At 46.1% G+C, this 115,343-nt stretch carries 108 protein-coding genes and 1 pseudogene (2 of these 109 running past the window's edge); 63 read left to right on the top strand and 46 right to left on the bottom strand.

Going from position 1 to position 115,343, the window contains the following annotated elements; translation table 11 throughout:
- The 3 genes from fos to IX95_RS11985 form a co-directional block, all read right to left on the bottom strand.
- Positions 1-150: the start of a fosfomycin resistance glutathione transferase gene (fos, locus tag IX95_RS11995; RefSeq protein ID WP_019276349.1), read on the bottom strand. It extends 255 nt beyond the left edge of the window; the window shows 150 of its 405 coding nt (coding positions 1-150); its start codon is at positions 148-150; its stop codon lies off the left edge, out of view.
- 25 nt (positions 151-175) lie between these two features.
- Positions 176-883, bottom strand: a complete 708-nt coding sequence (locus IX95_RS11990) for a class I SAM-dependent DNA methyltransferase (RefSeq protein WP_038160248.1) — start codon at positions 881-883, stop codon at positions 176-178.
- 90 nt (positions 884-973) lie between these two features.
- Entirely contained in the window at positions 974-1,324 is a 351-nt protein-coding gene (locus tag IX95_RS11985; RefSeq protein WP_038160246.1) for a DUF4144 family protein, read from the bottom strand.
- A gap of 450 nt (positions 1,325-1,774) precedes the next feature.
- Here IX95_RS11985 and IX95_RS11980 point away from each other — a divergent pair, with 450 nt between their 5' ends.
- Together IX95_RS11980 and IX95_RS11975 are read left to right on the top strand one after the other, a co-directional pair.
- A complete protein-coding gene (locus IX95_RS11980; protein ID WP_038160244.1) occupies positions 1,775-2,185 on the top strand; it encodes a hypothetical protein in 411 nt (136 codons plus the stop codon).
- Positions 2,186-2,280: 95 nt separating this feature from the next.
- Positions 2,281-4,266 carry a hypothetical protein gene (locus IX95_RS11975; RefSeq protein WP_235202626.1) on the top strand — a complete coding sequence of 662 codons (1,986 nt, stop codon included), beginning with the start codon at positions 2,281-2,283 and terminating at the stop codon, positions 4,264-4,266.
- Between the two features lie 85 nt (positions 4,267-4,351).
- On the opposite strand, the gene IX95_RS11970 is transcribed toward IX95_RS11975, so the two are convergent.
- The 8 genes from IX95_RS11970 to nfsA form a co-directional block, all read right to left on the bottom strand.
- Positions 4,352-4,642: a hypothetical protein gene (locus IX95_RS11970; protein ID WP_006961623.1), complete on the bottom strand. Its 291-nt coding sequence runs from the start codon at positions 4,640-4,642 to the stop codon at positions 4,352-4,354.
- Position 4,643: 1 nt separating this feature from the next.
- Positions 4,644-5,597 carry an alpha/beta hydrolase gene (locus tag IX95_RS11965; RefSeq protein ID WP_038160242.1) on the bottom strand — a complete coding sequence of 318 codons (954 nt, stop codon included), beginning with the start codon at positions 5,595-5,597 and terminating at the stop codon, positions 4,644-4,646.
- A 224-nt stretch (positions 5,598-5,821) separates the two neighbouring features.
- Positions 5,822-6,769 carry a hypothetical protein gene (locus tag IX95_RS11960; protein WP_235202625.1) on the bottom strand — a complete coding sequence of 316 codons (948 nt, stop codon included), beginning with the start codon at positions 6,767-6,769 and terminating at the stop codon, positions 5,822-5,824.
- A 245-nt stretch (positions 6,770-7,014) separates the two neighbouring features.
- The gene (locus IX95_RS11955) at positions 7,015-8,238 is read right to left on the bottom strand and encodes a quaternary amine ABC transporter ATP-binding protein (RefSeq protein WP_038160237.1); all 1,224 of its coding nucleotides are present in this window, start codon (positions 8,236-8,238) and stop codon (positions 7,015-7,017) included.
- On the bottom strand, positions 8,231-9,130 hold the full coding sequence (locus IX95_RS11950; protein WP_019276357.1) for an ABC transporter permease: 900 nt from the start codon (positions 9,128-9,130) through the stop codon (positions 8,231-8,233). Before IX95_RS11950 ends, IX95_RS11955 begins: the two co-directional genes overlap by 8 nt.
- A 73-nt stretch (positions 9,131-9,203) precedes the next feature.
- On the bottom strand, positions 9,204-10,202 hold the full coding sequence (locus tag IX95_RS11945; RefSeq protein WP_019276358.1) for an ABC transporter substrate-binding protein: 999 nt from the start codon (positions 10,200-10,202) through the stop codon (positions 9,204-9,206).
- A gap of 194 nt (positions 10,203-10,396) precedes the next feature.
- The gene (locus tag IX95_RS11940) at positions 10,397-12,148 is read right to left on the bottom strand and encodes an SgrR family transcriptional regulator (RefSeq protein ID WP_038160234.1); all 1,752 of its coding nucleotides are present in this window, start codon (positions 12,146-12,148) and stop codon (positions 10,397-10,399) included.
- 431 nt (positions 12,149-12,579) lie between these two features.
- Positions 12,580-13,302 (bottom strand): oxygen-insensitive NADPH nitroreductase, encoded by a 723-nt coding sequence (gene nfsA / locus IX95_RS11935; protein WP_038160232.1) that lies wholly within the window; start codon positions 13,300-13,302, stop codon positions 12,580-12,582.
- A gap of 156 nt (positions 13,303-13,458) precedes the next feature.
- On the opposite strand from nfsA, the gene IX95_RS11930 reads away from it, so the two are divergent.
- Complete coding sequence (locus IX95_RS11930) at positions 13,459-14,100, top strand: MarC family protein (RefSeq protein ID WP_038160229.1); 642 nt, start codon at positions 13,459-13,461, stop codon at positions 14,098-14,100.
- Between the two features lie 66 nt (positions 14,101-14,166).
- Here IX95_RS11930 and IX95_RS11925 read toward each other — a convergent pair whose 3' ends face one another.
- The 3 genes from IX95_RS11925 to IX95_RS11910 form a co-directional block, all read right to left on the bottom strand.
- Entirely contained in the window at positions 14,167-14,481 is a 315-nt protein-coding gene (locus IX95_RS11925; RefSeq protein ID WP_019274904.1) for an NIPSNAP family protein, read from the bottom strand.
- 223 nt (positions 14,482-14,704) lie between these two features.
- The gene (locus tag IX95_RS11915) at positions 14,705-15,193 is read right to left on the bottom strand and encodes a hypothetical protein (RefSeq protein WP_038160223.1); all 489 of its coding nucleotides are present in this window, start codon (positions 15,191-15,193) and stop codon (positions 14,705-14,707) included.
- 419 nt (positions 15,194-15,612) lie between these two features.
- Positions 15,613-17,616 carry a hypothetical protein gene (locus tag IX95_RS11910; protein ID WP_235202624.1) on the bottom strand — a complete coding sequence of 668 codons (2,004 nt, stop codon included), beginning with the start codon at positions 17,614-17,616 and terminating at the stop codon, positions 15,613-15,615.
- 210 nt (positions 17,617-17,826) lie between these two features.
- Between IX95_RS11910 and IX95_RS11905 the strand changes: the two genes are divergently transcribed.
- The 19 genes from IX95_RS11905 (at position 17,827) to IX95_RS11815 (ending at position 39,392) form a co-directional block, all read left to right on the top strand.
- On the top strand, positions 17,827-22,698 hold the full coding sequence (locus tag IX95_RS11905; protein WP_051912563.1) for a DUF1566 domain-containing protein: 4,872 nt from the start codon (positions 17,827-17,829) through the stop codon (positions 22,696-22,698).
- A 57-nt stretch (positions 22,699-22,755) separates the two neighbouring features.
- On the top strand, positions 22,756-22,938 hold the full coding sequence (locus tag IX95_RS11900; protein ID WP_006961609.1) for a Flp family type IVb pilin: 183 nt from the start codon (positions 22,756-22,758) through the stop codon (positions 22,936-22,938).
- Positions 22,939-22,962: 24 nt separating this feature from the next.
- Positions 22,963-23,802, top strand: coding sequence for a Flp pilus assembly protein CpaB (gene cpaB / locus IX95_RS11895; RefSeq protein ID WP_038160217.1), 840 nt, complete (start codon positions 22,963-22,965; stop codon positions 23,800-23,802).
- Positions 23,803-23,820: 18 nt separating this feature from the next.
- A complete protein-coding gene (locus IX95_RS11890) occupies positions 23,821-25,230 on the top strand; it encodes a type II and III secretion system protein family protein (RefSeq protein WP_038160214.1) in 1,410 nt (469 codons plus the stop codon).
- A 7-nt stretch (positions 25,231-25,237) separates the two neighbouring features.
- Positions 25,238-25,864: a CpaD family pilus assembly lipoprotein gene (locus tag IX95_RS11885; protein ID WP_038160211.1), complete on the top strand. Its 627-nt coding sequence runs from the start codon at positions 25,238-25,240 to the stop codon at positions 25,862-25,864.
- Complete coding sequence (locus tag IX95_RS11880; protein WP_171354606.1) at positions 25,864-27,030, top strand: P-loop NTPase; 1,167 nt, start codon at positions 25,864-25,866, stop codon at positions 27,028-27,030. The genes IX95_RS11885 and IX95_RS11880 overlap by 1 nt, the downstream gene beginning before the upstream one ends.
- Positions 27,030-28,367, top strand: a complete 1,338-nt coding sequence (locus IX95_RS11875; RefSeq protein ID WP_038160208.1) for a CpaF family protein — start codon at positions 27,030-27,032, stop codon at positions 28,365-28,367. The genes IX95_RS11880 and IX95_RS11875 overlap by 1 nt, the downstream gene beginning before the upstream one ends.
- Positions 28,364-29,269 carry a type II secretion system F family protein gene (locus IX95_RS11870; RefSeq protein ID WP_038160205.1) on the top strand — a complete coding sequence of 302 codons (906 nt, stop codon included), beginning with the start codon at positions 28,364-28,366 and terminating at the stop codon, positions 29,267-29,269. The genes IX95_RS11875 and IX95_RS11870 overlap by 4 nt, the downstream gene beginning before the upstream one ends.
- The gene (locus IX95_RS11865) at positions 29,266-30,120 is read left to right on the top strand and encodes a type II secretion system F family protein (RefSeq protein ID WP_038160203.1); all 855 of its coding nucleotides are present in this window, start codon (positions 29,266-29,268) and stop codon (positions 30,118-30,120) included. Before IX95_RS11870 ends, IX95_RS11865 begins: the two co-directional genes overlap by 4 nt.
- Complete coding sequence (locus IX95_RS11860) at positions 30,117-30,851, top strand: tetratricopeptide repeat protein (protein ID WP_038160201.1); 735 nt, start codon at positions 30,117-30,119, stop codon at positions 30,849-30,851. The genes IX95_RS11865 and IX95_RS11860 overlap by 4 nt, the downstream gene beginning before the upstream one ends.
- A complete protein-coding gene (locus IX95_RS11855; RefSeq protein WP_038160197.1) occupies positions 30,845-31,279 on the top strand; it encodes a TadE/TadG family type IV pilus assembly protein in 435 nt (144 codons plus the stop codon). Before IX95_RS11860 ends, IX95_RS11855 begins: the two co-directional genes overlap by 7 nt.
- Entirely contained in the window at positions 31,269-31,838 is a 570-nt protein-coding gene (gene tadF / locus IX95_RS11850) for a tight adherence pilus pseudopilin TadF (RefSeq protein ID WP_235202623.1), read from the top strand. The genes IX95_RS11855 and tadF overlap by 11 nt, the downstream gene beginning before the upstream one ends.
- Positions 31,831-33,024, top strand: coding sequence for a Tad domain-containing protein (locus IX95_RS11845; RefSeq protein ID WP_038160193.1), 1,194 nt, complete (start codon positions 31,831-31,833; stop codon positions 33,022-33,024). The genes tadF and IX95_RS11845 overlap by 8 nt, the downstream gene beginning before the upstream one ends.
- Positions 33,025-33,048: 24 nt before the next feature.
- Positions 33,049-33,513: a TlpA family protein disulfide reductase gene (locus IX95_RS11840; protein ID WP_038160191.1), complete on the top strand. Its 465-nt coding sequence runs from the start codon at positions 33,049-33,051 to the stop codon at positions 33,511-33,513.
- Positions 33,510-33,974 (top strand): DUF4266 domain-containing protein, encoded by a 465-nt coding sequence (locus tag IX95_RS11835; RefSeq protein ID WP_019274265.1) that lies wholly within the window; start codon positions 33,510-33,512, stop codon positions 33,972-33,974. The genes IX95_RS11840 and IX95_RS11835 overlap by 4 nt, the downstream gene beginning before the upstream one ends.
- A 19-nt stretch (positions 33,975-33,993) precedes the next feature.
- A complete protein-coding gene (locus tag IX95_RS11830) occupies positions 33,994-35,217 on the top strand; it encodes a DUF3570 domain-containing protein (protein WP_038160190.1) in 1,224 nt (407 codons plus the stop codon).
- On the top strand, positions 35,207-36,088 hold the full coding sequence (locus IX95_RS11825) for an FAD:protein FMN transferase (RefSeq protein ID WP_038160188.1): 882 nt from the start codon (positions 35,207-35,209) through the stop codon (positions 36,086-36,088). Before IX95_RS11830 ends, IX95_RS11825 begins: the two co-directional genes overlap by 11 nt.
- Positions 36,088-37,827, top strand: coding sequence for a protein-disulfide reductase DsbD (gene dsbD, locus IX95_RS11820; protein ID WP_038160495.1), 1,740 nt, complete (start codon positions 36,088-36,090; stop codon positions 37,825-37,827). The genes IX95_RS11825 and dsbD overlap by 1 nt, the downstream gene beginning before the upstream one ends.
- 128 nt (positions 37,828-37,955) lie before the next feature.
- Entirely contained in the window at positions 37,956-39,392 is a 1,437-nt protein-coding gene (locus IX95_RS11815; protein ID WP_038160184.1) for a coniferyl aldehyde dehydrogenase, read from the top strand.
- Here IX95_RS11815 and IX95_RS11810 read toward each other — a convergent pair.
- Positions 39,389-40,282 (bottom strand): LysR family transcriptional regulator, encoded by an 894-nt coding sequence (locus IX95_RS11810; RefSeq protein WP_038160182.1) that lies wholly within the window; start codon positions 40,280-40,282, stop codon positions 39,389-39,391. The genes IX95_RS11815 and IX95_RS11810 overlap by 4 nt on opposite strands.
- Positions 40,283-40,436: 154 nt before the next feature.
- On the opposite strand from IX95_RS11810, the gene IX95_RS11805 reads away from it, so the two are divergent.
- Complete coding sequence (locus tag IX95_RS11805; RefSeq protein WP_038160174.1) at positions 40,437-41,156, top strand: SDR family oxidoreductase; 720 nt, start codon at positions 40,437-40,439, stop codon at positions 41,154-41,156.
- A gap of 104 nt (positions 41,157-41,260) precedes the next feature.
- Here the strand turns inward: IX95_RS11805 and IX95_RS11800 are convergent, their stop codons facing one another.
- Positions 41,261-42,904: a methyl-accepting chemotaxis protein gene (locus tag IX95_RS11800; protein ID WP_038160171.1), complete on the bottom strand. Its 1,644-nt coding sequence runs from the start codon at positions 42,902-42,904 to the stop codon at positions 41,261-41,263.
- 374 nt (positions 42,905-43,278) lie between these two features.
- On the opposite strand from IX95_RS11800, the gene IX95_RS11795 reads away from it, so the two are divergent.
- The 4 genes from IX95_RS11795 to pstB all read left to right on the top strand — a co-directional run bounded on the left by IX95_RS11795 (position 43,279) and on the right by pstB (position 46,819).
- On the top strand, positions 43,279-44,100 hold the full coding sequence (locus tag IX95_RS11795; protein WP_006961588.1) for a phosphate ABC transporter substrate-binding protein: 822 nt from the start codon (positions 43,279-43,281) through the stop codon (positions 44,098-44,100).
- A gap of 94 nt (positions 44,101-44,194) precedes the next feature.
- A complete protein-coding gene (gene pstC, locus IX95_RS11790) occupies positions 44,195-45,127 on the top strand; it encodes a phosphate ABC transporter permease subunit PstC (protein WP_021456570.1) in 933 nt (310 codons plus the stop codon).
- Between the two features lie 21 nt (positions 45,128-45,148).
- The gene (gene pstA / locus IX95_RS26270) at positions 45,149-46,012 is read left to right on the top strand and encodes a phosphate ABC transporter permease PstA (protein ID WP_038160167.1); all 864 of its coding nucleotides are present in this window, start codon (positions 45,149-45,151) and stop codon (positions 46,010-46,012) included.
- A gap of 57 nt (positions 46,013-46,069) precedes the next feature.
- A complete protein-coding gene (pstB, locus tag IX95_RS26265; RefSeq protein ID WP_006961585.1) occupies positions 46,070-46,819 on the top strand; it encodes a phosphate ABC transporter ATP-binding protein PstB in 750 nt (249 codons plus the stop codon).
- A 101-nt stretch (positions 46,820-46,920) separates the two neighbouring features.
- Here pstB and IX95_RS11775 read toward each other — a convergent pair whose 3' ends face one another.
- From IX95_RS11775 to rsgA, 4 genes are all read right to left on the bottom strand, one after another.
- Positions 46,921-48,051 (bottom strand): GGDEF domain-containing protein, encoded by a 1,131-nt coding sequence (locus IX95_RS11775; RefSeq protein ID WP_038160164.1) that lies wholly within the window; start codon positions 48,049-48,051, stop codon positions 46,921-46,923.
- Entirely contained in the window at positions 48,035-48,517 is a 483-nt protein-coding gene (locus tag IX95_RS11770) for a molybdopterin-dependent oxidoreductase (RefSeq protein ID WP_006961583.1), read from the bottom strand. Before IX95_RS11770 ends, IX95_RS11775 begins: the two co-directional genes overlap by 17 nt.
- Before the next feature lie 280 nt (positions 48,518-48,797).
- Positions 48,798-50,015 (bottom strand): serine/threonine transporter SstT, encoded by a 1,218-nt coding sequence (gene sstT / locus IX95_RS11765; RefSeq protein ID WP_006961582.1) that lies wholly within the window; start codon positions 50,013-50,015, stop codon positions 48,798-48,800.
- A gap of 208 nt (positions 50,016-50,223) precedes the next feature.
- Positions 50,224-51,279 (bottom strand): ribosome small subunit-dependent GTPase A, encoded by a 1,056-nt coding sequence (gene rsgA, locus IX95_RS11760; protein ID WP_038160162.1) that lies wholly within the window; start codon positions 51,277-51,279, stop codon positions 50,224-50,226.
- A 364-nt stretch (positions 51,280-51,643) separates the two neighbouring features.
- Between rsgA and IX95_RS11755 the strand changes: the two genes are divergently transcribed.
- Positions 51,644-52,423, top strand: a complete 780-nt coding sequence (locus IX95_RS11755; protein ID WP_038160160.1) for a PilZ domain-containing protein — start codon at positions 51,644-51,646, stop codon at positions 52,421-52,423.
- Positions 52,424-52,480: 57 nt separating this feature from the next.
- On the opposite strand, the gene IX95_RS11750 is transcribed toward IX95_RS11755, so the two are convergent.
- The 5 genes from IX95_RS11750 to nagB form a co-directional block, all read right to left on the bottom strand.
- Positions 52,481-53,959 (bottom strand): Lcl domain-containing protein, encoded by a 1,479-nt coding sequence (locus IX95_RS11750; protein ID WP_038160158.1) that lies wholly within the window; start codon positions 53,957-53,959, stop codon positions 52,481-52,483.
- A 133-nt stretch (positions 53,960-54,092) separates the two neighbouring features.
- Positions 54,093-54,932, bottom strand: coding sequence for an energy-coupling factor transporter transmembrane component T family protein (locus IX95_RS11745; RefSeq protein WP_038160156.1), 840 nt, complete (start codon positions 54,930-54,932; stop codon positions 54,093-54,095).
- Complete coding sequence (locus tag IX95_RS11740; RefSeq protein ID WP_038160154.1) at positions 54,929-56,620, bottom strand: ABC transporter ATP-binding protein; 1,692 nt, start codon at positions 56,618-56,620, stop codon at positions 54,929-54,931. The genes IX95_RS11745 and IX95_RS11740 overlap by 4 nt, the downstream gene beginning before the upstream one ends.
- A gap of 6 nt (positions 56,621-56,626) precedes the next feature.
- Positions 56,627-57,175: an ECF-type riboflavin transporter substrate-binding protein gene (locus IX95_RS11735; protein ID WP_038160152.1), complete on the bottom strand. Its 549-nt coding sequence runs from the start codon at positions 57,173-57,175 to the stop codon at positions 56,627-56,629.
- 254 nt (positions 57,176-57,429) lie between these two features.
- Positions 57,430-58,230, bottom strand: coding sequence for a glucosamine-6-phosphate deaminase (nagB, locus tag IX95_RS11730; protein ID WP_038160149.1), 801 nt, complete (start codon positions 58,228-58,230; stop codon positions 57,430-57,432).
- 352 nt (positions 58,231-58,582) lie between these two features.
- Between nagB and IX95_RS11725 the strand changes: the two genes are divergently transcribed.
- A complete protein-coding gene (locus tag IX95_RS11725; RefSeq protein ID WP_038160148.1) occupies positions 58,583-59,752 on the top strand; it encodes a tetratricopeptide repeat protein in 1,170 nt (389 codons plus the stop codon).
- Positions 59,753-60,055: 303 nt separating this feature from the next.
- Positions 60,056-60,958 carry a DMT family transporter gene (locus IX95_RS11720; protein ID WP_038160147.1) on the top strand — a complete coding sequence of 301 codons (903 nt, stop codon included), beginning with the start codon at positions 60,056-60,058 and terminating at the stop codon, positions 60,956-60,958.
- Here IX95_RS11720 and IX95_RS11715 read toward each other — a convergent pair.
- The gene (locus IX95_RS11715) at positions 60,955-61,419 is read right to left on the bottom strand and encodes a GNAT family N-acetyltransferase (protein ID WP_006961572.1); all 465 of its coding nucleotides are present in this window, start codon (positions 61,417-61,419) and stop codon (positions 60,955-60,957) included. The genes IX95_RS11720 and IX95_RS11715 overlap by 4 nt on opposite strands.
- 278 nt (positions 61,420-61,697) lie before the next feature.
- Here IX95_RS11715 and IX95_RS11710 point away from each other — a divergent pair, with 278 nt between their 5' ends.
- The gene (locus IX95_RS11710; protein WP_038160146.1) at positions 61,698-63,128 is read left to right on the top strand and encodes a methyl-accepting chemotaxis protein; all 1,431 of its coding nucleotides are present in this window, start codon (positions 61,698-61,700) and stop codon (positions 63,126-63,128) included.
- Between the two features lie 69 nt (positions 63,129-63,197).
- On the opposite strand, the gene IX95_RS11705 is transcribed toward IX95_RS11710, so the two are convergent.
- Positions 63,198-63,935 (bottom strand): PilZ domain-containing protein, encoded by a 738-nt coding sequence (locus IX95_RS11705; RefSeq protein ID WP_019274283.1) that lies wholly within the window; start codon positions 63,933-63,935, stop codon positions 63,198-63,200.
- Positions 63,936-64,105: 170 nt separating this feature from the next.
- Here IX95_RS11705 and IX95_RS11700 point away from each other — a divergent pair, with 170 nt between their 5' ends.
- Positions 64,106-64,393, top strand: coding sequence for a GNAT family N-acetyltransferase (locus IX95_RS11700; protein ID WP_038160144.1), 288 nt, complete (start codon positions 64,106-64,108; stop codon positions 64,391-64,393).
- Positions 64,390-65,367, top strand: a complete 978-nt coding sequence (locus IX95_RS11695) for a phosphotransferase (protein WP_038160141.1) — start codon at positions 64,390-64,392, stop codon at positions 65,365-65,367. The genes IX95_RS11700 and IX95_RS11695 overlap by 4 nt, the downstream gene beginning before the upstream one ends.
- A gap of 31 nt (positions 65,368-65,398) precedes the next feature.
- Here IX95_RS11695 and IX95_RS11690 read toward each other — a convergent pair whose 3' ends face one another.
- A complete protein-coding gene (locus tag IX95_RS11690; RefSeq protein ID WP_038160137.1) occupies positions 65,399-65,896 on the bottom strand; it encodes a GNAT family N-acetyltransferase in 498 nt (165 codons plus the stop codon).
- Between the two features lie 212 nt (positions 65,897-66,108).
- On the opposite strand from IX95_RS11690, the gene IX95_RS11685 reads away from it, so the two are divergent.
- Together IX95_RS11685 and IX95_RS11680 are read left to right on the top strand one after the other, a co-directional pair.
- A complete protein-coding gene (locus tag IX95_RS11685) occupies positions 66,109-67,287 on the top strand; it encodes an MFS transporter (RefSeq protein ID WP_038160134.1) in 1,179 nt (392 codons plus the stop codon).
- Positions 67,288-67,420: 133 nt separating this feature from the next.
- Positions 67,421-68,158 carry an RNA methyltransferase gene (locus IX95_RS11680; protein WP_038160131.1) on the top strand — a complete coding sequence of 246 codons (738 nt, stop codon included), beginning with the start codon at positions 67,421-67,423 and terminating at the stop codon, positions 68,156-68,158.
- Positions 68,159-68,223: 65 nt separating this feature from the next.
- Here IX95_RS11680 and fdxA read toward each other — a convergent pair whose 3' ends face one another.
- Positions 68,224-68,547 carry a ferredoxin FdxA gene (gene fdxA / locus IX95_RS11675; RefSeq protein ID WP_038160128.1) on the bottom strand — a complete coding sequence of 108 codons (324 nt, stop codon included), beginning with the start codon at positions 68,545-68,547 and terminating at the stop codon, positions 68,224-68,226.
- 204 nt (positions 68,548-68,751) lie between these two features.
- Here fdxA and IX95_RS11670 point away from each other — a divergent pair, with 204 nt between their 5' ends.
- Positions 68,752-70,368: an NAD(P)/FAD-dependent oxidoreductase gene (locus tag IX95_RS11670; protein ID WP_006961561.1), complete on the top strand. Its 1,617-nt coding sequence runs from the start codon at positions 68,752-68,754 to the stop codon at positions 70,366-70,368.
- 35 nt (positions 70,369-70,403) lie between these two features.
- Here the strand turns inward: IX95_RS11670 and IX95_RS11665 are convergent, their stop codons facing one another.
- Positions 70,404-71,339, bottom strand: coding sequence for a LysR family transcriptional regulator (locus IX95_RS11665; RefSeq protein ID WP_038160126.1), 936 nt, complete (start codon positions 71,337-71,339; stop codon positions 70,404-70,406).
- Between the two features lie 340 nt (positions 71,340-71,679).
- On the opposite strand from IX95_RS11665, the gene IX95_RS11660 reads away from it, so the two are divergent.
- Positions 71,680-72,132 carry an Lrp/AsnC family transcriptional regulator gene (locus IX95_RS11660; protein WP_019274291.1) on the top strand — a complete coding sequence of 151 codons (453 nt, stop codon included), beginning with the start codon at positions 71,680-71,682 and terminating at the stop codon, positions 72,130-72,132.
- 145 nt (positions 72,133-72,277) lie between these two features.
- Entirely contained in the window at positions 72,278-73,183 is a 906-nt protein-coding gene (locus IX95_RS11655) for a DMT family transporter (protein ID WP_038160124.1), read from the top strand.
- 31 nt (positions 73,184-73,214) lie between these two features.
- Here the strand turns inward: IX95_RS11655 and IX95_RS11650 are convergent, their stop codons facing one another.
- Entirely contained in the window at positions 73,215-73,880 is a 666-nt protein-coding gene (locus IX95_RS11650) for a hypothetical protein (protein ID WP_038160121.1), read from the bottom strand.
- 65 nt (positions 73,881-73,945) lie between these two features.
- The gene (locus IX95_RS11645; RefSeq protein WP_038160118.1) at positions 73,946-74,377 is read right to left on the bottom strand and encodes a c-type cytochrome; all 432 of its coding nucleotides are present in this window, start codon (positions 74,375-74,377) and stop codon (positions 73,946-73,948) included.
- Positions 74,378-74,520: 143 nt separating this feature from the next.
- Between IX95_RS11645 and IX95_RS11640 the strand changes: the two genes are divergently transcribed.
- From IX95_RS11640 to IX95_RS11620, 5 genes are all read left to right on the top strand, one after another.
- Positions 74,521-75,147, top strand: coding sequence for a cytochrome b/b6 domain-containing protein (locus IX95_RS11640; protein WP_038160114.1), 627 nt, complete (start codon positions 74,521-74,523; stop codon positions 75,145-75,147).
- A 25-nt stretch (positions 75,148-75,172) separates the two neighbouring features.
- The gene (locus tag IX95_RS11635) at positions 75,173-75,601 is read left to right on the top strand and encodes a MarR family winged helix-turn-helix transcriptional regulator (protein ID WP_038160111.1); all 429 of its coding nucleotides are present in this window, start codon (positions 75,173-75,175) and stop codon (positions 75,599-75,601) included.
- Positions 75,602-75,614: 13 nt separating this feature from the next.
- Complete coding sequence (locus tag IX95_RS11630) at positions 75,615-76,613, top strand: succinylglutamate desuccinylase/aspartoacylase family protein (protein ID WP_006961545.1); 999 nt, start codon at positions 75,615-75,617, stop codon at positions 76,611-76,613.
- Positions 76,614-76,864: 251 nt separating this feature from the next.
- Positions 76,865-78,343 carry a putative basic amino acid antiporter YfcC gene (yfcC, locus tag IX95_RS11625; protein WP_038160492.1) on the top strand — a complete coding sequence of 493 codons (1,479 nt, stop codon included), beginning with the start codon at positions 76,865-76,867 and terminating at the stop codon, positions 78,341-78,343.
- A gap of 105 nt (positions 78,344-78,448) precedes the next feature.
- Positions 78,449-79,438: a succinylglutamate desuccinylase/aspartoacylase family protein gene (locus IX95_RS11620; protein ID WP_038160109.1), complete on the top strand. Its 990-nt coding sequence runs from the start codon at positions 78,449-78,451 to the stop codon at positions 79,436-79,438.
- 32 nt (positions 79,439-79,470) lie between these two features.
- Here the strand turns inward: IX95_RS11620 and IX95_RS26645 are convergent, their stop codons facing one another.
- From IX95_RS26645 to IX95_RS11600, 5 genes are all read right to left on the bottom strand, one after another.
- Positions 79,471-79,623 carry a hypothetical protein gene (locus IX95_RS26645; RefSeq protein ID WP_006961538.1) on the bottom strand — a complete coding sequence of 51 codons (153 nt, stop codon included), beginning with the start codon at positions 79,621-79,623 and terminating at the stop codon, positions 79,471-79,473.
- 65 nt (positions 79,624-79,688) lie between these two features.
- The gene (locus tag IX95_RS11615) at positions 79,689-80,984 is read right to left on the bottom strand and encodes a sensor histidine kinase (protein WP_038160107.1); all 1,296 of its coding nucleotides are present in this window, start codon (positions 80,982-80,984) and stop codon (positions 79,689-79,691) included.
- Positions 80,981-81,658 carry a response regulator transcription factor gene (locus IX95_RS11610; RefSeq protein ID WP_038160105.1) on the bottom strand — a complete coding sequence of 226 codons (678 nt, stop codon included), beginning with the start codon at positions 81,656-81,658 and terminating at the stop codon, positions 80,981-80,983. Before IX95_RS11610 ends, IX95_RS11615 begins: the two co-directional genes overlap by 4 nt.
- A gap of 6 nt (positions 81,659-81,664) precedes the next feature.
- Positions 81,665-82,552 carry a sterol desaturase family protein gene (locus tag IX95_RS11605; RefSeq protein WP_038160102.1) on the bottom strand — a complete coding sequence of 296 codons (888 nt, stop codon included), beginning with the start codon at positions 82,550-82,552 and terminating at the stop codon, positions 81,665-81,667.
- A 20-nt stretch (positions 82,553-82,572) separates the two neighbouring features.
- Positions 82,573-83,130 (bottom strand): hypothetical protein, encoded by a 558-nt coding sequence (locus IX95_RS11600; RefSeq protein ID WP_038160100.1) that lies wholly within the window; start codon positions 83,128-83,130, stop codon positions 82,573-82,575.
- Between the two features lie 157 nt (positions 83,131-83,287).
- On the opposite strand from IX95_RS11600, the gene IX95_RS11595 reads away from it, so the two are divergent.
- From IX95_RS11595 to IX95_RS11575, 5 genes are all read left to right on the top strand, one after another.
- Positions 83,288-84,175, top strand: a complete 888-nt coding sequence (locus IX95_RS11595; RefSeq protein WP_045986534.1) for an ABC transporter six-transmembrane domain-containing protein — start codon at positions 83,288-83,290, stop codon at positions 84,173-84,175.
- Positions 84,165-85,307, top strand: coding sequence for an efflux RND transporter periplasmic adaptor subunit (locus IX95_RS11590; RefSeq protein WP_038160096.1), 1,143 nt, complete (start codon positions 84,165-84,167; stop codon positions 85,305-85,307). Before IX95_RS11595 ends, IX95_RS11590 begins: the two co-directional genes overlap by 11 nt.
- Positions 85,304-88,393, top strand: a complete 3,090-nt coding sequence (locus tag IX95_RS11585; protein WP_038160094.1) for an efflux RND transporter permease subunit — start codon at positions 85,304-85,306, stop codon at positions 88,391-88,393. Before IX95_RS11590 ends, IX95_RS11585 begins: the two co-directional genes overlap by 4 nt.
- Before the next feature lie 71 nt (positions 88,394-88,464).
- On the top strand, positions 88,465-89,364 hold the full coding sequence (locus tag IX95_RS11580; RefSeq protein WP_171354622.1) for a helix-turn-helix domain-containing protein: 900 nt from the start codon (positions 88,465-88,467) through the stop codon (positions 89,362-89,364).
- Between the two features lie 293 nt (positions 89,365-89,657).
- Positions 89,658-91,031: a YjiH family protein gene (locus IX95_RS11575; protein ID WP_038160088.1), complete on the top strand. Its 1,374-nt coding sequence runs from the start codon at positions 89,658-89,660 to the stop codon at positions 91,029-91,031.
- Between the two features lie 69 nt (positions 91,032-91,100).
- Here the strand turns inward: IX95_RS11575 and IX95_RS11570 are convergent, their stop codons facing one another.
- Entirely contained in the window at positions 91,101-92,060 is a 960-nt protein-coding gene (locus IX95_RS11570) for a nitrilase family protein (RefSeq protein ID WP_038160085.1), read from the bottom strand.
- A gap of 94 nt (positions 92,061-92,154) precedes the next feature.
- Between IX95_RS11570 and IX95_RS11565 the strand changes: the two genes are divergently transcribed.
- On the top strand, positions 92,155-93,018 hold the full coding sequence (locus tag IX95_RS11565) for a LysR family transcriptional regulator (protein ID WP_038160082.1): 864 nt from the start codon (positions 92,155-92,157) through the stop codon (positions 93,016-93,018).
- Here IX95_RS11565 and IX95_RS11560 read toward each other — a convergent pair whose 3' ends face one another.
- The 4 genes from IX95_RS11560 to IX95_RS11545 all read right to left on the bottom strand — a co-directional run bounded on the left by IX95_RS11560 (position 93,019) and on the right by IX95_RS11545 (position 99,016).
- Complete coding sequence (locus IX95_RS11560; RefSeq protein WP_038160080.1) at positions 93,019-94,050, bottom strand: hybrid-cluster NAD(P)-dependent oxidoreductase; 1,032 nt, start codon at positions 94,048-94,050, stop codon at positions 93,019-93,021.
- A 61-nt stretch (positions 94,051-94,111) separates the two neighbouring features.
- Positions 94,112-95,773, bottom strand: coding sequence for a hydroxylamine reductase (gene hcp, locus IX95_RS11555; RefSeq protein WP_038160079.1), 1,662 nt, complete (start codon positions 95,771-95,773; stop codon positions 94,112-94,114).
- 368 nt (positions 95,774-96,141) lie between these two features.
- Complete coding sequence (locus tag IX95_RS11550; RefSeq protein WP_038160076.1) at positions 96,142-97,989, bottom strand: M3 family metallopeptidase; 1,848 nt, start codon at positions 97,987-97,989, stop codon at positions 96,142-96,144.
- Between the two features lie 118 nt (positions 97,990-98,107).
- Positions 98,108-99,016 (bottom strand): LysR family transcriptional regulator, encoded by a 909-nt coding sequence (locus tag IX95_RS11545; protein WP_038160074.1) that lies wholly within the window; start codon positions 99,014-99,016, stop codon positions 98,108-98,110.
- Positions 99,017-99,162: 146 nt separating this feature from the next.
- Between IX95_RS11545 and IX95_RS11540 the strand changes: the two genes are divergently transcribed.
- The 3 genes and pseudogenes from IX95_RS11540 to thrS form a co-directional block, all read left to right on the top strand.
- The gene (locus IX95_RS11540; protein WP_038160072.1) at positions 99,163-100,329 is read left to right on the top strand and encodes an MFS transporter; all 1,167 of its coding nucleotides are present in this window, start codon (positions 99,163-99,165) and stop codon (positions 100,327-100,329) included.
- Positions 100,326-100,808 carry a hypothetical protein gene (locus IX95_RS11535; RefSeq protein ID WP_038160070.1) on the top strand — a complete coding sequence of 161 codons (483 nt, stop codon included), beginning with the start codon at positions 100,326-100,328 and terminating at the stop codon, positions 100,806-100,808. Before IX95_RS11540 ends, IX95_RS11535 begins: the two co-directional genes overlap by 4 nt.
- A 221-nt stretch (positions 100,809-101,029) precedes the next feature.
- Positions 101,030-102,274, top strand: a pseudogene (thrS, locus tag IX95_RS11530) (threonine--tRNA ligase); the annotation flags it as partial.
- Between the two features lie 61 nt (positions 102,275-102,335).
- On the opposite strand, the gene norR reads toward thrS, so the two are convergent.
- Complete coding sequence (gene norR / locus IX95_RS11525; RefSeq protein ID WP_038160067.1) at positions 102,336-103,865, bottom strand: nitric oxide reductase transcriptional regulator NorR; 1,530 nt, start codon at positions 103,863-103,865, stop codon at positions 102,336-102,338.
- Between the two features lie 109 nt (positions 103,866-103,974).
- Positions 103,975-104,913, bottom strand: coding sequence for a helix-turn-helix domain-containing protein (locus IX95_RS11520; RefSeq protein ID WP_038160064.1), 939 nt, complete (start codon positions 104,911-104,913; stop codon positions 103,975-103,977).
- Positions 104,914-105,034: 121 nt separating this feature from the next.
- Between IX95_RS11520 and IX95_RS11515 the strand changes: the two genes are divergently transcribed.
- The 10 genes from IX95_RS11515 (at position 105,035) to IX95_RS11475 (ending at position 113,166) form a co-directional block, all read left to right on the top strand.
- Positions 105,035-105,448 carry a rhodanese-like domain-containing protein gene (locus tag IX95_RS11515; RefSeq protein WP_038160061.1) on the top strand — a complete coding sequence of 138 codons (414 nt, stop codon included), beginning with the start codon at positions 105,035-105,037 and terminating at the stop codon, positions 105,446-105,448.
- Complete coding sequence (locus IX95_RS11510; protein ID WP_038160058.1) at positions 105,439-106,041, top strand: glutathione S-transferase; 603 nt, start codon at positions 105,439-105,441, stop codon at positions 106,039-106,041. Before IX95_RS11515 ends, IX95_RS11510 begins: the two co-directional genes overlap by 10 nt.
- Positions 106,042-106,164: 123 nt before the next feature.
- Positions 106,165-106,347, top strand: a complete 183-nt coding sequence (locus IX95_RS25885; protein WP_081885428.1) for a hypothetical protein — start codon at positions 106,165-106,167, stop codon at positions 106,345-106,347.
- A gap of 9 nt (positions 106,348-106,356) precedes the next feature.
- Positions 106,357-107,574: an MFS transporter gene (locus IX95_RS11505; protein ID WP_038160055.1), complete on the top strand. Its 1,218-nt coding sequence runs from the start codon at positions 106,357-106,359 to the stop codon at positions 107,572-107,574.
- Positions 107,575-107,639: 65 nt separating this feature from the next.
- Positions 107,640-108,962, top strand: a complete 1,323-nt coding sequence (locus tag IX95_RS11500; RefSeq protein ID WP_038160046.1) for a DASH family cryptochrome — start codon at positions 107,640-107,642, stop codon at positions 108,960-108,962.
- A gap of 1 nt (position 108,963) precedes the next feature.
- Positions 108,964-110,508, top strand: a complete 1,545-nt coding sequence (locus IX95_RS11495) for a cryptochrome/photolyase family protein (RefSeq protein WP_038160045.1) — start codon at positions 108,964-108,966, stop codon at positions 110,506-110,508.
- A 112-nt stretch (positions 110,509-110,620) separates the two neighbouring features.
- Positions 110,621-111,349 (top strand): sulfite exporter TauE/SafE family protein, encoded by a 729-nt coding sequence (locus IX95_RS11490; protein WP_038160043.1) that lies wholly within the window; start codon positions 110,621-110,623, stop codon positions 111,347-111,349.
- A 40-nt stretch (positions 111,350-111,389) separates the two neighbouring features.
- Positions 111,390-111,683 (top strand): antibiotic biosynthesis monooxygenase family protein, encoded by a 294-nt coding sequence (locus IX95_RS11485; protein WP_038160041.1) that lies wholly within the window; start codon positions 111,390-111,392, stop codon positions 111,681-111,683.
- A 28-nt stretch (positions 111,684-111,711) separates the two neighbouring features.
- On the top strand, positions 111,712-112,137 hold the full coding sequence (locus IX95_RS11480) for a YccF domain-containing protein (RefSeq protein WP_006961507.1): 426 nt from the start codon (positions 111,712-111,714) through the stop codon (positions 112,135-112,137).
- Positions 112,138-112,347: 210 nt separating this feature from the next.
- On the top strand, positions 112,348-113,166 hold the full coding sequence (locus IX95_RS11475; protein WP_021455527.1) for a substrate-binding periplasmic protein: 819 nt from the start codon (positions 112,348-112,350) through the stop codon (positions 113,164-113,166).
- Between the two features lie 30 nt (positions 113,167-113,196).
- On the opposite strand, the gene IX95_RS11470 is transcribed toward IX95_RS11475, so the two are convergent.
- Both IX95_RS11470 and hisC read right to left on the bottom strand, forming a co-directional pair.
- Complete coding sequence (locus tag IX95_RS11470; protein ID WP_038160033.1) at positions 113,197-113,970, bottom strand: ABC transporter substrate-binding protein; 774 nt, start codon at positions 113,968-113,970, stop codon at positions 113,197-113,199.
- Positions 113,954-115,072 (bottom strand): histidinol-phosphate transaminase, encoded by a 1,119-nt coding sequence (gene hisC / locus IX95_RS11465; RefSeq protein WP_038160030.1) that lies wholly within the window; start codon positions 115,070-115,072, stop codon positions 113,954-113,956. Before hisC ends, IX95_RS11470 begins: the two co-directional genes overlap by 17 nt.
- Before the next feature lie 157 nt (positions 115,073-115,229).
- On the opposite strand from hisC, the gene IX95_RS11460 reads away from it, so the two are divergent.
- Positions 115,230-115,343, top strand: the start of a protein-coding gene (locus IX95_RS11460; RefSeq protein ID WP_038160028.1) for a LysR family transcriptional regulator. Its footprint extends 762 nt past the window's final position; 114 of the gene's 876 nt are visible here — the first part of the coding sequence; it begins with the start codon at positions 115,230-115,232; the stop codon falls past the right edge of the window.

The raw sequence follows: 115,343 nt of genomic DNA, 5'->3' as shown, positions 1-115,343 counted from the left end.
AGATAGGCACAACCACAATTCCCCTATCGAGAGGTAAGCGCCTTTCTCCCATTTGACCTCTCCCTCGAAGCCAAGAACACGAGTATAGAAGTCCAACGAACGTTCTACGTTACTTACAGCGAGAGTGATGTGGTTGAGTCCGGTTATCATCGTTTATCCAACAGGTTTTGTTTGATTAGTCTGCGCTTGGCTTTTCACAACGGAAGAAAATGAAATTAGGGTTGTTCTTCAAACGCTGATAGGTAGCTTCACAAACGGATTTCACTTTTTCATCCACTTTACCTTCGGTAATACGAGATATCTTTAATCCAGACGCATTAATTGCCTCACTGATTTCCATCAGAGAGCGTCGATAGAAGCTCACTTTGACCGGCGTACCGACCGTGTTCCACTCTTCTTCGATGTATTCGCGTTCAAAGTAATTGCCCGAGATTGAACATTCAAAATCTGCAAAAGGGTGATGGGTTGAAAATACGATGTAGCCGCCGGGTTTAAGGACTCGATACACATCTGCAAAGACTGGTGTGAGATCTTCGATATAGTGCAACACCAGAGGGCACACGATGACATCGGTGCTACTGCTTGGCTCTTGAGGAAGGCCTTTCGCAATATCCTGTACGTAAGCGCTGACTTGATCGCCCAGTTTGGCCTGAACAAGATCGATCATATCGCTAGACGCATCAACACAAGTTAGTTGCTTCACCGATTGGCTGATAAACCACTCAGCATACACGCCTGAACCGCAGCCCATGTCAACGACATCAGCACCTGAAAGGTCATCGAGAAGCGCCATGGTTGAAGGGCGTTCTAGCAAAGCGTTGTAAATGTTGTCCTTGACGACAGCATCGTACTGTTTAGCGTGTTTGGTGTACATTTCAGACATGATAGAGACCTTTTGTGTGAGCAGCGAATCCGCTACAGGAGAGAAGCGTATTGTAAGCGCGAACGTCCGGCGTGAACAAATGTTGATCTTTTATTGATCGCGTAATGAATCGATCGCGGCGTGAATGGAATCAAATTGAATCTTTATAATACAAACTTGAGCTTTGCTGAATTCATGTGCCTGAATTAGGTCGGTTATTTCGGTCAAGTCGTATGTTTTTGGCGTCATGTTTAACCCGATTTTTTCAGAGTCTGATTCCAGTTGGAAACACCTCCCTCCAGAATCGATGACCAAATCGTTGGTGTCGAGTATCAGTGATTCTAATTCTCGAAAAAGCATATCTTGTGAAGCGAGGAAAATGAGTTCGTTATCACCTTCGAACTTAAGTAAAACGGGCCATTGAATCTCATTGCCCTCTTTGTTGATTGCGGTATCTATCAAAACGATTCCTTGGCTTTTTAGGTGAACAAAACTTGATCAAGACTCTATTGTATAAACATTTTCCTTTTTTGATGTGAGATATCAACCATTTAATTTTTGCTGACTTTAATGCATAGATGTGGTGCTTTGGCCTATTGCTGCTCCCTTGATTAATGTTGGATTTGTTACTTTAACTATTTGATAAAAATGTTTTTTTTTGGGGCTTAAATTTGGTGGCTTCTTATGTTCTTATTCTTGTGACGCTTTTTTAGTATTCCTAGGAGACGGTTAATATTAAATTTGTATATTTAAGGTGTTGCTTTATATTTATTTTTAATCATTGAGTGCATAAAAAGATAAAACGGCTATTTCCTACAGTAATCGTAGCTTTATGCGGATTGAATGACTGTTTGTTAGTGATATACATTCTCATTGGGATTATTCCCACTATAAATATTTGGAGAATTAAAATTGAAAACTAACAACGTCATTGGCTTAGTGGCCCTACTTGCTGCAACCTGCGTTTCAGCTACTGAAACCATTACCTTTCCTGAAGCTTCTTCTTCAGTTCCAGATGCACCTATTGTCTTTCCGAAATCTCAGCACCCGATCGCTCTGTTAGGCGGCTACACAGTTGAAGATGGGGTTCTGAGGTCTAGAACTTACGACTGTGGCATTAATATCAGTGATTTAAACCTTGCCGCTAAGCTGATATGGGATGGAGCTACACCTAAACTGGCCATAATGGGTGACGATTTAATCATGTGCCGCTCGGGAGCAAACAGCCCGTTTGAGCTTGACCTTAATGCCTTCTTTAATAACCTTCCTGATCATGTTCTAACTCGTTTAGAAGTGGCAAATCCAGTCGACTTCAATCGCTAATCCCTAGATTCATGACGAACTGAAGTTCTTACCTCTTTTAGGGCACTACTCATCAGATTGTGCCCTTTTTTCAATACACTACAGAATATAAAATTGTGAAAAAAATACTGTTGTCTATTTTAGCGCTTGGGCTAAATTTACCCACGAGCGCGACTTCCTCTGTGTACAATCAATACGAACATCATAAAGCGATGAGGGATAAGGTCAGTCAGTGGGTGGACTGGCAATCTCAGGAGCATTCATTCAGTGCAGTCGACGCGCTCAATGTGGTGAAAAAGAAGCACGGCATTACCTATATGCCAGACTTGTTTTTTGCGCGGCTGAAGGAATCTGCCAACCAAAATTTTAGTACAGACGGTCTCTCTTCATTAGATGTCGCCATCATTAATGAGTCTGCTACGTTATTCGTTATGTCACAGGCTCACGATTTGCCTCATTATGAGCTGTTTCCAGCAGAGTATATGAAGCAGACTTTTCTGGACAACTTGTCACGAGAGCTAGAGCTTGCTTCCCCTTCAGCGGAAGATGAAGCACTGTATCTGCAACGTTATTATCAAAATGATCTTCCTGGTTTGGCCATATACTCGATAGCGTTGAACATAAGTTTAGAAAAGTATGGAGAATCTCAACTGCTCCAAAAGCTAGCACAGCAAACAGGTAGTCGTTATGCGGACTCAATACGTCAATTTTTGATTTCAGGTTTCTCAGGAGGAGGAGCATTCAAAGATCGCTTAGAAGAGGTGTTATTGGCTGAGCTTAAGCAATCGGCAACTGACTGGAAGCCTGTCTATGACGACTTTTCGCAGTATCAAAATGGTTCACATCCCTATGCTCGAGTCGGAGCAATGTTACAAACGACACTTTTGACCCGCTGGCCATCGCTAAGAGAGGTAAATAGGGAAAACCTAAAGGAGTGGTATCAACATATTGAGAATCTGCCAGGCCCAAAATATGGTTACTCTATGGTCGGCGAAGCTTTGGTTAACGATGTTCGTCAAATAAAACAACAACCGCATCACAGTCGTTGGAGCTTTCCTTCGCTAGCTGCGATCACGATAGTGACGCTAATTGCCCCTGAGGTGATTGGCGAGTTAGCGTTGGGAGAAATCGCGCAAGGGCTACTGTTTTCAAGGACGATGTTTAATGGAGCGAGAGTGGCTGATGCCGTCTATACGAGCGAAGTTGTTGAGCTTGCCACAGAAGAAACTGCGGTATTGGGCGAGCAGATGACGCAAAGTGGCGCTTTACAGGTTAGTAAGGTCGTTGACTCAACACTCATTGGGCAACAAGTGGAGCCAGGGTTGCATTACTACTTAGGTGAAGGGGCTGTAGAAGGCGCTGATTTTGTCGCGAATATACAAGGAGCTTGGCAACGAGTTCGACGCTTCCCTTCAAGTAACGAGTATGCTTTGTTTGAAGGAGCTGGTTCTTTCGGCGTGCATAAGGTAACCCGAGCCGGAGCCACGGGGTGGTTGCTGAATCAAACCGCTACCAGCCTGAACAATTGGGTCTCCTCGGGTGAATATCGTCATGTACTACTACTTGGGAAAGGGGAGCCGGCGTCACTGTTTCGACATTTTGGAGAGAACGTTAAGAGTCGCTATGGTATCCCTCAAGGGAATTTGTATAGTGACGGTGACGTAAGCTCTCGCCACCTCAATAACTTGTTCCCTCACGCGCAATCTGATCAACTCTCATCTTTGACGTTCAATCATCGTTTGGATGTGGTTGCTCACGGTAATCCTTATGGCCCAGTTTGTATGAATCAAAGTGGTATTGAAACATCACTGACACCGACAGGATTGGCAAGAAAGCTTTTCGATTTGGGTCTTCGACAGGTTGGTGTACTAAAGGTGCAGTCATGTAACGTTGGTGGAGGGTTTTATTTATCGAAGCTTGAAACAGAGCTAAAGAAAATCGGCATTGACGTTGGCTTTCTGGCCGCTCCGAAGGGATATTTAGTCCAGCTTCCTCGTTTACCGCGAGCCGTATTCGATCCGTTTCCTAACTTCAGCGCTGATCGCTATGAAGTGATATCGACAGGGTTGCATCAAGGCTTTCCGGGTACTCGATATCATTAAACGTTCGTAAACAAAGGAAAAATAAAAACGCATCACCCAGTCGGTGATGCGTTTTTGTTCTTATCATTTACTGGTTTCGGTACATCTACTCAAGCTTATCTAGCGCTTGGTAACGATCAAAGTCCACTTTGTGGTAGGTGCCTTCATCGATCATAATGGTGTGAAACTCTGCCTCGCCGTCAGAGTTGATGAAATTAACTTCAAGCCACACCTGATCGTATTCGTCAATTAACCAGACTCGCCACAGCAAGTTAGAATCGATGACACGTTGATAAATTTCATAGGTGTCGTACAGATGGTGATTCACATCCCCAGAAGCACTCTGTAGATCGCTCGGTAGCTTAGTGACTTGAACCAGGTAATCCAATTCAATCATGTCAGTGGCCTCTGTTTAATATACTTGGAGTCGAGCTAGCCAGCTCGGCGGCAATACGACTAATACAACGTACTGCTGATTGACTGACAGCAGAAAGCTGATAAAAACCATGTATGACACCTAAATATCGTTCACAATGCGCTTCTACACCATGCTTCAACAGCTGACGGTAAAGCTGCTCACCTTCGTCTCTTAATGGATCAAATTCTGCTGTGATAATAGAAGTTGGAGGTAAACCTCGAAAGTCACCACATAACAGCGGGTTGAGTTCAGGGTTTGCATCAATGTGCTCTGGACTTTTATCACCAAGATACATATCAAAGCCAGACAGCAGCATTTTGTCGGTAATGATGTAGTCGGTTGCATTAACTTTGTAACTGGCCGATGAACCGTGCGGATCAAGCATTGGGTAAATAAGAATCTGGCGTTCAGGTAGCCAGTCTTGTCTTTGCTTAAGGCGCATTGCTGTCACTAACGCGAGATGGCCGCCGGCACTATCGCCTACCAAGGAGATACGTTCGGTATCACCACCATATTTCGAGCCAATTTTTCGGATTGCGACAACGGCATTGTAGGCATCATCGTGAGCGGCAGGATAAGTGTGCTCTGGCGCCAATCGGTATTGAACGCTGATCACCACATTGTTAGATTCAGCCGCGAGTTGACGCAACTGCTGTTCATGGGTGTCAAAGCCTCCACTGATAAAGCAACCTCCGTGAAAGTAAATCGTTATCGGCAAGTGAGAAGCGTTGCTGGGTCTGAAAATTTTGAGCGTAATCCCGTCAACGATATCGATATACACCTGCGCTATCTCTGGGCCTTTACCTGCCAGCTCAACTGTTGACTGATATCCTGCGCGTCTCGCTTCAATGGGTTGCTCAGAAGGACAAGGCTTTCCAGCGTCAATGAATCCTTCAACCAGTTTTCGGATACCTGACTCCAAGTGTTCAATCATTATTATTCCTTACCACTAGACTGCATAGTTTTGATTCTAATTTTATAAATTTAATATGTATATACATACAGTTCAGTTTTTGGGAGATAGCGGTCAAATCGCTGTGAATATGGGATTTAACGTAGCCTTAAGCTGTGATTGAGGGTAAAAATGTGTTTGATGTTATAGAGCACATTTGGGGAGAGAAAAGCCTTCGGTGGGTAAGGGCTGAGTTATCTCAGCTCTTAAGAGGTTTCAAACAGATCGCCCTGAGCGGCCTCTAAACTTCGTCGATGATGATAGGCGCTACCCTGCGGAGTTTCATGAGAGCCTACGCCATGACCATGTTCCAGAACCGTCTCCACGGAAAAGCTGGTGATCACGATTTCACCTATGTGGTCTAGCTTCGAGCGAATATTCATGACGCAGCGGATAGAAGAGCCATGTTGGAAGCTGATTTGTTTGCTCAGAACATCTTGTTTGAAGCTGATATCTTTCATCGTAAAGCTGATGTTTTGTCCTTGCCAGATGCCTTTCCATCGATAGTTGCCTTGCCTTAATACTGGCGAAACTATTTCTATGACTGCATCGTCGATGGTTTGTATCGGTAGTCGGTGGGAAGGTAAGACAAATTTTTTGAAAACGGCCCTGCTGATGTGTGACTCGGGCATAGCATCAGAGCCGGATTCGGTGAGTCCATTGATGCCAATTTTGGTGACTTTAGGGTATGCACTAAGATACTTAAACAGGTTGGAACGTCGGGTGATGACCTTATAATTTTCGTTAACAACTTCAGCAACCTTTGACACTGTTTCTGGGGTGACACGTTCAGACTTTACTTCCGCTTTTAGCTTTTCAATTCTCAGCTTACGTTCCTCAATGCTTAAACGCAGTTCTTCTTTTTGTAAACGTTCAAGCTCGGAGTCTGATTTTGGAAGAAGGGGGATAGCCAGCGAGGCAATGCCAACAATTACGGAAAGGATACCAGCGTTCGCGTTGGCGACTTTCCAGATGTCACGCAGACCGCCTTCCTGATGTGCTTCGCTTTCTATCTGAATGTTCTCATCAATTGTGGTGGCAACTTCAAAAAGTATGGCGATGATCTCAGCTTCGCACTGATGTCGCACCAGTGCATCCATCGAGTGAGAATCGTCGTTGAAGTAATAGTGGACTTGAAATTTATTGGTTGGCACCTGTTTATCCATACAGTATTTTGGCTTTCCCATACACAATACGGACTAATTTTTTGATTTCAAATGCAACTGCGTGATTATGTTCAAAGTTTGAAGCAATGGCGAAAAGTTAGCCGAGATGGATTGATAGTTTGCTGTGTTAAGGAGGAGTGTTAGAAAGGGCGGCTATTTATACAAAACCCCATACCACAATAGTACGGGGTTCTTGCTTCGTGCTTGCAGAGCCAGCTTGGCTCTCGTTGAGCCTAGGAGACTTTATCCAACTTTGGGGCTGGGGAATCTTCCTCCACTTGATCTGAGAAAATCTCTGCGACGGCACTTCGTTCCAACTCGCCTTGCAGATTACCTTCATCATCAACAACTGGTAGTGAGTAATCACAAGAGATGCTGTCCATCAGTACTTCTTCGATAGCAGCATCTGGAGAAATGGAAGGGACCTCTTCGTAAATCTCTTCGTTAAACTCTTCACTGGAAGTGTCTTTCGCTGCATCCAGTAGGCCTTCTTTGGTCACGACACCCTGATAGCCCTCTTCGGTCACATGATAGGCGTAATCTTGCTTGATGCCTTTCATTTGCTTGATGGCTTCTTGAATGTTGGTCGCTGAAATGCGGTAGGCTGGTGGCTGCATTACGGTTTCAACGGTCAGAGCGCGAGCTCGATTGACGTCTTTTACAAACGCTTCAACGTAGTCGTCGGCAGGGTGTAGCAAGATCTCATCAGGTGTGCCTTGCTGCACTAACAAGCCGTCTTTCAGAATCGCGATGCGATCGCCAAGTCGAAGTGCTTCGTCCAAATCGTGAGTAATAAATACGATGGTCTTGTGCAGCTTCTCTTGCAGCTCGATAAGTTGATCTTGCATCTCACTGCGGATTAAAGGATCGAGCGCAGAGAACGCTTCATCCATCAGGAGAATTTCTGCATCAGTACAAAGTGCTCTTGCCAAGCCAACACGCTGCTGCTGACCACCAGACAGTTGCGCTGGGTACTGATTCTCGTAGCCTTTTAGACCAACAGTATCCAGCCATTGTTCGGCTTTGGCGCGTCTTTGCGATTTTTCAATCCCTTGCACTTCAAGCCCGTAAGAGACGTTTTCCACCACTGTTCGGTGCGGTAGTAAACCGAATCGTTGGAAAACCATCGACATCTTGTGACGACGAAACTCTTCCAGCTCTTTTTGATTGAGCTTCATAACGTCTGTGCCTTCGACCAGAATCTGACCTTCGGTTGGGTCGATCAAGCGGTTAAAGTGGCGGATAAGCGTCGATTTACCGGAGCCAGAAAGGCCCATGATAACGAAGATTTCACCTTTGTTGATTTGCAAGTTGATGTCTTTGAGGCCGACCGTGTGGCCTGTATCAGCGAGGACTTTATCTTTGCTCTCGCCCGCTTTTACCCGTTCCATCACAGATTGTGGTTTTCGGCCAAATACCTTATACAAGCCACTGATTTCAATAAGAGGTTTAGTCATGCTTCATGTCTCCTAGATGGGCTTGAGTACGTTTTGCGTAGGCCTGTGACGCACGGTCAAACAGAATCGCCAATGCCACAATGGCAAAGCCGTTAAGTAGTCCTAAAGTGAAGTATTGGTTGGTAATGGATTTTAGTACAGGTTGGCCAAGGCCTTTGACACCAATCATGGATGCAATAACCACCATAGATAGAGACATCATAATGGTTTGGTTGATCCCAGCCATGATGGTTGGCATAGCAAGCGGTAATTGCACGCCCCATAGCCTTTGTTTGGCGCTGGCACCAAAGGCCGTCGCTGCTTCAAGCACTTCTTTATCAACCAGTCGAATACCGAGGTTAGTCAGGCGGATAACCGGAGGGATAGCATAAATGACAACGGCGATTAGCCCCGGAATTTTACCTATACCCAATAGCATTACGACAGGGATCAGGTATACGAAGGCGGGCATGGTCTGCATGATATCCAACATAGGCGTGACGGCGGACTGGATGCGATTCGAACGTGCCATTGCAATGCCAATCGGGATCCCTAAAGCTATTGAAAGCATGGTACAGACGGTGATGATGCTCAGGGTACGCATGGTGTCTTCCCACATACCGAAGTAGCCGATCAGTATCAAAGAGACAAAGCAACCCAGAGTGAGTTTCCATGAACGACTGGCTAAGAAAACGAGCCCAGTACAGACGGCCAGCACCAAGACCCAAGGAGTGGAGAGAAGGAGCTTTTCAAACCAGATTAAGAAAGAGAGCAGTGGGTCGAAGAGAGATTCAATGAACTCACCATGTTCACGGGAGAATTCGCGGTAGGCGCCATCAAGCGTTTTGCGGATAGCTCTAAGATCTGAGCGTTCCATTTCAGGAAAGCTGTTAAACCAGTTTTCTGCAGACATCATTTAATTCCTTTTAAAACCAAAGCCAGACAGGGCTGGCTTTGGAGTACTTCATACGTGTTCTAACGGTCTGTTAAAGCGCGCTTTTTACTTTATTTGCTACGTCCTGAGATACCCACTTGGTCCAGATTTGCGGATAATCTTCAAGGAAGTAGTACATGGTCTCTTCACCATCGGCTTGATTGTCTTCCATCCAAGCAAGCAGTTGGTTCATATCGGCGTTGGTGAAACCACGTTTGGTAAAGTATTGGTATGCATCCGGTGCGCGTGTCGCGAAAGCTTCGGTTGTGATGGTGTGCACTGGTGATGGTGGATACATAGTGGCTTTAGGCGCTTCACATTCTGCATTAGTTGTACAGTCGATAAATTCTTTTTCATCCACACCGCTACCGAAATCGACCTTAACCATGTCGTACTTACCCAGAACCGCAGTTGGAGCCCAGTAGTAGCCGAACCATGCCTCTTCACGCTCGTAAGCTTTTGCGATGGCACCTGAAAGACCAGCACTTGAACCCGGATCGACAATGACAAAGCCAGAGTTATCTAGCTTAAGTGCTTTAAACAAGTTGCCTGCGCTGATTTGACAGTTCCAGCCAGCCGGACAGCTGTAGAATGCGGATTTGTCAGGATCTTCAGGGTGTTCAAAGAGGTTAGCGTGCTTTTTGATGCCATCAATGGTTTTCATTTCAGGGTATTGTTTGACCAGATAAGATGGAACCCAGAAACCTTCCTCGCCCCCATCCACTAAGGAGCGACCTGCATAGCGTAATCGTTTTTCCTCGACACCTTTATCTAATGCGTCTTTCAGGCTGTTGCTCCACAGTTCAGGGGCAACATCAGGCTGACCTTTTTCTATCATGGATGTGCCTGTTGGCATGGTATCACCCGGTATCAGCTCTGCTTCACAATCGTAGCCATGTTCAAGAATAAAGCGATCAATATTGGCAATAAGACTGGCTGAATTCCAGTTCATGTCGGCGATCGTGACTTTGCCACATTCATTGGCTGAAGCCTGAGAAATAAAGGCTGCGTTGGCGGCAACTAATGCTAACGCTGCAGTTGTGTATTTCATTTCGAATTCCTTTCTGATGTATACAAGCACAGAGTAGTAAAAAAATGTTTAGAGTTCAAATGATTACTTTGTTAGTTACAAGAAGTGAGAGATTGGTTTTAGCGGCTGTGTTTCAGGTTTTATATTAAAAAGGGAGAATTCAAGCTGAATTCTCCCTTAGTGTACTAAATATAAGAGTACAAATGATTTCTAGGCTAGTCAGCCGACCATACGTTTCTGATGTCTGGCCAGCCCCAGTTGGTCAGTTCTACATCTTTGAGTACTCCGTGGAAACGCAGTGTCTGACGGTGGTGAAAAAGCGGTGTTAGCCAGTACTGATTGATCAGGGCGGAAGCGATGGGTTCCAGTGCATCCAAGTATTGATGTAGCGGTGTTTGCGATCTTAGTGTATTGAGTGATTGAGTGAGCCAGCGTTTTGAATCTTCACCGATACAGCGTTGTAGAACCGGATTATGGTACAGGCTGTTAAATGCGGAGGCGTGCCGATTATCGTCCAGATTGATGTTGGTGATGATCATAGACTCGTTAAGCTGCTGGCGATGAGCAAGTTCATTGAGTTCTCGATAAGAATAGGTATTAACCTCAACTTTTACGCCCAATTTTGCCAATATCGCTTTGACAGCAAAGGCACAGTTTCTCAACACCGTATAGTCGTAGACAGCAATATCAAGTTGCTTGGGTAACGTCACGCTCGCCGCTTCTGGTCGAATAATCGGGTGCCACATTGGCAGCATGTTCTGCGCGATTTCGCAGCCAAACAGTGTCTGACTCGATTTGAGCTGTTCAAAAACACGAGACGAACTTAAATGTGAAGACAGGTAGCGTCGCTGAGCATCATTAAGAGTGGTGGAGGCAATCTGGTTGAACAGTATGAACATACAGCCATCTTCTATACGAGTCTGCTGAGTGTCATTGCGCACTTTCACGTCCACCGCATGAGAGAGGTAATAATTGCACTCGCTGCTTTCTTGAGCGCCGGGCTGGTTAGTTTGTATCTGCTTGTTGGCCAATTCACTCTCATCAAGCTTCCAGATAGTGACTTGATCGGTTAACGCGCGGCAGCCATAGTAACGCTCGAAGGCCTCTAGGCAAAGGCGAGTTTGTGAATGTTCACTTACCTGAAAGGGGCCAGAACCAATCACCGCGTAACTGTGGGCATTGTTGACTTGGCTGGTTGGCTGAATCGCATATTTTACGCCAGAGATAAGGCCGCCAAAACCTTGATCGGGTTCTGAAAGTTGGAACACAACCTTGTTCGCCATCGGAGAAGTAACGCTGACTAAATGAGAGAGTTCACTCTGGTAATTAGCAAGAGTGGAGAGTTTGGCAAACAGGCTTACAATACTGTCTGCGTCTATCGCTGCGCCATTGTGAAATGTGAGGGCAGGCCTGAGATAAAACGTCCATTGATAGTGAGTCTCATCGTATTGCCAATGATGTGCGAGTTGAGGCTCTAAGTTGCCTTCGGAGTCACTGCTTACCAAGCAGCAATAAATCTGGCGCAGTAAGTATCGCTCACTGGAACGCTGTAATTGATGAGGCACTAAGCGTTCAAAAGGGCGTTTGTAGGTCAGCTGAATATGAAGCAATCCTTCTCTGAGTGACGCACCCGATGTGCTTTGTAGCAAGCGGCCAAATGTGGTTTCATCATCATCGAGAATGCTGAGGGCTTTCTCATACTTCCCTTCCAGAATACGCTTGGCAGCCAGTTGAGATTTCAGTTCATCCAGCGGATGGTTGAGCAGCAAACCAGAACGTTGGTTTCGTCCGACTTTAGGTGACCATTCCAACCACTCTAGTTGTTGCATTTGATTGAGTAAATTGCGCGCATGGCGAGGGCTGGTAAACAACATCTCAGCGACTTGGGGCAAGGCGGTTTTTATCTCCTCTCCAACGCCTAATGGTTCGAGGCGAGAGTAGTAACGCAATAAATTTAAATCCGACACAAGTACTCCAGATAGCAGAAAAATAAGCACTGCTTAGCCATTTGATTTCCCTATTTTACAAAATCTTGCCCAATAATGCTTTGTCTGAGCGCATGATTGAGAAAAACAGGAAAGAAAAACTATAAATCTCTCGGTTTTTCTGTTCCGGTTTAAAGGGAATAATAAACGGGTCAACACAAACAAGCTGAGAGAAGAAAGATGGACTATAGCAAGCAGAGAAATCTGGTCTCGTACTACCATGAGAGGTTGGAAAAAACGGATTCTTGGTTGGAACGTTCAGCGATTCTGGCTTTGATACAACTTTGCCACTGGTAAGTGGCTAAAGACAACAGCACTGGCAGGCAAACATGCTCCTAAAACCCCCACGAACATGATTGGCAGTGCTGCTCTTTTTACCACGCATTCAGGCCCGTGCCTGAGTCTGCTAGGTGTTACTTTTGGGCTAAGCCCTTGCTGTTTAGGTAACCTTTGATGTGCGGACGGGACTCGCCAGCGAGTTTGCCTGTGACTTGCTCAGACCAAGTACTTTGTTTTTGGTTGCTGCTACGGCCTGCGTAGTAGGTCTGCATTGTTTCATCGTACTCACGAATATCGTCTAGATTCAGAGGCTGATACTCGTTTTCATGCACAATGACGTGTGCAGGAAGGCGCGGTTTGATTTCAGGGTTTTGATCTGGATGACCTAAACACAGCCCAAACAATACCGCGCTGTTGGCTGGTAGATTCAGTAACTGGTCAACTTCCTGAGCACAGCTTCTCAAACCGCCAATGTAAACACCGCCCAACCCGAGCGATTCGGCTGCCACTAAGCAATTTTGCGCCATAATGCCGCAATCTACCGCCCCGATCAGTGTCAGCTCAGTAAATTCAGGTTTTACCTGCGGGTTAATTTCAAAATGTCTCTGATAATCAATACAAAATACAAGAAACTCTGCCGCGCTTTCTACGTAAGGCTGATCGCCTGCTAGATGCGCTAACGCCTTACGCTTTTCTTTATCCGTGACGCGGATGATCGACACAACTTGCAACATGCTGGAAGACGAAGCTGCAAGGCCAGACTGAATAATGGTGTCTAGCTGAGATGAATCGATGGCCTGATCGGTAAATTTACGGATCGAACGGTGAGACAGGATAGTGTCTATCGTCGGTGTCATGGCTGAGTCCTTTGTTCTTGGTATAAATTGCTTGTGCAACATATCGAGTATGCGTTGAAATGTCGAGTCAGAGATCACTTAGTTGTCACTTTTCTGTTTCACAGTTATGGTCTCCTTCTATACTGAAATCGAAAATTTATAGAATAAGAAGGACTTATGAAAGAATTAGTCGTGCATGCTGTTACTGTGTTTATGGGTTTTTTCGCCATCATGAACCCGATTGCCAACATTCCTATTTTTCTTGGCCTGACCAGCGATGATGATCGACAGACGGTAAAATCGATTGCTTTTCGTTCGGTTTTCTTTGCTTTTGTGATTGTTTCAGTGTTCGCCATTTCAGGGAAACTGATTTTTGACTTGTTTGGTATCACCTTATACGCGCTGCGCATCACTGGGGGAATCTTGGTGTTCCTGATTGGTTTTCATATGCTGCAAGGCAATTCCACTCATCATAAGACCAAGGAAAAAGCCTATTCTCCAGAGCAGCAGCAAGCGGCTTTGAGTGTTGCGGTTTCTCCGCTTGCGATGCCTATTCTTGCTGGTCCTGGCACGATAGCCACAGCAATGAACTTTGCCACGACAGGTGGCTTTGACCAGACGATCATTACTATCGTCGCGTTCGGGGTATTGTGTGCCATCACTTACGTTCTTTTCTTGTTTGGTAACAAGCTGGTGAAAGCCGTTGGTCCAAGTGCGCTGAACGTGGTGACTAAAATGATGGGTTTGATTTTGGCGGTGATTGGTACTCAGATGCTGATAGAAGGTTTGGCGGAAGCTTATAAAACTGTCTTTGTTTAAGCACTTTTGAATTGATAAACGTAGGCCATCCTGATGGATGGCCTTTTTAATGCGTTCAATTCGTGATCAGATGCCCGAAGGCGTCAATACACGTACTGTGACGGAGTCTTGGTCGATATGCTCAAATACCCGTGGGCGAATTTCGCTGATCCACCACTCGTTGTACGTTTCCGCGTAAATTTTCTCGCGTGATGCTTCATCGTCAAATTCGCGTAACCAGATAAAGTAATCTTCTCCGTCTTCACCCTTGTGAATATAGGTATTGAGTACTTTCATGCCTTTAGAGATCTGATAAGGAAGAATTTCCTCGTGCATCCAGTCTAGCCATTGTTGAGTCATGCCGGGTTTGAGCTTGTATTCACGAAGTTCAATGAGTTTCAAAGTGTCATCCACTGGTAGATAAAGTAATGTTTCTTGTTGTAGTCCGATTTCACAACAAACGCAATATTTTACGTCAGGCGAAACAAGGTTTTGACATCACGCCAGTAATCGAGCATTGGCGAGCGGCTGAGCAAGGACGATTGATGAGCTTCAAGCCATTGATTGAGAAGATATTGCGCCGAAAATATGTTTTATATACAAGGGGCCGCTCGAGCGGCCTCTTTTAGAACAATCCCTGACTCTTTAGCAACCGAAGTGCATCGAATGGGGCATTAAGGTGTTGCTTAACAAATTTTTGAGTTTGTTCGACACCGATAGAGTTAATATCTTGCTGCAATTCTTTATCACCTTCCGCAAGTACAAGCCATTCATTGAGAGGCTTCTTGTCTCCGGTGTAAGCGACGTAATCGAGCATAGAACCTGCATAAGCTTCGCGCTCTTTCGCTGAGCATTGCTGTGAGGCGTTTGCGAATCCAAACTGAATAACTTTTTGTTGCTCAGTGGTATCAAGAGTCTTAAACCAACCTTCATTTAATGGCTTGGCATAATCAAAGCTTTTGCGCATGGCCTTACACGCTGAAACGCGTTCATTAAGAACGGTATATTTGGCATGCATTTCTTGCTCGAGCTGTTCTGCCCAAGGATCAAGACTCGCTGCTTGTGCCGAAAGGCTGCAAAACAACAAGCCTAAGGCCATAGTTTTATAACGCATTGTAAATGCACTCCCAAAACTTTCTTTCTTCACCGGATGTTTCCAGAGAAGCCTTTAATGCTATCAATGGTTATTGCTGATTCATGATACGTTCAAACACCGTTGACATGTCCGTAATGTGATTCATTTGATCGATGTAATTCATGGTACGGGGTGAGGGTTTTAAACCTTGTATTTTGCAGTATTCGCTTATGATTCCTAGTTCAACGTTGAACGCCAATACTAACGAGCTACAAATGCTTCGTAAAGCTGGAAAAGTAACTGAATTTAACGTGGTTTAGCTACTAGGACTTAGGTGATATTTTATTCACTGAATAACTTTGAGCAAGCCTGTCGATCGTATGGACGGCAGTGTTGAAAGGCACCAGGTTGCTTCATTTTGTACTCACAAAATAAAGGGAGGCTAGGCCTCCCTATGGTTACAACGCTTTGTATAGTTGCACTCTGTCACCACGGTTTGTGCCGTTTATGTAGACTCCAGTAATCTGGCTAGCCTGTGTCGCTGTTGAAGGGCTCCAATTTAACGTGACATCATTAAACGCCTGCGCTGAACTTGCCGACGTTCCTGTTTGAGTCAGCACGTAACCTAAGCTGGTTGAGTTCCAGTGAGAGGTCGAGGTTTTTTCCCAGTTCTCAAGCAGCTCCTTGGTCACTAATTGAGAAGCAACTTTTAGTTTAGGCCCTGAGATATTGGCGAACTGGAAGTAATCTACCCCATTTTTGTTAATGGCTATCGCTTTGTCGTTTTGGACAAACAGATTCGTTGTCTGGCTTGCGTCAAAGCTGATTTGCTTAGCGATTTCTCGCTTAACATTGTCGAGCAAGTAGACGCTGGTGGCAGTGATGGCAACGGTGAACGCGCCGTTGGGAGATGAGTCCATCAGCTTGACCTGACCGTCGAGATTAACAGAGCCAAGTTGCTGAGTATTAGGCGCTTTATCTGTCCAAATGATTTTGTTTTCCGATGCCAGTGCCATCACTATTTGACCGCCAGAAGCGAAGCTGGCATTTAAGACGTCGGTGATATTCAAAGCTAACCGTTCGGTTAAAGTCTTGGTTTCAACTAACTTAGGTGCAGATTGACGATTATCCGAGATAATCAGAATTTCATTATCATCTTTGGAGAAGATAATGGTTTTCTCATCAGAATCTAACGTGTAAGTAATGGACTCCATACTGAGCGTGGTGGCGTCTAAGCGGCGTAGCTGATCCCCGTTTGCATTTAATCCGTCATCCAACTTAGCAATCATCGTACCTTGCTGATAGAGAGGGTGCATCCACTCAAAGTTATCGTTGTAGCAGGAAGACGCAGACAGCGGAACGGTCGGTGGAGCAGGTGGTGGAGTAACAGGGAGCTCGCTTCCTGATGCACCTCCGTACGCATCGATTTGCAATTTCCGCGTTGTTGCTCTGACGGCGACGTTGGTATTCGGGTTGCCTGTTTTGTCCTGCAGGCTGGTCAGGAATATGCCGTTACCCCCTGTCGTATTACAGACGAAGCTCTGGTTTCGAACGCCATTAGGTTCGTACAATTTGTATGACTGAACACTATTGAGCGCGGGAACGACTTCCTTGAGTGTGTTGGAGGTATCCTGTTGATATCCAGGAAGTTTGTTAGCATTTCCGCCATAATGGTCATCATCGTCATGCTCATCTTCATCGTCGTCATCATACGAAGAGATACTACGAGAGCTAAATGATGAACTTGAAGCACCGACTGCAACCGATTGTTTTGTCGCCGTGTCCAGCTCTCGGACATTATCGCGTGCATCAACGTAGATTATTCTGCTATTGGCAGGGTTAAGGGCGATCGATTTCATAGCGGCCAAGCCAGCATCACTTTGTGACCCATGAATTAACAGTGAACCATCAAAACTGACATGGCGTGATGTTTGAGCTGCTAGATCTATTGCGGAAAGATCAAGGGTCTTGTGTTCAATCATGGCATCAAGAGCTTGGGCAATATTCACCATTGGCGAACTGCTTGAGCCCTGGGTCTGAGCTTGTTTCAGCGATGCCATCAGAAGATTTGTCGCTTGTTGAGGGCCATGGCTGACGTCCACCGATGTGAAATCGACACCTACGTGCTGGCCAAGCACAGACTGAAGGTAAACCTTTGATTTTTCGACACTGCCACTCGTCGATGGGTTGTATAGCATCTCACTGTGGAGCAGCGTCGTGAAGGGAGAGATGATGCTCAATTCAGCGGGAGAGGTAAGTATTGCCCCATTGGCATCGATCATTCTTGAATAGCCGCTCGTAACCGCCACTTGTTTTTCATAGTTACTACAACTGCCATCAAGGTCAGTATCTGCACAGGATGCCATACTTTGGTAGCTGTACGTGCTGGCTGTTGCCGCCGATGATGAACTTCCAGATTCTCCGCCACCACCGCACGCGGATAGAGCTATAGCACTAGACACAGCAAGGGCTACACTGCATATTGTTGTATTATTAAGCATGTTGAACCAATAATCTTGTTAATTAATATAAGACCTAGCATTTATCTCTATTATTTAATCATCATGTGAAATAAAAGATCAAATGATATTGATAATAAATATCATTTAAATTAATATCGCCGCCGGAATTTTGATTAGACCTACAAATTTAAGGAGTATCCAGCGGTGAAAATGCTGACCAAAAAGCTCAGTGTCGGGGCTATTTCCGTTGCACTTTTCGGTTGTGGCGGAGGAAATGAATCTGACCCAAAACTGACTTCAAATGAGACGCCTGCGACAGGCAACTCTGGCTCAGTATTATCTGGTGTGGTACTCGATGGTTATCTTCACAAAGCGAATGTTTGTCTGGATAAAAACAACAACGCGGTCTGTGACAGTGGGGATGGCACAACGGTTCAGACGGACCAGTTGGGTCAGTACACATTGCCTTTTGAGGGTAACGTCGAAAATTACAAGTTGCTAGTGGAAGCCATTGCCAATGTGACGGTTGACATGGACAACCCAAACCAAGCTGTCACTCAGGACTTTACTTTGGAAACGCCATCATCACAACCGAGCATCATCAGCCCAATGACGTCGATGGTTGCCAGCCTAGCAACCAGCTCTGGGGTAACGTTTGATGAGGCGGCAGAAAGCCTTGCTAATGAGCTGAATGTTTCCGCTGATGTGCTTAAGTCTGACTATGCGGCAGATACCACTCAGGAAAGCCGAGAAATACACATGCTGGCGCGCGGGATTACCCGAGTCTTGCAGTCTGCGCAGGAAAGCTCCGTCAATGACGGTGTCAGTCAGGAAGTGGCGAGAAAAGGCTCGATTCAAAGGTTGGCGAATTTAGACGCCGCGCAATTAAAGCTTCGTACCGATCAGTTATCTCATGGTGCGAGCAATACGGAAGAAGCGTTAGCTCAGATCGGTTCTGATTACTATGAGCACCTTAAAATTAAGCCAGAAGACTTAGATGGCGACAATATTCTGACCAGACCGAGAGCGCCACGCGGTGGAGTCGTCAATGACGCGGCTGACACGTTTGATTGGCAATTTGTTCCGGGTTTCACAGAGGTTAACGCTTACGAATTCTCGTTAGATAGAGGCCAAAGTTGGCAAGTGGTAACGTCAAAGCCCATTAATGTCGGTGCTCCAGCAAGAAATGTTGGTGATGTTCAGGTACGTATCATGGCAAAGCCAGCGAGATCTTTGGCATCAGGCATGGCACTTCTATCGACTAAAGCGTTCACGGCGACGCTTGTACCTGCCGCTCCGACATCTTTGACACTCAATGACGCTGACAATGGCTTTGACTGGCAACACTCGGCAGATTTTCAGCTCATCGCTCACTATGAGTACACACTGGATGGTGGAAAAAATTGGCACGATGTAGTGAGCAAACCACAAAACATCGCTGATATTGCGATTCCAGTCGGAGACTTAAAGCTCAGAGTTAAAGCTGACCAAAGTTCAGGTCGTCCTGCTGGACTGGTGGTGAAATCAGAGACCGCGATGACGGTCACTCCTGATGCGCCCGTCGCTCCGGTTTTAATCTCTGCGAATGATGACTCAGATATCCTGGCTTGGGAAAACGTGTCTGGTTTCGGTAACGCCGCTGATTATGAAATCAATCTCGGCAGCGGATGGCAAGATGCGTCAGCAAACCCTTACCAAATTGGCAATGTAAACATTCCAGCCAACACCATTCAACTGAGAGTGAAAGCGAACCCGATTGATGGCCGCCCGGCTGGTAAAAGTCTGGTGGTGAGCAGCGCGTTCAACAAAGTGTTGAACAAGCCTGTTGCACCGACGCTTCCTGTCATCAACGATGCTGACAACCTTCTGAACTGGACGAACGTTGACGGTTATCCGAACGCGGAGCAATACGAATACTCACTTGATAGTGGAATCAGCTATCGCCCTGTAACATCAAAGCCTCAGGCTATTCCTGATGAAGTATTCAAAGTGGGACAAGTCTGTGTACGTATCAAAGCATCAGACGATGATGCTGTCGGTGAAAACTTGTGCTCAGACAAGGTATTCACTGTCACTCCAAGTACGCCAAGTGCGCCGACGAATGGGCTGGTTAATGATGCGTTAAACACGTTCACTTGGGATTGGGTCGATGGTTTTAATTCGGATAGTGATTATGAGTATCGCGTCGACGGTGCAGCTTGGGCAACCGTTCAGAGCAAACCTCTTCAACTTGAGGACAAAGTTTATGCCGTTGGTAGTTTAGAGGTCCGTGTTAAGTATGATCCCGTCACAGGACGCCTTGCTAGTCCTGCTTTGTCAAACACTAAGGCTCTGACAAAGCAACCGGATGCGCCAGCAGCGCCAACAGGTGTGGTGGTGGATGACACCGCTGATACCTTGGACTGGACCTTTGTCACTGGCTTTACCTCATTGTCCGACTATGAGTGGTCAATGAATCAGGGAACTGATTGGGCTCCAGTGCTAGAAAAGCCTTTAGTAGTGGGCGATGTCGCAAAAAGTATCGGTCATGTTCAAGTACGTGTTCGTGCTAATAGTGAAAACGGCATGCCACCGGGCGCGCAAGCCAGTAATGACACTGTATTCACAGAGCTGCCAAAATTACCTGCACTGACAGGTGGAAACATCGTTGTAGGGAGTGACCAAGCCAACACCAAGTACCCCAACTTAATCTCTTGGAACTTCCTCTCGACCACCATTGCGGATAAAGCCGTCACCTTTGATAAGCCTGAGTATTATGAATTTACAGTCGACCAAGGTGCTAGCTGGAAACCTGTTACATCGGTTCCTCAGTTTATCGGTACACAGGCTTATGAGAAGAGTAACGTCGGCCTGCGTGTTAAAAAGAGCGTATTCCCAGGTTTGGAACACCCGGCGAGTGAGATTCTTTGGGCATCTAGTTTGGAAGGTAAGTTTGTTGCGATTCAGTATCTTCCGATGGTGTCAATGCTGCAAGTACCAAGTTATGCGGATTACAATGGCTGGGTAGGTAGCAATGTTAAATGTATCGCTGAATATGATACTGAAGGTAAAGGTACACCTATCTTCTGGTCAACTGCTGTTTCTATCTCGACTTCAGATGAAGTAATGAGCGTGATATCTGAACTAAACAACTGCGGTATCAGTCAATGGACTTTGCCTACAGCTGAGGAAGTTGCATTACTGTCGAAGAGAAACAGTGATTCTTTGCCTTCAACAGTGCGAGGCAACATGATCAGTGATGCTTCTTCATCCATTTGGGCCAACAAGTCCGGCGTACCCGTGACCTATGCAAAAGGTATAGAAAAAGAGCCTAGCATGCTTCTCAACTATGCTTATGCAAAATGGGAAACCATATCTAGCGATAGGTTGCTCGCTGACTCAATCACTCAGTTAGCTAGTGCAGAAAAGCTATTATCTGACCAAAATACCTTAACGACAGAGTCTGAGAATTTTTTATCTAACTGGTTTACTGCACTCAAGAATCAAACCAAAACATCTCGAATATTACTTACTGACGCTTCAGATCAACTGGAGACTGTGAACAAGGCCATCATGCCATCCAGTTCTCAATTAGTGCAATTTGAATCAGTGTTAAAAGATTTTAAACTACAGTCCAACTTCTTGCGCTACAACACTGATACGGAGAGCATTAGTTTCCTGGTCAACGTAAAAAGGCTTGAGACTAAGCTTTCTACCATTCGTGAAAACATAAATGCTTTAGTCGTAACAAAAGAGCTTCTGCAAGCCGCAAAACAAATAGCGAAAATACATACACTAGATAGTGAGCTTGTTTCTGAAAAAGATCGTTTATTGGCAGCAAGTCTAGGCAGTGATATTCATTCTTCGTCATTGGCATTGAGCGATTTAGTCGCTCAAATGGAAAGTGAAATCCAATCACTTGCGATTTTGAAGCAACTATTAGATACGAATTTAGCGGCTCTTCCGGATCGCTTTAAGACACTTGGTTTGTTAATTACTCCTCTTACGGAGGAAGTTGCACACGCTTCTTCACTTCAGGATATTTCGGCTCTGAAAGTCACAATTGTAGACGGATTAAATCGAGCGCATGACGCTGGGTATGTTGTCAGTCAGGGTGAAGCGACCGTATTGGGACGGTTTGCCAAGTTGGACTCACTTGGTCGTTTCTTGCCGGCAAGTGCGACATACGCTCAGGGCTGGCGTTGTGTATTGGATGTGAGTTCTGGTGATAAGAAGAGAACATGGACTCTACTACAAGATGGCCAAACTGGTGGTGTTGACCACGTCTCTTTCAATGCCGAAGGAGCTGATATAAAAAGTCTACTAGGCGCTGGTGGTTACTTAGAAGCGAGAAACAATAGTTCTCTTTGCGGATTCAGTGACTGGCAGGTGCCGAGTTTACCTCAGTTAAAAGGATTGGCGACAGCTACCATGCTAGATGGTAAAGAGGCGACTTTAGATCTGGCGGCATTTCCCCATCATCCTACTAATCAAGACCAGAAAACGGCCACATTTTACTACTGGTCAGGTGTTGAATACAGTGCTGACAAGCAGTTGGCTTATCACTATTCCAGTCAAGCGAGCATAGGTAAGACGGAGAGCTTCTCACACAGCCATTACTCAGACCAAGATGTCACGTTAGCGCGTTTAGTTCGTGAAACGGTTCAACAGGTTAACTGGACCTATCTCGCGAACAATGGCGATATTGTGCAAAGTAGAGAACAGGCATCGTGTGCAAAAAATGATTCTACTGGGGAAGTCTGGCAGTTGTTTGATACCAATGATGGGGGGGCTCGCCAAGTTGATTACGCACTTTACAGCGAAAGGTTAAACCTTCAAAACTCTGAAAAAGTTTGCGGCTTAAGCAACTGGCGGTTGCCATCTGTCGATGAACTATCAAGCTTGATGCCACTAGATGAAACTGTATTCGCACACAGCATAGTAGAAGGCTCTTACGGCGGCACAGTCTCCATTTATTTGAACAACCTAACAACTTCAAATTATTACGATTATCTAGATTTAAAATCAGGTGAGCAAGGACGGAAAGAAAGAAGCTCTCACGAGTTCTTTAAAGATTACCTATACCGATTTATCTCAAAATAATAATAACTTTCAGCCCTTTTATTGGGGCTGAACCTTCTCTTTTTCAGGAGTCTATTCATGTTAAATAAAAATAAGCAACGTGGCGCAGCTGCGATTGAATACGCGATTTTGGCAGCGGCAATGTCTGTTGTTCTTCTTTCATTTGTTGGGGGCAGTGATGGCAAGTTGACCAAAGCCATTGTAGGTGCCTATGAGACAGTGATCGAATCACTGGAGCAAACTCAGGATTCTGGTAACTAAACCGACAAGGCTGAAGGAATAATCATGACGGCTAAGCGATTGATGATGTTGTCTATCTTACTGTCTAGCGTAGGCATAGGATTGTTGCTGCTTGGGCAAGATAACTCAGAACATCAGACGAAAGAGCAACCTGAGCAAGTGTTCCAGCGAGTGCTGGTTTCGGGTCAGGATATCGGTGTCGGCGATGTCTACACACCCAATATGTTTCGTTGGCAATCTTTGAGTGAAGAGCAGCTTTCTGATTACGTCGACTACGTGACGGAAGATGAGATCACTTCCATTAACCTGGCGAGTGGTATTGCACATATTGCAATTAAGCAAGGGCAAGTTATCGCTGCGGCTGACTTGATACCACCACAGGGTGGGGCTTCATTAGCCTTGAAAGTCAGAGTAGGGTATAGAGCGGTATCGGTGCCTGTTGATCAGGTAACTGCCAATTCTGGCTTTGTTCAACCGGGTGATAAGGTCGATATTTTACTGCTGGGTTCTAAGGTCAGCGAGTTGAAGAAGTACGATAATGTGGTTGAAGGCCTTTACGTCAGCACTATTGCAACCAACGTTCGTATTCTTGCTTTCAATAATCTCTCATCATCTGAAGGGTTCCAGGAAAAGCGTCATGACTACGGGGCGAAAATACCGGATAACAGCTCTGTATCACTTGAAGTGACGCCAGAGCAGGCAACACAAATTGTGCTTGCTAATCAGTTAGGCCGCTTGACTCTTTCATTGCGTGGTTCGGGTGAAACAGACTTTTCATTACCGCAAAGCCATACCATCACAACGACTCAGCTGAATCCGGAAAGCAAACTAATTGCTCCGGACGTAGACCTGATTCAGTTACGACCAAACAGCGACAAAAACTAACAACTTCAGGACGAAACAATGAACACATTACTGCGCTGGTGGAGCTTGTTGCTGCTTCCCGGTTGGCTTTTTGCGCTTCCAGCATGGGCAAATGCCCTCGAAGTGAACATAAATGAAGCGAAAATGATTCGCCTGTCAGAAAAGGCAAAGTCGATTTTTATTTCCAATACACACATCGCGGACTACCAACCTATGACCAATACCAAAATCATGGTGTTTGGTATGCAGGCTGGCACTGCCACGATCACCGTTCTTAATGAACAGGAACGAGTGATTTACAGCAACAAAATTCGCGTGGTCCATGATACTCAGGAATTAGATGAACTAATCAAAGCCCAGTTCCCTGATGCTTCTGTGAATTCTGAGTCACTCGGTGGCAAGTTGTGGCTTAAAGGGTCTGTACCGACTCCGGCAATGGCGCACAGTATCGTTAATGTGGCGAAAGGGTATTTGTCTCCGATCGTCGCTCCGCAAGAGATCAATAACAATGACTCTTCAAAAAGCAGTAATTCATCGGAGAGTAACTCTGAAAACCAGCAAAACTCGAATGGTGACGAGCTGATTAACCAGTTGGTCGTGACGATGCCAACGCAAGTCAACATCCGTATTCGAATTGCAGAAGTCTCGCGCAATGTATCGAATAAACTCGGCATTAAGTGGGGCTCTCTGGTCACCAATGGCAGCACCGTTGAGAATACGGTCGGTAGCTTTCTTTACAATAAACCTTGGGATGTAAGTAGTTGGGGCAAACCTAACCTAAGTGCCTTGGTTGATGCGCTGGCTTCTACTGGTGATATGTCGATTCTGGCAGAGCCAAACCTGACCGCAATGTCTGGTGAAGAAGCCAACTTCCTAGTTGGTGGCGAAGTGCCAATTCCTCTGATTCAAGGGGACACTGCGACGGTTGAGTACAAACCATTTGGTGTCAATCTGAACTTCAAACCTGTTGTGCTTGGCCCAGATAGAATCAGCTTAAAGGTTGAGCCTGAGGTCAGCAGTGTGTCTGTTGATAATCAAGCGGTTTTAAATGGCAATGTGCTGCCTTCCTTCACGTCACGTAGAGCGTCAACAACGATTGAACTGGCTAGCGGGCAGAGCTTTGCTCTTGGCGGCTTACTGCAAAGTAGTGAAATTGAGCAGCTGCAAAAACTGCCGGGTATGGGGGATATTCCAATTCTAGGTGGTCTTTTCCGTTCCAACGAGTATCAACGCCGTGAAACAGAACTGATCATTATCGCTACCGCTTACCTTGTCGAGCCAACACGAAGCGATAACTTGCCGATTCCTACTGATGCTCTGATTCCACAAAGCGATTTGGAGAGACTACTGGCGCTGCCCGATGAGGATTTCGTCGGAACCAGTGGCAAAGCAACTTACACCGACAACCGCAAGCCTCGTTTACTGGGCGACAACGGATTTTACTACTGAGGTGCGCATGAAATTACAATCGTTACTTTTGCCTGTTTTGCTTGCCCTGAGTGGCTGTGCTTCTGATCAAATAGCGCGTCAACCTGCCATTGATGTGGTCTCCGTAACTAATAAGCTTACTCTTGCGGTTGAAAAGCCGTCGCTCACTCCACAGCAGCAACAAGATATCCGTTCGTTCATCGTTCAGCGCGGAAACCCTTATAGCCTAAGAGTGAAATTGGTGAGCTATTCACCTAAAGGGCAGTCTCAGATTCAGCCTATTTCAAACCTATTGCTCGGACAGGGGCTTGCCAAGCACCAGATTATGACGGAACGTGCGACCGGAACTCAATCTGGTGATGTGCAGGTCATCGTTGAGTCGTTCCGTGCCAAAGTACCTGGGTGTGGTACCGATAAATCACAGCCGGTCATCTTCAACCAATATAAAACGCATCAGGCATACGGGTGTAGTAATGCTGCGGCTTTAGCGCAAATGGTCGCTAACCCGAAGGATTTGGTTGTGGGTGAAAAGCTCGGTCCAACGAATGGTGCAAAAGCCGTCGCGGCCATTGATGCTTACGTCACTTCAGCAAACACCAATGAAAATAGTCAGGATAACGGCTCGGTGATTTCGATTAGTACGGGGGGCAACTAATGATGAAAAATCAGAACCTTTCAGTATTGGTGGCAAGCTCTCCGGCACTGGACAGCTATCATCTAAGCCTTGCATTCGCAGAGCAAGGGATCACTCAGCTTACTCAGGTTTCTTTAGAGCGTGAGCAGATCATCAAGCAGGCACTGATCAATAACCACAGCGTCATTGCGCTAGATGTGATTGGTTTGTCAGTCGAAGAGGCTCAAAGCCTTGTGAGTAATCTAGTTCATCGTACAGGCTGCAAGGTCATCACAATTGGTGATGATGAGAAGATCGCTTACTACCGCAGTTTGCTATCGGCTGGAGCTCTCGAATATTTGGTGAATCCTATTGCACCGGATGCGTTAGCGTCTCTCGATTTTGGTCACCATCTCAATGGAAACCAAAGTGGGAAACGTATCTCTGTGGTGGGTACTAAAGGTGGCGTTGGCACTTCCACTGTCGTTGCGAATCTCGCACGAATGATGAACAGTCGTGGCCAATCGACGGCAGTGGCTGACCTTGATTTTGCCTCAGGGGATCTTGACTTACACTTCGATGTTCAAGGCAATACCGCTTTGGTTGAAATGTTGCAGTACCCAGAGCGCCTTGAGCCAGTAGTCTTTGAACGAAGTGGCATTACGGTTCAGCCAGACTTAACCTTGTTCACGGGCTATTTACCTTTGGATACTGACCCGTTTTGGCCGGACAAAAACGCGTTAGAACATTTCAGCAAATACTGTCTGGAGCACGCCGATAATCTCATCTTTGATATTCCCTCGTTCTCTCTAAGAGATCAGGTCGGTATGAGCGTGCTAAAAAGTGCAGATGTGCGTGTTATTGTCGTTGAGCCAACCTTGTCGTCAATTCGTAATGCTGGGCAAATCTTTAGCTTCCTTTCTGCTGGGGCAGAAGCTGGCCTCGCTAAGGAAAACCTCTTAGTCGTCAATCACACCAAATCGAACAAAGCTTCCTTAATTGCATTGAATGATGTTCACCGTGCATTGGGTGTTGATATTGATGTTTCAGTGCCTTTTGCACCGAATCACTTCTTAGCTAAAGAGTCGTTGGGGCAGTCTGCCATCAAAGGGAACCGTAAGGTCAGCCAAGCGTTTTCTGACTTAGCGGATAAAGTTGAAGGCACACCGCAATCACGCTCATTCAGATTCTGGAAGCGAGGGGCGTAATGTTTAAGTCGACAAGAGCGAAAGAGCCATTAGCGATAAATCACGCACACAGTGCCGTAGCAGCGCAATCGGATCCTATTCGTGAACATTATCATCTGATCCACTCTCAGGTGGTGAATGCGATTGAAGCCAGCGTTGTCATCAAGCTGAGTCCTCAGGAATTAGAAGCGAGGATTTTACTGCTGGTGACGGACGTGGTTGCGACTCATCAGCTACCGCTGGGCAATCGTGAAGTCGCGTTAGTGGTCAAACAGCTGGTAGATGAGCTATTAGGTTTGGGGCCGCTGCAACCATTGATCGACGACCCTATGGTAAGTGACATCATGGTGAATGGACCCAATGAGGTTTACATCGAGAAGTTGGGTAAATTGCAAAAGACGGCGGTCGAGTTTCGCAGCGAAGAGCAGCTGCTCAACCTAGCTCGTCGAATCGTGAGCAAAGTTGGCCGTCGAATCGATGAAAGTTCACCACTGGTTGATGCGCGTTTAGAAGACGGCAGCAGGGTCAATGTCATGATCCCTCCGCTTGCATTGGATGGCACGTGTATTTCAATCCGTAAGTTCAATCAGGAAAAACTGTCTCTCAATCAGCTGGCGCAAAATGGCGCCATGTCAGACAGCATGGTGCGTTTACTGGACATCATTGTTCGTTGTCGGTTGAACGTCTTGATTGCAGGTGGAACCGGTGCAGGTAAAACGACGCTGCTTAACGCGATGTCATTCAGTATTTCGCCTCATGAACGGATTATCACCATTGAAGATGCCGCAGAACTTCAGCTTCAACAGCCGCACGTGGTTCGAGCTGAAACCAGACCCGCAAACGCAGAAGGGTTAGCTGCTGTCAGTCAGCGAGAGCTGGTTAAGAATGCGTTAAGGATGCGCCCTGATCGCATCATCCTTGGAGAGGTGCGTGGTGACGAAGCCTTTGAAATGATGCAGGCCATGAACACTGGCCACGAAGGTTCTTTGTCGACCTTACACGCGAACTCTTCGTTAGATGCATTGGTTCGAATTGAAAACATGCTGATGATGGCGCAATCCACCTTGCCATTGTTTGCATTACGTCGACAAGTGGCTGATACGATTGATGTGGTGGTTCAGGTAGAGAGAATGCGTGATGGCAAGCGTCGTGTCGTTGCTATCACAGAGGTTATCGGCTTGGAAGGTGAGCAATATGTCACCAACGATCTCTACCGCTTTGAGGTTCAGGGCGAAGATCATCAGGGTCAACTGCTGGACAAGTACATGAGTGCCAGAAGCTTGCCTGCTTTTGCATCCAAAGCGCAATATTACCAACTTGATAGCCAATTACGTTCGGCCATGGAGCTCGACTTATGATCCTTGCTCTGGTCGTGATTTGGTGCCTGACCGTAGCGATTTCCCTTCATTACTACAGCCAGCGTCGTAATGTGAAGCGACGTTTGTCGAAGTACGTCCCTGATGCGGGCACGAGTCATTTGAGCTCAATTATTAAATCGCGCCAGTCTGGCGGGAGAGTGCGCGAGTTCTTGTATCGTACTGATGCCTTGTTGCCAAGTCAGGACAAGCTACTGCTTGCTTTGTCAGCATTCGCTTTACCGCTTGGCACGATATTCTGGCTGCAAGCGCTGGCATGGTATTGGCAAACCGCTGTTGTTTTAGTGTGTTTTGGTGTCTTGTTCTGCACGCTGTTTGTTGTGCGTCGTAAAAAGCAAATTGAAGAGTTTGATACCAATATCGTTCAGGTGTTGGGTCTTGTTAGTCGTGCGGTGTCCGCCGGACTTTCTGTTCCTCAAGCCATCGAACAAGTGGCGAACTCTCAAACAGGGTTATTAGGGCGGGAATTTGCGCTTATTACAGACAATTTGGCGTTAGGTATTTCGCTGCGTCAAACACTTGATGAAGCCTGTACTCGCCTTCCTTACCGTACTTTTCGTTATTTTTCCGTCGCTCTGATTCTTAATCAGAGTAACGGTGGCCAGTTGAGGGAGATCCTCCACAATCTGAGCCGTACCATGCATGACAATCGAGCCATGCTCAAGAAGGTAAAAAGTATGACCGCGGAACCGAGAATGACGGCAAAATTTCTTTCATTGCTGCCTTTGTTACTGGTGGCCGTTGTTGCGTGGATTGATGTGTCATTGTTCGAGTTACTGGTCTACACCGAAAGCGGTCAATCGATTCTGATTTACTGTGCAGCCAGCATTGCTTTTGGCGGCTTCACGCTCCACTCGCTGACAAAAAATAGGAAGTTCTCATGATATCTATGATTGCGACCTTACTGATTGTGGTGGGCGTCATTAGCTCCGTGGTTTGCTTTCAGCTTGCACGTCAGCAGGATGTTATCCATCGACGCTTGAAACAGGTCAGTATTTCGACACTGCATACTCGCTCACTAGGCGAAAAATGGCGATGGAAGTCGAACCCTGCTCGTCAAAAACAATTGGCATTACTTGGCTTTAGCCAAAATCATGCAGAAACCCAGTTTGTGTTGATTCGCTTTGTCTTGATGCTTTGCGGCGCTAGCTTGTGGCATTTTGGTCGCTCTTTAGGCTGGTCGGCGGCGGATATTGCTCAAGATATAGCGGTGGCAATCGCTTTTGGTATTGCGGTTGATCGACTGCTCGAATGGCGTGTTAACCAGATTCGTCAGGAAATCTCCAAAGTGGCACCCGATGCACTCGATCTGATGGTGGTCTGCGTCGCTTCTGGACTGACACTGGAAAACACTTTCCGTGTTGTTGGTGAAGAAATGACGTCAGTTTCTCCGGCCTTAGCCCGAGAATGGGCACTGACTGCAACGGAAATGTCAGTGCTGGATTCTCCGCAGCAAGCTTTGCTCAATCTGGATCAGAGATTGGAATTGCCAGATATCAACAACATGGTTGTGACCATGTCTCAAGCGCTTCAGTTTGGTACGCCTCTCTCGCAGGCACTGAGCCTGATTGCGTCTGATAGTCGTCAATACCAGTTGCTCGATCTCGAAGAATGGGTAGGAAAAATTCCAGCCAAAATGTCTTTCCCACTTGTGGTGTTCATCATGCTTCCAGTGGTGGTCATGATTGTCGCCCCTGTTGTTCTCAGCCTGTTTAATACCTTGGACACATTATGATTAAACCATTTCTCTCAGCCTGCTTTTGTCTATTGGTTTTTGGTTGTCAGTCTACAGACAGTCAGGTTGAGCAATCCGATTTTCAACTGGCGGAAACAGCACTGACAAACGGTCATGCGGATAATGCGCTTAGCATCTATAAGCAGAAACTGGAGATGACTCCAGATGATCCCCAGCTTTTGTTTCTGGCGGGCAGTGCCAGTAATCAAGCCGCTCGTTACGATGAAGCGCTGCATTATCTCAAAAAGGGCAGTGCACTTAAGCCCTCCCCACAGTTTGATCGTGAATTAGGTCGCGCGCACTTAGCATTAGGAAATGTTCGTTTAGCGACGGAATCACTGCGCAGAGCGGTGGAAGGAAACGAGAAAGACGAAGTGGCGCTAAACAGTCTTGGTGTGAGTTACTCACTGCAAAAAAACTATACGGATGCTCGTGATGCATTTCAGCAGGCGATTAACATTAGGCCGGACAGTTTAGAGTACCGAAACAACCTCGCGCTGAGCTGGATGCTAGATGGTCAGCCAGGTCAAAGTATTCGGATTCTTTACCCAATTTACCAACGCGGAGAAGCGACAACTAAGCTGCGGCTTAATCTAGCATTATCTTATGCGTTGCAAGGTGAGGTCGATGCTGCACGAACGATCGCGATGGGCGATCTGACCAAAGCGGAGTTAGAGAACAACTTAGCGTATTACCAGCATCTTGCTGAGCTGGGAGCTAGCGCATGGTGATGAAGCGTCATTCTGGGAGCCAGACGATAGAGTTTGCAATGGTAATTGTTCCCCTGATGATTGTGCTACTGGCGGCATTTGAATTTGCTCGCCTGATGTGGGTCACCATGATCTTTGAATCTGCCGTCAATGCTGCGGTTAGGGATGTAAGAACGCTGCCACCTTCCACGACATTAGACGGTCAAATCCGCGATCGCATCGCCTCGTTTCCATTACTCGATCTAGAGAAGATCGACATTGACCCTCCACGTTATAGCGATAGCGTTCAGTCTTTAGCATTGGGGGGAACGACCACGTCTCTAACTGCGGTGATGGCCGAGTACCACATTCGATATCGCTTTACCTTTTTATTGGTGCCAGCCCTGTCTGAAACGTTTCCTTCAGTGGCGTTTTTAAGTCGAACCGTATTGGTGAGTCATGATGCGTAGTGTTTCAAAGCAAAATGGCGCAACCGTGATCGAGTTTCCGTTTGTTGTGCTCGGAATTCTAACCATCGTTTTGGGGCTGTTCGCAGTGTACAAGCTGCTCTACCTTCAAAGTCGTGTCGATAGTACGGCGTATTCGATGGCGAGCGCTGCTGCAAGAGCGTTAGTGCCACAAGGTAGCGCTAAAGCCTATGACGATGCGAGCGCTAATGAACTGTTGAGTGTCGCACAGCGTTCTTTACCCTCAGGCTTCGAAGCAGAGCGTATCGGACTGGTGCTTGAAATTCGAACCGTGACTGCTGGGCGCACAGAGCTTGTCACCCAAAAAGCAGGCAGTGACTGCGAGGTAGAACAAACGATAGATTCTCTGTCTACACTCGCTCCAGTTAGCCGTAGCTCGGTCGCCTCGTTAAGTGGTAAAACTGCGAGCCTATATCAGGTAACGCTTTGTGTCTCTGAGCCGTTGGAGTCGGATAGTGCCATTTTCAATTGGCTGCCGTTACCGCTTCCAACATCCATGCGCAGCCAAGCTGCCATGATAGGGAGGCGCTACAGTGCTTAAGCAACACACAGGCTCCGTCTCCTTATCCTTCTTAGCTCTGCTGATTCCTTTGGTGGTGCTGTCTGCTGCGACCATCATGATTGGTTTTCAGGTACAACTGAGCAGCCGTGCGATGCAAGCCGTAGACGCGGCTTCCTTGGCGTGTGCATTTGCCGACTACTCCGATCCTAGCGTTAATCAGGCGTATTTGGAGTATTACCAGCCCAACGTAAAACTGGTGAAAAGCGAGATATACAGTGCTTCAGGCTGTGAGCTGAACATGGGGTATCAGCTGACAGGGCTATTCTCATCATTGAAATTTGCACAGGCCTCGTATTCAGCACAATCAGGTTCCGTGGAGCAAGCGCACGTCAATCAGTCGGCCAGTGTGACCCCAACGGAAATGACTTTAGTGTTGGACATTTCCAGCTCCATGACAGGGTCAATCGACACATTAAAGAGCATCCTTACTCGAGCAATAGAACGCATTGAACAAGACAATGTACAAATCGATGGAAGGCGAGCAATTAGCATCTCTATCGTGCCTTTTTCTGATGGGGTATCTGCTCGCAATGCCGCTTGGCTGGATGACAAAGGCGTCTTCTGTATTGATGGATTAACCAAAGAATCTGGCGGCTCTGTATTGGTGAATGAAACCGTTCAAAACCTAGACCGAATCCATTCTGAAAAGGCGGTTAGTCATCGTGCACCGGACGAGTTTCTCGCAGATTGCAGTGCCTCAGCCACCCTTGTCCCGCTTACCGACAATATGAGCGAAGTGAAAACAGCAATTAATGCCCTGACTACGACAGGTGGCACCCGCTCGTATCAAGGGGTTATCTGGGGGGCTCGTCAACTGATTCCAAGATGGCGCCAAGAATGGGGATATAACCCTTATTCGCTCGCACCTAAGCAAAAGCTGGTTCTGATGACTGACGGGGCGGACGGCGGTTATGTGTTGGATGACCTGATTGACGCTGGCCTTTGTGACCGTTTAGCCAATGAATTTGCTATTGAGCTCAATTTTATTGGTTTCAATGTCCAAGACAGCCGCCTAGCTCAGTTTCAGAGCTGTATCAACGCCGCAAATACAGACGGAATCAAGGGGCAGGTTTTCTCTGCAACCAACACCGAGAAACTCGATGAGTATTTTTCAAAGATATTAGAAGTTCAGTATGACACCACGCTTAACTTCGGACAGAAATAAAACAACAAAATTATGGAGAAAATAATGATTAAACAATGGGTTGTGCTATTCGCCTTATGTGCTTCTTTCTCGGCATCTGCGTTTAAAGAAGGAGATACCATCACAGATTCAGCGTCAACGGGGCTCAAGCTGGATCAAAGCCAGTTAACGATAGTGGATTTCTTTGCGGAGTGGTGTGTTTCATGTCGTCATGAGCTGCCTTTGGTTAATCAGCTCTATAGTGAGCTGGAAGGGACAGGCGTTACGGTTGTCGGCGTGGATGTCGATGAAGAGGTCGAAGTTGGCCTTGAGTTTCAAAAGTCGTTAGGTTTGACCTTTCCTGTCGTCAACGATCCAAAGCAACAGTTGATCGCCGAGTTCAAGCCGATTGGTATGCCAGCGCTCTACTACATCTATCAGGGCCAAGTACTCAAAGTTCGGTTTGGCGCCATCAACGATATCCGTAACGTTATTCTCACTGATCTGGCTGATATGGGAGTGCAGCTATGAAGCCAGTCGTTCTTGTATTTGCTCTCTGCTTTCCGGCGCTGAGCGTTGCTGCACCCAAAGTGGATTTAAGTCAGTTAGGGAAAAAACCTTCCCAAGCTACGGAAACATCTGTCAGTGGTTCCAGCATTGAAGAAGAGGTGATTTCTGGTCAGGTCTACACCAGTGGCAGTTCTGAAATCGGTGCTCGTCGCAACGTTGAATTAGTCAAACCTCAGGCTAAAGATTTAACGCTGAATAAGCCAAAAGCCGTCGCAAATGAAAAGTCGGCACTCGCTTTTGTCGACGAAGCATTGGGTATTGAACCTGTTAAGCCGTGGGAAAAAGGCACGCTGGCTAAGAAAGAGATGAAACCCGGAGGGCCGGTGCCTGAGTTCGACTTGTTTTCGGAGAAAGTCTTCTCATACAAGCAAGGTTCAGTGGGTGGCAGTGGCGTCGGTGGCGGCGGCTGTGGTTGTAACTAAATACTAAAAATAAATCAGAATGAAAAAACTACCTTTAACGTTGCTTAGTGCAGCGGCAGTGGCGAATAGTGCGCTGGCAGAAGACCATATCTCTGTTCACTATCTAAATTACGAAGAGTACGACGATAAAGTGGAAGCAGGCGACAGCGTTGTTTCTATCGAAAAGAGTTTTGGTCTCGATTGGACCATCAATCTTGAATTGGGCTACGACACCGTTTCTGGTGCGTCACCGTCTTGGGGGCCAACCACTCCAATTGGCAGTGCAGCGGATGCGGTAAACCGTGCGACGAAAACCCAACAAGCTCAAAATATGACGGATCAGGTGATCCGCGCTGGCTATGATCCCCACAGCAGTGGCTACAAAATTCAGAAATATGAGCTGGAAGATACCCGTAAATCGATCAATGGCAGCGCGACTTACCGAGACGAGCTGCGTAACGAGTGGACTTTCGGCGCTAACTTTTCCAAAGAAGAGGATTACCGTAGCATTGGTTTAAATGGCAAAGGGCTGATTTACGCAGACGCACAGAAAAACCGCTCGTACAGCTTAGGATTCTCTACCCTGTTTGATGAAACGATGACGTTTGGCAAATATCAAACTTCGACCAATCCACAATCTTGGGAAGACATATTTACAGGGAATGTTGAGGCAGGGCTTTCACAAACCTTCTCGCCAAATTACTACATGGTCTTCACCAGCTATGCGGGTTATCGTTCTGGTTATCTTAGCAATCACTATCTGACGGTGTTGCGTGAGGTGGATATTGATGGCGATGGTTCGATTGGTACTGACGAAGTCTTTCTTGGTCAGGATTCACGCCCGGATACTCGTTTGTCAGGTGGCGTGAATATTCAGGCGTTCTGGTCAATGTCCGAGAATCTAGTGGTTCGTCCTCGTTACAAATGGTTCCAGGACGACTGGGGTGTAGCCTCTCATCAGCTTGGCGGCAAACTTTCTTGGACGGTCAACAGTTGGCTGACGTTAGCTCCGGGTTACTTCTGGTATACCCAAAGCGCCGCCGACTTCTACCGTGATCCTAATGGTAGCGATCCTACTTTTGCTTCATCGGGTTATGCGACCTCTGATTTACGTCTTGGTGATTTTACGGCCAATGCGTATGAATTAGGTGCAAGCTTTAAAGTACACAAGAAACTACGCTTCAATCTGCTTGGCGCTTATTACGAGCAGTCCAATGGTTTTGAAGCTCAGTGGTGGGCAGTAGGGGCAACCTATGAGTTTTAATCCGCCGTTTGTTCACCGATTTCAGGCGATGACGGTTCCTTGTGAAGTTCAGTTGTATCACTCAGAGAAAGCCGCAGATATAGCGGCTTTGATTGAGTCTAATACTCTGAGATTAGAGCAGAAATTTAACTTTTATGATTCTCAATCTTGGCTCAATCAGCAAGTGAATCAACGTCTGTCATCATCTGTGGTTTTGGATGATGAAAGCTATGCTGTGTTTGAAGTTATGAAGCGCTTGGTTGACGGCACGAAAGGAGTGTTTGACCCTACGGTCGGTACTGTGAAGTCAATGATGGCCAGCACGCCTAAATTGGACAGAAGTGCGGCTTATGAAGGTGCTAAAGCGTTTATGGGCGTTGATGCTTGGTCTCTATCAGATAAAACGCTCTCTATCCCCCACGCAGAGACTCAATTTGACTTGGGTGGAGTGATTAAAGAGTTTGCGGTCGATCAGGCGGTGATGATCGTAGAGAAATTTTGTGTTTCTTCTGCGCTGGTGAATTTTGGTGGAGACATTCGAGCGCTTGGCACTAAGCCAGATGGTTCACCTTTCAATGTGGCGGTGCTTAATCCGAAGAATAAGCATGAGCCATTTTTCTCATTGCCACTGGCTGATGCCGCTTTGACGACATCCGCTCATTACGAGCGAAGTTTCCAATTTGGTGATGAGGAAAGCTCACACATATTGTCGCAACGTGGAACACATCCCCAAGTGCTCTCTGTCAGCGTCTTAGCTCCAACGACACTGGAAGCGGGCGCCCTCAGTACGGCATTGACATTAGAGCCGACTTTACCAGTTCCTGAACAAGTCGGCGTTGTATTTATCGACGATCAATTAGCTATTCATCAAGATACGGAGTTTGTAGCGTGATCAGAATTTTCATCCTGCCATTATTACTGCTTATCTCTGCCTTTACGTCCGCGCAGGATCCTGACTTTTTGCCCGTAGAAGAGGCATTTCCTTATCAGTGGTCGGTCAGTGAACAAGGTGTGCAGATCCATTTCGCGACTCAGCCTGAATATTATCTCTATAAAGGCCGATTTAAGTTTTCAGCAGATAGCGGCGTTGAGTTGACTGACCCTCAATTTTCTTCACTGGGCAAACAGAAACAAGACAAGTACTTTGGCGAAGTCGTCGTTTTCGATAAGCCAGTAACCGTGCTGGTGCCTTATGGTGGCGAAGGTCAACTAAAGGTTCGTTATCAAGGTTGCTCAGAAAAAGGTCTGTGCTACTTACCTCAGACGATCAAACTCGATTTGCCCGCCAATACACTGAATGACGGCAGCCCCTCCATTTGGGATAAAGTTGGCGGCTTGGCAGAAGACACGGCGGGCCTGTCTGAGCTATTAGGCAGTGCGTCCACAACTCAGGCTCTCCTCATCTTCTTCCTACTTGGGTTAGGGCTGTCACTGACACCCTGTGTGTTGCCCATGGTGCCTATTTTGTCGAGCATCATTGGTGGTGACGCAAAAATGACAGGCCGAAAAGGTCTAGTTTTGTCAACGTCCTATGTGTTGGGTATGGCTTCCAGTTATGCGCTAACGGGGATATTAGTCACGACGTTGGCTAAAGGTGTTAACCTGCAAGCGGCGATGCAGCAACCTTGGTTGCTATCGATATTTGCGGTGGTGTTTGTCCTGCTTGCTTTAGCGATGTTTGGCTTTTACGAGCTGCAATTGCCGGCTTCCATTCAACAGAAACTTAATGCAAGCTCAGACAGACTAGGCGGCGGCAAAATGGCAAGCGTGTTTGTGATGGGCGCTGTGTCTGCGTTGGTGGTGTCACCTTGTGTGAGTGCGCCATTGGCTGGGGCGTTACTCTATGTTTCCACCACGCAAGATTGGGTCTTGGGTGGCGTAACCCTGTTTGTGATGGCATTAGGTATGGGTGTGCCACTGATTCTGATTGGCATGAGTGGCGGTAAATTGCTCCCCAAAAGCGGCCCTTGGATGATTGCCGTGAAGCAACTGTTTGGTGTGTTGCTGCTGGCGGTCGCGGTTGTGTTGTTAAGTCGTTTTATTCCAAGTTGGCTGACGATGCTCATGTGGGCGGTACTTGCCATTGGAGGCGGCATTCATTTTGGTGCGCTGGATTCAGCACAACCAGGTTGGGCGAGAACCCGTAAACTGGCCGCATTTATGTCTCTGTTCTATGGATTGATTCTATTTGTCGGCATGTTGACAGGATCAAACGATCCTCTTAAACCACTTAATGTTGCGCAGGTTTCATCAGACAAACCATCCACAGTTTTACCATTTGAGAAAGTCAGCTCTGTTGAAGTCTTGGATCAACAATTAGTACTCGCGAAACAGCAGGGTAAACCGGTACTGATTGACCTTTATGCCGACTGGTGTGTCTCGTGTAAGGTCATTGAGAAAGAAGTGTTTGGCGATCAATCGGTACAAAAGCAGTTTGCTGACTGGAATACGATTAAGTTTGATGTCACAGAGAGTACCCCTGAGCAGATGGCGTGGCTGGCAGAGCGTAATGTGTTTGGTCCACCGGCGGTATTTTTCTTTGATACCAAAGGTGCTGAAATCGCTCAGCAGAGAATTGTCGGAGCCACAGGGCTTGAGCATTTTCAATCTGTGATGACCCAATTGCAGTAATTAACAGAAGGCGGCATTTATGTCGCCTTTATCTTATGCACGTTAGGAGCGTGCTAGCCAAGACATTGCTGTCGAATCTGGCTACTATACTTATGAGCAAAGAATAACCAATCAGGCAATGATGGCACATGGAAGGCGTCGTAGATCTTAATCGTTGGCAAAAAGAACACATCAGAACGCAGCAAGAGTTACTTCATCTCTATGCTGAAGTCCGGGCTTTTTATTTGAGTGAGCCATTTTCTGGCTACAACGTTCGGATGAAAAGGCTAAAGATCCTCAAGCAAGCTTTACTTGAACACAAGGAAGAGTTGGTTGAGGCTCTGCAAAAGGACTATGGTGCACGCAGCCGTTTCGACAGCATGATTTGCGATATCCTACCCGCGGTCTCTCACATCAATTACACCATCAAGCACCTGAAAAAGTGGATGAAACCAAGTCGACGTAAAGCGGGCTTGTTGCTGTCTCCTTCTTCAATCACAGTCGAGTATCAACCGCTAGGTGTGGTCGGAGTTATTGTCCCTTGGAACTTTCCAATAGTGCTGAGCATTGCACCTATCGTGACGGCGATTGCGGCGGGAAACCGAGTCATGGTTAAGCTGAGTGAGCATACCCATCATACCAATCAGGTACTCAGCCAGATCTTGTCTTGCTTAGACCGACACATTTACCCCATTGAGGGCGAAGCGGATATCGCCAGCTATTTTTCTCAGCTCCCCTTTGATCATCTTATCTTTACGGGGTCGACGCCAGTAGGGAGGCTAGTCGCTCAGGCTGCGGCGAAAAACCTTACCCCTGTGACGTTGGAGCTCGGTGGTAAATCACCTGTCGTGATTGATAATGACATTGATCTTCGCGCAGCGGTTGATGCCGTGTTACTTGGCAAATCAGTCAATGCCGGGCAAATTTGTGTTGCACCAGACTATGTTCTGCTGCCCCAAGGAAAAGAGCTGTTATTCATCAACCTGTATCTGAAACGTTATAAGGCACTGTATATAGAAGACGATAAAGCGCCAACGGTAACCCACATCATCAACGAACGGCAGTTTGATCGTCTTCACGCGATGTTAGCGGACGCAAAAGACCAAGGTGCCGGCATTTATACCATAGAGGACGTGACGTTGGATGGGCGTCAGATGCTGCCGCATTTGATTACGGGGGTTACAGAAAATATGCAGGTGATGCAGGAAGAGATATTTGGTCCACTGCTACCTGTGATTGGCTACCGCCATCTGAATGAGGCGCTCAATTACATTAACGTTAAACCAAGACCGCTGGCTTTGTATCTGATGTCGACAGATCGCATCCTGCAGAGACAAATCATCGAGCAGACCCACAGTGGCGGTGTTGCGATTAACGATACTCTGTTACATGTGGCGGCTGAAGATGCACCGTTTGGCGGGATAGGGGAATCTGGCATTGGTCACTATCATGGCTTCGAAGGTTTTCAGACTTTTTCTAAAGCAAAAACCGTTTTGAGTTCCCCAGCTTGGCTGCCAAGAAGCCGGATTCTTTTGCGCTTCAGAAATTTGGCTGAAAAAGTCTTAGGGCGACTATTTATCCGCTAGCGAGTATCGAAGTAGTGCTTCACAAAGCTGATGAATTCTCGTAGCCGCTTAGGCTGAAAACGATCTCTATGATAGATGGCCGAAAAATCGACGCTCGGAATTCCCCAGTGATCAAATACTTCGACCAGTTCTGCTCGTGCTAGTTCTTCTTCACAGTAAATCATCGGCACTCGTATGATGCCGTTGCCATTGAGCGCGCCTTTTACCAGTACACGGCCATTTTTGCACTGCATGTGGCCATTGACTAACACATCGTAGTGTTGCGTATCCGCTGTATTTTCAAAGCTCCACCTTTTGACTGAACCCGTTAAGCAATGATGCTGAACAAGCTCTTTAGGGTGGTTAGGCTGACCATATCGTTTTAGGTAGCCAGGGCTGGCTAGAGTCCCCATTTTGATATCAAGCAGCTTTCGAGCGACGAATCCTGAGTCTTCAAGTCTGCCCATGCGAAAGGCTATATCGAAGTCATCTTCAATCAAATCCACCCGATGACTGCTGAAGTCTAGATTGATGCTGACATCGGGGTGCACATGCATAAACTCCGTCGCAATTTGAGCGATCAGCTCCTCCCCGAGATAGCCGCCCACGCAATTGATCTTTATTTCGCCTTGTACCTTTTCTACGTCATCCACTGCAGCCAATAACGCCTGATCAATATTATGCAGCGCTTTCTCACATTGCTGGTAAAAGGCTTTCCCTGCTTCAGTGAGCTTGAGCGTGCGGGTGGTTCGGATCAGTAATGTCACGCCCATTTGATTTTCAAGGCTGCTTATCTGGCGTGATACGTGAGAGCGCGACACATCCAGCGCTTCTGCAGCTTTAGTAAAGTTCCCCAATTGTGCGATGAGGACAAAAGAGCGAATGTCAGCGAGATTAATCCGGTTGAGCACAGTCGATATCCAATCAAATCTAATTCTGTTTATTGTTGCACTACAGCAACAGTGTTTCAACTGGAGTGATATATATCAACAAAAACGATTTACGTAATATACCTCCATCGCAGCGAAACAGAGCTACTACTGAACAACTACAGAGGAAATAAAGATGAAAAAACTAATCGTAATCACAGGTGCAAGTTCTGGTATTGGTGAAGCAATTGCTCGTCGTCTAAGCAACGAAGGTCATCCTCTGCTTCTGCTTGCTCGTCGTGTTGAGCGTCTTGAAGCACTAGATCTGCCAAACACATTATGTGAAAAAGTGGACGTGACAGACAAAGCGTCATTTGAAGCAGCGATTGCAAAAGCAGAGGCGCAATTTGGCCCGGTTGATGGCTTAGTGAACAACGCTGGCGTTATGTTGTTAGGTCAGATTGATACTCAAGACGCGACTGAATGGAAACGCATGTTTGATGTCAACGTACTTGGTTTACTGAATGGTATGCAATCTGTACTGGCACCTATGATGGAGCGCAACAGTGGCACGATTATCAATGTCAGCTCTATCGCGGGTAAGAAAACGTTCCCTAATCATGCAGCATACTGTGGTACTAAATTTGCCGTTCACGCCATTTCTGAAAATGTACGTGAAGAAGTGGCTGTGTCAAACGTACGTGTAACAACGATTGCTCCGGGTGCGGTAGAGACTGAACTGTTGTCTCACACGACTTCTCAGGAAATCAAAGATGGCTACGACGACTGGAAAGTGGACATGGGTGGTGTATTGGCAGCGGATGATGTGGCTCGTGCGGTCGAGTTTGCTTACAACCAACCTCAAAACGTGTGTATTCGTGAGATTGCGCTAGCGCCAACTAAGCAACAGCCATAATCACTTTATGATTTAAATTAGGTCAGCGAACGCTGGCCTTTTTTACTTTGCTAGTGGTATTTAGTGGGGTAAAAACGCCGACCCATGGGTCGGCGATTGTTATTCTAAACTTTAAAAAAGCCTAGCTGCTGTTTTTGTTTTTCAGCCAAAGTAGACAACTCATGACTGGCTGCGGCGGCTTGGGTAATCCCAGTTACGTTTTGGCTCACCAGTTCATAGATGTTACTTAAGTTGTTGTTGACGTCGGATGTGACTTGGCCTTGTTCCTCAGACGCAACGGCGACCTGAGCGTTGATGCTCGTCAATTCTGAAATTGATGCACTGATGTGACCGAGTGCCTCACTCACTTTGGCCGCTTGAGTTTGGTTTTGTTCGATCATTTCAAGGCTTGAGTTCATGCTGTCATTTGCAACACCAGACTGGCGCTGCAGATCTTCAATGATCACCTGAATCTCTTTTGTCGACTCCTGAGTTCGAGCTGCAAGCATTCTTACTTCATCTGCAACAACGGCAAAACCACGCCCGCTTTCCCCTGCGCGAGCCGCTTCAATCGCTGCATTCAGTGCGAGTAAGTTGGTTTGCTCTGAGATGCTTTCTATCACCTCAATGACCTTGCCAATTTGCTCCGACTGCTCTTTTAACGAGTTAACCACCCCAGCGGCTTGAGAAAGATGCTGAGCCATCTTTTCACTGGCGCGAGTATTTTGTTCAAATGTTTCTAAGCTTTCTCGCGCCAGCTTATCCGCATTAATGGAAGCGGAATCTGCGTTGTTGGCATTCTGAGTGACTTCCGTTGCGGTACTTTCCATTTGGTTAATCGCGGAGGCGACTTGCTCGACTTCATTTTTCTCTTGATCAGAGTTGGTGCTTGACTGAGTCATAACCGCCGCTAATTCAGTGGAAGCGGATGCAACATCAACACTGATTCGAACCAGTGAGTCGACCGTATTCTGTAGCTGCCCAACTGTGCTATTGAAGTCGCGAGACAGGGCAGAGATTTCATTGTTACCATCCTCTTCTACGGAAACCAACAAGTTGCCCTGTGCGAGCTCTTTCATTGCTTGCTGTAATTTCTTAATCGGTGTCACTATGATACCCGCCAGCATCCAGCTGATGGCTAGCGCTGCAGACAGAACCAATAAAAGACCGACAATACCGCTGTTCATCACGTTGGAGTGGATGGCCTCGTTAGCATGCACTCCATCAAGCGCCAATGTGTTGAGCTTTTTCGATAGCCTATCGATTGCCTGAACCATTTGGTTGCCTGCGGTGCGATAGTCTCCTGCTGCGCGATCATATTTTGCCTCGAACCCTGCTGGTGGGTTGTCGCTGCCGTGGCGAACGTTGAGCAAAGGGATCATCACGTTGATGGAGTAGTTCACGTAATGATCGATAGCGGTGTTCATATCAGCAATTTCTTGCTCTAAGCCTGCTACTGTGCTGAGAGAGCGAAGTAACTGACGGTTCACTTGTTGTTTGCTTTGCAAATGTGTCGCCAGCTGTTTTACATCTTCAGCGCGAAACAGGCTGTAGATGGCTTTGATTCGCATGCCGTAAGTATTATCGATGATCTGAGTCAGTTCATCTTTATGATTAACGAGGTTTTCTGTTGAGACGGTAACTTGATTGAAAGCATTTTTAAGACTGGTTGTGCTGTAACTTATCCCGACCACTAGTAGTAGCAATGTGAATATGACAGGAACCACTACCTGGAGCTTAATGGAAAGCCCACTAAGTAATTGGCGCATGAATTGTCCTCTTCTATATTGTTAGTGAGTTTTATGTTGTTATTTTTATAATTAGGAGGAATGATTCTAATTTGTCTCAGATATAATTCAATCTGGAAAATGATGATTTTATAAAATTATCCTTAATAAATACGAAAATCATTTTCTTTTTAAGTCATAGGGTTATTGCTCTATTGTCGTATTCCGATAGTCGAATCTTACAGCTTGTTACACCATTGTTTGACCTGTCAGTAATTCTCCATCAAAAATTCCTAGCAAGTCTCATCTGTCATACAGGCTTCAACGAAGTGAAACACAACTGTCACATTTGAGTCCTAAAGTGAGCACCGTTCAAGTGAAATACAACGGCAATAATGCCAACTAAGGAAATTGTGATGAAAAAGACAGTTATCGGTGCAATCGCACTTCTAGGCGCAATGGCAGTGACTTCAGTTTCTGCTAAAGAAACTATCTCTGCAGTGGGCTCTAGCAGCGTAACTCCACTGATGGAAGTTTTCTCTGAAACATACATGAAGACTAACTCGAACGTATTTATCGAAGTTCAGGGCCCAGGTTCATCTGCTGGTGTTAAAGCAGCGAAAAACGGTTCTGCTGACCTAGGTATGTCTTCTCGTAACCTGAAAGACTCTGAAAAAGAGCCAGCTCTTAAAGAGCTAACTGTTGCACTAGATGGTATAGCAGTAGTTGTTAACCCTAAGAACGACCTAAAAGCACTAACAGCTGAACAAGTAACAGCTATCTACAAAGGTGACATCACTAACTGGAAAGAAGTTGGTGGTGCTGATAAGCCAATCGTAGCAATCACTCGTGACACAGCTTCAGGTACTCGCGGTGCTTTCGAAGACATCATGAAGCTGAAGAAGAAAATCTCTGGTAAAAAAGTATCAGCTATCTCTCAGCGTGCTCAAGTTGCAAACGGTAACGGTGCTCTAAAAACTATGGTTGCATCTAACCCATATGCAATTGGCTACATCTCTCTAGGTACTGTTGATAACTCAGTAAACGCACTACCTATCGATGGTGTTGAAGCTAATGTAGACAACGTGAAGAACGGTTCTTACAAAGTTGCTCGTCCATTCCTTGTTCTTTACAAAGACGGCCAACCTTCTGCTGAAACTCAGAAATTCCTAGACTGGATGGTTTCTACTGAAGCTCAATCTCTAGTAGACAGCAAAGGCTACATCTCAGTTAACTAATTTTTAGTAAGACTACTTAATTGCTCAGCCCACTTTGGGCTGAGCCTTTTCTTGACTTCAAGCGAACATAATTCGTGAGAACGGTAAGAATTTTATGACCATCGCAACAAATAGTGACAAGCTTATGAATACTGAAGCGACTCAAGTTTCTAAGCCTGGTTTACGTGCTCAAAAGCGTGTGGACTGGAAAGAGCGCATTTTCCATGGCTTATTCCTTACCAGTGCTGTAATTGGCATTGTGTCTCTGGCGGTTATCGCCTATTTCATCGTTAAAGAATCTATTCCAGCCTTCCAAGAAGCCGGTGTGACTGGCATCGTGCTTGGTCAGGACTGGTTGCCGCCAGCGCTATACGGTGTTGCAACAATGATTGTTGCTTCTATCGTGTCGACGTTTGGCGCAGTTATTGTTGGCGTGCCAGTGGGTGTTTTAACGGCGATTTTTATTGCCGAAATCGCACCGAAGCGTTTAGCTGACATCATTCGCCCTGCCGTAGAGTTGCTAGCGGGTATTCCATCAGTGGTTTATGGTTTCTTTGGACTGGTAATCATTGTTCCTTTGATTCAGAACGTCTTTGATGTTCCGGCAGGTAACACGATTCTAGCGGGTATCATTGTACTGGGTGTGATGATTCTTCCTACGGTTATTACGGTTTCAGAAACCTCAATTCGCGCGGTACCTCGTACTTACAAAGAGGGCTCTTTAGCTCTTGGCGCATCCAAAATCTTTACCATCTTTAAGTTGCTCGTTCCAGCAGCACGTTCCGGCATTATGACGGGTGTTATTCTCGGTATCGGTCGAGCTCTGGGTGAGACGATGGCAATCATCATGGTAATGGGTAATGCCCCTGCGATGCCACAAGGCATACTAGACTCGGCTCGTACCCTAACCGCTAACATCGCCATTGAAATGTCTTACGCAAGCGGTGTTCACGCCAATGCACTCTACGCAACAGGTGTTGTTCTACTGGTGTTTATCATGATGCTTAACGCAGCATTGCTTTATTTGAATCGCGAGAAAGCGAAGTAAAGCGGGTTAAAGGTGACTATTATGGATCGCGCAAAACTTAAAAAAGCACGCCAGTTTAAAGACAACATCTTTAACGGCTTTATCTGGGCTGCCGCTGCGCTGACGGTTGGCTTTTTGTTCTGGATTATCTGGTACATTTTGTCGAACGGTTTACAGCACGTAGACTGGAACTTCATTACGGACAACTACACTCGTACTGGCGAAGAACACGGTATCTTCCCAATGATTGTAGCGACGATTTACATGGTGATCGCATCGATTGCGGTTGCCGCGCCACTGGGTATCATGACGGCTATCTATCTAACAGAATATGCCAAAGTGGGTAGCCGTTTGGTGAAAGTGATTCGATTCTGTACCGAATCATTGGCGGGTATCCCGTCAATCATCTTCGGTCTATTCGGTATGACTTTCTTCGTGGCAATTCTTGGTCTTGGCTTCTCGATTTTATCGGGTGCGCTAACACTGAGCATTCTGATTCTGCCTGTTATCATCCGTACAACGGAAGAAGCGCTGATGGCAGTACCTCAGACATATCGTGAAGGTTCATATGGCTTAGGCGCTTCAAAAATCTACACTATCTGGCGTTTGATATTGCCTAGTGCAATGCCAGGTATCTTAACCTCGGTCATTCTAAGTATTGGTCGTGTAATTGGTGAATCAGCTCCTGTATTTCTGACAGCGGGCATGGTGGCACGTATTCCTGACTCGCTTCTCGATTCAGGTCGTACGTTGACCGTTCACCTTTATAAGCTGACTACTGAGCTGTTCACTATTGAAGAGTGGAACCAAGCTTATGGTACAGCAACCGTGCTGATTGTCGTTGTTCTCGTTATCAACATGATCACTAAGTTAATTGCAAGTCGCATCAACACAGCAAGCTACTAACAAGCGACATTACTGATTAAGCACTAACACGAATTTTAGATTTAAGAGATTGAGAACATGAACAAATTTGATATTGAAAACCTAGATCTGTTTTACGGCGAAAACCAAGCCCTGAAATCCATTAACCTACCTATTCCTGTACGTCAAGTTACAGCGCTTATCGGCCCTTCAGGCTGTGGTAAGTCTACACTACTTCGTTGCCTTAACCGTATGAATGACCTAATTGAAGGCGTTAAGATTACGGGTAAGCTGGATATGGACGGTACGAACATTTATGGCAACATCGATGTAGCAGACCTGCGTATCAAAGTTGGTATGGTTTTCCAAAAGCCAAACCCATTCCCAATGAGCATTTACGAAAACGTGGCATACGGGTTACGTGCACAGGGCATCAAGGATAAAAAGCACATTGATGACGTAGTCGAGCGTTCTTTGCGTGGTGCTGCACTTTGGGATGAAGTCAAAGATCGTTTGAAATCACACGCATTTGGTCTTTCTGGTGGTCAGCAGCAGCGTTTGTGTATCGCTCGTACAATTGCGATGGAACCTGATGTCATCTTGATGGATGAACCTACGTCTGCCCTTGACCCAATTGCGACGCACAAAATTGAAGAGTTGATGGAAGAGCTTAAGAAAAACTACACAATTGTTATCGTGACTCACTCCATGCAGCAAGCTCGTCGTATCTCAGACCGTACGGCTTTCTTCCTGATGGGAGAGCTGGTGGAGCACGATGACACTCAGGTTATCTTTAGCGAACCAAAAGATGACCGCACTAAGGGATATGTAAATGGTGATTTCGGTTAATCACCCAACCGTTTTACTGGCATTATCACTATAACAATAAGCGATGGTACTTTGCCCCTCTTCGAGAGGGGCCTTTTTATGTCTCGGGGTTGGGACTATTGCTAGTGTCTTTTGAGGCTAAAGACGTTGTCGTCACCGCTTTTGGTAGAGAACTTCTTTTGGTACATACTCTGATCGGCAATGGAAATCAGTTGGTTAAGGCTGGTAGCGTCGTGTGGATAGGTTGCAATTCCTAGACTAGTGGAAAGGTAGACCTTCTGGTTCTGAATAGTAATACTGTCGTCAAAGCAGCGATTGATGGACTGCGACAGTTGTTTGATGGTGGCTTCATCTGATGAGTTGGTGAGAACCGCGAATTCATCACCACCAATCCTGAATACAGATAGATTGTGACGACTCATTAGTTCGACCAAACGCGCAGAGACGATCCTCAACGCGAGGTCGCCTGCTTGATGGCCGTGGGAATCATTGATTTTTTTGAAACCGTTGAGATCGAGCAAAATCAATGAGAATTCAGTATTCTGTTCGATGTAATCAGTCAGTTGCCTCATGAATGCTAAGCGATTCGCAATCCCTGTCAGAGAGTCAGTCAGGGATGCTTGCTTATGAAATAGTGCTTCCTTGTGGATGATATAGCTGACGACACCAACACAGGCAAAAAGTAGCATCATCAGGACGAATTGCGCATGTGTTATTGTCTGAGCTTGCTTCATTTGAGATTGGTATAGCGGACTCTTAATACGAAAGTTCGTATTTACGTAGTTGATCATCGACATGTATTGATATTCGAAGTCTTCTGCGAGGCTGTGAGCCAGTTCTCGATCTTTAGGTAACCGCTCTATTTTGTGCTCCAAGCTCTTAAATTGCTCAAACAAGGTTTTGAAGTAGCTCTTTGCTCCGGGCAATGCAATAAATGTATCGGCTTCGCGGCTGTTTATTAGTAGATCGAAGCGACTCCAAGTGAGTTCGTATTTTAGTATCGTAAGATCTAAAAACTCGTCATCTTTTTCAGCTAATGGAGTGATGGCTCTCAGCTCAGAAAATTCTTTTGTTAGTTGAAACAGAAACCACGTAGCTTGGTTTTGCTGTTCACTGTAAGAGTGGGCTAAGTCTCGAGTAGCAGAAAGAAAGTAAAGATTGGCGACGATCAGTATCGCAGAGAGAAAGATCAGTAATACCTTAGCTCTAGATAGAATCTGGTTAAAACTACGAACTCTAGTTGGATTTCTCATCGATATATCTGTGAATCTTTATCTCGTCAATTTGCCACACCATCTGAGAGTGAAAAGCGGTGTTATCAATCTCAGGGTACTTATCTAAATTAAAGACCAGCCAATAAGGGCCTTTATTTCGCACCTTCATTTTCTCGCCATTCATTTTATAGGCAACTATCGGGTCATACTTGAGGATGTTTTCGATCGTGGTACTGGCTGCATAATCATTAAGAGCAATGAATGAAACCGCGAGCGTGTCTTCAACACCAAGCTGCTTGAGCAGGTCAGAGACTCTAAAGCCCGTGAATTGATTGGCATCTGGGTACCATGGAAGCTGGGTTGTGAAGGTGATTGGGGGGTATTGGGAAACCAGTTGGTCATAAACCAAAGTCTTAGGCTGTTGGTTTTCCATGCGGACGACCAACTCTGCACTGAACAGGGGCGTGCTAAACAGAAGCACAAAGGCGATAACAACACCTCTCATAGAACTTCCTTAAATACGGCAGTTAATTAATAAGCATTATGTCACTAAGTATATGTTCAGATATTAGCCATGGAAATTAATTTACCAACTAAGTCGATTTATCTGGCTTAACCACATGAGCTACAGTGTTTAGTCTTTAGCTTGTGACGAAATATGTAAGGTTGGGAGACACTTCCTGAAAGGCAATTGTTACGACGATTTCTATGGAACACGTGGTGGATAGGGAATAAAAAAAGCCCGGCATGTAGCCGGGCTCTAATATGTGAGTAAACAACGAAGATTAAGCGTTCTGCTTTTGCTTCGCTTTACATACTGCTGCAGTGAACACAACGTCTGTCGAGCTGTTGAGTGCAGTTTCAGCTGAGTCTTGAACTACACCGATGATGAAGCCTACAGCCACAACCTGCATCGCGATTTCATTAGGAATACCAAATAGGCCACAAGCCAATGGGATTAGTAGTAGTGATCCACCTGCAACACCAGAAGCACCACATGCAGAAACAGCAGCAACGATACTCAGAAGTAGGGCGGTCAGAATATCGACTTCAATGCCCATTGTATGAACAGCTGCAAGTGTCAATGTGGTGATCGTGATTGCCGCACCAGCCATATTGATAGTTGCACCTAGCGGGATGGAGACAGAATATGTATCTTCATCAAGCTTTAGTTTCTCACACAGTGCCATGTTAACTGGAATGTTCGCAGCACTTGAACGTGTGAAGAAGGCTGTTACGCCACTTTCACGTAGACATTGGAATACAAGCGGGTAAGGGTTTTCGCCAGTTTTGACCAAAACAATGATAGGGTTTACGACTAGTGCAATAAACAACATTGAGCTTAGCAGTACACCTAGTAGCTGTGCGTAACCTGCCAAAGCATCGAAACCCGTCGTTGCTAGCGTTGAAGACACCAGACCAAAAATACCAAATGGTGCTAAACGGATAATAAAGCGAACGATTTGAGAGACACCGTGGCTCAAGTCTTCAAATACTGCTTTAGTTGTGCCTGATGCATGGTGAAGTGCAAGGCCCAAACCAATCGCCCATGCCAGAATGCCAATGTAGTTAGCATTCATCAGTGCACTCACTGGGTTATCAACGATTTTGAACAGCAGAGTGTTCATAACTTCGCCGATACCTTGAGGTGGGGTGGCACCTTCAGCACCAGAAACCAGTGTCAATGTGGTCGGGAACATGAAGCTAAGTGCGACTGCGGTTAACGCTGCGGTCAGCGTGCCGAAAAGGTACAGAACCACTATTGGACGCATGTAGGTGTGCTGATTTTTCTTCTGATTAGCGATTGATGCAGCAACCAGAATAAAAACAAGAATAGGGGCGACGGCTTTTAATGCGCCGACAAATAAGCTTCCGAGTAAACCAACACTTTGTGCGTATTCTGGAGATACAGTTGCCAAGCCTACACCGAGAACGATACCAGCTAAGATTTGTAATACCAGATTTCCGCGAGCAAAGCGGGCAAAGATAGAGTTGTGTTGCATAGTTATCCCTGCAATGAATTATTTTATAAACTTCTAGTAATTTCAGTTATTGATAACTGAGTGGGACAATACTAGCGTGTTGATATAATGTGTCTAGAATTAATTGATTTTTAGCATGATAAATTATTGGAAATGTTAAAATGTGAATATTGTGTTATTTATGTTGTCAGTATTGTACAAAAAAAGGGGCGTTTAGCCCCTTCTAAATTTACAAACTTTGTTTGCGACTTCGACAGGCAGTTTGAATGTTCCTGTACATCTTAGTCTGCTGTTTATAAGAAGCGCGACGCTCAGCTAAAGTAGCGCTGTTTCTTTGCTGTTCGCGCATCAACTTCAGATAATTATTCAGCCTTCGCTGTTCTAATTGCCCTGTCTCGATTGCATTTATTACCGCACAACCAGGTTCACTGTCGTGTTGGCAGTCAGAGAAGCGACATTTTTCCGCTAACGCTTCGATATCTGAAAAGGTTTCTGCCACGCCATCCGCGCAGTCGAACAATTGCAATTCTCTCATTCCAGGTGTGTCAATTAAGACACCGCCACTTGGCAGGAAGTGCATTGAACGGCCAGTGGTGGTGTGTCGTCCTTTACTGTCACTTTCTCGAATGCCTCCAGTTAACTGAACAGAATCGCCTAGTAAGCCATTGACTAAAGTCGACTTTCCGACACCAGAGGAGCCCATGAAAGCGACAGTGGATCCTGACTTACACCAACTACTTAGCGATGTATATTGCTCTCCATCTAAAGCATTGAGCATTTCTACCATAAGCAAAGGATCGAGTTGTTGTACTTGTTGGCGCTTCTCTTCTGCATCAGTGACTAGGTCAGCTTTTGTTAAAACGATGACAGGCTCGACCTCGGCTTCGTTTGAAGTGGCCAGATAGCGCTCAATACGGCTTAGATTGAAATCATCGTTAAGCGCACAAACGATAAACAAAGTGGACACGTTTGCAGCAATCAGCTGCTCGGCGACTTTGCTGCCAGCAGCTTTACGAGCAAACAAAGATTGGCGGTCCAATAAACGCTCGAAGCCACCTTGCTGGTTTAACAAAAGCCAGTCACCGACAGTCATCATCGGCAGTGATTTATGGATAGCTAAGGTCATTTCACCAGCTTCGCTGAGCAGTTTGTATCCACTTCTGTGGTGCTCTACTACGCGAGCAATGCGGCAGTGTTCAAGTTCTTCAAGTGTCAGTTGTTGTTGAAATAAGTTATTCCAGCCAAGTTGAGGTAAATTCAACGGCTGCTTGGGAATGATATTCATTGTGTACCCCAGACCTGCAGAAGGGTTTCTGCATTAATTTGTCAGCTAGGGTCATTAGACCCCGGTATGATTACACCGGGCAAAGGAAGGGAAGTCTGTAACCTATTGTTACTTATGAGCTCTTCACTAATTCTGCCGGGTGGGTTCTTGCTACAATCATCGTATCCTCCTAAATTTTTCGGTTTGATTTTGTGGTGAGTTTAGCCAAACTCAGCCAGATTATAATCACGATTGTTCTTCTAATCGACTCTTTTTTAAGCGCAATATAAATTGATGTAAATCTAATGTTAACTTTTCTTGCTGATACCGTGTGATTGCTTATAAACTGTATATGTGAGTTGGTTTATATGGACACAGTAGAATAATGACAGAAGCGACGCAAAGCGAGACAGCGGAAGTGATCGAGCTATCTTCCGCTGAAGCTGCCCAGACTAAAGAAGCTCCCAAACCGTCTTCTGATAACATCAAATATGGTGAAGATGCTTTCCGTGATGTTAAGCCGTTGAGTGAAGTTGCATTCCTGATCACCACGCCAACAGGCAAAAACCTTAAAGGCAAAACCAAATATATTGGTCTCCACTCAAACAACCTCATGCTGCTAGAGATGCCAAAGGTTTCCCCCAAAGAAGTGGCCGTATTTTTTCAGCGCGGTTACGCGATCAAAGCCTGTGTCATTTCTGAGGCTGGTGAAGGCGCGAGAATTTACTTTAAGAGTAAGCTGGAATATGTGATTGAGGCGGGAGGTAACAGTCTATTTCTTATTACTTTACCTGCTGCGACTCAGGTTGCTGCTGGGTTGAGAGAAAGTGCTCGATTAGAGTTAGCGTTAGAAGGGGTATTGGCTCCACAATCTCATCACTTTAAGTGTCAGATTCGTGACATCTCGAGTAATGGCTGCTTGATTGTTGTCGATCGCAACCTGACTAATCATAAAGTTGGTGATCTTATCTCATTGAGCATCCAAGTAACGGAAACCGATAAAGTTGCAGAGCCTCAAGTGCTTGAAGCTGTGGTCAGAAACGTGAAAATGACCAGCCGCTATTGTAAATTCGGAGTACAGTTTGAGAAAAGTAGTCTCGAGCCTGTAGCAAGCTTAATTGAAGGGCTCAACTTTTGTCAGATGAGCCAAAAATTTACACTTTAGTAAAGTATTACGAAGAAAGGGAGCGCCTTTGTACCAGGCGCTCCCTTTTATTATGCCTTAGCGTCTTGGGGGAATTTCATCTGGTGTGAGGTAACCGTCGTTATTCCGGTCTAGGCGGCTAAAATCTTTTTTCAACGGCCCTTTTACCTCATTGCGTGAAAGTTTCCCGTCACCATTTCGATCCATTCTTGGCGGTAACCCCCTTGAGCCTGAGACATCTTTTTGTGGGCGGCTACTTTTCATAGAATGGGTATTTGCCCCACTGTTAGTAAAAACTTTAGCCATGCGTTGATGTTGAGGTGGGTTTTGCACAAACTGGACATCACCGCCTGCCACACAGCGCACCATGTTTTCGACACGTACCGCATCTCCCTGAGGTCCATGACCTGTTGGGTACATGTTGCTGCTGCCAGACTTAGGATCACTTCGTTGTGAACCCGCACCATGAACATCTATCCATTGATTGTTCATGTACCCCATTGAACGACCAAAAGCGATATAAGCCGCATTGGCGCCATTGCGCAAATTCTGGTGAGTGGTACTGCTCCAATAGTTGGCGTAGTCTGTTTGTCCTTCTTCATTGCGAATTGTAGTGGTCTCGAACATCGGATCTATAGCTGCAGAATTTGATGTATTAGGAGAGCGAGAATAATCCACAATGGATTGCAGTTCTTTGGCATTTGGTAAGCGCCAATCACTTCGGCCTGCGAGTGATAAGTTCTGACAGTAGCTTAGGGCTTCCGGGAATTTAACATTCTTTCTATTATCGCTTTGTTGCCATAGCAGCCCAGTAGCCGTGTCTTCGATCGTGCCGTTTTTGTTATCTGTGAATTGGTTCTGACCGTACAAAGTATTGCCGCGTACAGCTAGAACATAAAAGGTTTTCTTACCACCTCGTGGATTTTCAATACCATAGCCTTTGATTCGACCATCTATGAAGTTAACGCCAAATACTGTTTCATCGCCACGCATTGTTGTTGAGACATACTTAGTGCTCGATACAAACTGACTGTCAATGAGCCTCTCTCCCGATAGTGTGTCTCCAGAGTTCATTGCAAAGTATTGATCGTTGATGAATGGTATTAACCTAACATCGCCAGTTTGTTTGAGTCCGCTGGGGTCTTGACCATCAAATAAGATCAACGAGTAAAGTTCCTTAATACTAGGTAACCGCCAGTCGTCGTAACCAGCAAGACGTAACTTGTCTACATACTCAATCGCTTCTTGATAACTGAGCTTGTCGTCGGCGTTGATCTTACCGTCGTTGTTGATATCAGTGGTTGACGACCAAACTAGCCCTGTCACCTTATCCGTGACGGTGCCGTCGATGTTGGCTAGGTATGTGGGATGGTTACCAACGTATTGTGCGTCCTGACCGAAAGTGTCGGCAGAAGAGGTGGGGCAGGTCGAAGACGCTTGTTTAATGCCAAAACATTCTGTTTGGCCTGTATCAACAATAGGGTAGGTCAGACTGGCTGAACTAGTCCAAGAGATGCTATAGGCCATCAGGGTGATGACCATGTAATTTATCTTCATGACGTATCCTTGCTCAATGATTTATATGATGAATTTTATCGTCAGATGTGTAAAGGAGAGTAGTGAGCGAGTAAAAGAACGTAAAGAGAGTAGATAATAAAAACCGAGCAGAGTGCTCGGTTTAGAGAGGAATTTAGAATGGATACCAGAACAACTGGGGTTCTAGCGCTCTTTTGACTATGGCTAGAGTTACAATGACGAAGATACCAGTGAGACAGTATCTGTCTGCGCGGGAAAGAGGTTTCTGGCTATACCAATTGCGTCGTTTGTGGCGACCAAATCCGCGCAGTGTCATTGCGTTAGAGATTTCATCTGCTCGCTCCAAGCTAGAGAAGATCAATGGCCCAAGGATGTTGGCGACGTTTTTCATTCGGCTAAATAGCGGCGCAGTTTTGGATATATCCAACCCTCGTGCTTGTTGGGCATGCATAATATTGATGAAATCTTTTTTTACTTCAGGTAGATAGCGTAATGTCAGGCTGACGGCGTATGCAATTTTATAAGGCACGCCAATACGGTTAAGGCTCGCTGCAAACTCAGTTGGGTGAGTAGTGAAGACAAACGCCAGCGCAACCGGGAACATACTAAAGTACTTAAGAGTCACCGTTACCAAATAAAACAGCGTTTCCTGAGTTAATGCATAGTTACCCGGAAGGTTCAGGATAACGGTTGTACTACCCAGCAATTCACTCCCTTGTTGTGGTGCCAATAGGAACATAAAGAGTGCGTTTAGCATCAGAACCCCACCTGTTCCTAGCAATAACGGCTTATAGACCCTAAATGGCACTTTGGTGCTTGCAAGCAACCATAACCCGCCCGCTATCAGAGCTGAAATAAGGCGCAAATCGAATGTGGTGAGTACTACTGTGACCCAAGCGATAAACAACAAAAACTTAGTGATGCCGTTCAACTGATGCAGAGGAGATTGAGTATCCACATAACTGATACCAAACTTCATTTTTGAGGTATTCATGCGACTCGCTGCTCCAGCTTTATGAAATGCTGCATAAACTGGTTTTTGTCTGCAACGTCGAGCCTCACCGCCATATCGTACAAACTGGTTGTCGTCAGGTTAGCTTGGTTGAGCAAGTCAGGTTGAGAAAATACATGGGTCATTGGGGCATCGGCAATCAAACGGCTATCCGCTATTACAATCGAGCGCTGAGTATGCTCTAAGACTAAGTGCATGTCGTGAGAAATTATCACAACGGTGATACCTAGCTCCTTGTTGAGTGTCTGGATAAAGTCGAGCATTGATGTGTAGTTGCGATAATCTTGGCCAGCCGTCGGCTCATCAAGAATGAGCAGCTCCGGTTCAAGAACCAAAATAGAAGCAATAGTAACTCGCTTCTTCTGTCCATAGCTCAGAGCCGAAATCGGCCAATGGCGATATTTGCTTAGCCCGCATAGTTCGAGCACATGAAGTACTTTCTGTTCAATCTCTTTTTCATTCAGACCTTGGTTGAGCAGTCCGAATGCGATTTCATCAAAAATCATATGATGTGAAATCATGTGATTTGGGTTCTGCATGACCACACCAATTTTCTGGCTTCGTTCAAATATGGACAGTGTTGATAAATCTTGGCCGCGCATTTCTATACTGCCGGCATCAGGATCGATGACACCCATGATTAACTTGGTGATGGTTGACTTACCTGAGCCGTTCTTACCAAGAACCGACACAAACTCGCCCTGATGAATATCGAAACTCACACCTTCTAGAGCGTTCTTTTCACCATCGTATGAATAAGTCAAATTATCAATGGAAAGTAAGGGTGTGTTTGGTTGTGCTGATGTTACTGCCAGATCGCATTGCCAATGAGAGAATTGCTTGGCATGTTGCTCAAGATTAATTCCACCTAAAGTGGATGGTTTGTCCTCATCACTGAGTACAACGTTGGCTGCTTTAAGTGCAGACAAATATAAGGGCTCGCGGATTCCGTGTTTTTTCAGAAGTGATGATGCGAGTAGAGCATCTGGCGTCATATCGGCGACGATTTCCCCTTGCTCCATTAAAATGATGCGGTCGACAGGGCGATGGAGAACATCTTCTAGCCTATGTTCGATAATGATGGTAGTTTTGCCGCTCTCTTTATGTAGCTGATCAATGATCTCAATGGTCTTGCGACCTGTCTTAGGATCCAGAGCCGCAAGCGGTTCATCGAACAGTAGTGTGTCGACGTCATCGACGAGAATTCCCGCTAGAGACACACGCTGCTTCTGCCCGCCCGATAAATCATGGGGAGAGCGGGTAAGCATATCTTCAAGTTCTACCATTCGAGCCGTAGATTTAACGACCGGATACATGTCGATGTTCGATACCAACTGGTTCTCAAGCGCGAAAGCAATGTCTTCACCGACACTGAGGCCAACAAACTGGCTGTCGGTATCTTGAAGGACGGTGCCTATCTGCTCAGTAAACTGATGAAGCTCCCATTGCGAAGCGTCTTGACCATTTAAGGTCAAAGAACCGGATATCTCGCCGGAAATGGAACGGGGGATAAGCCCGTTAAGACATTGGCCCAGTGTTGATTTCCCACTACCACTCGGGCCAATAATGACGATTTTCTCTCCTTTCTCTATCCTTAGATTGATATGTTTTAGCGTCGGTCTATCCAGTGACTCGTATTTAAAAGAGAAATCAGAAAATTCGATGGTCATTGCCGATTAAGCCTCTGTCAGGTTACGGCTTTGTTTGTTTCGTTTAGCAACAGACTTAAGAATGAAATAGCCTACCACTGCAATCAGGACAGTGTTACCCGCAGCAATAATGGTCAACTGAGTAAAGACTTTCGTGAAAGGTTCAGCGTAGAGCACTGTATCGAGAAACGCGGAGCATCCGTAGCCAATAATGTTACCGATGAGCGCGAGAATGACGAACAAAGAGAAATCTTTATGGCTGAACTCGCCCTTTGAGATTCGATTTCCGGTTAGGCGAGGGAAGAAGCCAATCACCATACCTACAATGCCAGAGCCCAATACCCAAGTCAGCCATACACCCCAGCCAGCAAATAGGTCTGTAACCCAATGGCCAATGAATCCAACTAAGAAACCAACCAGAGGCCCGAACAGAACTGAAAATAGTGCCAGAACTGCCATCGCTGGCTTCAGCGTGGTGTTAGCGAATACCGGAATGCCAAACATTGGTAATCCACCGATACCATACAGTGCGGCGCCAATTGCAATTACAACCACAGTTTTAGCTGAAAGATTCATAGTATAGCCCTTTTGCTCTAAATCTTTAAAGAACAGTCACAAGCAATCAGGTTGGTTAACTTTTGTTCGCTTGTGATTTTAAGGCGCAGATTATACCTGTTGGGGATAAGCTTGGAAAGCTAACTGTCTAGATGGCTAACCGGTATGTTCAAGAAACCACCTCTAAGGTTTCTATAGGTTAGAAAATAAAAATCCGATGCTTTATGCATCGGATTTATTATCTTTTACCGGCTTACTTAAGCTTGTTTGATGAATCAGAAACCCTTGATGTTTTCTGCTTCAAGCTCTGTGAAGTATTTCACTGTCTTCACCTTCAATTCTTGTGTCGAAGGCTCATCACACACAATGACAGATTTAGGGTGTAGCTGAAGCGCAGAGACTGTCCATAGGTGATTGACGCTGCCTTCTACGGCGGCTTCTAATGCCAGTGCTTTATTATGGCCAGTAACCAAAATCATAATTTCTTCTGCGTCTAACAGAGTACCTACACCGATAGTCAGAGCGTATTTAGGAACTTGATTTATATCACCGTCAAAGAAGCGTGAGTTTGCAATACGGGTGTCTTCTGTCAATGTCTTAATACGGGTGCGAGAAGACAATGAAGACGCAGGCTCATTGAACGCAATATGACCATCATTACCAACACCACCCATAAACAGGTTGATGCGCCCATAAGACTTAATTTTATCTTCATAGCGCTGACACTCGACTTCGTGATTGGCCGCATTACCGTCTAGCAGGTTAATGTTCTCTTCCTGAATATCAATATGATTGAAGAAGTTACTGTACATGAAAGAGCGATACGACTCAGGGTGATCAGCTGGAATGCCAATGTACTCATCCATGTTAAACGTTACAACGTGTTTAAAGCTTACTTCACCAGCTTGGTGCAGTTCGATAAGCGCTTTATACGTAGCAAGCGGTGTACCGCCGGTTGGTAAACCTAGTACAAACGGACGATCAGCACTTGGCTCAAAGTTGTTAATGCGTTTAGCAATGTGCGCCGCAGCCCATTTACCTACCTGTGCAGCTTTATTTAACGGGATTAGTCTCATTGGTTGCCCCTAGTATTGGAATTATGATGCTCTGAAACATTAATTTGCATTATAAAATAAGTTTATTGGGACGGCTATTGTTTTTGGTCAATTTTTCACGTTTCTTTTCATTTAGGGGAGTCTTTAGCTGTCTTTTCCCAAAAAGAACCTATCACTGACAATATAAATTTATTTCGAAAATTAAGCGTGTAAATGTTTGCTCCTGTGACATGTTTTGTATTTTATTCATCAACCAATCATTGGAGTGAGGTACAATTAGAGAAAGATGGTATAAATCCTCAACTTTTGTTGTGGCTGGCCGACAAGAATTTCATACGACAAAACGCCAGTCGAAGGTGAAGAAAAGATATAGATGAATGTTATAGGGATCGCCATCGGGGCGACCGGTTTGTTACTGCTTTGCATGTTCATGTGGATGCTTGCACTTCAGCTGCGTAAGAAACGACTGGAGCAAGAGCGTAAAGAGCGTGAAATCGCTTACCGGAAAGCAATGGAAAAAAACCGTAAGCAAGAACATGAAGATCGGATTCATAAGGCCGAGAGTGGCCATATTCCGACCATCCTGTTTTTGGCGAAGGAAGCTGAACGTTCAAGACTGAAAGAAGCACTGTACTGGTACAACAAAGCAGCGCGGCTGGACAACGTCACAGGCATGTACGGTGTTGTTCGCATCAGTAATAAGATGAATCAGGACTTAGTGCTGAGAGAAGAAGCTAAATTCTGGCAAACATGTATTCCTGCGATGGAAGGCAGCATTCCCCATAAATTTGAAATGGCGACAGCTTTATTCTATGGTCGAGGAACGGATCAGAACATTGGTAAAGCGATTCAAATATTGAAGCAGGCAGCGGAGCAGAATTATGTCGACGCCCTGATATTTCTAGGTGACTGGTATGCGTCACCGCATAACCCTGAACCTAAACCAAGCCTATCCACAGAGTATTATCAGAAAGCCGCTGCGTTGCGAAACAATGAAGGGCGTATGAAGCTTGGGTTGAACTACATTCACGGTATTGGCGTGGCGTCTAATCATGCCAGAGGGTGTTACTGGCTCGAACGCGCGGCCGAAAAAGGTTACACCGACGCTATGTATAATGCTGGTGAAGCTTGGATGAATCATCGTCCAAATGGCAATGCGATTGCTTATATTTGGTTGTTCTTGGCTGGGCAGTTAGGTCATGAGCCTGCAAGAGTATTGCGTGACCAAGTAGCATTAAACCTTGGTGTGGATACGGTTGTGGGTTTGCAATCTTTATCTAAGCCTATCCTAAAGAAAATTAAAGATAAGAAAGTCAGCAAGCACGCTGTGATTAAAGCGCTCAACAAGTTATATAAGCGCAATATTCCCCTTGAAGAGAAAGAGGTACTTGGTAGCCAGGCTACTGAGGAGCTCGAATTGGATCTTTCTCAAGAGCCTCTGGTTTCTCCAGATGATGGCAGTGACCCTCAACCAGAGAATGACGCTCAACCTGCAATTAAAGAGAAGCTCGATTTTTCTCAATCTAATATCGACAAAGCATGATATGCGGCCCCTTACTTGTTAAGGGGCTTTGTTTTTATACAGACTCTCCAGTTGCATCTTCTCGTCGCACGGACATGTAGTGGGCATCGGTATTCGCGTTGCGATTTTGAACGAGATGAATCTATTTAACTTACCCAAACCGACCTAAAAAATAGTCTTTAAATTCATTGTGATAATCTCGAAGCAAGCGTATGAAATGCGTTAACTGAGAATATGGCCATTTTCGGAAATGTAATGCAATTTATGATTGATTCTGCTTAACAATTGATTCACATTAGGCGCAAACAATAAGAGGGATAAATCATGTCTACCGCTAGTTTCCTGCGCTTAATCTGTCTCGCTGCAATTTGGGGTGGCTCTTTTCTGTTTATGAAGATTGCCGCCAATACGTTTGGTCCAGCCTATTTGATTGAGTTCAGAGTGGGTTTTGCTGCGATCAGTTTGTTACTCGTCTCTCTTTACCTGCGTAAGAAATTAGCTTTCAGAAGTCACTTTAAACACTTCATGATCATTGGATTGTTTAATACGGCGTTACCTTTTTTATTGTTCGCTTACGCCGCTCAGACACTCAATGCATCGACTTTGTCCGTTCTGAACTCAACGGCGGCGATTTGGGGAGCACTGATTGGCGTGTTCTGGCATAAATCCCTTCTGACCAGTAAAGCAATATTTGGCATGTTGCTTGGTGTGAGTGGCGTTGTTGTGCTAGTTGGCTGGGATGCGGTGAACATTGGTATTAGCGCAGCACTACCCATTGCCGCAGGTGTCATGGCAGCTTGCTGTTATGGAATTGCGACCAACTATACCAAAACAGCTCCTAAAGTAGCTGCATTTGAAAATGCGCACGGAAACATGTGGGCGGCCGTTCTGTGGATATTACCTTTGCTTCCATTTGTCCCGATGCAAGGTGAGCCAAGCACCCACGAAATGCTCTCTGTGGTTGCGCTGGGTGTGGTTTGCACAGGTGTGGCTTATTTACTCTATTTCCGATTAGTGGCTGATGAAGGCGCGGCATCTGCACTGTCGGTAACATTTTTGATCCCGGTGTTTGGCATTATGTGGGGAGCGTTGATCCTTGACGAGCCGATAGGCCTCAATACCTTTGCCGGAACCATACTTGTGCTGTCTGGTACTATGCTTGTGACGGGGTTCTCTCCTGCCCAGCTGTTAAAGAAATCACGTGTCGCTGAGCAGGTCTCGGGTTAACGCTCGTTTAGATCGAGAGTCATAAAGTTACTATTTGGGTCAGGTTGGTAGTCAGCGAAAGGAGAGCAGTATTCAAAGCCAAACTTTTGATACAGTTCTCTGGCAGGCTTAAAGAAGGACATCGAGCCTGTCTCTAGACTAATCCGCTGATAGCCTCTCAGTTTTGCCTGTTCAATCGCATACTGAAGAAGAGCTGAGGCGACACCTTTATTTCGCGCGCTAGGTGTTGTCCTCATTGATTTCAACTCAGCATGTGACTCAGACAGCTCTTTAATGGCGGCACAACCTAAGAGTTGTTCTTCTTTCCAGCCTGTCCAAAAAGTGACTTCAGGGGCTTTTAAGGCAGATGTATCCAGAGCGTGAACACTCTCAGGTGGCGATGTCGCATTCATATCCGCCAAGTGTTCTTGGAGCAAATGGATGACATCAGGGTGGTCTAATTCGTCTACTATTATCTTCATCACTTCTCCTTGTTGATGGTGTACAAATAATCTAAATCTTCCGTAGAAATTTCTCAATCACCGCTAATCAATCAGTTGCTTAAATGTTGCGAATGTAATGAGTTGTTGCAGAACGATAGGCCGTATAAGTAAGGGTTAGATCTCATAAATGACATTTCAGTAGTATTACATTTCATTGTAACTTGATTCATGTCTCATAAATTACTCTTATAGGCCGATAGTTTTATATAACCAACATTCCGTATAGGGAGTTCTTGGTTAGAAGAGGCAGGATTAACATGAAAGAAGTAGATTTCAGAACGATAGATAAGCTTTTTATTAAGATGTCTATCAATGACAAAATGTGGGTGATTTTTGCCATTTTTCTTGTTGCTATTGGCAGCATCGCTGGTGGAAATTATTACTCTAAAATTGAACAAATTGAGAAAACGGCGATTTTAGCCGCGAGTCATCAACTCGATGGGATGTTGAGTACGGGTTCTGAAGCGTCAATAGCTGGCCAAGCCAATATTGGCAAGGTCTCAAGCATCAGTAAACCTGCTTACAACAACGGCATTGTGACGGTGTCTCAAACCAGTAAGGATGGCAATGTTTATCAACTGACTTTAAACAATCAGGTACAAGATCAGCAAGCTCGGTCTCAAGCCCTATCCAGTTTCTTCTTTAGTTTTGTTTGGGTGATTCCTTTTGCAGTATTTTGTTACTGGGTTGCGACGTTTATTGGTGGAGCGTTATGGGTGCTTTACACCACGACTCAAAAAATTGGCGAAGGCGATCTGACTTCGCGTTTGGGCTTCCACCCAGGACGAGACGAGTTCGGTACTATTGGTTGCGCTCTTGATAAAGCAATGGATACGCTGACGGACTTAGTGAACAACGTGAAAGAGAATGCCAACACATTAAGTGAAACCTCTGCTTCGTTTGAAGAAGAGATGAAGTTGAGTGAGTCTCAGATCAGCAACCAGTACGCGTCTTTAGATTCTGTTGCGACAGCGATGGAAGAGATGACGGCTTCTGCGAAAGAAGTGTCCAACATTTCACAGCAAGCCATGGGGCAAACGGAACAAGATTCGCAACACATCGATGGCAGCCACAAGCGTGTCCAGTCCGCGATCAACGAGATCGATAAACTGTCGAGCTATATCGAGCAAGCTTCTAGCTCTGTTGCAACGCTGAATGACAATACGACTCAAATTAATGAAGTGATCACGACGATCAATGCGATTTCAGAGCAAACGAATCTGCTGGCACTCAATGCTGCGATTGAAGCGGCGCGCGCAGGTGAGCAAGGCCGAGGGTTTGCAGTGGTAGCGGATGAGGTTCGTACTTTAGCTAGTCGTACTCAGGCAGCAACCGTTGAGATTCAGTCAATGATTGAAAAATTGCAGGCAGAAAGCCAAAACATTGCTTCGATTACTGAACAGACTGTAGAGCAAGCTCGCACCAGTAGCGATTTAATTGAAGACATTGGCAGTGATGTGCAATCTATTTCCGAATCGGCGCGTGGTATCATGGATATGAGTATTCAGATTTCTACCTCCGCGGAAGAGCAGAGTGCGGTGGCAAATGACATTGCTTCTGAGCTGAGTGATATCCGTACTCAGTCTAATACTATCCGCAGTGTGGCTGAGCAGTCTTCAAAAGGTGTCGCCAACCTGACTCAGGCGTCCATTTCACTGGCTGATATCCTTAAGCAATATCGCACTTAACGTTTATCAGACGTTAAAAAGGCTTGGTTAATCACCAAGCCTTTTTTATTGCTGTGTTTTTAGAAAAACCTAACGCAGTGTCAGTTTAGAACCATCAAATTTCAGGTTCGCCAGCAAGTGTTTAGCATTGGTGGTTCCGTTTTCATCGAATTGGACACCGTAACGTGCGTAATGCAGCGAGCTTTGCAGATTACATATCTTGCCATATAAAGGCTCAAACTTACTTGATTTTCCCATGCTAGAGTGCACTTCCAAAGCAATCTCATCGCCAATTTGAAACGCGCGACTTAATGGGGCAGTGACAAAACGGCAACCACTTTTTGAAAGATCGCGAATCTGACAATCGAGTCTATGAGTCGATGCATTAACACGAGCGGCAAGATTCACATCATACCTAGGCTCTTTACGTAATTGGGTGACCTGCATGGCATTGGGAACCGTCAATGCAACGATTGGTACAGGCTCAGTCATTACATGTTCAAGTTGGCTCCGAAAGTGGATAATAGCGCCTTCACCACGATGAGAAATAGCTCTTATCGCAGCCCAAAAGCCTGGTTGGAAGAAAAAGTCGAGATCATCATCTGAGATTTTAGGTAACTCAGCGAGAACCAAGTTTTGAGAATGGGAGCCGATGAATGTTGTTTTGCACCTAAAAGTGGTACCAACGGGTGTTGTGATACCAATAGTGAGTTCTCCTCCGTGTTCCAACATTGCCAGTGCATCAGTACTATTCAACGTGGAAACACTCTTCTCTCTTGAAGGTGATCGTGAAGGTTGATCTTTATTAGCAATCGCCTGAGTATTCATCTAGCCTCCATTAGAGTCGCCATGTTATCGTTTTAGGAATAGGCAAAGTTATCCTTAGTTAAAGAATTATTACTTTCTTGGATGCATTCGATTCTATGTGTGCTTTACCGTTTGTTCAAATAGCAAAATACTCAATAAGTTTGAGCTAGATATCATTTTTGGGAGTCTGCATGTTACATAAGGTAGTTTTTGATGAACCAAACTCACTTTTTCGTGTTTCTCTAGAAGCAGAACATGAAGCTATTATGAAGTTCGAAGTACATGATGATGTCTACGTCATCACGTCGACCAAAGTGCCGGAGGCTTTGCAAGGAAAAGGGTATGGGAAAGTGATGATGGAAACGATCTTGCCAGAGCTTGAGCGTCTTGGAGTCACAATCAAACCTGTCTGTAGTTACGTTGTGCATTATATGTCCCGTCATCCAGAATGGTCCCACTTGCTTGCGGAACAGCCATGAGCACCTCCTATGACTACCAAGCTTTGAGTCAACGTTTAGGTTATACAGAACTTAAAGGCACTGAAGTTTTGCAATCGTTGTGGAGTGGCTATGGCGAATTGGTCAGGCTCCATGTAGATGAAACCAGTATTGTTATCAAGCATGTGCAATTGCCTAAACCTTCCCATCATCCGAGAGGCTGGAATAGCGATCTCTCCCATCAACGTAAACTGAAATCCTATCAGGTTGAGCTGCATTGGTATCAGAGCTTTGCTCAGGTGGCCCATTGTTATTGTCCGCAACCTAAGCCTATAGTCGTTGAACAGCAAGGGACGGAACTCCTTCTGGTGATGGAAGACTTACATCAACTGGGTTACACCCAAACTCATCAACGTGCGGGGCCTTTGCAAATGGAAGCCTCGCTAAAGTGGCTTGCTTGGTTTCATGCATCGCATATTGGAGAGCGAGGGGACGGCTTGTGGGAGATCGGTACTTATTGGCACCTAGATACAAGGCCTGATGAGCTGGAAGCGCTAGATGATCTCTCCTTGAAACAAGCTGCAGCTCAAATTGACCAAGTGCTTCGTCAAGCGCCATATCAGACACTGGTTCATGGTGACGCCAAACTGGCTAATTTCTGTTTTACATCTGATGGCAGTGAAGCCGCAGCGGTCGATTTTCAGTATGTTGGGCAGGGATGTGCGATGAAAGATGTCGCTCTGTTCATGAGCAGTGCGGTTGAGCCGGAACAGTGTGATGAAATGGAAAGCTGGATTCTGGATACCTATTTTTCCCACCTTAAACGGGCACTCAACACATTAGAACCTGACATTGATGCCAACGATGTCGAGCAAAGCTGGCGGCCGTTGTTTGCAATTGCATGGGCGGATTTTCATCGATTTGTCAAAGGTTGGAGTCCCGGCCATTGGAAAATCAATGATTACACAGAAGCGTTGGCTTACAAGGCGCTTGAGTTGTTAAAGGCTTACCCTTGAGGTAAGCCTTTTCAATAGCTCGCTATTGCCCTTATGATTCTGGCTTCATCCTGGCCATATAATAAGTGCTTTGGTATTCGCCCTCTCTGAATACCGCATTTTTCGCTTCACCTTCTATTTCAAAGCCAAATTTCTTATAGCACGCGATGGCCGCGCTATTATCGGTATTAACCTCGAGATGAACGCGCTTTATTTGCAGCCAGTTATCCGCTAAATCAAGGACGGTTTCGATCAGCTTACTGGCGATGCCCATTCCATGATAATCATCATGAACTGCTAACCCAAAAGTGCCGCGGTGAGCGGTACGCGGTCGCTGAGAGTGCTCAAAACCGATGTTCCCTACTACTTTTCCATCTAGTTCCGCGACAAAGCTATAGACCCCAGTAGGCATGTTTTCCAGTCGTTGTGTCCACATTGCCACAGATGGCTTAGGGAGTTGGAGGGTTTCACGCTGCGCCTTAGGTTGTGAAAAAATTTCACACATTGCGGTTGCATCGCTCACTAGAGTAGGGCGAATTATTATTTCCATATTATTACCTTCTCGACTGGTTAAACATTACTCAACCATAACGAGCAAGTAACCAAAGATAAAGCATTGTTTTCACTTGTTTTAATAGGTCTAAATTTAACTCTGACATGTTTGAAGCTTGAGCGGTGGCGAAGACGTATAAATTGTAAATAAGTTTGTTTATTTGTTGGCGAAGACTTAAGGTGTTTGAGAGCTCATAAAAGGAATAAAAAATGAACACGTCGGCTGGCTGGAAAACTCCTCAGAATTTTTTGATCATCATTTCTATCGTGGTGCCCATCGCTTTCTCTAGTTGGATGGCGCTGCTCAACAACTTCGTGATTGAAAAGGCGAATTTTGATGGTGCTGATATTGGCCTTCTTCAAAGTGTCCGCGAGATCCCGGGTTTCTTAGCCTTCACTGCCGTATTTGTTTTGATGTTCATTCGGGAACAGAAGTTCATGCTACTCGCGCTTGGGGCGCTTACTCTGGGTACCGCAATTACTGGTTTTTTCCCTTCACTGTTTGGATTGCTATTGACGACTTTATTGATGTCCACTGGCTTTCACTATTTTGAAACTCTAAAGCAGTCGCTCTCTTTGCAGTGGCTTTCAAAAGACGAAGCACCAGAGATGCTGGGTAAGTTTATTTCTGTGGGCGCTTTGGCATCGCTAATCACTTATGGTGCGCTATGGGTCTGTCTGGAAGTGTTTCAATTGGACTTCAAGTGGGTGTATCTGACTTTTGGTGGCATTGGTTTTCTACTGGTGGTTTGGATGGCGTTTGCCTTTCCTCAGTTTCAAACCCAAGTCCAGCAGAATAAAAAACTAGTGCTGCGCAAGCGTTATTGGTTGTACTACGCGCTAACGTTTATGAGTGGTGCACGTCGACAAATCTTTACTGTTTTCGCAGGCTTCTTGATGGTGGAGAAGTTTGGTTACTCGGCGGCAGATATCACCATGCTATTTCTGATCAACTACCTGTTTAACTTCCTGTTTGCAAAAAGAATTGGCAAGTTCATCGGTAAAGTGGGTGAACGTAAAGCACTGTTGTTTGAGTACACAGGTTTGATATTTGTTTTTGTCGGCTACGGCTTGGTGCAGAGTGCGGAATGGGCGGCAGCCTTGTACGTTATTGACCACCTATTCTTTGCTCTAGCATTAGCGATTAAAACCTATCTACAAAAAATTGCCGATCCTGCTGACATGGCTTCGACAGCGGGTGTGTCATTCACCATCAATCATATTGCAGCGGTGTTTATCCCGGTATCCTTTGGCCTTATCTGGTTAGTGTCACCGTCAGCCGTATTCTATATTGGCGCGGCAATGGCGGTCGTTTCGTTCATTTTGTCGCTTAATATTCCCGCCAAGCCTGAAGAGGGTAATGAAGTGCGAGTTCTCCGCTGGAGTTAGAGAGAAAGCGAAGGTTTAGCCTTCGCTTTTTTTGATTGTGGATTAGGGGATGAGACTCTTTAGCTCTGAGGTGCTTTACTCTATAATTGCCGCGCTTTTATCTGGGACATCCCGTTTTCACCTTGGATACATTATGATTTCGAAAAACCAACTCAAATTACTACGTGCTTTAGGCCAAAAGAAACAGCGCAAAGCGCACGGTCTGTTTTTGGTCCAAGGTGAGAAGAACGTACTTGAATTGGTGAACAGTGAGCTTCAAGTAAAACAGATTTTTGCTACACGTGATTTTTTGACCGAAAACCAAGGCCAATTAGGTAACCTCGAATGTATCGAAGCGTCGTTAGATGATCTGACTAAAGCAAGTACGCTGGTCAGCAATAACGCGGCAATTGCGGTGGTAGAAATTCCTTCGGTTACGGTACCTCAAGCTCAGGGCTTGATAATTGCTTTGGATGGTGTGTCAGACCCCGGTAATCTTGGCACCATCATTCGTGTTGCTGACTGGTATGGCATCAAGCATATTGTTGCGAGTAAAGATTGCGCGGACCCGTACAACCCGAAAACCATCAGTGCCACTATGGGCAGTTTTGGCCGTGTCACAGTCAGTCAACTGGATCTGCCAAGTTACTTAGAGCAGGCAAGCATTCCTGTTTATGGCGCGTTCTTGGAAGGCGAAAGTATCCACAAAACCGAATTTAACGCTGAGGGTATTCTTCTGATGGGCAGTGAATCTCATGGTATACGTGAGCAAGCCGCTCAGTTTGTCACCGACAAGATAACCATTCCCGCTTTTGGTGGTGCAGAGTCACTCAACGTGGCGATGGCGACGGGAATTATTTTAGATAACTTGCGTCGTCAGCATGGTGAATAAAAAGTCCTGAATGCAAAAAAGCGCAGTGATTTACTGCGCTTTTTTGTATCTGAAGGTAGAGTGCTTTATTTCTCTAGCATACCCAGTTTATCAGGCACACCATTCCACTTCTCGGCATCATCCATTGCTGGCTTCACTTCGGTTTGTACAGGCCATAGTTCGGCAAGTTCGGCATTTAACTCAACGTAAAGCATTTGGTCTTCAGGCACTTCGTCTTCCTGAAAAATTGCATTCGCGTCACACTCATCGACACATAAGCCGCAGTCAATGCATTCAATCGGATTGATCACCATGAAGTTTGGCCCTTCGTGGAAGGCATCTGCAGGGCATATTGCGACACAGTCAGTATATTTACATTGAATGCAGTTATCGGTTACGACGAACGCCATGATGATCCGCTCTTAAGTTAGTCAAAAATTGAGGAATGGGGATAATACTCATCCCAAGGCAAAATTCAACATCCTCTACTGTGAATGTTTTGTTCTCGCTTGATTTAGTATGACAGACAATTCAATTTCTCGTAAAATGCGCGCCATTGTGAGCTGGTCGCTGAGCGACTCTGGCTAAGACACCTGATATTACGAGACATCAACATGATACGTTTAACTGAAATTAAACTCCCTCTCGACCACGAGGAAGAGGCTCTGATTGCCGCCATCACCAAAAAACTCGGTATTTCTGAAGACCAAGTGATCTCTTTCAATGTATTCCGACGTGGTTATGATGCTCGTAAAAAGACAAATATTCTGTTGATTTACACACTTGATGTTGTCGTTGAAAACGATGAGCCATTGTTGGTGAAATTTGCGGATGACCCGCATGTTAAGCAGACTCCAGATATGGAGTACAAGTTTGTAGCTAAGGCTCCAGAGAACATCACTGAACGTCCGGTGGTTATTGGCTTCGGCCCTTGTGGCTTGTTTGCTGCATTGATTCTCGCGCAAAGTGGCTTTAAGCCGATTGTGGTTGAGCGAGGTAAAGAAGTTCGTGAACGTACCAAAGATACCTTTGGCTTTTGGCGTAAACGTACTCTGAACACAGAATCCAATGTACAGTTCGGTGAAGGTGGCGCAGGTACGTTCTCTGACGGCAAACTCTACAGTCAGGTTAAAGATCCCAACTTCTACGGCAGAAAGGTGATCACTGAGTTCGTGGAAGCGGGCGCTCCAGAAGAAATTCTATACGTCAGTAAGCCGCATATTGGTACTTTTAAACTGGTGACCATGATTGAGAAAATGCGCGCGAAAATCATCGAGCTGGGTGGTGAGATCCGCTTTAGCACTCGCGTCGATGATATCCACATGGACGGAGAGCAAATTACAGGTCTAACACTATCAAACGGTGAAGAGATTCAATCTCGTTATGTTGTGTTAGCGGTTGGACACAGTGCACGTGACACCTTTGAAATGCTTCATGAGCGTGGTGTTTATATGGAAGCTAAGCCGTTTTCTGTCGGCTTCCGTGTTGAGCACAAGCAATCGATGATTGATGAAGCACGTTTTGGTCCTAATGCAGGTAACCCTATTTTGGGTGCTGCGGACTATAAGCTGGTTCACCATTGTAAGAATGGCCGCACCGTTTACAGCTTTTGTATGTGTCCGGGTGGCACAGTGGTTGCGGCAACTTCAGAAGAAGGTCGCGTTGTGACTAATGGTATGAGCCAGTATTCGCGCTCAGAACGTAACGCAAACAGTGCAATTGTTGTAGGTATTGACCCTGAGCGAGATTACCCTGGTGATCCTCTGGCTGGTATCCGTTTCCAGCGTGAGCTTGAGTCAGGTGCTTATGTGCTAGGTGGTGAGAACTATGATGCACCAGCGCAGAAGATTGGTGACTTCCTGAAAGGTCGCGATCCAAGTGAGATTGGTGACGTTCAACCATCTTTTACGCCAGGTATCCATCTGACAGATATTTCTAAAGCGCTACCGGATTTTGCAATCGAAGCGATTCGTGAAGCTATTCCTGCTTTTGATAAGAAGATCAAAGGATTTGCTTCAGAAGACGGCTTACTAACAGGTGTTGAGACCCGAACCTCTTCACCAGTATGCATTAAGCGTGGCAAAGACTTCCAGAGCATCAATTTGAAAGGCTTCTTCCCTGCTGGTGAAGGGGCGGGTTACGCAGGTGGTATTCTATCTGCGGGCATTGATGGTATTAAAGTAGCAGAGGCGCTGGCCAAAGCTATGGTCGCAGATATCGACAACGCATAGTGTTTTGATGATGAGTAAAAGGGTAGCTAAGTAGTTTAGCTGCCCTTTTTTATTTGCTGCTGTTCATTGAAGCGATTTTGCAAGTACTCGATAAAAGTCTTAATCTGGCTGGGTATGTATTTAGATTGAGCATATTGAGCAATAATTTTGCCTTGGTAGTTTCCACCGACATGCCAGTCTTTTAGCACTTCAACTACGTCTCCTGAATCGATGTAAGGCTGAATCACGAACTCAGGAAAAACAGAAATTCCTACTCCACGTAATACCGCTTCTCGGCGAATTTCACTGTGGTTTACCGCGAATGAACCACTCACATTTATCGATAGTTTTTTATTGTTATTGGTGAAGTCCCATATTCGATCTTTTGGATTCTCCCCTAAACACAGACAGTTGTGCTCAGATATACCTTCTGGGTGCGTGGGCATACCATGTTTTTCAATGTAGGAAGGACTGGCACACATGATCAGACGACACTGGCTTAATTGCTTGGCGATTAGGCCTGCTGTGGGGTTGTCAGTGATATGGATGAGTATGTCTACTTCATCACCTATTGGATCGATATAGTGATCGGCGGCTTTAAGCTGCAATGAGATATTGGGGTAGTGGTCGATGAAATCCAAAATCATCGGCATCAAAACTTGTCGTGACAGGGCTTTTGGTGCTGCGACTCGTAACGCGCCGGATACATTCGTTTTGTCAGCCTGAGCGGCGGATATCGCCATTTTGGCTGAGTTCATCATGTCACTACACAGGTTATAAACTTCTTGCCCTGTGGTGCTAAGGCGCATTTTTCGGGTAGTTCTTTCCAGTAGCCTTTCCTGCAATGCACTTTCCAGCCTAGTAATAGAACGACTAACGGAAGACGGTGAGACACCTAACTTCTGGGCGGTTTTTGAAAAACTTCCAGACTCGACAACACTGACGAAAATTGCCATCTCTGATAAGAGAGGGATTAATTTATTTGTGTCCACAGTGCAATTATCCTTTGCATTTTGGCTGTATTGTTTCGCTCAAGTTACTTATGGATACTGAGCAAGTCAATTGACGGTATACCCAGTGCTTCCAATACGTGATGTATGAACAAATAAGAAGTGCTGGGGATGCATCTCAATGATTATCCAGTTAGCTCGTGACTAGAGCGTCGAATCATTGTGAACAAGGGTGAGCTGTCTGGTTTTGATGGTTATGACGGATAGCGCCACTCTCGAAAAATAACCGACTTTTACTCCAGTAGAGTTGTATCGACTCTCTTTACCTAAAACCATCAACCTATAAAAAGCAAATGAATAATAACAACGTAAGGCAGGATATATGATGTCAACGACTAACCTTCAGGGCCTAGATAAACTGGATCGGAAAATTCTCTCTAACCTTTTATCTAATGGCCGCGAGTCAATCGCTAACTTATCGCGTAACATTGGTTTATCGCGCACCGCAGTTACTGAGCGCATCAACCGGTTGGAAAAAACCGGTATCATTAAAGGCTATACCGCTCAAATCAGAGTTGAGCAAGAAGGCAGAACAGCAGCAAGTTACTTGCTGATTTCATGTGAGAAAGGCAAAAAGAATAATGTGACGGAAGCTCTTAGAGAGATTCCAGAGGTAAGGCTGACGAGTATCGTAGGAGGATCTTATGACATTATTGCTCTCATTGAAGCGCCAGATCTTCAGTCGATATATACCCTGTGTAACGAAATAGAGTCGTTTAACGGCATTCAGTCATTAAACAACACCGTAGTACTGCATCAAACTATTCAACGTTAATCTTTTTCGAGATTTGAGCCTGAACCATTAAAACAAATCCCGTGATTCAGTGTTTTTATCACCAACTACAAAGGACTTATTTATTTGGACAAGTGCGCGTACAGGGACGTACTCGCAATAGCATTCACAAGGATGGAGGAATGAAATGACAACAGCTGCAAATTCGCTAAAAAAAGGGAATGTGAGGTTCCCCGTAACGGAATCATTGTTGTTACTGGTTGCGATATTTTGGGGGACGAGTTACGGCCTGACGAAAAGTGCCTTGGCATACACAAGTGTTTTGGTGTTTATTTCGATACGATTTTCGATCACCTTTTTATGTCTGTTACCTGTGGTGATTCGAGACTTTCGCCGAGGATTGAATAAAGACTGGAAGATAGCGATTCCCACTGGTTTTATCCTATCGGCGATTTTTTTCTGTGAAGTGTTTGGTGTTTCCCAAACCTCAGCATCAAACGCGGCATTTTTGATCAGCTTGTCTGTCATTCTGACCGCTTTCGCAGAGCTGTTGATCAATAAAAAGAAAGTCAGTAACACCTTATGGGGACTAACGGCTTGCAGTGTGGCTGGCGTTTTATTACTGACGAGCGAAGAGAGTGTTGAGTTTTCCCTAAACAGTGGTGATTACTTTATTCTAACGGCGGCTCTGCTCCGTGCATTGATGGTTACCATGACCAAGCGGTTTACGGAAGGTAAGGTGATCACCACATCAACCTTAACATCGCTCCAATCTTTAGTTGTGGCATTGGTGGCAATTGTATGCGCCGTCACTTACTTACCTACATCTGAGTTTGTTGTTCCTGCTTCATGGGAGTTTTGGCTAACGGTCATCTATCTCGTCTTGTTCTGTACCTTGTTTGCCTTTTATGTTCAGAACTATGCAGTGCGCCGTACGTCTCCAACGCGCGTATCCTTGCTGATGGGGAGTGAGCCGTTATTCGGCGCCCTATTTGCTATGGCTTGGTTGCAGGAATCATTCACTACAGTTCAGGTTATTGGTGGGGTGTTAATTTTGTTTAGTGTTGTGGTCACGTCGACCAAAGAATCTTAAACAAAAGCGGACTATACAGTCCGCTTTTTTATTATCTACTTAAGCTAATCTTGTGGCCTAAGTGCTGAATTTCGATAGTGGCATAACCTAAAGTTACCGCTTCAAATTGGTTACTGAGTTCACGAGCATGCTGTGCATCTTTTGCAAGGAAAGAGACTGAGTAAATGGGGCGTACGACACCATTAGATAGTTTCTGCGTATCAAGATAAGAGGAGGTAATAAACCCAGCTTGATTGAGGCTGATGACACGCTGCAGGTCGATGCCTAATACTCTGTCCATTTCAAGCGCTTCTATACCTTCTTTCCAAGTGATGACAACACCGTAGTTGTTGTAGACAGGCGTGTTATCTAGCCATTTAGATCCCAACATGCGGATGTTACTGATCTTGACCAGCTCCTTTTTGTACATAGGCAAGTCTTTTAGCTTACGCTGTACATCGGCTTCGCTGTCTGCCTCAAGTACGAACCTCAATAACTGAATCGGTTTGCCATCCACTTTGCTTCGAATAACAAACATATCTTTGACAGCTCCTTGCTCGATTAACTCGCCAAATGCGGCTTTTTGTTCTGGTAGCGTTTTTAATATTTGCTCAGCATTGTCTGTGTTCCATGATAGCTCGACGCCATAGTCCGCAGCGAAGACGGTACCTGAAATAAAAAGAGAGATTAAGAGTACGGATGAGCGAATAAATTTCATGTTATTTCCTTAATAGTTTGAAAATGGCTGTATTTGTTATTGCTGTCTGTTGTTATTAAATGAAGTTACCAGCGAGAACGGTAGCTGCGATGGCAACTGCGGCAGGTATCTTGAGTGCTTTCAAGACCTGATTCGGCCATCGCAATGTCTTTGTTCTGGCTCGCTTGATAGAGGTCTTGAAAGCCTTGATCCATTTGTGTGAGCAATTGATTGAATCTGTCTGGTTTACTCCAGATTTCAGGCTTTGCTTTGCTATCTACATGGCTACCTTGCGGAAAAAGAGTCAGCAGTGCGTGACTGTGGTTTGCTAACTTTTGGCTTTGACTTTCAAGCTTGCTCCAATCGGTATCACCGCCATTCAAGGTTTTGCTGACCAGTTTGCTGGTCGATTCAATGTCTTCAAAGGCATTCTGGCGTTCTGTTATCTGCTGACTAAAGTCTTGTGCAATTGCAGTTAAAGGCAGCACCACTGCTAAACCGATGAGTATCTTTTTCATGTGACTCTCTCCTGATTAATCGATCCGAAAAGGATCTTCTTCGTTGATGAAATTAAATTTACACAGCAATAGTTGCAATTGCAACTATTGCTGTGTAAATTTATGCAAAGATTAGTTCATCAACAATACCGTCGAGGTGGAAAATGAAAGTTTGGGATCTGGCGACACGCCTTTATCACTGGTTACAAGCTGTTTTGTTTATTGCATTAATGGCGTCTGGGTTTTCAGGTAACGGCCCGCATGTACAACTCGGATTAGCCTTGTTCACCCTTATTCTTTGGCGATTAATTTGGGGTTATGTGGGCAGCGAAACCAGCCGTTTCAGGCAGTTTCTACGTTCACCTAAAGTAGTTGTCCGCTATATGATGGGTAGGGCAAGTGCACAACCTGGCCACAATCCAGCGGGTGGGTGGATGGTTGTGGCTATGATCACGGCATTGCTTCTACAGTGCGTTTCTGGTTTGGCGTTAGCTGGGATGTTAGACAATTTGCCTCTGGCGGAAGTTTGGCTAACGGATAGCTTATTCAATATGCTTGAAGTTGTGCATTTAACTTTGGCTAATGTTCTTCCGGTTTTGATCGCGTTGCATGTTGGGGCAATCATTGTTTATAAACTGCGTGCTAAGCCGTTAACTTGGGCGATGGTTACTGGTGTCCAAAAAGGCGTGTCTCAATATCCGACGCTTTTGTTTGTTTCTCAACTTCGAGCTTTGCTAGTGCTAGTTATAGCTACATCAGTTACCATGACAATTATTGCCTTTTCTTTGTAAATTTACTGGTTGAGAGAACTCGTCGATGAGTGAGACGTTTGATAGACAAAGCAGCTTTGGCTGGTTGATCAATGTGGTGGCGAATGATGCTGCAAAAACCTTTGATACGGAACTAAAAAAGCATGGATTAACACTTGCCCTTTGGCCAACGCTTATGTGTTTGTGGGAAGAGGAAGGCGTGACCCAGCGCGATATCGCTCAGAAATCCAAAGTGGAAAATTCAACTACGACACGCACTCTTGATAAGTTGGAAAATTTAGGTCTGGTTGAGCGCCAGCCTGATCCCAACAGCCGCCGTGCTTTTCGTATTTATCTGACTGATGAAGGAAGAGCGTTAAAGGAAACCTTGGTTCCTATCCCTATGGCGATCAATCAAAAGCTGCTTAGCTCGCTTGATCCTAAAGAGCGTGATGAAATCATCCGCCTACTGCAAAAAATGGTCGCCGCTGTTTAAGGGAAGAGAATTGATGACGAAGCCACTAAATGAATGCATTGTGCCCATGTATCCAACGATACAAGCGTTGGACGTTAATGCATTGGAGCCGGGAGAGCATAAATTCTGGTTTGCGGTTGCCACAGATGCCATTGGTCATCCACAGACATTGCCTGTACGTGTGTTTAAAGGTGATAAACCGGGTAAACGTATCATGATTACCGCAGGTGTTCATGGTGATGAGCAAAACGGAATTCTAACGGCACAAAAACTGGCGCGCGAGCTGGAAGGCCAGTCTATCTCAGGCTGCATTACCATAGTGCCTACTGTTAACCTTTCTGGAATCGCAAGGCATAGCCGAGACTTTCATTCTGCTGCCCCCGATAGCTCATCCGCTAACCTTAACCGCGTCTTCCCGGGTAATCCAAATGGGGATGACGCTAGCCGCTACGCCAATAGTCTTTGGGAGAACTTGCTGAAACCCAATGCGGATTTGGCCATCGATCTACATTCTCAGACCAGTGGTTCGGCTTATCCTTTATACGCTTTTGCTGACTATCGATTGGATGATTCGATTCGAATGGCAAGACTCATCAATCCCGATGTGATTCTCAATGATCCAGGAGACCCGGGTATTTTGGAAACGGTTTACAACCGAGCTGATATTCCATCCATCACCATTGAAGTAGGGATAGGTCGATACACTGACTTAGAGATGATTCAGCGCGCGACCACGGGAGTACAGAATGTTCTCAAGGATTATCAGCTTATAGAAGGCGATGTTGTCGATCTGGACCACCCTTGTGTGGAAGGCGAGCGAATCACCAGTGTTCGGGCTGAGCAAGGCGGATTCGTTATTTGCCATGTTGAGCTGATGGATTTGGTTGAAGCAGGGCAGAAGCTGGCTACTCAATACAACAGCTTTGGTGATGAGATCCAGACGTATTACTCACCAATCAAAGCGACTGTGATTAGCCACAATGTTGAGTCGGTTCGTGCTCCGGGGTCATTGGTTGTTCGGTTGATTGATTAGTTATCAATGATGGACTTACCATTTATGTGGCTTTTGGCTGATCGACAATATTTAACAGTGATGAAATTATATTATTAAGAATTGCTATTTTTTCGTATTAAATTGTTTCAAAGAGCGATTTTGAGTTCTTTTATAGTTGAGCATACTAACTAATTGTGTGATGTTTTATGCGTTTTTAAACTATAAATATTCATAAAATGTCACACGTTCAAACACAACAATCTGGGGCAGAAAAAGCCCAAACCTGGCAGATGCCGGACACTTTAGTTCTCATCTTTATTATCGGTATCTTCGCTGCCATCCTCACCTACTTTGTACCCGCTGGTTCATTTGACAGTCAGGAAGTGGCCTACATCGCGGATGGAGTAGAAAAAACACGTTCAGTCATCGACCCTGAATCTTTCTCTTATGAGAGGGATGAGCAAGGGGAACTGGTGTACAACAGCGTTGGTTTTTTTGCATCGGGTGGCGGTATTGGCCTGATGAACTTTCCCTTTGAAGGGCTGGTTTCAGGTTCTAAATGGGGCAGTGCTATTGGCGTTATCATGTTCATGTTGCTCATCGGGGGCTCGTTTGGCGTCGTCATCCGCACTGGCACAATAGACAACGGTATCCTCTACCTGATTGACAAAACAAAAGGCAGCGAGATCTTATTTATTCCAGTGCTCTTCCTGCTGTTTTCTTTGGGCGGAGCCGTTTTTGGTATGGGCGAAGAAGCGGTCTCTTTTGCCATTATCATCGCGCCATTAATGGTGAGATTGGGTTATGACAGCATCACTACCGTAATGGTGACTTATGTCGCGACCCAAATAGGTTTTGCGACGTCTTGGATGAACCCATTTTCCGTTGCAATTGCACAAGGTATTGCCGGAGTTCCGGTGCTGTCTGGGATGACGATGCGAATGGTCATGTGGGCAGGCTTCACCCTACTAGCTATTGGTTTTACCATGGCTTATGCATCGCGAATTAAAGCTAACCCAAGCAAATCGATCACCTACAACACAGATGCTTACTTTAGAAAGCAGGATTCATCAGACCAACCAGCGGTAAAATGGACATTCGGTGATACATTAGTGCTGCTAACCGTGGTTGGCACAACAGCTTGGGTTGTTTGGGGGGTTGTCGCTCACGCATGGTATATCCCAGAAATTGCCTCTCAGTTTTTCACTATGGGCTTCATTGTGGCGATTCTTGGCACGATCTTCCGCCTTAATGGGATGACGTTAAACGATGCGTCGGCGGCGTTTAAAGATGGTGCAAGTATCATGCTGGCACCTGCGTTACTGGTTGGTTGTGCCAAAGGTGTGTTGCTGATCCTTGGCGGAGGCTCAACTGATGAAGCCAGTGTCCTAAACTCGATTTTAAATAGCGCAGGAAGCTTGATCAGCGGTTTGCCAGATGTGATGGCGGCTTGGCTGATGTATGTGTTCCAATCCATCTTTAACTTCTTTGTTACCTCTGGTTCTGGTCAGGCAGCACTTACTATGCCGTTGTTAGCTCCTCTGGCTGACATCGCAGGTGTGACACGGCAAGTTGCGGTATTGGCTTTCCAGCTGGGTGACGGCTTTACCAACATCATCGTTCCGACCTCAGCCTCTCTAATGGCTACGCTGGGTGTGTGTCGCATTGACTGGGGCGTTTGGGTCAAGTTCTGTGGTCGCTTTATGTTGATTTTGTTCGGGCTTTCCAGCATCGTCGTGGTTGCCGCGCACATGGCGGGATTTGCCTAACAAAATTCTAATCTGGTGCTATTCACAACTAGCAACAGGGATTAAAGTAAGCTGTTTTTTCAAGGCGAGTGTATGCTCGCCTTTGTTCTATAAGGAAGTTTGGGTATGTCTGACGTTGCCCCTGTGGTGGAACATTTTCCAATTATTCATTCGCTTGATGTTGACTCACTGCAAGCGGGTGAGCATGCGTTTTTATATGCCGTTGCAACGGATGCACTTGGTTTGTGGCAGCAAATGCCAGTCCGAGTATTTAAAGGTGCGAAGCCTGGTCCAAAAGTCATGATCACCGCAGGTGTTCATGGGGATGAGCAAAACGGTATTGTTACCGCTCTGAAAGTAGCAAAAGCCTTGGCAGGGCAATCGCTGGCAGGGTGCGTTACTATCGTCCCAACCATCAACCTAAGCGGCATTCTTCACCATAGTCGTGACTTTCACACCGTTGATCCGGATGTCTCTTCCGCTAACCTCAATCGCTTTTTCCCCGGAGATAAGGCGGGCAATGAAGCGGCGCGTTATTTAGGGAACCTTTGGCAGCATGTCCTTAAGCCCAATGCCGAAATCGCGATTGACTTGCATACTCAAACCACCGGCACCAGCTACCCGCTATACGTGTTTGCTGACTACCGTATTGAGCAGGCAAGGATACTGGCTAAGCTAATGAATCCAGACGTCATTTTGAACGATCCGGGTGAGTCAGGCGTTTTGGAATCCACTTGGAATCAACATGGTGTACCAAGCATCACTGTGGAGGTCGGTTCTGGCCGATACCATGATGCCGAAATGGTTGAGCGCGCCGCAGAAGGTGTTCTGAATGTGCTGCGCTATCATAAGGTGTTATTTGGGGAGGTTGTTGAAAATGCCTCTTGCCTCGAAGGGAAGCAAGTCATCAGCATTCGAGCGAAGCAAGGTGGTTTTGTCGAGCCAAAGGTGTCTTTGTTGCAGAAGGTTGAGAAGGGTGAGTTGCTCGCGATTCAATACAACAGTCTAGGGTTTGATGTCGCAAGTTACTATGCCCCGGAATCTGGCACTGTTCTCAGTTGTAACCTAGAAGCACTACGTTCTCCGGGGTCTCTCATTGTTAGGATGATTAAGTAAACATCGTTTGGCTCGATGTCTTACACATCCCGTTAACTGCGCCAGCTATTGCCGAGTAGCAATGAGACACCGACAGAGACCCCCAATGCAATCAGGATATTGGGTAGGGTGAATCCCCAGATAGCGACACAAACCGCAACGGTCACGATTGCCCAAAGTAATGTTTCTAAAATCCAGGTTCCCATGTTTGACTCCTGCTGTTTAACTTGGGACAAGGATAGTCGATGACAGGTTAATTTTTGGTTACCGTCTACGATTCATACTCTTTCTGTAAATCGACTTCGGCTAAATAGGTGTCATCTTTCTGCTGATGAATGAAGTGCCAGCCCTGATTTCGACACACTTTTTCAATCAGAACCAAGCCAATTCCAAAGGACGTTTCGGTGGACTGTTGACTATCCGACAGCTCTACGGGATTGGTGATGGTAATGCGCTCCTCAGACAATTCAATACGGACAATGCCATCAGCGCTGTGTTGAAAAGCGTTGCGTACTAAATTAGTCAGGACAATTTGGATCAGCGCGAGTGGAACCTGCGTTTGTAGAGAGTCTGAGCTGGCGTCCAACTCTACACTGATGTCTTTGCTTTCAATCAGATAGCGATGACTTTCGATGATCTCACTGGCAAGGTGATTGAAGTTGACGCTACTGGCTTCGAGTTCCGCCTGAGTATTGCGGCTCATCCATAACAACGTGGTGATGAGGGTTTGCATCGTCGCCACCGAACGTTGGATACGAGCAACTGCTCTTTGCCCGCCTCGCGGCATGGAATCCGACAAGCGACCAAGCATTTCGCCGCTGGCAGACATAATCGAGACGGGTGTTCTTAACTCGTGGCTGGCGGCTCTGAGAAAGAATTCCTCGCGCTCGATGGCATCTCTTTCATTGCGGACACTTTCGACCAACTGGTTGGCGAGGAGGTCCACCTCGCGATAGCGAAAGCGTTTTAGCTTTTCTGTCTGATTTAGATCCAGCGTTTCCGACCACTGGGAAAGCACGAGAATGGGTTTCGTCAGGCGATAGATCAATAAGCGAATGATCAGAAAGACCAGCAACAGTAAGCCGCCAATCATGATAAAGGCAGAGTTAAATTGGCTGACCGACTCGGGAGGATTGAGCTCAAACAATTCCAGATAAATGGACTCGTCATACTGAGACACCACATACAAGGTGGCATCGATACTGGGGATATGATGGTAGGCGGCATACAGATATTCGCCCGACGCTGCATCGGTGGCGGGGATATAGCGTTCGTAGATGGCGTCGTTCTCAAAGCTGTTCCAGTCGAAGGCGGTCAGAAACTTCTGCGGGACTTGATTGAAATCGAGGTAGACCTGAAGCGTACTACTTTGAGATTGAGGGAGTTGCCCAGTTTTGAGGTACTCGCTTTCCGCCGCTTTAAGTTCATAAAGAAAGCCATACTTGGCGGATTCATACAGCCCCGTTTGGTAACTCTGGTTGATCATCAGTCCATAAATTGCAGTGAGGCTGATGACGATACCAAACAGGTAGAGGTAGATATCGCGCTTTATACTGACCCGAGTCATGCCTCCTCCTCTCTGATTGTTACCCCTACACCGTGCACGGTATGAACCAGCTTAGTATCAAAAGGGGCATCAATAGCCTGACGAAGTTTAAATAGGTGGACTTTGAAGCTATCGGCACTGGGAAACTCATCTCCCCAGACTTCTTCTTCCAGCTTGGTTTTACTGACGACGTTGGGGCTATTACGCATCAGACAAACCAACATTTTCCAACACACAGGTGGAAGCTTTAAGGGGTGACCTGCACGAGTGGCTTGATGCTTATCTAAGTCGATACTCAGATCACCGACTTTAAGAGAGGTGACGGTACCATGTGAGCGCCGAATCAGCGCTTGCAGACGAATTTTGAGCTCTTCCATGGCAAAAGGTTTAACCAAATAGTCATCAGATCCAGCAGCAAACCCCGTGACTTTGTCATCGAGTGTATCTCTTGCGGTGAGCATCAGAACAGGAGTACTGACGCCCTGCTCTCTGAGTGACTGGCAGACGTCAATACCATCCATTTTGGGCATGTTGATGTCGGTGAGTATGATGTCGTATTGATTGGTTAACGCTAGATTAAGCCCCGATGCGCCATTGTAGGCAAAATCAAACTCAAAGCCGTCGAGCTCCATATAGTCACTGATGGCTTCAGCCAGATCTCTGTCGTCTTCGATTAGCAGGGCGTTAATACTCATGATGCTCTATTTCCTTTGTTGTTCTTGTTTCCATGCCCAGATGGGCGGCTTGACCAGAAGTTGTAGGCGATAACTCCAGCTCGGTGCATGCCACAATAGCTGAATCAGTTTGGCATAGCCGTGGAAGTATACTTTAAATGGGTTGACGGAATTAATCCGTGGGTAAACTCCGTATTTCACCTCTTCGTCTTCGCGAGCAAAGGTACCAAACATACGATCCCAGATGATCAGAATACCCGCGTAATTCTTATCCAGATATTGCTTATTCGTCGCATGGTGAACTCTATGGTGTGACGGTGTATTGAAGATGGCTTCTATCGGTCTCGGAAACTTCTTCACGGTTTCGGTATGCAGCAGTGTCTGGAATAGCTGAACAAAGGTTTCGCACATCAGGACCACAAAAGGATTAAAACCAAGCAGTATTAACGGCAAATGGAAAAAGAATGGGTAAAACCAATCTAGCGGCCCGAAGCGGTAAGCCACGGAAATATTAAAATACGGAGAGCTATGGTGCACGGAATGTGTCCCCCACGCTAAGCCGTTGCTGTGCAAAAATCGGTGTTCCCAGTAGTAGGCTAAATCTGCCAGTATCAAGCAACCCAGAATGGTCCAGCCAGTGATAGGAAGATGGGTCAGGCTAAGATTCTCATAAGCAAAGACAAACGCTGCAACATAGGCTAAGCCGACAAAGAATATCGTCACTAAGAGGAAAAACAGTGTTACAAAGTTGGTCGCACTGTCACCCAACATATTCCAGCTCAGTTTCTTTTTGAACGCGTATCGAATCAGCTCGATCAAAAAGATCGCAACGGCAATGAGAACAAAGTTATCGTCCACCCAAGTTTCGGTGAAGATAATGGTCGCCTCAGAGAAAATTTGAGACATAAACTCCATAACGTATCTCCTGTGACTCTTTATTTATAGTAGACAGACAACTGGCTGGATTCCGGTTGTCCTTGTGAATTGAGGTAGTGGATCTCCACTAAAGCATCGACGGACTTTTGGAAATTAATGCGTCCCCAAGCATCAATGAGTTCCGATTCTGAATGCTGACCCCTATTCATCAGCAGCTCCGCCTGTTCAATGGCAGGGAGTGCGACTAAGTCGCTCGCCAATGGGCTCTTTTCAGTTGGGTAGCCTATGGTGACTTGAGCTTCAGTAAAGTCGCTGTTGAGGTTTTGATACAAGACAACGATTCTGTCTAAATTGTCTGGGATTTTATCCGGCTCGACCAGCTTGCGATCGAACTCGCGCCACAGCGAAGGTAAAGACTCAAGGGAGATTGTTTTGCTCACTCCACGTAAGTATTGCTGGGGCGTATCACCTTGTTTAACGCCACGAGAAACACCGCTGGATTCATTGTTAATCTGAGCTTGCTGCGTGCTGTCAGCCATCGCAGGCTGAAGCACAACCAGCCCCCAAACAGAGCCAGTAATCACGGCAGTGGTCAGTATTGAAGCGAACAGTTTCATTTCATCTCCGTCCCATATTTACTGTTGTGTTAAATATGGCGAGAAGAATAAGCGCGAGGGGGTTAACAAAAGGTTACTGACTAAAACAGCAATCTGGGACACTTTTTCTGGTTAATAATTGGTAATACTGGCGCCACATTCATTTGTGGGGTCAATAATGCTGTTCAATCAACCCATCACACTTCGGTCCGTTATCCGGCTGAGTCCCATTAAAGTCATGTTTACTTGGCTGATGGTTCTGGCTGAGAACGTATTTATGATTTTGCTGCCGCTGTTTATCGGTTTTGCTATTGATGGTGTGCTTAAGCAAAACTTGCAGCCGTTGCTTATGTTTGCAGCGATCTTGTTTGTACTGGTGGTCATCAGCGTTGCACGTCGTTTTTACGATACTCGCGTTTATGGCGGGATCCGAGTGCGGTTGTCCAATTTGGTTGAGCGTAATTTGCGCGGTCAATCGGTATCAGTCAAAGACGCCCGACTGTCCATGTCCCGCGAGCTGGTAGATTTTCTAGAAGAAGATTTACCATCGCTGATTACTGCCGTTGTGCAGTTGGTCGCTACCGTTGTCATTCTCGCCACTTTTCACATCAAACTTGCATTATGCGTGTTGATCGCAGGGCTGAGTATGCTGCTGATTTATGCCCTGTTCCATCAAACGTTTACGCGACTTAATGGCGCGTTAAATGATCAGTTAGAGCAACAGGTTCGAGTGCTCAGCGGTCAGCCTTTTGCGGCGATTAGAACGCACTTTGAACGCTTGAAACGCTGTGAAATCAAACTGTCCGATACCGAAGCGCTGGTGTATGGGCTGATCTTTATAGTCTTATTTGCCGCAGTCCTAACCAACCTTTGGATGGTGAGCATTCTTACTGATCCTACTGTGGGTCAGGTTTTTTCCATCGTAACTTACTCACTGGAATTCGTGGAAACAGCAGTGATGCTGCCTATCACACTGCAAACCTTGTCGCGTCTGATGGAGATCAGCCAACGACTAAATCAAACCCCCGCTCAATTGGCTGTAGAGGAGAAGCCTTATGAAATTTAAAAAGACTCTTGCAATATTAGCTGGCTGCGGGGCAATTTTCGCGGCATTGGTGGTTGTGGATGTTTTAGAGCCTCAGCCAGTTGTGATTGAGCAAAAAACGCCGAGCAAAACCCCCGTTTCGGTACTGCAAGTGACGCCGGAAGATCACGATTCCAATTTGACTTTGCTGGCAACAACAACCGCGCGTTGGCCGATCCAGCTTAAGGCTTCAAGCAGCGCTCAGTTGGCGTGGTTGAACCCCGATATCGAACCGGGCGTACTGGTGAAAAAAGGGACCTTGTTGGCGAAGCTCAACACCAGCGCGTTAGAGTCTAATCTGGCTCAGGCGAACAGCAGCGTTAAGCAGGCAGAGCTAAACCTAAAACAGGCACAGCACGAACAAACAGTCGCGTTAAAAATGTTATCGCCAACCAAAAGCTCTCCGTTTGCCCGCCGTGAGCCACAGGTGTTGGCAGCCAAGGCAGAACTCGCGCAGGCAAAACAGGCTTACACCAGTGCAGCAAAGTTGCTTGAGGAAGCGAGTATTGCAGCGCCGTTTGATGCAGTGATCATGCGTCGTAACATCAGCCCCGGTGAATGGTTGGAAGCCGGTCAGGTGACTTTTGAACTCGCCGCCAGCGACTCACTGGATGTCGAGCTGCCTGTTTCGGAACTTCACTGGCAGCAGGTGCAATCCGCGTTGCGTCAGCCTGAGATTACAATTGTGAATCGAGATGGCAGCGAGTGGCAGGCACAAGTTCGATATGTCTCGCCGCAGGCTGATCCAACCACACGTCAGCGACAAGTGGTTTTGTCTGTTCGCGAGCCTTATCAAGGATTGACTCGCTTGCTGCCTAATCAACAGGTGAAAGTCATCGTTAGTCTCGGGCTAAGGCCAGAAATAGTGACCTTGCCACTCAGTGCGATCACACGAGATGGATACGTCTGGACACTTGATGAGCAGAACCGATTGCAGAAAGAGTGGATTACGCAAATAGGACAAGCGCGTAATCAGGTTTATGCCCGCTTTGATCAGGACAGCGCTAAGGCACGTCAGGTGCTGGTGTACCCACTGCTGTCGATGTTACCGGGGAAGCAAGTATCCCCGCAAGCTGCGCAGATATTGGTCGCGAAGCAGGAGGGTAATCAATGAGCTGGCTGACTAAGTGGTTTATCAACAACCCCGTAGGGGCGAATCTGTTGATGCTCGCGATCATCGCCAGTGGTGTTATGGCGTTTGGTCAACTCCGTGTGGAGTCCTTTCCGCAGATTGCGCCGTCATCGGTTGTGATCAATGTTGCCTACCCGGGAGGTACAGCTAAACAGATTGATGAGAGTGTTACGCAGCGAATTGAAGAGTCCATCAGTGGCATTTCCGGCATTAAACAGGTGACCAGCCAGTCTAGCGCAGGAATGTCGAGTGTTGTTGTACGCAAAACCAGCAGCGCCGACCTCAATAAGCTGCTGGATGATGTACGTAACCGAGTGAACGCCATCAATGGTTTTCCTGCTCAAGCTGAAAAGCCTCAGGTGGTTAGAAATGAATTTACTAACTTGGCCGCCTTTGTTGTCGTTTCGGGGCCACGCAGCGATGAGCAGCTTCAACCCATCGCAAGACAGGTCGAGCAAGCGCTAAAAAGTAATCCCAAGATTTCTAAAGTATCCAACTGGGGAAGTCGCAAACCACAACTTATCATTGAGCCAGATCCAGCGCAGCTCGAGAAACTGGGTTTGAGTCTGGAAGATTTAGCCAGCACCATCGGACAGATGTCACTTGAGTCACGCACCGGTGAGCTGATCAGTGACAAGGGCCGCATGGTCATCCGTGGTGATGGCTACGCCGATGATGTGCAGAAACTACGTCGTTTGGCGATCGTCTCTCGCCCATCCGGTACCGTTTATTTAGGTGACATCGCTAAGTTGAGTCGTGGCTATGAGCGCAGTGGCTCCATTGTGCGTAATAATGGCATCAATGCTATCGCTCTGCTAATCAGCACCAGCCAGACCGACAACCTGCTCAAAGTGAGCGATGCAATTAAGGATACCTTGGCGGAGCAACGCAAAATCCTGCCTTCAGACATTGAGCTGAATACCATGGCAGATATGGCACCCTATATTGAAGAGCAACTGTTCAGACTCGGTGATAATGCGTGGCAAGGCCTTTTGATTGTGGTGGTGCTACTGGGCATTTTTCTAGAGCTGAAATTGGCATTTTGGGTGGCCGTGGGTATACCAGTCGCCATCGCGGGTACCTTAGGGGCGATGCAATTGGCTAACTACAGCATCAATGACATCACTTTGTTTGGCTTCATTCTGGTGTTGGGGATTCTAGTTGACGATGCCGTTGTCGTAGGCGATGCCATTCACGAGCAACGAGGTAAACATGCGAGTGGGCGCAAAGCGGCGTGGCACGGTGTACACTCGGTTTCTGTTGCAACGGTATTCGGTGTTTTGACTACCATCGCGGCATTTTCGCCAATGCTTTGGATTAACAACGATTTTGCCAAGATTCTGGCTGGGTTCTCCGCTGTGGTGATATTTGCGCTGATCTTCTCTCTGATTGAAAGTAAGTTCATTCTGCCATCGCACCTAGCACAGTTGTCTGTAAGTAAAAAAAACAACGGTATTTTCTCTCGCATTCAGTCTGTGGCTCAAGGTGGTTTGGAGTGGTTCAATTTCAGAGTGTACAAACCTACCTTGGAGAAGGTACTGGATTATAAACTGGCATCACTGCTGGGCTTTGTCGCCGCTATCGTACTGGCGTATGGCATGTGGTCTACTGGGACGATTCGAAGTGCCATTTTCCCCGAAATCCCCGGTCGATACGTTACCGCGAAAGTTGAGCTAGAAGACGGTGCCCCTTTGCCGTTACAAAAGAAAGCCTTAGATCAAATCGAACAGGCGATGATCAACGTCGAAGACGAGATGATGCAAGACTACCCGTTGAGCCAGCCACCCGTGGTAAACCTGCTTGCGTGGTCGGATGGTTATGGAGAGGTGGAAGTGACCGCCGAGCTAACCAGTGAAGCCCTGAGCCTCTTGCCGGGTAATTTACTGACCGATAGTTGGCGTACTCATACTGGGAGCATTGAAGGAGCGTATTCAGTTCAGTTTAGTGCGTCTGAAGCGCCTGCTGGTGGAACATTCATCTCGATATCATCCAGTGACCGTGAACTTGCTAGGCGCGTCAGTAGCCAATTGGCGGACAAACTGGCCGCTCTGCCTGGTGTGGCGGATATTTATGATGATGGTAAAAGCGGCCAGCCTCAGGTGCGGCTAGTGTTGAATGAATACGGTCAACAGCTCGGACTGACGCAGGACAAGTTGGCTCGATTGGCGGGTGAGGCATTTGGTGAGCGAGAAATTCATCGCTTGTTGGAACAAGGCCAAGAAACCAAGGTGTTGTTGCAGTATCCTCGTTCAGAGCGTAAAACTCTCGCTCAGCTTGAGCAGACGATGGTATTGCTGTCTGAAGGAAAGAGTGTCTTACTCGGTGATATTGCTGAATTTCGTCATGAGCAGGAGCCTCAGATACTCTACCGACGTAATCGTGAGCAAGTGGTAAACCTCTATTGGAAGCAGAACCGAGACGTTCAGGCGCCTGAGCAGACAATGGCTCAGCTCAGCTCTGAGATCAAAACGCTGCGTCAGCAGTACCCAGGAGTTCGGATCAAAGCAGGCGGCGAATTTGAAGATATTGGTGAAGTCTCTGACGGTTTCCGCTCAGCGATGATTTTGACTATTCTGCTGATTTACATCTTGTTGGCGGTTCCGCTGAAGTCTTACTGGCAGCCGTTCATCATCATGGCAGTGATTCCATTTGGTTTTGCTGGGGCTATCTTCGGTCACTACCTGATGGATTTGCCAATCAGTTTGTTGTCTATGTTCGGCATGATGGCAATGACGGGAATAGTGATCAATGACTCATTGGTACTGATCACGCGCTTTAACGCTGAGTATCGCAGCGGTGTGCCGCTTAAACAGGCTTTAGTGACGGCTGGTACCAGTCGATTGAGGGCGATTTTCCTCACGACTATTACTACGGTATGTGGTTTGCTGCCGCTACTCAGTGAGACCGCAGAGCAAGCGCAGTACTTAAAACCTGCAGCGGTTTCATTGGTGTTTGGTGAGCTATTTGCCACGGCGGTAACCCTGCTCCTGATCCCAATACTGCTGGGGATGACCAGTCGTAAAGCGCCAAAGCCTGTCGAAGATGAATTGGCATTAGAGGGAGCCTAATGCTGAGCGTGATTGATTTTATCCGGTTGACGGGCGATAGTGATCTGGTCGCCCCAGTGAGGCCCGTATCTATGTCACAGCAAGAGAAACCAGCATTTAAACTGGTGCCCGAAATTGCGTTGTTAGAACCACTTCCAGAGCATCTTAGAAAGCGTTTTGCTCACGCATTGAAGTTGATGCATGACGAGTTGGCAGAACACAGATCGTGGGAGAAAATAGCTACTGAGAGCGCAATATCGCCCTATCATTTCCATCGTCAGTTTAGCGAATTGTTTCATGAGACGCCGGGGCAGTATCTTAGCCGATTACGACTGCAAGTCGCGGTGAATCTGCTGCTCAATGATGAACCTTGGAGTGTGATGGAGATTGCTCACTATTGTGGCTTCTCTTCTTCACAAGCTTTAGGCAAGGCTTTAAAGAGAGAGCTTGGAGTGACGGCGAAACAAATTCGCAAAATGGGTTATGAGTCTACACCGCGAGAGACTGCTGATTTTATCGCTAAGCTTGCTCATCCCGGTGGTCAGCAGTCGATTGAAACAGAGCTGGCCAAGTCTATGCCGACTGAGTTGATTTGGTACCCTCAGCGAGGTATGAAAAAGATCGCTCTGGAAGATCCTGACTGGGATTCGGTGATCGAAATCTATGGCAAAAAAACTGTCAATCTACTCGGCGCAACGCCGATTAACCAACTTGAAAAAGTATGGGACCAAATTGAGACATTTATTGGTGATTGGCAAGTCGACGAAGCTCTTTACGATTTTGTGATTCCTGAAGGGTACTACCTTTGTGCTGAGGTGTATCTGATTTCTGATGTTGCTTACAGTGCGGCTTTAGAAGCGCTGTTTGAGATTGTAGACGAACAGAAGTTGGAAATTGATGGCAGTGCTTTTTTGATTGAAATGGTTCGTGATATTGAGTTGACTTTAACAGGGGGGGCAACGTTTTCATTTCAGATACCTATTATCCGCTAACTCTATTCATCGAGCCTACTCGAATCATTTTGCTTATTGATGTTGCATAAATAGTCACATTTATGCTCGATGTAAAAGGGAGTAATTAAAGAGTCTGTGGTTATTTTTAAAGCACGAAAGTACAAAATGCCACCAATTATCTTAGCTCCATAACGTATTGATTTATATTATTATGCGTTTTTAGTGAATTATTTCTCATTATTTGCTTGAGTGTGAAATCTTTGTCGTTATAATTGCGGCAAAGAGAACTTATTCACTAATTGTGAAAATATAATCATCTAGGGAGCAGTCAGATGAGTGATACACTTTTAGCCGAAGAGAACCACAAAAACAGTCGCAACATATTGATGTTCGCAATTCCGTCTTTGTTGGGTCTTTTCTTTTTCCTTGCACCGTTAACCATTGATGGCAACTTCACCTTTCCGCTAGCGCTGATGGCGAAAGGCGTCAAAGCGATCCTTGGGGATGCGATTTTACCAACAGTCACCGCTGTGATTTGCTTCTCTGCGGTCGCTTCTATTCTTGCCAGCCTCATCAAGCCAACTTTTGTGACTCAATCTGCATTGATGACAAGACTGTTCGTTCTGACGCCAGTTTGGCTAGTCGTTCGAGTTCTAGGTGCGGTGTTCACTCTTATGGCATTGCATCAGATCGGGCCTGAAGTGATTTGGAACGGCAACACGGGTGGGCTGGTGCTTAATGACCTTCTGCCTTCTTTACTGGTGACTTTCTTCCTTGCTGGTTTGCTGCTACCACTGTTACTCAACTTTGGTTTGCTTGAGTTGCTCGGTACTGTTCTGAGCCGTTTTATGCGCCCAATTTTCCGTTTGCCAGGTCGTGCTGCGATTGACTGTATGTCTTCTTGGCTAGGTGATGGCACCGTTGGGGTGATTCTGACCAGTAAACAATATGAAGACAAAAAATACACTGCGCGTGAAGCAGCGGTTGTCGCGACTATGTTTTCTCCGGTTGGGATTTCTTTCTCGCTGGTGGTATTAACTCAGGTTGGCTTAGAGAATTTCTTTGTCCCGTTCTACTTCTCTATCTGTTTGTCTGGTGTGATTGCTGCGATGGTGATTCAGTATCTGCCACCGTTATCGTATAAGAAAGACCTGTACATTGATGGTACTAAGCCTAATCGTAATGATGAATTGGTGCCTGCGGGTCAGTCGGTTATGGGCTTTGGCTTGAAGTTGGCACTGCACAGAGCAAGCAAAGTGAAAAGCCTTGGGGCGGTTGCTAAAGAAGGTGTGCACAACGCACTGGACATGGTAATCAGCGTACTGCCTGTGGTTATGGCGATCGGTACTTTAGGTCTGGTTGTCGCTGAAACGACGCCATTATTCTCATTACTGGGTGCACCGTTCATTCCACTGCTAAACGCGTTGAATGTTCCGGAAGCAGCTGCGGCGGCGGAAACAATGCTTGTTGGTTTTGCTGATATGTACGTACCTTCGATCATTGCAGCGTCGACGATTAATGCTGATCTGACCAAGTTTGTTGTGGCAGCGTTGTCTGTAACTCAGCTGATTTTCATGTCAGAGACTGGTTCTGTAATTCTAAGCAGTAAAGTCCCTGTGAACTTTTTGGAGTTGGTAGCCATCTTCCTGCTAAGAACGCTAGTTACATTGCCAATCATTGTCTTGGTCGCACATTGGATCTTCTGATACGTTGATTGACATTGCTTGATGAATTAGCCCGCTAAGTCTGACTTAGCGGGCTAACTTGTTTATGGGCTATTTATCATCAAAGCGGGCATGGTACGGATCCAGTTCATGCCCAAGAGGTTGGGTCAGATCGGTGTATAAGTCCGGTCGTCGTCCACGAATCCAGCGTCGGCCAGTACACATTTCCAGCTCTGTTGGGTCGAGTTCCGCTATCACCATATCGTCTTCGACACTGTCCGTTTCAGTGATGATCTCGCCATAAGGGTTAAGAATCATCGCATTGCCAGTACGCACTTCATCAACATCGACGCCAACGCCATTGCTGAATATTAGGAAAAGGCCATTATCGTGAGCACGGGCAGGTAGCCAGCGCATCAACCACTCTCGGCCTTTTCTGCCTTGCATCTCCGATTTGATCGCCTGCGGGTTGGAATCTCTGTTGTGCCATAGTTGAGGATCAATGAGCCCCATAGCGTTCGGGCTTCTCGAATGGCAGCCGCCTGTCTGGTGGGGGGCTAATAACAAGTCAGCGCCTTTAAGAGCCGTGATGCGAACATTCTCAACCAGATTGTTATCCCAGCAAATCAAAATACCCACTCGCCAGCCGTGAGGCGTGTCGACGACGGTGTATTCGTTGCCACTGCTCATGTATTGGCTAACAAAAGTATGCAATTTACGATGTTTAGTGATTTGACCATCTGACATGGCGAGAACAAAGGTGTTGTACAAATTGCCGTCTGCATCAATTTCAATCAAGCCAGCGCCAATGGTGATTCCTGTTTCTTGTGATAGCGCTAGTAAAGCCTGACTGGATGGGCCGTTAGGCACAGCTTCTGCCTGTTGTTCAATCTCATGGCGTTCCAGTGTGTTGAGGTGCCAGTAGCCGCTGATGCACATTTCTGGAAAGGTAATAAGTTCTACGCCCTGAGTTTGAGCCTCATAAACAAACTTTTTGATTGTCGACAAATTGTACACTTTGTCTCCGGCGTGATGGTTAAATTGAACCGATGCCACTTTCAGCTTCTTCATTGTGATCTCTCCAGTTAAGTAACTGACATCGAGTTTAGATATCTTTATCAATTCCATATAATGAAAGATATTCGACATTCAATGAGTAATTGGAATGGATTTGGAGCATCTGAAAGCTTTCTGTGTATTGGCAGAGAGCAAAAACTACCGCTTGGCATCGGAGCGTCTGTTCATTACCCAGTCAGCGCTAACCAAAAAGATTCAGCGCTTGGAAGAGAAGACTGCTGCTCGTTTGTTTGAACGAGGCAGGCATGGTGCAGTGCTGAGTGCCGCAGGGCAAACCCTGTTGCCTGAAGCGAAACAACTGGTCGAGCGATTCGAGCAGTTTCACCGACTGTCCGAGCGCGTTTCTCAGGGCGTAGTTGGGCATCTCAACGTTGGCTTTGGTATTTCGACGTATCATCAGGCACCGCATTGGGTAGCACAATTTAAACAACGTTATCCCGATGTCAGCATGACACTCAATGACATTCCTTCCCAAACTCAGTTGGAGAAATTGAATAGCGGTGAATTGGATTTGAGCTTCAATCGAATACCTGATGTAGACAGATACGATGCAGTAGCGCTTTATTCTGATCAGTTGGTAGTGGCTGTCCACGAGAGTGAGTACTTGGATGAAGGCAATCTCTGGTATTCGTTGCGAAACATACATTACCTTAAATTGGCCTCCAATCGTGGCCCCGGGCTCAATCTTCAGATTGACCGTTATCTGATGAGTCAGCACCAAAATTTAGTCGCGGAGCAAGAAGCAGACGATATTTTAACTTTGCTGGCGTTAGTGTCTGCGCGGCTTGGGTTCACCATTATGCCGAAAAGTGCTCAGCAAATTCATAGCCCTAGCGTACGTTATATACCCTTAGATGGTGAGTATGCCAGTTGGCAGGTTGGGTTGGTTTGGCAGCGAGACAATAGCAATCCACTGGTGTCTCGCTTTGTTGATCTGGTTAAATCGCGCTGATTAACACAACTCAACTTCGACGTTGGACTGGATTTGGCTCGAACACGCTAAGGTATAACCATTGGCGAGATCTTCTTCAGTCAGCGTTTCCGTACTGGTGCGGCTGACTTCGCCCTTAGTCACTTTACATTTGCAGGATCCACACATGCCGCTACGACAGGCGATAATAATTGGCACCCCGTTTTCTTCCAGCACGTCAGCTAAGGTAGCGCCTTGGCTGATTTCTTTTGATACGCCAAACGCTGGCACTTCGAACTGCACAACACCATCTGACGAGCTTTCATTATGAGCTTCAATAGGGGTAAAACTTTCCTGATGGAATTGCGCCGCCTCAACGCCCAGTGCCAACGCGTTGCTCTCCATATCCTGCATAAACAGAGTTGGTCCGCAGAGATAAACCGTGCGTTGGTTAAGGTCCGGGCAGAGTTTGGCTAACCACTCTCTGTCGAGCCGTCCTTGCGGGTGGCGTGTGCCTGTATTGTCTTTAAGCAGAAGTTTTAAGTGGAAATTTGGGTATTGCGCATCCATGGACTCCAGCTCATCAAAGTAGATAGTCTGAGCAGCGCTTTTCGCCATGTGAATAAAGGTTATCTCGACGTCTGCTTTGATTTTCAGCCAATGTTTTGCCATCGACATGACAGGTGTGATGCCGCAACCTGCACTGAGCAAAGCCACTTTATGCATCGGTGGGCAATCGATGCTGTTGAATGGTCCAGTCGGCGCCAGTGCCAAGACGCTGTCTCCGGAGTTGAAGTGTTCAATGATGTAGTTGGATACCAAGCCATTCTCGACTCGTTTGACGGTCAATTTAAGATGCGATTCCCCCGGTAACGAAGAAACAGAATACGCGCGGTATTCCACCTTGCCGTCGAACTCAAAGCCTAACGAAATAAACTGACCCGGTTTGAAATCAAATCCATTTGGTAGGGGAGTATCAGAGGTCAGCGTCAAGCTGACGGTATCTGACGTTTCCTGCCATTTATCAACACAACGAAGTTGGGCGGGTTGGTTATTTTGCCATTCGCGAATCATAATTCCTCACAAGTAAAAGAGCCCAGCCAAACAAACTGACTGGGCTATCAAAAGGCAGGGATTAAGCTGCTAGGATAGTTTTCAGATCGTCTTCAACATTGCCGATACTGCGCATGTCGAATTTATCCTGAATGATTTGGATGAGGTTATCGGTCAGGAATGCAGGTGCGGTTGGGCCTGTGTAAATGCCTTTCACACCTAGTGCGAACAGAGTGAGCAAAATCACGATGGCTTTCTGCTCAAACCAAGACAGCACGAGAGTTAGCGGCAGTTCGTTGATGTCGCAATCAAATTCTTTCGACAATGCTAGGGCAAGCTGAATGGCAGAATAGGCGTCATTACACTGGCCAACATCCAGTAAGCGCGGGATACCGTTGATGTCGCCAAACTGATTTTTGTTGAAGCGGAACTTACCACAGGCCAGTGTCAGGATCAGAGTATCTTCAGGCGCACTGGCGGTGAAATCGGTGTAGTAGCTACGTTCTGCTTTGTCGCCGTCACAACCACCAACTAAGAAGAAGTGTTTAATGTTACCTTCTTTGACCTGCTCAACCACTGCTGGGGCTGCACTCATCAACGCATTGCGACCAAAGCCTACGGTGATCATGTGTTCAATTTCATCGTGTTGGAAACCGTCTTGCGTCAGTGCACACTCAATCACCTGACTGAAATCATCACCTTCAATGTGTGCAACACCCGGCCAGCCAACGATGCTACGCGTGAACAAGCGATCTGAGTACTGACCCATGTTCGGGTTCAACAGACAGTTAGACGTCATGACAATCGCGCCAGGGAAGTTAGCAAATTCTTTCTGCTGGTTTTGCCATGCGCTGCCGTAGTTGCCAACCAGGTGCGGGTATTTTTTCAGTTCAGGGTAACCATGCGCAGGGAGCATTTCACCGTTGGTGTAAACGTTGATTCCGGTTCCTTCGGTTTGCTGAAGAATTTTCTCTAGGTCATGGAGGTCATGCCCCGAAACCAAAATACATTTGCCTTTGACTGGTTTAACGTTGACCTGAGTTGGCTCTGGGTGGCCGAAAGCAGTGGTTTCACCAAGGTCCAGCATTTCCATAACTTTGTAGTTCATCAGACCAATACGCATTGAACATTCAAGCAAAGCGTTAAGATCTTCTGGATCAGTGCCTAGCCACGCCATGATTTCATGATACTCAGCGTAAATATCGTTATTGGTTTGCTCCAAGACGCGAGCGTGTTCCATGTATGCGGCAGCACCTTTCAGGCCGTAAAGGCACAACAGACGTAGACCAATCACATCTTCACTGATCTCCTGATAGCCACGGTTGACCGCAACCTGAGGAGCAAATTCGAGGATCGCTTCAGCACTTGCTGGTAACTCGAAATTAGCGACTTTAGGTGCGAGCTCAAGTTCAACGTCAGCCAGTTTTGCCGCAGCGAGCGTCTGCTCTTTAAGTCGGGATTTAAACTGCGCAGCCTGTGCAGCGAGTTCAAGAATACGTTCAGGGTCGAAATTCACATTGGTTAAGGTCGAGAAGAAGGCTTTTGGCGCCCATTGGTTAACTTCGTCATCAATAATGTCAAAGCGACGAGCTTGTTCTGCCCAGTACGAAACACCTTCAAGGGTATAGACCAGTACATCTTGCAGATCCGAAACTTCAGATGTTTTGCCACACATGCCTTGGGCGAAAGAACAACCTTTAACAGTTGGGGTTTGAATAGTCTGCTCACATTGAATACAGAACATTGCGCTTCTCCGGTAATAGTCTTTATGCGGTCACGCCGCTTGGATTTGTTTAGCGCTATAATTGCAGAGAGCGTGCCACTATTTAACTAATTGATATTTAATGAATTTACCCTTATTTGGATATGGGTTTGTTGTCTAGATGACAACGGTGGTGATGTAAATAACACATCAGTAAATGCCGAGAAGAGCCAAATAGTAAATAAGATAGTCAGTAAAATGTATGAATTTTGAGCTGAGGATAAGCGAGAAAAACAGATAGTTAGACGGTGATTGTCATGATGGGATGAGCTGGAACGCGCGATGTACTTTTAACATCAACTCCATTGGATGGAAGATGAACCAGACCTGAATCTGGCTCATAGAGAAGATTAACAGCCGTACGTTTTTGCTATGTAGTCTTCAAACTGCTTACACATCAGCTCATCGGAGGTAGCGTTGTCAGCTAAGCGATCAGCACCATCAACAATATTGATCTTTGCATTCAACGGTGCGGCATCGGTTCGTTCACGGGAGTTTAAATCAGCAATCTTTTGTTTCTGAATTTCCCACGCTTGAGCGGCGGTGAGGCTACATGCCTCGGCAAGATATTTGGCATTGAAACCTTCACCCGTCAGACTCTTGATGGTGTCATTGTGAGATAAGTGATTGCCTGCACGCCAATAATGCTCTGCCAGCAAAGGGCCAATTTCAGGGTTGTCAGTCAAATATCCAAACCTGTCGAGGAAGTAAGCACGTGTCTGATAGACGGCCATGTTGGCAAGCAAGTAACCGTGATAAGCACAGGACGCTTCATCAGAAAGCAAATGAGGAATCGCCATCAATGGGCGAGGGCTGCATTCTAGTCCCAGAATCTGCTTTTCACACTGACGAGCCAAAGCTGTAATGTGTTCTGCTGTCAGTTCCTCATCGCTAAGCTGATACAAGGCTCGCTCAAAGTAAGGCACCACCAATATGCTGCGTTCCTGATACGCTTTAAACGGCTGGCTGCTATTGATCATCGATAGGATGAGCTCGTCTGGAACTGGATTTCCATCCGCATCCAGAGCGTATTGTTTCAGCCAGTCAGCATCATTCAGCAGGCTGTCACAGAACATGGATTGAGTTTCGGCATAAGCCATGGACGTCGGTGCAAACTCCTGAGAAAAACAAGGTGAGTTCATCTTGACGTTGGCAAAGTGGGCGGCATGTCCCCCTTCATGGAAAAGGGTGTTGATGCCATCATAACCGCTGCCAATCTGATCGGGCTTTGCGTTACTGGTGAAATTGACCTTGGCTGCTATCCATCGCCCGTCGTCATAAAATGAAGGTATCGGGCCGTGGCAGAAACCGTTTTGGTATTTACCTTGACGATCCAGCAAGTCCAGAGTGAGTTCTGCACCAGAGTAATCAATGTTTAGCCGACCGAAAGATTCTACCCAGCGCTTAAGTGATTTGGAAAACGGTACGTATGGATCCAGCTCACGCATCGAATCGCCAGAAAAAGAGTAATTGAAGTTGTAGCCTGTGAGTGCATTTTGGCCTTTCTCACTGGCGAGTTTATCTAAGCTGGTGAGATTAACTTTTCTGGTCCGCTGCTCGAAATCATTCAGAATGGCAAACAACTCAGTGGTGGTCATTTTTTCGTTTTTCAGTACTGAGTAATCGAAGAAATTGTCGTACCCCAACGAGCGAGCAAACTGGTTACGCAGTTTGACTAAATCGATAAAGCCATTGCCAAGTAGCCATTGCTCAAGATCTAACAATGCTTGATGTGCTGACTGGCGCACGGCTTCATTCTCATTTGCCATTATGGTTGAGCGTAGTGCTGGTAAAGAGGCGTCAACTTGTTCTCCTTCTTCGTTGACGTAAACCAGTGCATGATTTTGTTTTTTCTCAAATAGTTCCGTTTCAAATGCTATCAGTTCTGTCTTGAGTGCCTGAGCTTTATCTCCTTCGATAGCGTGTGAGCGGAAAGTGGCTAGCCAGCCTTCAAGCCCTATCTGAGTTTGTTTACGCTCTTCTAAGTCGGCGATTTCATTGAGCGTGCTGAGCTGTTGTTCGATGTCAGAAATCTGATCGGCATTACTCAGGAAGTGAGTCCATGCGGTTTGCGCAGTGGCAAAACGATCATGTTCGTTACTGATCCCCATGTAGGTGTCCCAGAACAAATCTTCTTTGGTACGATGAACGTCTAGGTAACGCTGGTTAAGATCTTTGAGGTATTGAGTTGCAGTCATTTCAGTCCATAAAATGGTGGTGTGAAGCACTATTATGGCATGACTTATATAATGAAATTAGTTACATAGTCGGCGTTTTTGATGTTTTCTCAATACCGAGCTCTGAGCGAGTTTACGTTTAACACTCGCCAACGTACTGTGCAGTGATTTTTTCCATAAAGTTGAGCATGGCTTTTAAACGAGGAGAATAAGTGGTTTTGCTAGCGTAAACGGCTGAAATATTCACATGCGGTAAAACGTTAATATCATGGGCGATTTGTACTAGCTTACTGTCACGACATAATTGACGACAGTAAATGTCAGGCAGCAGTGAAACGCCACTGCCAGATGCGATCATATCTCGTACCAGAAGAACATCATCCAGTTGGTTAGCATGTTTAAACTCTATGGTTTGTTTACTGCCATCAGGCATTGTTGAGTACAGCATCGACTGGTTGTTTTCCTGATCGTGATAAAAGCTGACGTGCTGCTGCAAAGTGTCCAACGTAGCCGATTGGAGCTCTGGATTCGCCAGCAAGTATTCAGGTGTGCAGAACCAGAGTAACTTCACAACAGTGAGCTTTTTGGCATAAAAACCAGAAGGGGCTAAATCACCGAGCTGAATTGCGAGATCAAGTTTGTCTTCCAGTAAGTGAGCACGGTGCGACATGCTGCGAATAGATAGCTGTATATCGGGGTAACGTTCGGTGAAGGCCTTAAGGTTAGGTGACAATATTTCCCGAGAAAAGGCGAACGTAGTGGCGATGCGGAGAGTGCCGCATAGACTTTGCGATGGAACTTGCTCTTTGATTGCAGACAGGTTCTGCATCAGCGGCTTAAGTTGATTGTATAGCTGTTCTCCGTCTGAGGTCAGGTTCAGATGTCGGCTGTTTCTCTCAAGCAGTTTAATATTCAACGACTCTTCCAATCTGTTTATGGCTCGGCTGACACTGGATTTTTGATTGCCAAGCCTTTTTGCTGCTTTTGAAACGCTGCCGGTTTCGATGACGGCAATAAATATCGGAAGATCGTTTAGGTTCCAGTCCATACTATCTGCTTTCTCTCTCAATTTGAATCTTTAATAACACATTGAAACCTATATCCAAAGCAACGCTGTGTTGCCAATTTTGCGCTATTTGGCTTGAGTGAAAACTTCTAACCTTTGGCCTATGTCAGCCCTACTTAAGGCCAATAATGAAAACCTCATCAGTTCCTAACTTAACCCGAGCCTGTTTACTACTTGGTAGCAGTTTACTCGTCATGGCCAATGCTGCGATTGCGCCGTCTTTGACTGAACTAAACCATGTGTTTGATGACCCGTTCGGCGTTTCACTGTTAATGACGCTTCCCGCCATTGCGGTCATTGGCTTTGCGCGATTTGTGAGTCGTATGATTGACCACTTGGGGGAGAAGAAAAGCTTAATGTTAGGGCTTGGATTTTATGGAGTCGTGGGTAGTAGTGGCTTGTGGCTGGATTCATTAGCAGCGCTGCTTGTTGGAAGAGTCGTTTTCGGGGCAAGTATCGTCATCTGCATGACGGTGATCAACCAGTTGATTAGCGACTACTTTTCAGGTCAGGAAAGAGTGCATTTTATCTCTCAACAGGCCATTGCGGTCAACCTTGGAGGGATTGCTTTTGTCGTTGCCAGCGGTTGGTTAGCCTCTTTGCATTGGCGACTGCCTTTTACTATTTATCTGATTGCTTTGCTGACACTCGCACTGTCTTTAAAAGGAATTCCCCCAAGTAAAAAAGTGCGTACTCAATTTCGGTCTAAACTAGGCTGGTTGGGCTTTAGGCTGGTCTTGCCGTTTTATCTACTTGGGTGTGTGGGTATGTTGTCATACTACCTAGTATTGCTTGGCTTACCTTATCTATTGAAAACGTCTCAAAGTTTCAACAGCTCTGAAACGGGGTTGGCGATGGGGGCGATGAGTCTGTTGTCAGCCTTCGTAGCGTATTTCTTTAGACATGGCGTCATCAACTATGGTGAGAAGCTTGTCATAGCGCTTTGCTTTATGTGTTTCACCACTGCATTTCTAGCGTTGTCGCAAACACAATATGATTGGCGCGCGTACATAGTATTAGTCAGCACAGGTATTGGGTTTGGATTATTGCTGCCAGTGCTCACTCATCTGGTTATTCAGACGAGCATACCAGCGCTGAGAACATCCGTGCTGAGCGGTTTTGTGATGTTCTATTTTCTGGGGCAGGCGTTGAGCGCCTTCGTGCTCAATTTGCAAAACATGTTTGGTACAGAGCGTTTTTTCCTATTGCTGGCTAGTTTAATTGGCGTGGTAAGCCTTTTGTGCTTCAAGTTAGTCCCTGACCTCAGAGACAAGGTTGTGGAGGACGTCGCATGAATTTCCGCGTGATTGACTCAACAGTAGTGCCTCAAGCAATGAAAGGCTTGGGCTCACTGACACAGGTTTTACGTTCTGCGAGTGAAGATTTCCAGATTCAACCAATACGTATGGTTAGACAAAGCCCAGTTTACACTCGGGAAGTGATACTTTGTGATGGTGCTTTTCCTTTGGTTTGGGCCAAATCAACTTTGTTTTCTAAGCATGAGAAAACAGTTGCAGCGTATTGCGGCTTAGAAGGTCAATCATTGGGAGAGCAGCTACTTTTCTCCTATCAATCGGTTAAGCGTAGCCCTTATCAATTTATTGAGTGCTCACTTCCTACAATCGAACATTCGAAACAGTGTGGATTCATTCAAAACCAAGGTCGTATCTCCAAGTTTACATGGCAAGAGCATAACTCGACACTGGTTTTGATCGAAGTGTTCTATCATCAGGCACTCAAAATGATCGATACAACTCAGTCGTTGGGAGATTGAAACTTCAACAACGTGGCTGAAATATGTGCTTGCAGTGAGTTTTGAAAATTGTTACTACTTAAATATGAAATTGATTTATTCAAACGCTAATCAAACCACTACCACCACGAGATTGCTCGGGGGGTAGTTTTTCACGTCTTTAAAAAAACCTCTGAGCGAATTCTTCGCCAGAGGTTTTTTTATGCCTTGGTTTTGCTTTTCGCTCAGAACACACACACAAGGAAAATGATATGAAAACTCATCGCGAAATTGCAGAACAACTAGATTTATTTCACTCTGAGCCTCAGGCGCCGGGGATGATTTTTTGGCACCCGAATGGCTGGCGATTATTTCAGACTATTCAAGATCATATGAGATGTGTATATCGTCAAAATGGTTTTCAAGAGGTCAATACACCAATCTTTATGAAGCAAGAGTTATGGCAGACTTCAGGCCACATTGACATGTTCGCTGACAATATGTTTTTCGGTGGTAGTTCAGAGGAGAAAAGTGGGTATGTTCTGAAGCCAATGTCATGTCCTGCCCATATTCTGATGTACAAACGAGGTGTTCATAGTCACAGAGATTTGCCGCTTAAACTGTTTGAGTTTGGACTGGTGCATCGAAATGAAGCATCGGGCTCACTGAATGGCTGTTTACGGGCTCGTCAGTTTACTCAGGATGATGCACACGTCTTCTGTCGATGGTCGCAAGCTGAAGAGGAAATTTGTCGATTTCTGCAACGCGCAAAGCAAGTTTATGGTGATTATGGCTATCGAGAACTGGGAGTAAAAGTGTCTACTAAGCCAGAAAAAGCACTAGGGTCGGGTGAGTATTGGTCGAGAGCACAAGCGCTATTGGCCTCTGCCTGTGAGCATGAGGGGTTACAAGCAGAATTTCAGCCGGGAGAAGGGGCTTTCTATGGGCCTAAGATCGAGCTGTCATTGATGGATTCTATGGGGCGTAGCTGGCAATGTGGCACAATTCAGTTCGACTTCAATTTAGCCGAGCGGTTTGACGTTCAGTACACTAATGAGCAAGGAGAATTTGAAGCCCCTGTTATTATGCACCAAGCAATGTATGGCTCTATTGAACGTTGGATTGGCGTGTTGTTGGAATCGTCTCAAGGACACCTTCCTGATTGGCTGCATCCTATGCCGATTGCCATTGCGTCGGTGAGTGATTCTGACCATGACTTCACTCGCCAGCTTGAAGCCGTTTGCATCGAGCATGATATCCCTGTTTCGGTCGATCTGAGCTCGAGTTCAGTAGGGCGAAAGCTTAAGCGATTCCATAAGCTCAGGATACCCTATGTGCTCGTAGTGGGAGACAAAGAGCGAGCCGAAAACAGTCTAGCGATAAAATGTCGTGAGGAGGGGACAATTACTCAGGTAGCTGTTGATGAACTCATTGTTTATCTCAAGGAAAAACTAAGACAATCACACCAGAAAGGGGGCTGTTCGGAGGCGACACTTTCTTTGGCTTAGTCTTGTTAGACGGTTGTGAGAGATCAGGTAGGCCTGCGGGCCTACCTATGTGTTATTGAACTTAGGTTTCAACGCCTAGTTTTTTCCCCATTCGGTACAAATTACCACGGTCCATTTGTAGAAACTCCGCCGCTTTAGACCAAGTACGATTCGATTTTTTCAGTGCGTGTACAATGAGGTCTTTCTGGTAAGACTCAACGAGAACTCTCATTCCTTGGCTACTTTGCGGCAGGTAATGTGATGTGCTTTTTACATCCGAATTCTCGAAGCCGCCGTCAAAGTGATTGATGTGAATAATCTGCTGTTGTTCCTGAATAGCTCTTAACGCTGCGCGGGTTAGCGTATGCTCCAGCTCTCGTACATTACCGGGCCAGCTCTGTTTTTCCAAAAGTACCAAGGCTTTAGGGTGTAAATGCAAGTTAGGGATGTTGAACTGGCTACGGACTTTTTCCAGAAGATAGCCCGCAAGAACAGGAATATCACCCTCGCGCTTACGTAGCGCTGGAACGGAAATCGGGAACACATTTAGACGGTGGAATAAGTCGGCGCGAAATTGCCCTTGCTCGACTTCATTTTCAAGTAAACGGTTCGTCGCAGCAATAATTCTTACATTGACCAGTAAATGCTTGTCACTACCGACACGCTGCAGCTCACCTTGCTGAATCACACGCAGCAGTTTTGCTTGCAGAACTAAAGGTAGCTCTCCCAATTCATCAAGAAAAATGGTACCACCATCGGCCAGCTCGAATTTACCTGCTCGTGAGCTGTTGGCACCGGTGAATGCCCCTTTGACATGGCCGAATAGCTCACTTTCTGCCAAGCCTTCGGGTAAAGCGGCGCAGTTGACGTAAATCATTGGTTTGTCTCGGCGGCTTGATTGCGCATGGACACTGTGAGCCACTAACTCTTTCCCTACACCCGTTTCACCTGTGATTAGAACGGCATAATCTGATTGAGCGACGGTGGCAATATTGGTTCTAAGCTGTTGAATTTGAGGGCTAAGACCGACCATCTCACCCTGTTTTGAGCGAGCTTGCTGAATCAGGGTTTGGGTGACAGAGCGCTGTTTGCGATTTTGGGCTTTGAGCGCTTTAATTTGGCCAATATTGCGTAACGTGGCAGCCGCCAGTGCTGCGAATGTCTCAATAGTCATTGGCTCTATGGCATCAAACGCGCCGATGTTGAGAGAATCCAGAGTCAGTATGCCGACCAGTTGCCCATCCACGTATAAGCTGCAACCAAGACAGTCATGTACGTCTAACTCGGCTTCTTCGCTAAGTAGTACACCACTAAAGGGGTCTGGTAGCTCACAATCGGCGCTAAACCGAACCGGTTGCTTGCTTGCCATGATTGCTTCCAGCCTTGGGTGTGCTTGAGGAAAGAACCGTCGACCGAGGACGCTGGTGGACAAGCCTTTCACCGCAACGGGGGTGAGGAATCCATCCTGATCCAAAATGAATAGCGCGCTGGCGTCACAAGGAAACACCCGATCAATACCATCAATCAAATGCTGATACTGGGCTTCGCTGTTGAGGTTAGAGCTCAGGTTGAGGGCTATTTCCAATAGCACCTGATTCATTTTTGCATCCATAGCTGACTTTGGTAGTGAACGACGTCAGCCATGCTATCAGCGCGTTGTCGTTTTCACATCGTCACAAAGGATAGAAACGCCATACGTTTGATTAAGGTCAATTTCTCTCTCAGTTTTGACCAAACTGCGCTCTGTACTTCTGTGGCGAAACGCCCACCAAGCGGCGAAAATGATGGCGCATAGTGACGGCGTTATCAAACCCTGCTTGGTTAGCCAATTGTTCGATTGGTAGGGACTCGGTTTCCAGCAACCCTTTTGCCCTTTCGATGCGCTGTTGGATCAGCCATTCTTTAGGGGAAAGGCTGAAACTGGTGCGAAATTTACGATCAAAAGTACGTCGAGACATGCTGGCTTGTTGAGCCCAGTCTTCGACAGTGATGGCTTTATCCAGATTCGCAGACGCCCAGGCGATAGCTTGTGAAAATGTGCTCGGAACTTTGAGCATGGGTGTTTCAACAAACTGCGCTTGTCCGCCTGTTCGGTGGGAAGATATGACCAGCCTTTTCGCGACCTGATTGGCAATCTGATAGCCGTAATCGTGACGGATTATCGCCAGACCAAGGTCGAGGGCAGATGCACTTCCAGCTGAACAACCAATCTGTCCATCTAATACGTAAAGTACATCTTTCTGGTATTCGACATCAGGGAAATGCTCACGAAATGCATTTTCATACATCCAGTGTGTGGTGGCTTTACGTCCTCTGAGCAGTCCGAGTTTTCCCAGCAAAAAAGAGCCTGAACAGAGCGACAAAACGCGTTTACCATCAGCGACAAACTGACGAATCTCGCGCTGAATCAGGGGAGGAATCTCGTAGTCTCCAGTCGGCCATCCTGGAATGATCAATGTGTGGTAACTCTTTAAACTCTCGACAAACTTCGTGCTGAGCGTAACACCACCTGTGCTTTCAAAATCTTTATTCTCCATATTAATGATCTCGCAGTAATACCAAGGGTCGAACTCTGGTCGAGGCAAGGCAAACAGTTCCGCAGCGCAGGACATTTCAAACAAGGTGATGTGAGAGTGGGCAAGAATGGCAACTTTGATCATCTGGAAACTCGTTAGTGAGCGATAGTCTTTGGCTGATTATTATCGAATATTGACTTTTAGGCCAGTGTTGAGTTGCTCATTTCAACGCAATAATGATTCAAAAGACAAACAAGGAGACGTTATGACAAGTGCAGTAACTAGAGTTCCAGCCGCCAGTAGTGAGCGTGCGTTGGCGCATTTCAGTCGGCTATTGGAGTTTGAAACAGACTGCTGGGATGTTCATCATGCCGTCAGCAATGATCGTATGGATTTTGTGTTGCTTGATGTCAGAGGAGAAGAGCTGTTTGCGCAAGGACACGTGAAGGGAGCGATTAACATTCCTCACCCGAGGTTGAATGAAAAGAGCCTGAGTGCCTTTCCACCAGACACACAGTTTGTGGTGTATTGTGCGGGGCCACACTGTAATGGCACCGAGAAGGCGGCCATTCGTTTGGCAAAACTTGGTAGACCTGTGAAAAAAATGATTGGTGGAGTCACAGGCTGGCTTGATGAAGCGTTTGAGCTGGTTAAACAGGAGGTTGAAACATGCGTTTAATTGTTGGAACAGATTCTACGTGGTCTTTGCGCGCTTGGATATGTGCTTACATTACAGGAATAGAGATGGAAACTCAGGTGATCGATCTAACGAAACCTGAGGCGAAAGAACAACTTAAACTGATGTCTCCGACAGGGCTCGTACCAGCACTCATTACGGATAACAACTGTGTAATCCATGATTCGCTTGCTATTAGTGAGTATTTAAACGAGCTATCGGGAGGGAAATTGTTACCTCAAAGCGAGTCTCAACGAGCAGAAGCACGGAGTTTATGCTGTGAAATGCACTCAGGTTTTGTTGCGTTGAGAACGTATTGCTCGTTTACTCTGGATAAACCGGATGTTGACCCACTTCCTATGCAAGAGCTGGCTTCTGATCTCACGCGTATCAATACCATTTTTGCCAAGGCTCGGTTGCCGTTTATGTACGATGAGCCAACCATGGTTGACGCCTTCTATGCGATTTTAGCTTACCGGCTTGAGAGTTACGGCCTTTCTCTTCAAGGCAAAGCGGCGGACTATCAACAAAGCTTGCTTGAGTGGCATGGATTGACCAGTGCGATTGAAGCCGCCAAAGAGTGGCGTAACGGGTGATTGAGGAATCTACAATGACTCTATGACTAACATGCATAGAGTCATTGTAAAAATGTCATTTGAGTCATAACGAGAGGCTCAATACACTTCGCGCTCTTTATTTTCTTGCTGAGACTATGAATCATGTTTTCTCAATCACTTTTTGCTCAGCTCTCGAGAATGACGGTATTGCTTTGCCTAACTCTGTTAGCCGTTCATCAGTCCCCGCGTCTGATGGAACTGTTAGCGGAGCAGGCTATCAATAGCGGTTGCCACCAGCAAGGTCATGATATGTCCGGTGACCATTCTCATCATCACCATCATTAAGGTAAGTTCATGAGCATTTTCCGTTTTCCAGCAATGGTCTGGTTAGGCATCGCCATTTTGGTTATCTGCCTGGGTATCAGGCAATCATTTGGTATCTTCATGATGCCGGTTTCCGATTACTTTCAAACAGGACGTGAATTTTTCAGCTTTGCTATTGCGCTGCAAAATTTGCTGTTTGGTGTATTTCAGCCGTTTGTCGGTATGGCAGCCGACCGATTTGGTGCTAAACGCATCATCATTGCAGGAGCTATCGCGTATGGCGTCGGCCTGTATTTGACCTCCATCGCTGTCGAGCCTTCAACACTTTATTGGACACTTGGTGTTCTCGTTGGTTTGGGCCTGAGTGCAACCAGCTATGTCATTGTCCTTGGTGCTGTTGCTAAAGTTGTCCCTGCGGAGCACGCAGCAAAAGCGTTTGGCTTGACCACTGCTGCAGGCTCCTTTGGTATGTTTGCTATGATTCCTGGAGCGCAGATGCTGCTGAGTGATCTGGGGTGGCAAGGGGCTCTTCAAGGCTTCGCTATGCTTTGCTCAACAATGATCTCGTTTGCATTGTTTATGCGAGCGCCGAAAACCGCGGCCAACCAAGGGCACTCTACTAGTGAGATAAAGGAAGATAATTTGACGCTTAAGCAGGCGTTAAAAGAAGCGTTTGCTCATAGAGGCTATTGGCTGATCCATCTTGGTTTCTTCGTTTGTGGCTTCCACGTGATGTTCATCGCGACGCACCTACCTAGCTATTTAGCAGACAAACAGTTACCAGCCTCAACGGCTGCGATGGCACTCGCTTACGTTGGGGTTTTCAATATCTTCGGCTCTTACTTTTGGGGAGTGATGGGCGATAAATTCAGCAAACGCCATGTGATGTCTGCGCTGTATCTGATGCGTACCATGGTGATTGGCGCATTTGTGACGTTGCCAGTCACTGAGCACACAGCGGCGATATTTGGTGCGGCCATCGGTTTTTGCTGGCTCGGTACGGTGCCGTTGACGTCTGGCTTAGTGAGGCAGATCTTCGGCGCTAAGTATCTGTCGACGCTTTATGGGCTGGTCTTTTTCACTCATCAGGTCGGCAGTTTCTTAGGGGCTTGGGCTGGTGGTCGTATTTATGATTACTACGGTTCTTATGAGCCCATTTGGTGGTCAACAGTTGTTCTCGCGTTTGCTGCGGCGATTATTCACCTGCCAATCAACGACAAGCCTGTTCGACGCTTTGCAGTAGCGTAATAAATTTATTCACTATAAGTCTTAGTTCCGTACTAACGTGAAAGAGAAAAGTCAGGAGCTGAGGCTTGAAACAAAAAGTTGGTCTTTACTGGTTCACTTGTGATCTTCGCATCCAAGATAACCCATTGCTATGGCAGGCGAGTTGCGAAGTTGACAGCCTGCTTTGCGTCTATTGCTTGCCTCAGATGGACAGATATCTGGTTCGTTATTCACAAGAGCAGAGTTTAGGCTCTGAGAGATTGGCATTTCTGCAACAATCCGTGGCCTGTTTATCGCAGTCTCTCGAAAATATGGGCCAGAAATTGATCGTATTTGATGACCGTCCCCTGGATGTTCTCAATCGTTTTATCCAAGATTACGGCGTCACGCATTTTTACTGTGATCTTTTTTCCGGTGTCAATGAGCAAAGTGTAGTCGATAGGTTGTCTCAGCTACACTCGGATCTCACCTGCATTCAAGAGCCAGTTAACACACTCTTCAGCCAACGCCTTCTCCCTTTTACGTTAGGTGAATTGCCCAGTACTTTTACTCAATTCAGAAAGCAAGTCGAGCACCTTCCTATCGGTGTAGATTCAAGCCTGTCTGCATTGCCAGAACCACCTGCGCAGGTAATCAGCACATTAAACATGGAAGAGGTATCGTGTCAGCTATTCGCTGGCGGAGAAACTCTAGGGCTTGCTCACTGTTCAGGTTACTTTGCTACATCTTTAGCAAGTCACTACAAACAAACTCGCAACGAGCTTGATGGTTTTGACTTTTCTACTAAGTTTTCTCCGTGGCTAGCCGTAGGATGCCTGAGTCCGAAAAGAATCTTTGTATTGCTTCAAGAATATGAGCAGAGGGAGGGGGCAAATGACTCAACATACTGGATTTTCTTTGAGCTGTTGTGGCGTGAGTATTTCCATTGGTACGGAAAACTGTGGGGAAGACGTCTGTTTAAGTTTTCCGGCTTGAAAGATGCTGCTCCATTGACAAGTTTTTACAGCTACCGTTTTCAGCAATGGAAGCATGGTGAAACTCAATACCCAATCGTCAATGCATGCATGAAACAGCTTAAAGCGACGGGTTACATGTCTAATAGAGGTAGGCAACTCGTAGCAAGTTGTTTGATTCATGAACTTGGTTTGGATTGGCGCTACGGAGCCGCCTACTTTGAGACTCAACTCGTTGATTATGATGTCGCTTCGAACTGGGGGAATTGGCAATATTTGGCGGGCGTGGGTGCGGACCCTAGAGGTTCTCGTCATTTTAATTTAGCGAAACAAACGGAAATGTACGATCCAGATAAGGTTTTCATAGAGCGGTGGCATGGAAACAAAGTGATTATACCAAGTGATCATGTTGATATGGTCGACTGGCCACTCTCTTGTTTAAAAGGAGATGATTAAGATGACGTTTAACACTATCCGCCTTATTCTCGGCGATCAGCTCAATATGCGTCACTCTTGGTTTAAAGAGTCAGACAAATCAGTGTTGTACTTGATTGCAGAGCTCCATCCAGAGGCAACTTATGTTAGGCATCACATACAAAAGGTGTGTGCATTTTTCGCTGCAATGCAGGCCTTTGCGCATGAACTTCAGCAAGATGGGCATGAAGTGTTGCATCTCAATCTGGACCAAACTTTGGAATTTTCTGATGTCTCGCAACTCATTCATCACTATGTCAAAGAGTCTGGTGCAACAGTGTTCGAGTATCAAAGACCAGATGAGTTTCGTTTAGCAACGCTCCTCGATGAAATAGAGATACAAGGCTGCCGTATTCAACGTACAGAGAGTGAACATTTCCTTCTTCCTTTTGAGCAGATTGAGCAGCACTTTCCTCAAGGAAAGCACATTATGATGGAGCACTTCTATCGTAAAATGCGAAAAAACTTCAGCATCTTAATGGATGATGGAAAACCTGAAGGTGGAAAGTGGAATTACGATGCGAACAATCGCAACAAACTCAAAGCAGCGGATATAGAGCGTTTGCCAACCCCTCTAATGTTTGGAAATGATGTCACCGAGATTAGAGCGTCGCTTGAGCGGCACAATATCAGCACCATAGGGCAACTTGAAGGCCCGTTGTTATGGCCGATCAACCGCAATCAGAGTCTGACATTGCTTGCCCACTTTTGCTCAGTATGCCTGCCTAACTTTGGTCGGTTTCAAGATGCAATGACACAGGCGCATGAATCAAAATGGTCGCTTTACCATAGTCGATTGTCCTTCGCCTTAAACAGCAAAATGCTTCACCCTCTCGAAGTGATTGATAGTGCGTTGTCAGCGTATGAGTCAAACCCAGACATTGATATTTCTCAGGCAGAAGGCTTTATACGTCAAATACTCGGTTGGAGGGAATACATCCGAGGCGTGTACTGGGCCAATATGCCAGATTATGCTGAGCACAACCACTTCGACGCTAAACGCCACTTGCCTGAGTATTTTTGGTCTGGAGAGACGAAGATGGCATGTATGAAAGAAGCCATTGGGCAGTCGTTGGATTTTGCCTATGCGCACCATATTCAAAGACTCATGGTGACGGGTAACTTTTGTTTGTTAACAGAGATTGACCCAGCCCAGGTTGATGAATGGTATCTCGGTATCTATGTGGATGCGATTGAATGGGTAGAAATGCCTAACACCCGAGGTATGGCTCTGTTCGCGGATGGTGGCATTGTGGGGACTAAACCTTATGCTGCGAGTGGCTCGTATATCAATCGAATGAGTGACTACTGCAGAGGGTGCCATTATAACCATAGTGAAAAAACGCAGGACAATGCATGCCCGTTGAATAGCTTGTATTGGCGCTTCATGCACAAACACAGAGAAATGCTAACGCAGAACCCACGTATTGGCGTTATTTATCGATCTTGGGACAATCTTGATGACCATGCACAAAGTGAGATTTTGCAAAAGGCAGAGTATTATTTGGAGCATATTGAAGCCTTGTAATTCAATCTCTAGCGTGGTGGAAAATAAAAACGTGCCAGAAGGTATTTTTGGGACCGCTTGAGAACAAATTAGATTATGATGAAGACCTTTGCTCCCAACGGTCTTTCTTTATATGTTTTCTGAATGGATAACGACAGAGGCATTGCTTGCTGCTTTCCTGATTTTCCTTGGCTCGTTCGTACAGACAGCGATAGGTTTTGGCTTAGCGATTGTTGCCGCGCCTCTACTGTTTCTTGTCTCGCCAGATTATGTTCCCGCCCCTATCTGCTTGGTAGCGCTCTATATCTCAATTCTGAATGCTTTGAAGCACCGTGATAGCGTAGAGATTGGTGGGCTTAAGATGGCATTAATTGGTCGAGTACCGGGCTCTATAGCGGGAGGCGTGCTATTGGTGATGGTATCGACCGACTTGCTGGCATTATGGCTTGGTCTATTGGTGCTGTTTGCTGTCGCAGTGAGCTTACTTCCTTTTCGTATTGAACCGACACCAACCCGCATGGGCGTTGCCGGTTTCTTTTCTGGCTTTTTCGGCACAAGTTCAGGTATTGGTGGACCGCCGATGGCCTTGTTGTTACAACATCAGGAAGCGAATCAGTTGAGAGGCAATTTGTCGGCCTTTTTTGTGTTCAGCTCAATCATTTCATTGATTATCCAAATGCCTGCGGGCTTTTTGACGACGCATCATCTGTGGATCAGTATTCCTCTTCTTCCTGCTGCGTGGTTGGGTTATAAACTCGCTTTAGCAACGACTCAATCTCTACCCAAAGAGAAGATTCGTCTTGGAGCATTGATGCTGTGTACTGTAAGTGGTGCGACGGCAGTCTGGCAGGGCTTAGTATAAGTTATTTTTATTGATGTTCATCTTAGGTTAAGGAAAAACCATGATACTAGAAGTCGCAATCTTGGATGTGAAGCCTGATATGGAGAAAGATTTTGAGCAAAACTTTGCAAAAGCTCAGGCCATCATTTCAAGTATGAAAGGCTATGTTTCACATCAGTTGCAACGCTGTATGGAAAATCCGGGGCGCTATATTTTGTTAGTGAACTGGCAAACATTGGAAGACCATGAAATCGGATTCAGACAATCTGCTGAGTACCAGGAATGGAAAGCACTTTTACATCATTTTTATGATCCATTCCCGACCGTAGAACACTATGAGAGTGTGTTCGGTTAAGGTTTTCTAAAAGGAGAAACAACAGGTTATGAGAACGATAGGTAATATAATTTGGTTTTTGCTGGGCGGCGTTGTCATGGGCCTGATGTGGTGGTTCTTCGGCCTGCTGGCTTTCATCAGTATCGTAGGTATTCCATGGGGACGCGCCTGTTTTGTGATGGGGAATTTTTCCTTCTTCCCATTTGGTCAGGAAGCTATTGCCCGAGATGAGCTGACCAATGAAATGGATATTGGAACCAGCCCGCTCGGTTTGGTCGGCAACGTCATTTGGTTTGTGTTTGCAGGTATCTGGTTAGCGATAGGCCACATCCTGTCAGCGGTGGCGTGTTTTGTGACCATTATTGGTATTCCATTTGCTATTCAGCACCTCAAACTGGCGTATATCTCGCTGGCTCCTATTGGTAAAACCGTGGTGCCTAAAGAGCAAGCGGCAATGGCAAGATATTCTAAATAATGAAAGCCCCAATTGGGGCTTTTCTTTTGTCCGTCAATTATTAAGCAACTTCAGCCTAGTTCGAAAAGACTAGCGAGAAATTCTTATATCTCCTCCAATAAAAGAGACAGTGTCATCCGACAAATTGGACCTGTATGGCATTGACCCGACATAATTGTCATTTATAGTAGTTCGCTAAATTTGCTGCTATAAAAATAGAATAAACACTCAATGCTGCGCTGGATAACAAAGATAAAAACCTTCCTCTGCGCGTCAAGCTTGATCGTATCCATTGCCAGTGATGCGCATCCCCATCCCGTGGAACTGGAACTCTACACTCAGGAATTTCCGCCGCTACAGGTGGAAGTAGATGGTGTGGCAGAAGGCTATGTGGTCAAGTTTGTCGAAGCTGTGGTACAGGACGCTGCTCAATCCCTGCCGATGGAAGTTCATCAGGTGCACTTCACTCCGTGGAAGCGGGCAATGCGAATTACGCAAAATCGCGCGAACGCCTTGTTCTTCTCTGTATCACGTACGCCAGTGAGAGAGGATAAATTTCATTGGATTGGTGAAGTCTCTCCCTATGAAGTCGGGATCTATCGTCATATTACTGGGCCTAAATTAGAAACGGATGAGCTGCAGGCGCTCAAAGGCTATCGTTTTGGTGCACAAACCGAGGGTTCATTTGAAGAGTTGATCGAGTCTCTGGGCTTTCAGCGGATTATCCCTGTTAACTACGGTAAAGATGCGATTCGTTTGCTGCGTGCGAATCGGGTCGACTACGCACCTTTAGTAACGGTCAGTTACCCCTATCGTATGGAACAATATGGCTTTGATCCCGATAACTTTGTCGAAGTAATGAAAGTAAAGCAATTGTGCAAAGCGCTGTGGTTAGTTACGGGGAAACAAACATCACCAGAGGTGGTGAGCGCTTTAAGCCACAGCTTTGAAACGTTGAAAAAACAAGGGAAGCTGGCGGCTTTGATTGACGCTTATCAGCCGGATAGCGCGGTGATGCTTCGTTATCGAAAACAGGCGGCTAAGCGATAAAAAAGGGCCTGAAGACAGGCCCGAATGGATTTACAGCTCTTCGCCGTAGATGTCAAAAGAGAAGTACTTTTTCGCAATCTTGTCATACGTACCGTTGGCGCGAATGGCGACAATTGCTTTATTGAATTTCTCAGCCAGTGCTTTGTCATTCTGACGTAATGCTAACGCTGTTCCCTCACCTATGTAGGCTTTGTCGGTAACAGGCTGACCGACAAACTTGAACCCCTGACCAATGTCTTTGGCCAGAAACGCTAAGGCTAGTTGATCTGAATTACCAAAAGTCAGATCCAAGCGACCGTTTACCATATCAATGTAGACTTCATCCTGACCGGTATAACGTTTGATCTCTGCGACGTCACCGAACTTGTCCGTTACGTAGCGATCGTGAATTGTGCCACCTTGAACACCGATGACTTTGTCTTTCATCCCTTGCGCTGAAATGTCGACCTTAGCGTCCGTCGCTGTGACAAAACGAGCCGGAGTCTGGTAATACTTGTTGGTAAACAGTACACGCTTTTTACGCTCTTCCGTAATACGCATCGAAGCCATGATGACATCTGACTTTCGTGCCAGCAGGCTCGGAATGAGCGAGTCCCAATTTTGGGCGACCCAAGTACAGTCCAGTTTGGCTTCAGCACACAGCGCGTCGGCAATTTCAATGTCGAATCCCGTTGGGTTGCCGCTCTGATCTTTGTAGTTAAACGGCGGGTAAGTGAAGTCAGATGCCAGACGTACTTGCTTTGCAAAAGTGGGTGTAGACAGAAGGGCAGCAGTACAAGCAATGACACTAAGCACTTTTTTCATGTTCGAAATCCTTATCTTCGTTTTTCGTTGATACTGGGTCAGCGAAGTGGCTAATGATGGTAGCGACTTCTTGCATAGATTCTTGTGAGCCAATCGTGATTCTCACGCAGTGTTTCAGGCTCGGTTCGTGTGATTGATTACGGGTGACGATTCCAGCTTTAAGTAAGTAGTTGAACAGATCGACATCCGGTCGGGTGCGAATCAGCACGAAGTTGGTGGAAGAAGGGTATACCTTCTCAATCCAGCTTAATGATTGGATCTGGTCAACAAACCAATTTTTAGTGGAGATCAACTGCTGGGTACTTTGTGTCACTTTGGCTAACCCTTCTGGGTTCAGTGCGTTTAACACGATTTCGGCTGAACTGTCTGGCATTGGGTAAGGGGGGACCATTTTATATAGGTAGTTCATCACGGATGTATCAGCGATGATGAAGCCACAGCGCACTGCCGCAAGGCCAAAGGCTTTAGAAAGAGTACGAATAACAACTAGATTAGGGTATTGCTCGATTAAGCTGACAACGCTTTCTTCAAGTTCAAACTCAATGTATGCCTCATCCACGACAATCAACGCCTGATCTTGCGTTTGGTCGAGAACAGACAGTACATCTTGTCGACTCAGCATCTGGCCTGTCGGGTTATTGGGTGAACAAAGAAACACCAAGTTTGCAGACTCCGCCGCTTTCACAACGCCGCCCACATCCAGAGCAAAATCCGGCGCAAGCAAAGGGACGTCAATGGTTTCAACGGCAAGTGAATCAGCACAAAATTCATACATCGCATACGTAGGGCTACAGATAGCGATGCGACTTTTACCCGGTTGGCAGAAAGTGCGCACGAGAAGATCAATGGCTTCATCAGCGCCTCTCACTGCGAGAACGGGCTTTTGGGTGTGGGAGTAATCCTGATAAGCAGAAGCGATGTCCTGAGGCAAAAAGTCAGGGTAACGATGGTAAGCATTTTGTTGGTCACTGAAATGCAGTGGTTGCTCTAACTCGTTGGCGTTGAGCCACAGTCGACCAGAACCTCCAATTCGCCGTGCGGATTGATAAGGTATTAATTTTTTTATGTTATCTGGTGCAATCTTGTCTGCCAGTGACGCCATTTCAATATTCCTTTACTGCATAATTAATCGAATAGAAATCAAATTAATAACTAGAATTTCTTATTTGATAAAAATGTAGTCAAAAACCTATTTGAGTAGAATCGAAATAAAGGCATACTAGCTATGCAAAAAATGCATAGCTAGTATGGTGGTAATGATGCGCTTACCTTCGACGAAAAACTTACAGGCATTCTTGGCAACCGCCGAATACCTTAACCTGACCCATGCCGCCGAGTCGCTCAACATGACGCAAGGCGCGGTCAGTCGGCAG

Origin of the sequence: Vibrio sp. B183, assembly GCF_000740665.1 — a bacterium.
Classification (GTDB): Bacteria; Pseudomonadota; Gammaproteobacteria; order Enterobacterales; family Vibrionaceae; genus Vibrio; species Vibrio coralliilyticus.
This window is presented reverse-complemented; position numbering and strand designations above follow the sequence as displayed.

Coding starts and splice junctions, on each gene's coding strand:
- IX95_RS11645 (WP_038160118.1), bottom strand. CDS start 74,377: ATGAAAAAGATACTCATCGGTTTAGCAGTGGTGCTGCCTTTAACTGCA.
- IX95_RS11690 (WP_038160137.1), bottom strand. CDS start 65,896: ATGGAAATAATAATTCGCCCTACTCTAGTGAGCGATGCAACCGCAATG.
- pstC (WP_021456570.1), top strand. CDS start 44,195: ATGACCATCGCAACAAATAGTGACAAGCTTATGAATACTGAAGCGACT.
- IX95_RS11905 (WP_051912563.1), top strand. CDS start 17,827: ATGCTGACCAAAAAGCTCAGTGTCGGGGCTATTTCCGTTGCACTTTTC.
- IX95_RS11855 (WP_038160197.1), top strand. CDS start 30,845: ATGGTGATGAAGCGTCATTCTGGGAGCCAGACGATAGAGTTTGCAATG.
- IX95_RS25885 (WP_081885428.1), top strand. CDS start 106,165: ATGTTTTCTCAATCACTTTTTGCTCAGCTCTCGAGAATGACGGTATTG.
- IX95_RS11670 (WP_006961561.1), top strand. CDS start 68,752: ATGATACGTTTAACTGAAATTAAACTCCCTCTCGACCACGAGGAAGAG.
- fdxA (WP_038160128.1), bottom strand. CDS start 68,547: ATGGCGTTCGTCGTAACCGATAACTGCATTCAATGTAAATATACTGAC.
- IX95_RS11595 (WP_045986534.1), top strand. CDS start 83,288: ATGCTGTTCAATCAACCCATCACACTTCGGTCCGTTATCCGGCTGAGT.
- sstT (WP_006961582.1), bottom strand. CDS start 50,015: ATGCAACACAACTCTATCTTTGCCCGCTTTGCTCGCGGAAATCTGGTA.
- IX95_RS11900 (WP_006961609.1), top strand. CDS start 22,756: ATGTTAAATAAAAATAAGCAACGTGGCGCAGCTGCGATTGAATACGCG.
- pstA (WP_038160167.1), top strand. CDS start 45,149: ATGGATCGCGCAAAACTTAAAAAAGCACGCCAGTTTAAAGACAACATC.
- norR (WP_038160067.1), bottom strand. CDS start 103,865: ATGGATGCAAAAATGAATCAGGTGCTATTGGAAATAGCCCTCAACCTG.
- IX95_RS11830 (WP_038160190.1), top strand. CDS start 33,994: ATGAAAAAACTACCTTTAACGTTGCTTAGTGCAGCGGCAGTGGCGAAT.
- cpaB (WP_038160217.1), top strand. CDS start 22,963: ATGACGGCTAAGCGATTGATGATGTTGTCTATCTTACTGTCTAGCGTA.
- IX95_RS11745 (WP_038160156.1), bottom strand. CDS start 54,932: ATGAATACCTCAAAAATGAAGTTTGGTATCAGTTATGTGGATACTCAA.
- IX95_RS11885 (WP_038160211.1), top strand. CDS start 25,238: ATGAAATTACAATCGTTACTTTTGCCTGTTTTGCTTGCCCTGAGTGGC.
- rsgA (WP_038160162.1), bottom strand. CDS start 51,279: ATGAATATCATTCCCAAGCAGCCGTTGAATTTACCTCAACTTGGCTGG.
- IX95_RS11890 (WP_038160214.1), top strand. CDS start 23,821: ATGAACACATTACTGCGCTGGTGGAGCTTGTTGCTGCTTCCCGGTTGG.
- IX95_RS11715 (WP_006961572.1), bottom strand. CDS start 61,419: ATGAAGATAATAGTAGACGAATTAGACCACCCTGATGTCATCCATTTG.
- IX95_RS11495 (WP_038160045.1), top strand. CDS start 108,964: ATGACGTTTAACACTATCCGCCTTATTCTCGGCGATCAGCTCAATATG.
- IX95_RS11710 (WP_038160146.1), top strand. CDS start 61,698: ATGAAAGAAGTAGATTTCAGAACGATAGATAAGCTTTTTATTAAGATG.
- IX95_RS11955 (WP_038160237.1), bottom strand. CDS start 8,238: ATGACTAAACCTCTTATTGAAATCAGTGGCTTGTATAAGGTATTTGGC.
- nfsA (WP_038160232.1), bottom strand. CDS start 13,302: ATGACACCGACGATAGACACTATCCTGTCTCACCGTTCGATCCGTAAA.
- IX95_RS11630 (WP_006961545.1), top strand. CDS start 75,615: ATGACGAAGCCACTAAATGAATGCATTGTGCCCATGTATCCAACGATA.
- IX95_RS11510 (WP_038160058.1), top strand. CDS start 105,439: ATGCGTTTAATTGTTGGAACAGATTCTACGTGGTCTTTGCGCGCTTGG.
- IX95_RS11700 (WP_038160144.1), top strand. CDS start 64,106: ATGTTACATAAGGTAGTTTTTGATGAACCAAACTCACTTTTTCGTGTT.
- IX95_RS11535 (WP_038160070.1), top strand. CDS start 100,326: ATGAATTTCCGCGTGATTGACTCAACAGTAGTGCCTCAAGCAATGAAA.
- IX95_RS11965 (WP_038160242.1), bottom strand. CDS start 5,597: ATGATTGAACACTTGGAGTCAGGTATCCGAAAACTGGTTGAAGGATTC.
- IX95_RS11945 (WP_019276358.1), bottom strand. CDS start 10,202: ATGAAATACACAACTGCAGCGTTAGCATTAGTTGCCGCCAACGCAGCC.
- IX95_RS11515 (WP_038160061.1), top strand. CDS start 105,035: ATGACAAGTGCAGTAACTAGAGTTCCAGCCGCCAGTAGTGAGCGTGCG.
- IX95_RS11570 (WP_038160085.1), bottom strand. CDS start 92,060: ATGAAGAAGCTGAAAGTGGCATCGGTTCAATTTAACCATCACGCCGGA.
- IX95_RS11485 (WP_038160041.1), top strand. CDS start 111,390: ATGATACTAGAAGTCGCAATCTTGGATGTGAAGCCTGATATGGAGAAA.
- IX95_RS11990 (WP_038160248.1), bottom strand. CDS start 883: ATGTCTGAAATGTACACCAAACACGCTAAACAGTACGATGCTGTCGTC.
- IX95_RS11805 (WP_038160174.1), top strand. CDS start 40,437: ATGAAAAAACTAATCGTAATCACAGGTGCAAGTTCTGGTATTGGTGAA.
- IX95_RS26645 (WP_006961538.1), bottom strand. CDS start 79,623: ATGGGAACCTGGATTTTAGAAACATTACTTTGGGCAATCGTGACCGTT.
- tadF (WP_235202623.1), top strand. CDS start 31,269: ATGATGCGTAGTGTTTCAAAGCAAAATGGCGCAACCGTGATCGAGTTT.
- IX95_RS11480 (WP_006961507.1), top strand. CDS start 111,712: ATGAGAACGATAGGTAATATAATTTGGTTTTTGCTGGGCGGCGTTGTC.
- IX95_RS11800 (WP_038160171.1), bottom strand. CDS start 42,904: ATGCGCCAATTACTTAGTGGGCTTTCCATTAAGCTCCAGGTAGTGGTT.
- IX95_RS11875 (WP_038160208.1), top strand. CDS start 27,030: ATGTTTAAGTCGACAAGAGCGAAAGAGCCATTAGCGATAAATCACGCA.
- IX95_RS11655 (WP_038160124.1), top strand. CDS start 72,278: ATGACAACAGCTGCAAATTCGCTAAAAAAAGGGAATGTGAGGTTCCCC.
- IX95_RS11770 (WP_006961583.1), bottom strand. CDS start 48,517: ATGAGAGGTGTTGTTATCGCCTTTGTGCTTCTGTTTAGCACGCCCCTG.
- IX95_RS11490 (WP_038160043.1), top strand. CDS start 110,621: ATGTTTTCTGAATGGATAACGACAGAGGCATTGCTTGCTGCTTTCCTG.
- IX95_RS11560 (WP_038160080.1), bottom strand. CDS start 94,050: ATGATTCGCGAATGGCAAAATAACCAACCCGCCCAACTTCGTTGTGTT.
- IX95_RS11550 (WP_038160076.1), bottom strand. CDS start 97,989: ATGACTGCAACTCAATACCTCAAAGATCTTAACCAGCGTTACCTAGAC.
- IX95_RS11635 (WP_038160111.1), top strand. CDS start 75,173: ATGAGTGAGACGTTTGATAGACAAAGCAGCTTTGGCTGGTTGATCAAT.
- IX95_RS11600 (WP_038160100.1), bottom strand. CDS start 83,130: ATGAAACTGTTCGCTTCAATACTGACCACTGCCGTGATTACTGGCTCT.
- IX95_RS11825 (WP_038160188.1), top strand. CDS start 35,207: ATGAGTTTTAATCCGCCGTTTGTTCACCGATTTCAGGCGATGACGGTT.
- IX95_RS11685 (WP_038160134.1), top strand. CDS start 66,109: ATGAACACGTCGGCTGGCTGGAAAACTCCTCAGAATTTTTTGATCATC.
- IX95_RS11615 (WP_038160107.1), bottom strand. CDS start 80,984: ATGACTCGGGTCAGTATAAAGCGCGATATCTACCTCTACCTGTTTGGT.
- nagB (WP_038160149.1), bottom strand. CDS start 58,230: ATGAGACTAATCCCGTTAAATAAAGCTGCACAGGTAGGTAAATGGGCT.
- pstB (WP_006961585.1), top strand. CDS start 46,070: ATGAACAAATTTGATATTGAAAACCTAGATCTGTTTTACGGCGAAAAC.
- IX95_RS11545 (WP_038160074.1), bottom strand. CDS start 99,016: ATGGACTGGAACCTAAACGATCTTCCGATATTTATTGCCGTCATCGAA.
- IX95_RS11590 (WP_038160096.1), top strand. CDS start 84,165: ATGAAATTTAAAAAGACTCTTGCAATATTAGCTGGCTGCGGGGCAATT.
- IX95_RS11915 (WP_038160223.1), bottom strand. CDS start 15,193: ATGCGTTATAAAACTATGGCCTTAGGCTTGTTGTTTTGCAGCCTTTCG.
- IX95_RS11970 (WP_006961623.1), bottom strand. CDS start 4,642: ATGATTGAATTGGATTACCTGGTTCAAGTCACTAAGCTACCGAGCGAT.
- IX95_RS11815 (WP_038160184.1), top strand. CDS start 37,956: ATGGAAGGCGTCGTAGATCTTAATCGTTGGCAAAAAGAACACATCAGA.
- IX95_RS11540 (WP_038160072.1), top strand. CDS start 99,163: ATGAAAACCTCATCAGTTCCTAACTTAACCCGAGCCTGTTTACTACTT.
- IX95_RS11720 (WP_038160147.1), top strand. CDS start 60,056: ATGTCTACCGCTAGTTTCCTGCGCTTAATCTGTCTCGCTGCAATTTGG.
- IX95_RS11835 (WP_019274265.1), top strand. CDS start 33,510: ATGAAGCCAGTCGTTCTTGTATTTGCTCTCTGCTTTCCGGCGCTGAGC.
- IX95_RS11650 (WP_038160121.1), bottom strand. CDS start 73,880: ATGAAATTTATTCGCTCATCCGTACTCTTAATCTCTCTTTTTATTTCA.
- IX95_RS11620 (WP_038160109.1), top strand. CDS start 78,449: ATGTCTGACGTTGCCCCTGTGGTGGAACATTTTCCAATTATTCATTCG.
- hisC (WP_038160030.1), bottom strand. CDS start 115,072: ATGGCGTCACTGGCAGACAAGATTGCACCAGATAACATAAAAAAATTA.
- IX95_RS11520 (WP_038160064.1), bottom strand. CDS start 104,913: ATGATCAAAGTTGCCATTCTTGCCCACTCTCACATCACCTTGTTTGAA.
- IX95_RS11705 (WP_019274283.1), bottom strand. CDS start 63,935: ATGAATACTCAGGCGATTGCTAATAAAGATCAACCTTCACGATCACCT.
- IX95_RS11740 (WP_038160154.1), bottom strand. CDS start 56,620: ATGACCATCGAATTTTCTGATTTCTCTTTTAAATACGAGTCACTGGAT.
- IX95_RS11860 (WP_038160201.1), top strand. CDS start 30,117: ATGATTAAACCATTTCTCTCAGCCTGCTTTTGTCTATTGGTTTTTGGT.
- IX95_RS11930 (WP_038160229.1), top strand. CDS start 13,459: ATGAAAGAATTAGTCGTGCATGCTGTTACTGTGTTTATGGGTTTTTTC.
- IX95_RS11865 (WP_038160203.1), top strand. CDS start 29,266: ATGATATCTATGATTGCGACCTTACTGATTGTGGTGGGCGTCATTAGC.
- IX95_RS11840 (WP_038160191.1), top strand. CDS start 33,049: ATGATTAAACAATGGGTTGTGCTATTCGCCTTATGTGCTTCTTTCTCG.
- IX95_RS11475 (WP_021455527.1), top strand. CDS start 112,348: ATGCTGCGCTGGATAACAAAGATAAAAACCTTCCTCTGCGCGTCAAGC.
- IX95_RS11750 (WP_038160158.1), bottom strand. CDS start 53,959: ATGAAGATAAATTACATGGTCATCACCCTGATGGCCTATAGCATCTCT.
- IX95_RS11585 (WP_038160094.1), top strand. CDS start 85,304: ATGAGCTGGCTGACTAAGTGGTTTATCAACAACCCCGTAGGGGCGAAT.
- IX95_RS11870 (WP_038160205.1), top strand. CDS start 28,364: ATGATCCTTGCTCTGGTCGTGATTTGGTGCCTGACCGTAGCGATTTCC.
- IX95_RS11755 (WP_038160160.1), top strand. CDS start 51,644: ATGACAGAAGCGACGCAAAGCGAGACAGCGGAAGTGATCGAGCTATCT.
- IX95_RS11725 (WP_038160148.1), top strand. CDS start 58,583: ATGAATGTTATAGGGATCGCCATCGGGGCGACCGGTTTGTTACTGCTT.
- IX95_RS11660 (WP_019274291.1), top strand. CDS start 71,680: ATGATGTCAACGACTAACCTTCAGGGCCTAGATAAACTGGATCGGAAA.
- IX95_RS11575 (WP_038160088.1), top strand. CDS start 89,658: ATGAGTGATACACTTTTAGCCGAAGAGAACCACAAAAACAGTCGCAAC.
- IX95_RS11695 (WP_038160141.1), top strand. CDS start 64,390: ATGAGCACCTCCTATGACTACCAAGCTTTGAGTCAACGTTTAGGTTAT.
- IX95_RS11580 (WP_171354622.1), top strand. CDS start 88,465: ATGTCACAGCAAGAGAAACCAGCATTTAAACTGGTGCCCGAAATTGCG.
- IX95_RS11640 (WP_038160114.1), top strand. CDS start 74,521: ATGAAAGTTTGGGATCTGGCGACACGCCTTTATCACTGGTTACAAGCT.
- IX95_RS11680 (WP_038160131.1), top strand. CDS start 67,421: ATGATTTCGAAAAACCAACTCAAATTACTACGTGCTTTAGGCCAAAAG.
- IX95_RS11735 (WP_038160152.1), bottom strand. CDS start 57,175: ATGAATCTTTCAGCTAAAACTGTGGTTGTAATTGCAATTGGCGCCGCA.
- IX95_RS11880 (WP_171354606.1), top strand. CDS start 25,864: ATGATGAAAAATCAGAACCTTTCAGTATTGGTGGCAAGCTCTCCGGCA.
- yfcC (WP_038160492.1), top strand. CDS start 76,865: ATGCCGGACACTTTAGTTCTCATCTTTATTATCGGTATCTTCGCTGCC.
- IX95_RS11605 (WP_038160102.1), bottom strand. CDS start 82,552: ATGGAGTTTATGTCTCAAATTTTCTCTGAGGCGACCATTATCTTCACC.
- IX95_RS11470 (WP_038160033.1), bottom strand. CDS start 113,970: ATGAAAAAAGTGCTTAGTGTCATTGCTTGTACTGCTGCCCTTCTGTCT.
- IX95_RS11610 (WP_038160105.1), bottom strand. CDS start 81,658: ATGAGTATTAACGCCCTGCTAATCGAAGACGACAGAGATCTGGCTGAA.
- IX95_RS11775 (WP_038160164.1), bottom strand. CDS start 48,051: ATGAGAAATCCAACTAGAGTTCGTAGTTTTAACCAGATTCTATCTAGA.
- hcp (WP_038160079.1), bottom strand. CDS start 95,773: ATGTTCTGTATTCAATGTGAGCAGACTATTCAAACCCCAACTGTTAAA.
- IX95_RS11795 (WP_006961588.1), top strand. CDS start 43,279: ATGAAAAAGACAGTTATCGGTGCAATCGCACTTCTAGGCGCAATGGCA.
- IX95_RS11950 (WP_019276357.1), bottom strand. CDS start 9,130: ATGTCTGCAGAAAACTGGTTTAACAGCTTTCCTGAAATGGAACGCTCA.
- IX95_RS11505 (WP_038160055.1), top strand. CDS start 106,357: ATGAGCATTTTCCGTTTTCCAGCAATGGTCTGGTTAGGCATCGCCATT.
- IX95_RS11565 (WP_038160082.1), top strand. CDS start 92,155: ATGGATTTGGAGCATCTGAAAGCTTTCTGTGTATTGGCAGAGAGCAAA.